The sequence below is a fragment of the Luxibacter massiliensis genome (assembly GCF_900604355.1).
GTDB lineage: Bacteria > Bacillota > Clostridia > Lachnospirales > Lachnospiraceae > Luxibacter > Luxibacter massiliensis.
In genome coordinates this window covers 2,129,902-2,245,244 of the sequence record NZ_UWOE01000001.1, presented here as the reverse complement: position 1 = coordinate 2,245,244, position 115,343 = coordinate 2,129,902, and the positions used below count along the sequence as shown (strand labels likewise).

The 115,343-nt window shown below is 46.5% G+C and carries 100 protein-coding genes, 1 pseudogene and 1 other annotated feature (2 of these 102 only partly in view); of the genes and pseudogenes, 87 read left to right on the top strand and 14 right to left on the bottom strand.

Annotation, left to right across the window (positions count from 1 at the left end; translation table 11 throughout):
• Window positions 1–588: the end of a pyruvate formate lyase family protein gene (locus EFA47_RS10395; RefSeq protein WP_122643209.1), read on the top strand. The gene continues 1,659 nt to the left of window position 1, outside the view; 588 of the gene's 2,247 nt are visible here — the last part of the coding sequence; its start codon lies off the left edge, out of view; its stop codon occupies window positions 586–588.
• Between the two features lie 14 nt (window positions 589–602).
• Window positions 603–1,490, top strand: a complete 888-nt coding sequence (locus EFA47_RS10390) for a glycyl-radical enzyme activating protein (protein WP_164689975.1) — start codon at window positions 603–605, stop codon at window positions 1,488–1,490.
• A gap of 59 nt (window positions 1,491–1,549) precedes the next feature.
• Here the strand turns inward: EFA47_RS10390 and EFA47_RS10385 are convergent, their stop codons facing one another.
• Window positions 1,550–2,536, bottom strand: a complete 987-nt coding sequence (locus EFA47_RS10385; RefSeq protein ID WP_122643207.1) for a LacI family DNA-binding transcriptional regulator — start codon at window positions 2,534–2,536, stop codon at window positions 1,550–1,552.
• A 220-nt stretch (window positions 2,537–2,756) separates the two neighbouring features.
• Here EFA47_RS10385 and EFA47_RS10380 point away from each other — a divergent pair, with 220 nt between their 5' ends.
• The 11 genes from EFA47_RS10380 to EFA47_RS10330 all read left to right on the top strand — a co-directional run bounded on the left by EFA47_RS10380 (window position 2,757) and on the right by EFA47_RS10330 (window position 15,961).
• Entirely contained in the window at window positions 2,757–5,483 is a 2,727-nt protein-coding gene (locus tag EFA47_RS10380) for a glucosidase family protein (RefSeq protein ID WP_122643206.1), read from the top strand.
• A gap of 237 nt (window positions 5,484–5,720) precedes the next feature.
• Window positions 5,721–6,758 carry a carbohydrate kinase family protein gene (locus EFA47_RS10375; RefSeq protein ID WP_164689974.1) on the top strand — a complete coding sequence of 346 codons (1,038 nt, stop codon included), beginning with the start codon at window positions 5,721–5,723 and terminating at the stop codon, window positions 6,756–6,758.
• Between the two features lie 215 nt (window positions 6,759–6,973).
• Window positions 6,974–7,447, top strand: a complete 474-nt coding sequence (locus EFA47_RS10370; protein WP_122643204.1) for a complex I 24 kDa subunit family protein — start codon at window positions 6,974–6,976, stop codon at window positions 7,445–7,447.
• 3 nt (window positions 7,448–7,450) lie between these two features.
• Window positions 7,451–9,337 carry an NADH-quinone oxidoreductase subunit NuoF gene (locus EFA47_RS10365; protein WP_122643203.1) on the top strand — a complete coding sequence of 629 codons (1,887 nt, stop codon included), beginning with the start codon at window positions 7,451–7,453 and terminating at the stop codon, window positions 9,335–9,337.
• 12 nt (window positions 9,338–9,349) lie between these two features.
• Entirely contained in the window at window positions 9,350–11,050 is a 1,701-nt protein-coding gene (locus EFA47_RS10360) for a [FeFe] hydrogenase, group A (protein ID WP_122643202.1), read from the top strand.
• Between the two features lie 175 nt (window positions 11,051–11,225).
• A complete protein-coding gene (locus EFA47_RS10355) occupies window positions 11,226–12,524 on the top strand; it encodes a bifunctional folylpolyglutamate synthase/dihydrofolate synthase (RefSeq protein ID WP_122643201.1) in 1,299 nt (432 codons plus the stop codon).
• Window positions 12,518–13,072: a GTP cyclohydrolase I FolE gene (gene folE, locus EFA47_RS10350; RefSeq protein ID WP_122643200.1), complete on the top strand. Its 555-nt coding sequence runs from the start codon at window positions 12,518–12,520 to the stop codon at window positions 13,070–13,072. The genes EFA47_RS10355 and folE overlap by 7 nt, the downstream gene beginning before the upstream one ends.
• A 113-nt stretch (window positions 13,073–13,185) precedes the next feature.
• Complete coding sequence (locus tag EFA47_RS10345; protein ID WP_330512187.1) at window positions 13,186–13,701, top strand: HD domain-containing protein; 516 nt, start codon at window positions 13,186–13,188, stop codon at window positions 13,699–13,701.
• A 13-nt stretch (window positions 13,702–13,714) separates the two neighbouring features.
• Complete coding sequence (folP, locus tag EFA47_RS10340; protein ID WP_122643199.1) at window positions 13,715–14,530, top strand: dihydropteroate synthase; 816 nt, start codon at window positions 13,715–13,717, stop codon at window positions 14,528–14,530.
• A gap of 5 nt (window positions 14,531–14,535) precedes the next feature.
• A complete protein-coding gene (gene folK, locus EFA47_RS10335; protein ID WP_122643198.1) occupies window positions 14,536–15,348 on the top strand; it encodes a 2-amino-4-hydroxy-6-hydroxymethyldihydropteridine diphosphokinase in 813 nt (270 codons plus the stop codon).
• 79 nt (window positions 15,349–15,427) lie between these two features.
• Window positions 15,428–15,961, top strand: a complete 534-nt coding sequence (locus EFA47_RS10330; protein ID WP_122643197.1) for a dihydrofolate reductase family protein — start codon at window positions 15,428–15,430, stop codon at window positions 15,959–15,961.
• A gap of 385 nt (window positions 15,962–16,346) precedes the next feature.
• Here the strand turns inward: EFA47_RS10330 and aroA are convergent, their stop codons facing one another.
• Both aroA and EFA47_RS10315 read right to left on the bottom strand, forming a co-directional pair.
• Window positions 16,347–17,639 (bottom strand): 3-phosphoshikimate 1-carboxyvinyltransferase, encoded by a 1,293-nt coding sequence (aroA, locus tag EFA47_RS10320; RefSeq protein WP_122643195.1) that lies wholly within the window; start codon window positions 17,637–17,639, stop codon window positions 16,347–16,349.
• Window positions 17,640–17,725: 86 nt separating this feature from the next.
• On the bottom strand, window positions 17,726–18,820 hold the full coding sequence (locus tag EFA47_RS10315) for a prephenate dehydrogenase (protein ID WP_122643194.1): 1,095 nt from the start codon (window positions 18,818–18,820) through the stop codon (window positions 17,726–17,728).
• Window positions 18,821–19,038: 218 nt separating this feature from the next.
• Between EFA47_RS10315 and EFA47_RS10310 the strand changes: the two genes are divergently transcribed.
• From EFA47_RS10310 to EFA47_RS10295, 4 genes are all read left to right on the top strand, one after another.
• On the top strand, window positions 19,039–21,114 hold the full coding sequence (locus tag EFA47_RS10310) for an elongation factor G (protein WP_122643193.1): 2,076 nt from the start codon (window positions 19,039–19,041) through the stop codon (window positions 21,112–21,114).
• Between the two features lie 253 nt (window positions 21,115–21,367).
• Window positions 21,368–22,726, top strand: coding sequence for a Trk system potassium transporter TrkA (gene trkA / locus EFA47_RS10305; protein ID WP_122643192.1), 1,359 nt, complete (start codon window positions 21,368–21,370; stop codon window positions 22,724–22,726).
• A gap of 10 nt (window positions 22,727–22,736) precedes the next feature.
• A complete protein-coding gene (locus tag EFA47_RS10300) occupies window positions 22,737–24,182 on the top strand; it encodes a TrkH family potassium uptake protein (RefSeq protein WP_122643191.1) in 1,446 nt (481 codons plus the stop codon).
• Window positions 24,183–24,303: 121 nt separating this feature from the next.
• Window positions 24,304–25,962 (top strand): CvpA family protein, encoded by a 1,659-nt coding sequence (locus EFA47_RS10295; protein WP_122643190.1) that lies wholly within the window; start codon window positions 24,304–24,306, stop codon window positions 25,960–25,962.
• A 223-nt stretch (window positions 25,963–26,185) separates the two neighbouring features.
• On the opposite strand, the gene EFA47_RS10285 is transcribed toward EFA47_RS10295, so the two are convergent.
• On the bottom strand, window positions 26,186–26,608 hold the full coding sequence (locus tag EFA47_RS10285; protein WP_122643188.1) for a hypothetical protein: 423 nt from the start codon (window positions 26,606–26,608) through the stop codon (window positions 26,186–26,188).
• 216 nt (window positions 26,609–26,824) lie between these two features.
• On the opposite strand from EFA47_RS10285, the gene EFA47_RS10280 reads away from it, so the two are divergent.
• The 6 genes from EFA47_RS10280 to leuS all read left to right on the top strand — a co-directional run bounded on the left by EFA47_RS10280 (window position 26,825) and on the right by leuS (window position 35,535).
• Window positions 26,825–27,442 carry a DUF3793 family protein gene (locus EFA47_RS10280; protein WP_122643187.1) on the top strand — a complete coding sequence of 206 codons (618 nt, stop codon included), beginning with the start codon at window positions 26,825–26,827 and terminating at the stop codon, window positions 27,440–27,442.
• Complete coding sequence (locus tag EFA47_RS10275) at window positions 27,427–27,858, top strand: flavodoxin (protein WP_122643186.1); 432 nt, start codon at window positions 27,427–27,429, stop codon at window positions 27,856–27,858. The genes EFA47_RS10280 and EFA47_RS10275 overlap by 16 nt, the downstream gene beginning before the upstream one ends.
• 172 nt (window positions 27,859–28,030) lie before the next feature.
• A complete protein-coding gene (locus tag EFA47_RS10270) occupies window positions 28,031–28,813 on the top strand; it encodes a ZIP family metal transporter (RefSeq protein WP_122643185.1) in 783 nt (260 codons plus the stop codon).
• Window positions 28,814–29,097: 284 nt separating this feature from the next.
• Window positions 29,098–31,629, top strand: coding sequence for a ribonucleoside-diphosphate reductase subunit alpha (locus tag EFA47_RS10265; protein WP_122644501.1), 2,532 nt, complete (start codon window positions 29,098–29,100; stop codon window positions 31,627–31,629).
• A 122-nt stretch (window positions 31,630–31,751) separates the two neighbouring features.
• Window positions 31,752–32,795 (top strand): ribonucleotide-diphosphate reductase subunit beta, encoded by a 1,044-nt coding sequence (locus EFA47_RS10260; RefSeq protein ID WP_122644500.1) that lies wholly within the window; start codon window positions 31,752–31,754, stop codon window positions 32,793–32,795.
• Between the two features lie 49 nt (window positions 32,796–32,844).
• Window positions 32,845–33,062: a binding site (T-box leader), on the top strand.
• Between the two features lie 43 nt (window positions 33,063–33,105).
• Entirely contained in the window at window positions 33,106–35,535 is a 2,430-nt protein-coding gene (leuS, locus tag EFA47_RS10255) for a leucine--tRNA ligase (protein WP_306438873.1), read from the top strand.
• Window positions 35,536–36,055: 520 nt separating this feature from the next.
• On the opposite strand, the gene EFA47_RS10250 is transcribed toward leuS, so the two are convergent.
• From EFA47_RS10250 to EFA47_RS10240, 3 genes are all read right to left on the bottom strand, one after another.
• A complete protein-coding gene (locus EFA47_RS10250; RefSeq protein WP_122643184.1) occupies window positions 36,056–36,313 on the bottom strand; it encodes a spore coat protein in 258 nt (85 codons plus the stop codon).
• A 12-nt stretch (window positions 36,314–36,325) separates the two neighbouring features.
• The gene (locus EFA47_RS10245; RefSeq protein ID WP_122643183.1) at window positions 36,326–36,508 is read right to left on the bottom strand and encodes a hypothetical protein; all 183 of its coding nucleotides are present in this window, start codon (window positions 36,506–36,508) and stop codon (window positions 36,326–36,328) included.
• A gap of 231 nt (window positions 36,509–36,739) precedes the next feature.
• Entirely contained in the window at window positions 36,740–37,459 is a 720-nt protein-coding gene (locus EFA47_RS10240) for a gamma-glutamyl-gamma-aminobutyrate hydrolase family protein (RefSeq protein ID WP_122644498.1), read from the bottom strand.
• A 387-nt stretch (window positions 37,460–37,846) separates the two neighbouring features.
• Between EFA47_RS10240 and EFA47_RS10235 the strand changes: the two genes are divergently transcribed.
• Both EFA47_RS10235 and uraA read left to right on the top strand, forming a co-directional pair.
• Window positions 37,847–38,842 (top strand): dipeptidase, encoded by a 996-nt coding sequence (locus tag EFA47_RS10235; protein ID WP_122644497.1) that lies wholly within the window; start codon window positions 37,847–37,849, stop codon window positions 38,840–38,842.
• A gap of 102 nt (window positions 38,843–38,944) precedes the next feature.
• On the top strand, window positions 38,945–40,195 hold the full coding sequence (gene uraA, locus EFA47_RS10230) for a uracil permease (RefSeq protein ID WP_122643182.1): 1,251 nt from the start codon (window positions 38,945–38,947) through the stop codon (window positions 40,193–40,195).
• Window positions 40,196–40,693: 498 nt separating this feature from the next.
• On the opposite strand, the gene EFA47_RS10225 is transcribed toward uraA, so the two are convergent.
• Window positions 40,694–41,914 (bottom strand): argininosuccinate synthase, encoded by a 1,221-nt coding sequence (locus tag EFA47_RS10225; protein ID WP_122643181.1) that lies wholly within the window; start codon window positions 41,912–41,914, stop codon window positions 40,694–40,696.
• Window positions 41,915–42,288: 374 nt separating this feature from the next.
• Here EFA47_RS10225 and EFA47_RS10220 point away from each other — a divergent pair, with 374 nt between their 5' ends.
• Both EFA47_RS10220 and lepB read left to right on the top strand, forming a co-directional pair.
• Window positions 42,289–43,320, top strand: a complete 1,032-nt coding sequence (locus EFA47_RS10220) for a threonine aldolase family protein (protein WP_122643180.1) — start codon at window positions 42,289–42,291, stop codon at window positions 43,318–43,320.
• Window positions 43,317–43,859 (top strand): signal peptidase I, encoded by a 543-nt coding sequence (lepB, locus tag EFA47_RS10215; RefSeq protein WP_122643179.1) that lies wholly within the window; start codon window positions 43,317–43,319, stop codon window positions 43,857–43,859. Before EFA47_RS10220 ends, lepB begins: the two co-directional genes overlap by 4 nt.
• Before the next feature lie 155 nt (window positions 43,860–44,014).
• Here the strand turns inward: lepB and EFA47_RS10210 are convergent, their stop codons facing one another.
• Window positions 44,015–44,548 carry a methylated-DNA--[protein]-cysteine S-methyltransferase gene (locus tag EFA47_RS10210; protein WP_122643178.1) on the bottom strand — a complete coding sequence of 178 codons (534 nt, stop codon included), beginning with the start codon at window positions 44,546–44,548 and terminating at the stop codon, window positions 44,015–44,017.
• Window positions 44,549–45,090: 542 nt separating this feature from the next.
• On the opposite strand from EFA47_RS10210, the gene EFA47_RS10205 reads away from it, so the two are divergent.
• From EFA47_RS10205 to EFA47_RS10045, 33 genes and pseudogenes are all read left to right on the top strand, one after another.
• Window positions 45,091–45,615 (top strand): cysteine hydrolase family protein, encoded by a 525-nt coding sequence (locus EFA47_RS10205; RefSeq protein ID WP_122643177.1) that lies wholly within the window; start codon window positions 45,091–45,093, stop codon window positions 45,613–45,615.
• A 13-nt stretch (window positions 45,616–45,628) separates the two neighbouring features.
• Window positions 45,629–46,807, top strand: a complete 1,179-nt coding sequence (locus tag EFA47_RS10200; RefSeq protein ID WP_122643176.1) for an iron-containing alcohol dehydrogenase — start codon at window positions 45,629–45,631, stop codon at window positions 46,805–46,807.
• Window positions 46,808–46,894: 87 nt separating this feature from the next.
• On the top strand, window positions 46,895–47,383 hold the full coding sequence (locus tag EFA47_RS10195; RefSeq protein WP_122643175.1) for a hypothetical protein: 489 nt from the start codon (window positions 46,895–46,897) through the stop codon (window positions 47,381–47,383).
• Window positions 47,384–47,486: 103 nt separating this feature from the next.
• On the top strand, window positions 47,487–48,089 hold the full coding sequence (locus tag EFA47_RS10190) for a pentapeptide repeat-containing protein (protein WP_122643174.1): 603 nt from the start codon (window positions 47,487–47,489) through the stop codon (window positions 48,087–48,089).
• Window positions 48,090–48,164: 75 nt separating this feature from the next.
• A complete protein-coding gene (locus EFA47_RS10185; protein ID WP_122643173.1) occupies window positions 48,165–48,656 on the top strand; it encodes a GNAT family N-acetyltransferase in 492 nt (163 codons plus the stop codon).
• Between the two features lie 57 nt (window positions 48,657–48,713).
• On the top strand, window positions 48,714–49,241 hold the full coding sequence (locus tag EFA47_RS10180) for a GNAT family N-acetyltransferase (protein ID WP_122643172.1): 528 nt from the start codon (window positions 48,714–48,716) through the stop codon (window positions 49,239–49,241).
• Entirely contained in the window at window positions 49,238–50,146 is a 909-nt protein-coding gene (locus tag EFA47_RS10175; RefSeq protein WP_122643171.1) for a helix-turn-helix transcriptional regulator, read from the top strand. Before EFA47_RS10180 ends, EFA47_RS10175 begins: the two co-directional genes overlap by 4 nt.
• Before the next feature lie 83 nt (window positions 50,147–50,229).
• Window positions 50,230–50,655 (top strand): GNAT family N-acetyltransferase, encoded by a 426-nt coding sequence (locus EFA47_RS10170; RefSeq protein WP_122643170.1) that lies wholly within the window; start codon window positions 50,230–50,232, stop codon window positions 50,653–50,655.
• Between the two features lie 154 nt (window positions 50,656–50,809).
• Window positions 50,810–51,265, top strand: coding sequence for a GyrI-like domain-containing protein (locus EFA47_RS10165; RefSeq protein ID WP_122643169.1), 456 nt, complete (start codon window positions 50,810–50,812; stop codon window positions 51,263–51,265).
• 601 nt (window positions 51,266–51,866) lie between these two features.
• Window positions 51,867–52,874 (top strand): glutamate 5-kinase, encoded by a 1,008-nt coding sequence (proB, locus tag EFA47_RS10160; RefSeq protein ID WP_122643168.1) that lies wholly within the window; start codon window positions 51,867–51,869, stop codon window positions 52,872–52,874.
• Between the two features lie 85 nt (window positions 52,875–52,959).
• Complete coding sequence (locus tag EFA47_RS10155; RefSeq protein WP_122643167.1) at window positions 52,960–54,210, top strand: glutamate-5-semialdehyde dehydrogenase; 1,251 nt, start codon at window positions 52,960–52,962, stop codon at window positions 54,208–54,210.
• 434 nt (window positions 54,211–54,644) lie between these two features.
• Window positions 54,645–55,685: an N-acetyl-gamma-glutamyl-phosphate reductase gene (argC, locus tag EFA47_RS10150; protein ID WP_122643166.1), complete on the top strand. Its 1,041-nt coding sequence runs from the start codon at window positions 54,645–54,647 to the stop codon at window positions 55,683–55,685.
• An 85-nt stretch (window positions 55,686–55,770) separates the two neighbouring features.
• On the top strand, window positions 55,771–56,217 hold the full coding sequence (locus tag EFA47_RS10145) for a GNAT family N-acetyltransferase (RefSeq protein ID WP_122643165.1): 447 nt from the start codon (window positions 55,771–55,773) through the stop codon (window positions 56,215–56,217).
• Between the two features lie 54 nt (window positions 56,218–56,271).
• The gene (argJ, locus tag EFA47_RS10140; RefSeq protein ID WP_122644496.1) at window positions 56,272–57,495 is read left to right on the top strand and encodes a bifunctional glutamate N-acetyltransferase/amino-acid acetyltransferase ArgJ; all 1,224 of its coding nucleotides are present in this window, start codon (window positions 56,272–56,274) and stop codon (window positions 57,493–57,495) included.
• Between the two features lie 75 nt (window positions 57,496–57,570).
• Window positions 57,571–58,470 (top strand): acetylglutamate kinase, encoded by a 900-nt coding sequence (gene argB, locus EFA47_RS10135; protein WP_122643164.1) that lies wholly within the window; start codon window positions 57,571–57,573, stop codon window positions 58,468–58,470.
• Entirely contained in the window at window positions 58,460–59,641 is a 1,182-nt protein-coding gene (locus EFA47_RS10130) for an aspartate aminotransferase family protein (RefSeq protein WP_164689973.1), read from the top strand. The genes argB and EFA47_RS10130 overlap by 11 nt, the downstream gene beginning before the upstream one ends.
• 200 nt (window positions 59,642–59,841) lie before the next feature.
• Entirely contained in the window at window positions 59,842–60,273 is a 432-nt protein-coding gene (locus tag EFA47_RS10125; RefSeq protein WP_122643163.1) for a DMT family transporter, read from the top strand.
• Window positions 60,274–60,414: 141 nt separating this feature from the next.
• Window positions 60,415–61,077, top strand: coding sequence for a helix-hairpin-helix domain-containing protein (locus tag EFA47_RS10120; RefSeq protein ID WP_122643162.1), 663 nt, complete (start codon window positions 60,415–60,417; stop codon window positions 61,075–61,077).
• 117 nt (window positions 61,078–61,194) lie between these two features.
• Window positions 61,195–61,881 (top strand): response regulator transcription factor, encoded by a 687-nt coding sequence (locus EFA47_RS10115; RefSeq protein WP_122643161.1) that lies wholly within the window; start codon window positions 61,195–61,197, stop codon window positions 61,879–61,881.
• Window positions 61,838–63,310 carry a sensor histidine kinase gene (locus tag EFA47_RS10110; protein ID WP_122643160.1) on the top strand — a complete coding sequence of 491 codons (1,473 nt, stop codon included), beginning with the start codon at window positions 61,838–61,840 and terminating at the stop codon, window positions 63,308–63,310. Before EFA47_RS10115 ends, EFA47_RS10110 begins: the two co-directional genes overlap by 44 nt.
• Window positions 63,311–63,325: 15 nt before the next feature.
• Window positions 63,326–64,255, top strand: coding sequence for a GerMN domain-containing protein (locus tag EFA47_RS10105; RefSeq protein WP_206215524.1), 930 nt, complete (start codon window positions 63,326–63,328; stop codon window positions 64,253–64,255).
• The gene (locus EFA47_RS10100; protein ID WP_122643158.1) at window positions 64,252–66,558 is read left to right on the top strand and encodes a DNA internalization-related competence protein ComEC/Rec2; all 2,307 of its coding nucleotides are present in this window, start codon (window positions 64,252–64,254) and stop codon (window positions 66,556–66,558) included. The genes EFA47_RS10105 and EFA47_RS10100 overlap by 4 nt, the downstream gene beginning before the upstream one ends.
• A gap of 67 nt (window positions 66,559–66,625) precedes the next feature.
• Window positions 66,626–67,609 (top strand): DNA polymerase III subunit delta, encoded by a 984-nt coding sequence (holA, locus tag EFA47_RS10095; protein WP_122643157.1) that lies wholly within the window; start codon window positions 66,626–66,628, stop codon window positions 67,607–67,609.
• Between the two features lie 104 nt (window positions 67,610–67,713).
• Window positions 67,714–69,528 (top strand): translation elongation factor 4, encoded by a 1,815-nt coding sequence (lepA, locus tag EFA47_RS10090; RefSeq protein WP_122643156.1) that lies wholly within the window; start codon window positions 67,714–67,716, stop codon window positions 69,526–69,528.
• A 181-nt stretch (window positions 69,529–69,709) separates the two neighbouring features.
• Window positions 69,710–70,882, top strand: coding sequence for a radical SAM family heme chaperone HemW (gene hemW, locus EFA47_RS10085; RefSeq protein ID WP_122644494.1), 1,173 nt, complete (start codon window positions 69,710–69,712; stop codon window positions 70,880–70,882).
• Between the two features lie 194 nt (window positions 70,883–71,076).
• Window positions 71,077–72,138 carry a heat-inducible transcriptional repressor HrcA gene (gene hrcA, locus EFA47_RS10080; protein ID WP_122643155.1) on the top strand — a complete coding sequence of 354 codons (1,062 nt, stop codon included), beginning with the start codon at window positions 71,077–71,079 and terminating at the stop codon, window positions 72,136–72,138.
• A 12-nt stretch (window positions 72,139–72,150) separates the two neighbouring features.
• Entirely contained in the window at window positions 72,151–72,831 is a 681-nt protein-coding gene (grpE, locus tag EFA47_RS10075) for a nucleotide exchange factor GrpE (RefSeq protein ID WP_122644493.1), read from the top strand.
• A 32-nt stretch (window positions 72,832–72,863) separates the two neighbouring features.
• A pseudogene (gene dnaK / locus EFA47_RS10070) lies at window positions 72,864–74,722 on the top strand (molecular chaperone DnaK).
• A 215-nt stretch (window positions 74,723–74,937) separates the two neighbouring features.
• A complete protein-coding gene (gene dnaJ / locus EFA47_RS10065; RefSeq protein ID WP_122643153.1) occupies window positions 74,938–76,128 on the top strand; it encodes a molecular chaperone DnaJ in 1,191 nt (396 codons plus the stop codon).
• A gap of 215 nt (window positions 76,129–76,343) precedes the next feature.
• Window positions 76,344–76,568, top strand: a complete 225-nt coding sequence (locus EFA47_RS10060) for a hypothetical protein (protein ID WP_122643152.1) — start codon at window positions 76,344–76,346, stop codon at window positions 76,566–76,568.
• Between the two features lie 26 nt (window positions 76,569–76,594).
• Window positions 76,595–76,819, top strand: coding sequence for a hypothetical protein (locus EFA47_RS10055; protein ID WP_122643151.1), 225 nt, complete (start codon window positions 76,595–76,597; stop codon window positions 76,817–76,819).
• A 144-nt stretch (window positions 76,820–76,963) separates the two neighbouring features.
• Entirely contained in the window at window positions 76,964–77,731 is a 768-nt protein-coding gene (locus EFA47_RS10050) for a Fic family protein (RefSeq protein ID WP_122643150.1), read from the top strand.
• Between the two features lie 97 nt (window positions 77,732–77,828).
• On the top strand, window positions 77,829–78,470 hold the full coding sequence (locus EFA47_RS10045; RefSeq protein ID WP_164689972.1) for an IS3 family transposase: 642 nt from the start codon (window positions 77,829–77,831) through the stop codon (window positions 78,468–78,470).
• 15 nt (window positions 78,471–78,485) lie between these two features.
• Here EFA47_RS10045 and EFA47_RS10040 read toward each other — a convergent pair whose 3' ends face one another.
• Together EFA47_RS10040 and EFA47_RS10035 are read right to left on the bottom strand one after the other, a co-directional pair.
• On the bottom strand, window positions 78,486–79,895 hold the full coding sequence (locus EFA47_RS10040; protein WP_122643148.1) for a sensor histidine kinase: 1,410 nt from the start codon (window positions 79,893–79,895) through the stop codon (window positions 78,486–78,488).
• A 1-nt stretch (window position 79,896) separates the two neighbouring features.
• Window positions 79,897–80,601: a response regulator transcription factor gene (locus EFA47_RS10035; RefSeq protein ID WP_122643147.1), complete on the bottom strand. Its 705-nt coding sequence runs from the start codon at window positions 80,599–80,601 to the stop codon at window positions 79,897–79,899.
• A 168-nt stretch (window positions 80,602–80,769) separates the two neighbouring features.
• On the opposite strand from EFA47_RS10035, the gene EFA47_RS10030 reads away from it, so the two are divergent.
• The 5 genes from EFA47_RS10030 to EFA47_RS10010 all read left to right on the top strand — a co-directional run bounded on the left by EFA47_RS10030 (window position 80,770) and on the right by EFA47_RS10010 (window position 84,979).
• Complete coding sequence (locus EFA47_RS10030; RefSeq protein ID WP_122643146.1) at window positions 80,770–81,525, top strand: ABC transporter ATP-binding protein; 756 nt, start codon at window positions 80,770–80,772, stop codon at window positions 81,523–81,525.
• The gene (locus EFA47_RS10025; protein ID WP_122643145.1) at window positions 81,522–82,244 is read left to right on the top strand and encodes an ABC transporter permease; all 723 of its coding nucleotides are present in this window, start codon (window positions 81,522–81,524) and stop codon (window positions 82,242–82,244) included. Before EFA47_RS10030 ends, EFA47_RS10025 begins: the two co-directional genes overlap by 4 nt.
• On the top strand, window positions 82,241–83,011 hold the full coding sequence (locus tag EFA47_RS10020) for an ABC transporter permease (protein WP_122643144.1): 771 nt from the start codon (window positions 82,241–82,243) through the stop codon (window positions 83,009–83,011). The genes EFA47_RS10025 and EFA47_RS10020 overlap by 4 nt, the downstream gene beginning before the upstream one ends.
• A gap of 4 nt (window positions 83,012–83,015) precedes the next feature.
• Complete coding sequence (locus EFA47_RS10015; protein WP_122643143.1) at window positions 83,016–83,282, top strand: hypothetical protein; 267 nt, start codon at window positions 83,016–83,018, stop codon at window positions 83,280–83,282.
• A 353-nt stretch (window positions 83,283–83,635) separates the two neighbouring features.
• Entirely contained in the window at window positions 83,636–84,979 is a 1,344-nt protein-coding gene (locus EFA47_RS10010) for an MATE family efflux transporter (RefSeq protein WP_122643142.1), read from the top strand.
• Window positions 84,980–84,997: 18 nt separating this feature from the next.
• Here EFA47_RS10010 and EFA47_RS10005 read toward each other — a convergent pair whose 3' ends face one another.
• Both EFA47_RS10005 and EFA47_RS10000 read right to left on the bottom strand, forming a co-directional pair.
• On the bottom strand, window positions 84,998–85,618 hold the full coding sequence (locus tag EFA47_RS10005; protein ID WP_122643141.1) for a response regulator: 621 nt from the start codon (window positions 85,616–85,618) through the stop codon (window positions 84,998–85,000).
• Between the two features lie 2 nt (window positions 85,619–85,620).
• Window positions 85,621–86,688 carry a sensor histidine kinase gene (locus tag EFA47_RS10000; protein WP_122643140.1) on the bottom strand — a complete coding sequence of 356 codons (1,068 nt, stop codon included), beginning with the start codon at window positions 86,686–86,688 and terminating at the stop codon, window positions 85,621–85,623.
• A gap of 296 nt (window positions 86,689–86,984) precedes the next feature.
• Between EFA47_RS10000 and EFA47_RS09995 the strand changes: the two genes are divergently transcribed.
• Entirely contained in the window at window positions 86,985–87,707 is a 723-nt protein-coding gene (locus EFA47_RS09995; RefSeq protein ID WP_122643139.1) for a LytR/AlgR family response regulator transcription factor, read from the top strand.
• Window positions 87,708–87,722: 15 nt separating this feature from the next.
• On the opposite strand, the gene EFA47_RS09990 is transcribed toward EFA47_RS09995, so the two are convergent.
• Window positions 87,723–89,657, bottom strand: a complete 1,935-nt coding sequence (locus tag EFA47_RS09990; protein ID WP_122643138.1) for a sensor histidine kinase — start codon at window positions 89,655–89,657, stop codon at window positions 87,723–87,725.
• A gap of 560 nt (window positions 89,658–90,217) precedes the next feature.
• On the opposite strand from EFA47_RS09990, the gene EFA47_RS09985 reads away from it, so the two are divergent.
• The 21 genes from EFA47_RS09985 to EFA47_RS09880 form a co-directional block, all read left to right on the top strand.
• Window positions 90,218–91,741 carry a PP2C family protein-serine/threonine phosphatase gene (locus EFA47_RS09985; RefSeq protein WP_122643137.1) on the top strand — a complete coding sequence of 508 codons (1,524 nt, stop codon included), beginning with the start codon at window positions 90,218–90,220 and terminating at the stop codon, window positions 91,739–91,741.
• A gap of 2 nt (window positions 91,742–91,743) precedes the next feature.
• The gene (locus EFA47_RS09980) at window positions 91,744–92,262 is read left to right on the top strand and encodes a hypothetical protein (RefSeq protein WP_122643136.1); all 519 of its coding nucleotides are present in this window, start codon (window positions 91,744–91,746) and stop codon (window positions 92,260–92,262) included.
• A 12-nt stretch (window positions 92,263–92,274) separates the two neighbouring features.
• Entirely contained in the window at window positions 92,275–94,434 is a 2,160-nt protein-coding gene (locus EFA47_RS09975) for an ATP-binding cassette domain-containing protein (protein ID WP_122643135.1), read from the top strand.
• Between the two features lie 13 nt (window positions 94,435–94,447).
• Window positions 94,448–97,006: an ATP-binding cassette domain-containing protein gene (locus tag EFA47_RS09970; RefSeq protein WP_164689971.1), complete on the top strand. Its 2,559-nt coding sequence runs from the start codon at window positions 94,448–94,450 to the stop codon at window positions 97,004–97,006.
• A gap of 21 nt (window positions 97,007–97,027) precedes the next feature.
• Window positions 97,028–97,450, top strand: coding sequence for an ATP-binding protein (locus tag EFA47_RS09965; RefSeq protein WP_122643133.1), 423 nt, complete (start codon window positions 97,028–97,030; stop codon window positions 97,448–97,450).
• Between the two features lie 33 nt (window positions 97,451–97,483).
• Window positions 97,484–97,780, top strand: a complete 297-nt coding sequence (locus EFA47_RS09960; protein WP_122643132.1) for an STAS domain-containing protein — start codon at window positions 97,484–97,486, stop codon at window positions 97,778–97,780.
• Between the two features lie 15 nt (window positions 97,781–97,795).
• A complete protein-coding gene (locus EFA47_RS09955) occupies window positions 97,796–98,443 on the top strand; it encodes a CPBP family intramembrane glutamic endopeptidase (RefSeq protein WP_122643131.1) in 648 nt (215 codons plus the stop codon).
• Window positions 98,444–98,472: 29 nt separating this feature from the next.
• Window positions 98,473–100,047: an NHLP bacteriocin system secretion protein gene (locus tag EFA47_RS09950; protein ID WP_122643130.1), complete on the top strand. Its 1,575-nt coding sequence runs from the start codon at window positions 98,473–98,475 to the stop codon at window positions 100,045–100,047.
• Between the two features lie 25 nt (window positions 100,048–100,072).
• Window positions 100,073–102,247 (top strand): NHLP family bacteriocin export ABC transporter peptidase/permease/ATPase subunit, encoded by a 2,175-nt coding sequence (locus tag EFA47_RS09945; protein ID WP_122643129.1) that lies wholly within the window; start codon window positions 100,073–100,075, stop codon window positions 102,245–102,247.
• Between the two features lie 15 nt (window positions 102,248–102,262).
• Window positions 102,263–104,842, top strand: a complete 2,580-nt coding sequence (locus EFA47_RS09940) for an NHLP bacteriocin export ABC transporter permease/ATPase subunit (protein WP_122643128.1) — start codon at window positions 102,263–102,265, stop codon at window positions 104,840–104,842.
• A gap of 29 nt (window positions 104,843–104,871) precedes the next feature.
• Window positions 104,872–105,792 carry a hypothetical protein gene (locus EFA47_RS09935; protein WP_122643127.1) on the top strand — a complete coding sequence of 307 codons (921 nt, stop codon included), beginning with the start codon at window positions 104,872–104,874 and terminating at the stop codon, window positions 105,790–105,792.
• A gap of 14 nt (window positions 105,793–105,806) precedes the next feature.
• Window positions 105,807–106,157, top strand: a complete 351-nt coding sequence (locus EFA47_RS09930; RefSeq protein ID WP_122643126.1) for an NHLP leader peptide family RiPP precursor — start codon at window positions 105,807–105,809, stop codon at window positions 106,155–106,157.
• A 10-nt stretch (window positions 106,158–106,167) separates the two neighbouring features.
• Window positions 106,168–107,481: a radical SAM/SPASM domain-containing protein gene (locus EFA47_RS09925; protein ID WP_164689970.1), complete on the top strand. Its 1,314-nt coding sequence runs from the start codon at window positions 106,168–106,170 to the stop codon at window positions 107,479–107,481.
• Window positions 107,456–108,733 (top strand): radical SAM family RiPP maturation amino acid epimerase, encoded by a 1,278-nt coding sequence (locus EFA47_RS09920; RefSeq protein WP_122643124.1) that lies wholly within the window; start codon window positions 107,456–107,458, stop codon window positions 108,731–108,733. The genes EFA47_RS09925 and EFA47_RS09920 overlap by 26 nt, the downstream gene beginning before the upstream one ends.
• 14 nt (window positions 108,734–108,747) lie before the next feature.
• Window positions 108,748–109,059: an NHLP leader peptide family RiPP precursor gene (locus EFA47_RS09915; RefSeq protein WP_122643123.1), complete on the top strand. Its 312-nt coding sequence runs from the start codon at window positions 108,748–108,750 to the stop codon at window positions 109,057–109,059.
• A 101-nt stretch (window positions 109,060–109,160) separates the two neighbouring features.
• On the top strand, window positions 109,161–109,475 hold the full coding sequence (locus tag EFA47_RS09910; protein WP_122643122.1) for an NHLP leader peptide family RiPP precursor: 315 nt from the start codon (window positions 109,161–109,163) through the stop codon (window positions 109,473–109,475).
• Window positions 109,476–109,551: 76 nt separating this feature from the next.
• Entirely contained in the window at window positions 109,552–110,451 is a 900-nt protein-coding gene (locus EFA47_RS09905; RefSeq protein ID WP_122643121.1) for a DUF7005 family protein, read from the top strand.
• Between the two features lie 399 nt (window positions 110,452–110,850).
• A complete protein-coding gene (locus EFA47_RS09895; protein ID WP_122643119.1) occupies window positions 110,851–111,780 on the top strand; it encodes an ABC transporter ATP-binding protein in 930 nt (309 codons plus the stop codon).
• Window positions 111,781–111,793: 13 nt separating this feature from the next.
• Window positions 111,794–112,921, top strand: coding sequence for an ABC transporter permease (locus EFA47_RS09890; RefSeq protein ID WP_122643118.1), 1,128 nt, complete (start codon window positions 111,794–111,796; stop codon window positions 112,919–112,921).
• Window positions 112,908–114,056 carry an ABC transporter permease gene (locus EFA47_RS09885; protein ID WP_122643117.1) on the top strand — a complete coding sequence of 383 codons (1,149 nt, stop codon included), beginning with the start codon at window positions 112,908–112,910 and terminating at the stop codon, window positions 114,054–114,056. Before EFA47_RS09890 ends, EFA47_RS09885 begins: the two co-directional genes overlap by 14 nt.
• A 205-nt stretch (window positions 114,057–114,261) precedes the next feature.
• On the top strand, window positions 114,262–115,343 hold the 5' portion of the coding sequence (locus EFA47_RS09880) for an MATE family efflux transporter (RefSeq protein ID WP_122644492.1). Its footprint extends 310 nt past the window's final position; the window shows 1,082 of its 1,392 coding nt (coding positions 1–1,082); its start codon is at window positions 114,262–114,264; its stop codon lies beyond the right edge, outside the window.

The following is a 115,343-nucleotide window of genomic DNA, read 5'->3' as shown; positions in this document are numbered from 1 at the left end:
ATTCGCCTGTGGCTCAAAAACAAGGTGGCAAAATACGGCAAAGATGAGGATGAGATAAAAGAACTTACAAAAAGAATTTATGATGACATGTCTGTTATTGTATCTGGAATGCCGAATACCCGGGGAGGGCAGTACGAGGCTGCCCTGTGGTCTTTCTATGGATACGAATGGCTGAAAGCAAAAACAGGAGCCACGCCAAATGGCCGGAAGGGCGGGGAGTCATTATCCAGGGGCATTAACCCGGCAGAGGATGTAAACACAACAATTGCACAAATGGTGCATTCTCTGGCCGATATAGATTTAAGCAAGTATCCGGGGACGGCAGTGATGTATTTTGAGATGCCTCTGACTTTGGCCGGCTGTGATGAAAAGGTTTTTGAATCTTTAATCCGCTATTTCCAGAAATGCGGCGGGAATGTATTTGATTTTGATGTTGTGGATGCGGCGGCTTTGGAGGATGCGCTTAAAAATCCCCACAGGCACCAAAACCTGGTAGTCCGGGTTTGCGGCTACAGTGCCAGGTTTGTGACGCTGGACAGGGAGATGCAGATAGAAATTGTGAACCGGGCAAAGCGGATTGCAGGATAGGAGTGAGGTGCCAGGTGGAAGTAAATCTATTTAATATACAGCGGATGTCCCTCCATGACGGGCCGGGAATCAGGACGACTATATTCTTTCAGGGATGTAATCTTAGATGTGCCTGGTGCCATAATCCAGAGTCATTTGAGAGTGGGAGGCAGATTCAATGGAATCAAAGCAGGTGTATATCCTGCGGGGCCTGTACAAGAGCCTGCCAGGCAGGGGCCCGGTACTTACGGGGGGAAAAGCTTGTCTATGAACGCTCCTTATGCAGAGGATGCGGCGGCTGCGCCCGTGTATGTATGGCAGGGGCAGTGCGCCAGGTAGGGTTTACAATGGACACAGGGCAGGTTTTACAGGAGGTATTAAAGGATAAGGCTCTGTATGAAATTTCTGGAGGCGGAGTGACTTGTTCAGGCGGTGAGCCTCTTCTGCAGGCAGAGGGGGCCGCATGTCTGCTGGAGGGACTTAAGTCTGCGGGAATCCATACAGCAGTAGATACAGCGGGGAATGTCCCGTTTGAAAATTTTGAAAAGGTGATTCCCTTCACAAATGTATTTTTATATGATTTAAAGCTTTGGGACAGCGGGATGCATCAAAGATATACTGGTATATCTAATGAAAGGATACTGGAGAATTTTGAAAAACTGGAAAGAATCTCGCAGATTATCGTCAGAATCCCTTTTATAGGTGAAATTCAGGAGAGTGCGGTAAAACCCCTGGCCTGTTTTCTTAGGGGAAGAAAAAATGTAAAAATGATAGAACTGCTCCCATATCACAGACTGGGGGAGGGGAAATATGCAGAATTGGGCAAAAAGAATGCTGCCTTTACGGCTCCCTCCAGAGAAGTGCTTGAAAAGGCAGCAAATGATTTTAAGGAGCAGGGGGCCTCTGTTAGGATATCTGGCTGAAAGCGCTGCGGGACTGGCTTTAAAGGCAGGTGCATGGAACGGATATATAGTAAGGAGGCCTACACCAATGTTGTTTTACCGTCCACCATGACCAGTCCGGGAAGAATAATTTCCTGCTCTGTTATCTCTTCCCCCTTGATTTTCTTTAAAAGTGTGTCCACCAGTACCTGGGATAATTCCTTTAAGGGCTGGCGGATGTGGGTGAGCGGGGGGGTGAGCAGATGGGTGAGCTCGATGCCGTCATACCCTACTGCCTTGACCTGCTCTGGAACCCGTATACCCCGGTCATATACACAGCGCAGGGCATAGGCGATTATAATATCTGTAGAAAAGAGTCCGTCGATCTCAGGATGATGCTCAAGCAGTGCATCAATAATCTGTGTATAGGACTCTCTTTTAAATTCATCGGCTGCCAGCTCGTAAGTGATACAGTTCACCTGGTGGAGCGCGCAGACCTCCTCAAAAACCCGGTGCCTTTCCAAGGCCGGTGAGGGGATGGCCGAATAACCGCTAAATTGGAGAATGTTTTTACATCCATTGGCGATCAGCTTCTCTGCGGCAAGCCGCCCCCCCAAGCGGTGGTCGTAGTGGACGGACGGTATGTTCCGGCCAAGTACCATATCACAGCCGACGATAGGCAGGTCAATATTCTCATATTCCTTGCTTTTGAGCATATGTGTGGCAATGATAATGCCATCCACTTTATTCTGCTGGAGCATCTTAATATAATCCTGCTCCCGGTTTGCATTTTCCTTTGTGTTACATAATAACACTTTATATCCTGATTCATATAATAAAAGCTCAAGTTCCCGGGTAAGTTCTGAGAAATAAGGATGGGAAATATCGGGAAGAAGCAGGCCTATTGTATATGTACGCTGGCTGAAAAGGTTGCGTGCAATCTGGTTAGGCTGATAATTCAAATCCTCCATAGCCTGGTAAACCTTTTGATAGGTCTCCTGCGATATATATCCTCTTTTATTCAAAACGCGGGAAACTGTCCCCACAGAAACGCCGGACCTGGCAGCGACATCTTTGATAGTAGCCATAGTAGAACCTTTCGTTTGCGATGATTTATATTTGCCTTACTGTGTGTCTGAAAACTTATCCTATCCATGGGTTCCCCATCGGGGCCTGAATATTTGGGAATCCTGCCAATTGGGATAAGCAGACAGGCAGCCAAAGCTATGAAAAATGAACATTTATGTTTTTGATTATATCGGTTTTTATTATAAAAAGCAATACAATATGAAATGTAGAGGACGCGAAATGTTAATAAAAATACCATTGGCAAAAGACAATCCCATAGTGTCCCTTGGAGTATACAAGGACGGGATAAAAGAGAAGGAATTACAAGTCAGGCTGGCAGAAGGATTCCCTGATAAGTGGGGGTATTTTCTGATGGAGGAAACTGACAGGGAGGTAAAACTCCGCACAAAGGAAGGCAGGGTGGGAGGGAGGGCCATACAGCTTCTGGGAGATGAAGTTCTGGAGAGGATGCAGTATGAAAGGATCCGGCCGCTCTTCCACCTGGCCCCGGAGTGCGGGACCTTTGGGTATATTCTGAGATTGTACAGGAGATCGGGCATATGGAATTTTCAGATACAGCACCGAATGCTGGAGGATGACGGGGAAGCTGTCATACGCACGGTGAGAAGCCGGGATCTCTTTCACTGGAAGATGCCGGCAAAAATCAGCGGCCTGTTAGAGAGGGGGGAACATATTCCCGTCTACTGCCAGAAATGCGGGTTTGAAAACTGGGCCGGCAGGATTACGTCTGTATACTGGTTTCAATGGGATGGGCACGTTTATGAGCTGGCCGCATCAGATCATACGGGGGGAGCATATAGCAATTTTTTATCACAGGTCTTTGAAAAAAAAGGAGGATTACTTGTACCTCTGAAAGCTGCCAGACATATCCGTCTCTGGAAAAGAGAATGGAGGGATGTGAGGTTGGAGGAAGATTTCTGTGAGAATCTAAGGTTCCGCATTTCACCAGGGGTCTGGCCGGACATTCAGATTAAGGAAGGTGAGGGAGCCGGGGAGGATATATATGCCGCCGCCTTTGAACTGCTTTTAAAAATTGATATAAGAGACTCTGAAGAAATAGAGATTGCAATATGTGGATGCCATATTTTGTGGAACCGTAATACGAAAAATTTGGTGTGCAGGGGTGCCCAAATGCGGGCAGAACCCCAGGAGAACCTACTTTGCCTGCAGCTTTGGTATGACCAAGGGATTATGGAAATACTGGCACAGGGGCATGTCCTGGTGGAGTTCTTTGAGAGGGAGTGCCCTGCAGAAGCCAGTCCCAAGGAAGGAATTGCAGGGAATATTGACTTTAAGGTTCCAGTGCAGGAATCTGAAATCCTTCTGGTGCGGGACAGAAAACAATCAGCAGTAATCATGTCGGCAGAGCTTTTTGGGTTGAGAAGTACCCGTTATCCAGAGGAATATAAAGGGATGGAGGCGGCTAGTGGAAAGCTTATCTATGATAGTCCCTCATTCCAGATTTATGACACGTATATTAGAGACCAATGTTACGGTGAGCCTCCGGCATATGTAATGGACAGAGACAAAGTACTCTCATGGCCCAGGGTCACGGAGGAATTCTGCTGGAGAAAGACTCCCTGGGGAGATATGTGCAGGCAGATACATAGAGGCCCCTTCCACCAAATACCTGACAGCCTTGGAAAGTTCCCTGAACTGTATACGGGAATCCCTGTTTTGGATGTGGCATATAACATAGCATGCGAGGTGTTTTTCCTCTGCAGTTCAGAGGATTACGCCATGCCCGGCCAGGAAGGGATGTGGGGCAGTGGTTTGTTCCAGGGGAAAGGGGAAGGCTTTGGTGTATGGCTAAGAGATACGACCCATACAGCAATACGGTGCGGTACCCTGTTAGACCGGGAGGGGGCATACCGGACGCTGCGGTATACGGCATCAAAGGGATTTGACAATGGCGCAGACGGACTTGCCATGCCGGCAGTGGGGATATGGGATTATTATTGTGTGACAGGGGATGTTTCCCTGATCTATGATACTTGGGGAGATCTGTGCGGCAGGATGGAGGAGGCCTGCAGGCATTTTGACCCTGCCAGGGGATTGGTCAAAGCCTGCCAGTCTACCTCTAACGACGCATTCGAGGAGGCAGAGGCAGGCGGGTACTGCCTGAGCACAGAGATTTATTATATGGAAGCGTTTCTTTGTATGGAGCGGATGGCCTGTCTGTTGGGAGAAGAAAATAAGATATTCGGGCAGTATGGGGATATAGGGCGCCGGATGCGAGAGAGGATCAGGAAAGAATTCTGGAAGGAGGAGGCAGGGTATTTTACAAGCGGCCCGAAGGGAAGCGATGCTTGGGCGTATAGTATGTGGGAGACATCAGGCGCGGAGGGCGCGGTGTGGGGCAGATTTAAGATTGCAGGCCCGGGACAAAAATACCGGATGCTTGAACAGATGGAGCAGGCCGCCATGACGGAATTTGGCCTGGATTTGTTTCCCTGCCGGAAAGAGAAAAACCATTTCTGCCATAGCAGCTGGGGCGTGTGGAATGCCGGAATTGCAGCTGCGGCCTGTGAGACAGGCAACTTTGCGCTTGTCTGGAAACTTTTAATGCAGCAGGTGAGAAATGCTATAATCAATAGAACCTTTTATGAAGTGGTGGATGTGGACACAGGAAGGGCATGGCGGTGGCCTGGGCAGCTATGGCATGCGGCGGGATTTATATCTACAATTTTTTATGGCCTGCTGGGCATAAGCTATGATGAAAAAGGAATGTACCTGAATCCTGTGTTTTGTCCAGATACGGAAACCACAGGACTTCACCAGATACGCCTTACAGGCCTGCGTTTTGGCAAGGGTGTTTATGATATAGTCAGTACGCCGGGGGGAAGGCAGATACTTTTGGACGGACAGGAGGTATCCTATATACCGGCAGAGTTAAGCGGCAGACATGAAGTAGACATCAAGGTATGCCCCCAGGGCACCCCGTAACACATGTCCTTCGGACAGGTGGACTACGTCCAATAAGGTATACCCCCAGGGCACCCCGTAACACATGTCCTTCGGACAGGTGGACTACGTCCAATAGGGTATGCCCCCAGGGCACCCCGTAACACATGTCCTTCGGACGGGTGGACTACGTCCAATAGGGTATACCCACAGGGCACCCCGTAATACATGTATTTTGAGTATCATGATAAAATGGATGGTTTTAAAGGAGGAGAGGAAATGAGGAAAGGAATTGCAGTTGCAGGCAATCTGATTGTAGACCATGTAAAAATAACAGATATCTGGCCAGCCAGGGGAATGTTATGCAATATAGAAAAAGAATACCGGTGTATTGGAGGATGCGCCGGGAATACAGCGGCAGGCCTGGCAATTATGGATAGCTCCATCCCCCTTTCCTGTTATGGGCGTACAGGGACGGATGAGGATGGTGAATTTATACGCAGCCAGTTAAAAAAACTTGGGGTGCCTGTGGAAGGCATACAGTATTCACCAGAGGAAAGCACTTCTTATACAGATGTTATGTCCGTGAAAGCTACTGGAGAAAGGACTTTTTTTCACAGAAGAGGGGCAAATAAAGAATTTGTACTTTCAGAGGAGGAAATAGCCTGTATGGAGGCATCCATCTTACACATAGGGTACGCGCTTCTGCTGGATGCAATGGATGCCAGGGAGGAGGTTTATGGGAGCGTGATGGCAAAGACACTTGCGATGGCCCAGAAAAGAGGGATTCAGACATCCATGGATGTGGCCAGTGAGGAGGGCGGGCGGTTTGGCCAGGTTGTGGCGCCCTGCCTGAAGTACTGTGACTATTTTATAGCCAATGAAATAGAAGGGGGGAATATCACTGACATTACCCCCCGGGATAGGCAGGGGAATATTGACAAGAAAAAAATAAAAGAAATTTTACTGCGTTTACACCGTATGGGTGTGGGGACGCTGGCTGTAATCCATGCACCCGAGGGGGGATACGCCCTGGACTGCCAGGGGAACTATTGGGAGGCCCCCGGATTTTGCCTCCCAGAGGGTTTTATAAAAGGCAGCGTGGGGGCAGGGGATGCCTTCTGCGCCGGCATGCTGTATGCGTTATACCAGGAGTATCCGGTTAAGGAGGCGCTGCAGTTTGCCAATCTATCTGCAGTGTGCAGCCTGACAGCGGAAGATTCCATCAGCGGCATGAGGCGTCTTGCTGAGATGGAAAGGCTCGGGATAGAATTGGCGAGGGGGATTTCTGAAATAGCCCAACGGCACAGGCCATGAATTCTAAATCCAGGTATACATTGGAGATACAGAATTTTGCCATAAATTGAATCTTAGATACGGCGGGCGCCTGTCATATTTCCCTATTATTTTTTTCGATTTCATATTGATTATTAGTGGAATTTAACATATAATAGTGCTTAATTGATAAAATTTTAACTATATAATACATATGCTCAGTTGATAAAGAGAGTATATTTTAAAGGAGGTATCCCATGTTAGAACAGACCTATTATGATAAGGCTGACGAGATCATAGCATCACACGGTGACGAACAGGCATCCCTTATCCCTATTATCCAGGATATTCAGACTGAATACCGCTACCTTCCGCCAGAGCTTCTAAGCTATGTTGCCAGTAAGCTGGGAATCAATGAAGCCAAGGCCTACAGTGTAGCGACTTTTTATGAGAATTTTTCTTTTGAGCCAAAAGGAAAATATATCATAAAAGTATGTGACGGGACAGCCTGTCATGTGCGCAAATCTATTCCCATCCTGGAAAGGCTTTACAGTGAGCTGGGACTCTCAAAGGACAAAGCTACAACGGATGATATGCTCTTTACGCTGGAAACCGTCTCCTGCCTCGGCGCCTGCGGACTTGCGCCGGTCCTGACAGTAAATGATAAAGTATACCCGGCAATGACCCCAGATGCGGCGGCAGAATTGATTCACGAATTGAGAGGAGCTTAGAAAATGGAAAGAATTAAAAACAGAGAGGATCTGGGGCAGGTCCGCAAGGCTTCAAAGATACAGATGGAGAGCAGTAAATGCAGAGTGCTGATTTGTGCGGGAACCGGATGCCTGGCAGGAGGATCAGGAGCTATATTTGACAGAATGTGTGAGCTGGCAAAAGAGAATCCAGATGTGGAGGTTCATTTTGGGCCTGAGATCGCCCACGGTGACGGCGCAATCGGAGTTAAGAAAAGTGGATGCCATGGTTTCTGTGAGATGGGCCCCCTGATGAGGATCGAACCCCATGGTATTTTGTATACAAAAGTACAGCCAGAGGACTGTGACGAGATTTTCCACAGGACAATAGAAAAGGGGGAGCCTATCCGGCACCTGCTTTTTAAACAGGATGGAGTAGAATACCAGAAGCAGGAGGACATTCCTTTTTATAAGAAGCAGACAAGAAATGTCTTGAAAAACTGCGGCCATATTGATGCTGAGCACATTCAGGAATACATATCCACAGGCGGCTATTGTGCCTTGGAAAAGGTTTTGTTCGAAATGAAACCCCAGGAGGTTATACAGGAGATTACAGAATCTAACCTGCGGGGGCGTGGGGGCGGCGGCTTCCAGACAGGTTATAAATGGTCCCAGGTGGCAAGGCAGCCGGAGAAGGTGCGCTTTGTAGTCTGTAATGGGGATGAAGGTGACCCGGGGGCATTCATGGATAGAAGCATCATGGAGGGCGACCCCCATAAGATGATTGAAGGCATGATGATTGCCGCCTACGCTGTAGGCGCACAGGAGGGGTATGTCTATGTGCGCGCAGAGTATCCTCTGGCAATCAGCAGGCTGAAGCTGGCCATTGAACAGGCCGAGAGCTGCGGACTTTTAGGCGATAATATCTTAGGGACAGGTTTTTCCTTCCGGCTGCACATTAACAGAGGGGCGGGCGCTTTCGTATGTGGGGAAGGAAGCGCCCTGACAGCCTCCATCGAAGGAAACCGGGGGATGCCCAGGGTGAAGCCTCCAAGGACAGTAGAGCAGGGGCTGTTCGCCAAGCCGACAGTCCTCAATAACGTGGAAACCTTTGCCAATGTGCCTATGATTATCCAGGAGGGGGCCCAGTGGTTTAAGAGTATTGGGCCAGAGAACAGTCCCGGGACAAAGGCTTTCGCCCTGACCGGAAGCGTGAAACATACGGGATTGATTGAAGTTCCTATGGGGACTACCTTAAGAGAGGTCATCTACGATATTGGGGGAGGCATTAAAGGAGACGGAGAGTTTAAGGCTGTACAGATAGGAGGGCCTTCAGGAGGATGCCTGATAACCCCTCATCTGGACGTAGAGCTGGATTTTGATTCTTTAAAAAAGATGGGGGCAATGATAGGCTCAGGCGGACTGGTAGTCATGGACAGCCGTACCTGTATGGTCGAGGTGGCCCGCTTCTTCATGAATTTTACACAGAACGAGAGCTGCGGAAAATGTGTTCCCTGCCGGGAAGGTACAAAAAGGATGCTGGAGATTCTGGAAAGGATCGTGGCGGGAAATGGAAAACCAGAGGATTTGGACCTGCTGGAGGAACTTGCCACCACGATCACGGAGACTGCACTCTGCGGCCTGGGGAAAAGCGCGGCGCTGCCGGTCATGAGTACTTTGAAACTGTTCCGTGAGGAATATTTGGAGCATGTTGTTGAGAAGAAATGTACTTCCCACACATGTACTGCACTTCGGAGATTTATTATCAGTGAGGAACGGTGCAAGGGATGTTCTAAATGTGCAAGGAACTGTCCCGTAGGCGCTATCAGCGGAAGGATAAAGGAACCATATGTGATTGACAATGAAAAATGTATTAAGTGCGGCGCCTGTGAGAGTGCATGTGCTTTCGGCGCAATACATATAGAAGGGTAGGAGGAAAAGAGCATGGGTTTTATAACAATTAACAATAGAAGAGTGGCTTTTACAAATGAGAAAAATGTTCTTTCTATCATACGTAAATCTGGAATTGACCTTCCTACATTCTGTTATCATTCTGAGCTTTCTACATATGGGGCCTGCCGTATGTGCGTAGTTGAGGATGACAGAGGAAGAATCTTTGCATCCTGCTCAGAGATCCCAAGGGACGGCATGGTGATCTACACCAATACACCCAGGCTGCAGCACCACAGGAGAATGATTATTGAACTGCTTCTAGCCTCCCATTGCAGGGATTGTACGACCTGTGGGAAAAACGGAGTCTGTACTCTGCAGAAGCTGTCAAGGCAGCTTGGCATTACCAATGTCCGTTTTGAGAATAACAAAAAGCAGCTTCCCCAGGATGCCACATCAGATTGTGTAATCCGGGATCCAAATAAGTGTATTCTCTGCGGTGATTGTGTGCGTACCTGTGATGAGATACAGGGACTGGGGGTATTGGATTTTGCTTTCCGGGGGTCTAAAATGCAGGTGACTACAGCATTTAATAAAGATCTGGCACATACAGACTGTGTAGGGTGCGGGCAGTGCCGCGCAGTATGTCCTACCGGCGCCATCACAATCAAGCAGGATGTTGAGCATGTATGGAAGGTCCTTGCGGACAAAAATATCAGGGTTGTGGCCCAGATCGCCCCTGCAGTGCGTGTGGCAGTGGGAGATAAGTTTGGTATTAAAAAGGGGGAGAATACATTGGGCCGCCTTGTCGCAGCTTTGCGCCGCATCGGGTTTGACGAGGTGTATGACACCAATTTCGGCGCAGACCTTACTGTGATGGAAGAGGCGGAGGAGTTTTTGCACCGGCTTCAGGCAGGGGAACATCTTCCTCTGTTTACTTCCTGCTGTCCGGCATGGGTCAAATTCTGTGAGAATAAATATCCCCAGTATCAGAAGCATCTTTCAACCTGCCGTTCCCCTCAGGCAATGTTCGGGGCGCTTATCAAGGAAGAAGCACGTATGAAAGGGCAGTCAGAGCCAAGAAAGACAGTGGTGATTTCGATCATGCCCTGTACGGCGAAAAAGGCAGAGATTAGAAGGCCCGATCAGTTTAATAAGGGGGAACAGAACGTTGATTACGTGCTGACTACCACAGAGATTACACGAATGATCCAGGAGGCGGGAATTGACCTGGCCCAGGTGAAACCAGAAGCTTTGGATATGCCTTTTGGCATTGCGTCTGGGGCAGGGGCCATTTTCGGAGTAACAGGCGGAGTAACAGAGGCAGTTCTGCGGCGCCTTGTGAACAGCAACCGCGCCGAAGATTTAGAGGCCATCAGTTTTACAGGAGTGCGCGGTGTGGACGGCATTAAAGAGGCGTCTGTCAAACTGGGCGACCGTGAAGTTAAAATAGCGGTAGTAAATGGCCTGCAGTGCGCGGCAGAGGTGCTTGAGAAGATAGAATCTGGGGAAGCATACTATGATTTTGTGGAAGTCATGGCATGCAAGAGGGGCTGCATTGCCGGCGGCGGGCAGCCAGTGCCCATTGGCCCCAGGACGAAAAAGGCCAGGCTGGAAGGCATTTATAAGATTGACAGCCTTGCACAGATTAAGCTTCCGAATGAGAATCCGATTATTACAACAGTTTATGACGGTATCCTGAAAGGGAAAGAACATGAGCTGCTGCATACAAGGGATGAAAGCCTGGCTCAGTAGATCGAGGATTTAAGTAGAAGGGCAGAAGCGCCAACCAGCAGGGATATAAGTATGCCAGGCTGGCTGGCGTTTTTTGTTTCACTCCTATTTTCACTTGTAGGAAAGGGATTTTAGTGCTATTATTGACAACAGTGGCATATCGCCATTTATAAATAAGAGAAAGGAAACGAGAAACGTGACCTATAAAGAAGCAAGGGTATATTTGGACGAAGTGTCGAAATACGGAAGTGTACTTGGCTTGGATACGATTCGAGGTCTGTTGCGTGAACTTGGGGATCCCCAGGATGACTTAAAGTTCATACATATTGCAGGAACGAATGGAAAAGGCTCTGTGCTTGCGTATATTTCGACTATTTTAAGCAAGGCAGGGTACAGGACCGGCAGATATGTTTCACCGACAGTGGTTTCCTATTTGGAGCGGATTCAGATAGACGGAGAGTGGATATCTGAAGAGGAGTTCGCGGAATCAGCAGGGTTGGTTCAAAAAGCTATTGCCCGCATGGAAGCTAAGGGGGAGACAAGTCCCACTGTGTTTGAGGCGGAAACGGCAATAGCTTTTTTGTATTTCAAAAAAAAGAAATGCCACATTGTGGTACTGGAGACAGGCCTTGGAGGAACGTTGGATGCTACCAACATTGTAAAGAACACACAGGCTGCAGTCTTTACTTCTATCAGCCGTGACCATATGGGGTTCCTGGGCGGTACGCTGGAAGAAATAGCAAGAAATAAGGCCGGTATTATTAAATATGGCTGCATCACTGTGACAGCCAGGCAGGAGCCGGAGGTCATGGAGGTATTAAAAGAAAAGGCCGCCCAAGTAAAAAGCCAGTTGATTACTGCGTTTCCCGACAGGGCAGAGGTCACTGACGTTAGCTGGAGTGGGCAGAATATAAGCTATGGAGATTACAGGAATCTCAGGCTGAACCTGGCCGGCATACATCAGGTGGAAAATGCGTGTCTGGCCCTGGAGGTATTGGAGTCATTGAGGGGCCTGGGATATACTGTCTCTGGGGAAGCAGTCCGGGAAGGGTTTGCAGAGACAAGATGGCCTGGCCGGTTCGAATGTGTCAGCCAAAATCCATTGTTTTTTGTGGACGGAGCCCACAACGAAGGGGCTGCAGAAAGGCTTAAGGAGACAGTGGAGGCCTGCCTGCCAGGAAGGAAATTGATTTTGATCATGGGGGTATTCCGGGATAAAGAATATCATAAGATTTTACAGACCATGGGGCCTATGGCAGAGAAGATTTTTACCGTAGACCTGCCGGATAGACAGCGCAGCCTGCCTGGGGAGGAGCTGAAGAAAGCGGCGGATATGTACTGTCCCCGGACAGAGGCGGCAGCGGATATCCCCGGGGCGGTAAAATCGGCATGGAGGGAGGCAGGGGCAGAAGGCACCGTATTAGCTTTCGGCTCTCTGTCTTATCTGGGCCAGGTAAGAAATCTGGTTAAACGTATGGGGGGAAAACAATGGTAGATCAGGAGAAAATAAAACAGGCAGTAGAACTTCTGCTGGAGGGGATTGGGGAGGATCCCAAGAGAGAGGGACTCAGCCAGACGCCCAGCCGTATTGCCAGGATGTATGAGGAAATATACGGCGGCATGTGGGAAGATGCAGCCCAGCATCTGAAAAAAACATTTCATGCGGATAATAATGAGATGGTGGTGGAAAAGGGCATTACTTTTTATTCCACCTGTGAGCATCATCTGCTGCCCTTTTACGGGAAGGCACATATAGCTTATATACCGGACGGGAGGGTTGTGGGGTTAAGTAAACTGGCCCGGACAGTGGAGGTGTTTGCCAAAAGGCTGCAGATCCAGGAACAACTGACCGGGCAGATTGCAGACGCCCTTATGGAGAACCTGGGGCCAAAAGGCGTGCTTGTCATGTTAGAGGCAGAACATATGTGCATGACAATGCGGGGCATTAAGAAGCCGGGCAGCAGGACAGTGACCTTAGTAAAACGGGGGGTGTTTGAGGAGGAGCAGGAGCTGGTAAATCTCTTTTTCCAGATGCTGCGGTAGAGACGCCCATTCGCATAAAAAGGTGCCTGGGGCTGGCCAGCTGTGACTGGCCGGGCACTATCTATATGAGGGCGTCACGGCAGAAAATAAAATTTGAGGAGTGGGGGGATCTGATGGACGTAAGGATGTACAGGCAGGTGGAGGGTATGCCCAGACTGGAGGCAGTCAGGAACCATCCTCTTTACAGAGAAAATTACGGCCTTTTAGAGGAGGCGGAGCAAAAAAGGGAATTTTGCCGGCATCAGATGCCGCATCTTCTGGATGTGGCCAGAATTGCATATATTTTGAACCTAGAGAGAAAGCTGGGCATTGAAAAAGAGGTTATTTATACGGCGGCACTTTTGCACGATATTGGGAAATTCGGGCAGTACAGAGATGGAATACCTCATGAGATTGGGGGAAAAGAAATTGCCAAGCAGATTTTAAAGGATTTAGCCGTGTTTTCTGAGGATGAAACCTGCAGGATCCTGCAGGCGGTAGGTGAGCATAGAAGGCCCGGCGACGGGGTTTCTCTTTTGGGTTCAATCCTTTATGAAAGTGATAAATTATCCAGAGCATGCTATATATGTGAAGGGGAATCTGCGTGCAATTGGAGCAGGGATAAGAAGAACATGGAAATTAAATTGTGAAAGGGTGATGCAGATGAAAATAGGCGGTAAAGAGTTTGACACAGAACATCATATATATATCATGGGAATCCTGAATGTGACACCGGATTCTTTTTCAGATGGGGGACAGTATAATTGTCTCGATAAGGCTTTACAGCATGCCCAAAAGATGTGTGAGGAAGGGGCGGATATTATTGACGTTGGCGGAGAGTCCACCCGCCCGGGACATAGGCAGATCACAGATGAGGAAGAAATAGAAAGAGTCGTCCCGGTTATAAGGAAACTGAAAGAGAATTTTGACATGCCTGTATCCATAGATACATATAAAAGCGGCGTGGCCAGAGAGGCCCTCCAGGCTGGTGCGGATTTGGTGAATGATATTTGGGGGCTCAAATATGATAAGAATATGGCGGGAGTAATTGCGGACCACGGTGCGGCGTGCTGCCTGATGCACAACAGGGAAAGGGCGGACTATACTCATTTTGTGCCAGATGTGCTAATGGATCTGCAGGAGAGTGTCCAAATTGCCGAAAAGGCGGGGATTCATCGGGATAGGATTATGCTGGACCCAGGCGTGGGTTTTGGCAAGACTGTGGAAATGAACCTGGAAATTATTAAGGAACTAAACCGTCTGAAGAGCCTGGACTACCCAATTCTTCTCGGCACATCCAGAAAATCTGTCATAGGGCTGACACTGGATCTGCCCGCCCATGAAAGGGAGGAAGGCACACTTGTGACAACCGTATTTGGAATTCTGGGAGGGTGTTCTTTTGTCCGTGTGCATGATGTCAAGGCAAACTTAAGAGCTATAAAAATGACAGAGGCTATTTTAAGGGAGCATGAGGTGTAGGAAAAGTGGACAGAATAAAAATAGAAAATTTGGAAGTATTTGCAAACCACGGTGTACTTCCAGAAGAAAACAGGCTGGGACAAAAGTTTTTGGTTTCAGCCGTACTTTACACAGAGACACGCAAAGCAGGCAGGGCAGATGATTTGGCGGCCTCCATACATTATGGAGAGGTGAGCCAGTTTATTGATAATTTTATGAAAGAGAATACTTTCAAGCTAATTGAGACTGTGGCAGAGGGACTGGCAGAGGCGCTTCTGCAGCATACTCCAAGGCTTAGCAAAATCGACCTGGAGGTGAAAAAACCTTGGGCCCCTGTTGGCATTCCGTTGGAGTATGTTTCAGTCAGGATAGAAAGGCAGTGGCATACAGCCTATATTGCCCTTGGATCCAATATAGGGGATAAGCGGGGGTATCTGGATGGTGCAGTTTCAGCCCTGGAGAAAATTAAAAACTGCCATGTGGAGAAGAAATCCTCCTGGCTTGTGACTCCGCCCTATGGGATGACGGATCAGGAGGATTTTTTAAATGGCTGTTTGGAGCTCAGGACATTGCTGGAGCCGGAGGAGCTTTTAGAAGAATTGCACAGAATTGAGCTGGAGGCGGGGCGGGAGAGGGTGATCCACTGGGGCCCAAGGACTCTGGATTTAGATATTATTTTTTATGACAATGCAGTAATAGAAAAGGATCAATTATGCATCCCCCATGTAGAAATGCACAAGAGGGATTTCGTGCTTAAACCCCTCCATGAGATTGCCCCATATAAACGCCATCCGGTGTCTGGAAAAACCGTAAGAGAACTTTTGGAGGAACTGCAGTAAAGGACACTGCCAGGTGTGGCTTCTATTATGCATACTGCCTGGAGGCCGTATTTATAACAAGAGGAAACAAGGAGAAGAGATGAGAAAAGTTATTCTGTATGCGGGTATGAGTTTAGATGGCTATATTGCTGATAAAAATGGGAAAGTAGGCTGGCTTTCAGGGGATGGAAGCGACAAAGATAATCCTGGCAGCTATGGCAGCTTTTTTAATTCTGTCCATACAATTGTCATGGGATTTAAGACATATCATCAGATTGTGACCGAGCTTTCTCCAAAGGAATGGGTCTACCCAGGCAAAGAATGTTTTGTGTTTACGCATGACAGGCAGAAAGAGGCGGGGGAGGTACAATTCACAGATAAAGATCCGGCAGAACTGGTCAAACAGCTGAAGGAAGAGCCTGGGGGAGATATTTGGGTTTGCGGAGGATCCGATATTATTAACCAGCTTATAGAAGGCGGCTGTATTGACAGATATTGTATTACAGTCATTCCAACTATTTTAGGAGAAGGCATCCCGCTTTTCACCTCTCATGGGAGGGAGATCCCATTAACATTGATCTCAACATATAGCTATAATGGCATGACGGACTTAGTCTATGAACACCGGAGATAACCACAGCCCTTACCTACCTACATGGACATACAACTAAATTTTAAAAAATAATAAAATACGAGATTGCCAGAAGACTTATGTCCCGAAGGGACAGGTGGACTCCGTCCAACAAGGTATACCCCAAGGGCACCCCCTAACACATGTCCCGAAGGGACGGGTGGACTCCGTCCAACAAGGTATACCCCAAGGGCACCCCCTAACACATGTCCCGAAGGGACAGGTGGACTTCGTCCAACAAGGTATACCCCAAGGGCACCCCTTAATACATGTCCCGAAGGGACAGGTGGACTCCGTCCAACAAGGTATACCCCAAGGGCACCCCTTAATACATGTCCCGAAGGGACAGGTGGACTTCGTCCAACAAGGTATACTGGCAATAGCAAAGTTAAAGTAAACTCTCGAAAGCCTCATAAAACCCTGGATAGGATACATCTACACAATGGCTGTCCAGGATTTTTGTGTTGCCGTCAGCAATCAGTGCGGCAATGCTAAAAGCCATGGCAATCCTATGGTCAAGCAGAGTGTGTATGTAAGCGCCGTGGAGGGGCCTTCCCCCCTCGATAATCATCCCGTCGGGAGTAGGTGTGGCACAGCAGCCCATGGCTTTTAAATTGTCAGTGACGGTTTCTATCCTGTCTGTTTCCTTGACCTTTAGTTCTTTGGCGTCCCTGATAATAGTAGTTCCTTCCGCTGCTGCCGCCATAATGGCGATGATCGGTATTTCATCAATCAGTGTGGGAATAATATCCCCGTCAATGGTGATGCCGTGGAGGCTGCTCGTGCGCACCAGGATATCTGCGATTTTCTCGCCGCCCTGGGTACGTTCATTGAGGAGGGTTATGTCCCCGCCCATATCCTCACAGACCTTTAAAATCCCTGCCCGGGTAGGGTTGATGCCAGTATTTTTAACTAAGATTTCAGAATCGGGGACCAGAAGGCCGGCAGCAATAAAATAGGCTGCTGAGGAGATGTCCCCCGGCACTGTTATTTTCTGGCCGTACAGCTCCTTGCATGGCTGGATAGAAGCAGTGGCCCTGGTCGTGTCCAGCTCATGGGTGGAACAAATATCAGCGCCGAATTCTCTGAGCATTAGTTCAGTATGATTTCTGGAGAGCGACGGTTCTGTGACAGAAGTTCTGCCCTCCGCATAAAGTCCTGCAAGAAGAATACAGGACTTTACCTGGGCTGAGGCTACGGGGGACTCATAGTGAATACCGCTGAGAGTTCCTTTTGTAATATAGAGAGGCGCACAATTGTTGCGCAGGATGCTGGATATATTTGCGCCCATTTTGCTAAGGGGTTCCATAATCCTGCTCATAGGGCGGGAATTGAGGGATTCATCCCCAGACAATTTGGAGTCAAAGGATTGGCCTGCCAAAATCCCGGCCATCAGCCGGGTCGTGGTACCGCTGTTTCCCACATCTAAAATCTCCTCTGGCGCTGTCAGTCCATGCAGTCCTTTTCCATATACTGTGACTGTACCGGCACTGCAGGAAATTTCAATGCCCATCCTGCGAAAACACCCAATTGTAGCCAGACAGTCCGCCCCGTGCAGAAAATGCTGGATCTCGGTGGTTCCTTTGGCGATGGAACCAAACATGACACAGCGATGTGATATGGATTTGTCTCCGGGGACTGAAATTTCACCCCTCAATCCAGTAATATTGGTTAATTCCATATATATAAATCCTTTCTTTAGTTGTGGGATTGGATGTCAAAAGCACATTTGGCATCCTAATCGTTGTGGGGAAACCCATCAGCGAATTATATTTCATATACTGTATATCTATATTTCCTTAATAGTTCTGCGGCTTTCAGAGAGGAATCTTCGTCATAGAATTCAATGCGAAGCACCCCCTCTTCAAATTCCCGGTTGTGTACAATCCCAATATTTTTTATGCTGATCAGGTTGCTGGCAAGTATTGTCGCAATTGTTGCAATTCCCCCGGCCTCGTCGATAATATCGCAGTAAACGGCAAAGCTCTTTTTGATGGGGCCTGCGGAACTTCCGGGTATGGAATTGCGGTAATCCCTGGAAGCCTCGAACATGGAGTACAGCTTTTGCTCTTCCCCATTGTCGACAGCTTGTTTTGCCTGATTTAACACTTGGATATAGGCTCCTAGTATTTGAGATATATTTTTCTTGTTTTTCAGGCATATCTGCTGCCACATGACGGGGGAGGAGGAGGCGATTCTGGTAATATCCTTAAAACCTCCGGCAGCCAGGTTTTTCATAAGCTCGTCCTTGGTATCTGTGTCATGTACAAAATTTACCAGGCTTGATGCGATAATGTGCGGCAGGTGGCTGATAGTTCCGGTGATATAATCATGCTGCTGGTAGTCAAGTATGACGGGGATAGCCTTTAAGGATTCAACAAATTCCTTATATTCCTGTATTTTTTCAGGGGAGACTTTAGAGGCAGGAGTCAAAATGTAGTAAGCATTTTCAATTAGAATTGCTTTTGAATTTACAAAACCACTTTTTTCAGAACCAGCCATGGGATGCCCGCCGATAAAATTGGCTTCCAGGCCCAGGCGTGAAACCTCCTCGTGGATAGATGTCTTTACACTTCCCACATCTGTCAATATACAGTCAGGGCGGATATACTCCTTTATCTGGGAGAGATATGCCGTGTTATAGGAGACAGGGGCGCTGAGAAAAATAAAATTTAAGTCTCCAAAATGGTCGTCAATAGAAGAACAGGCCGTATGTATCGTGCCCTCCTGGACGGCCAGCGCCAGTGTTTCTCTGTTTTTGTCGAATGCAAGTAGTTCATAGTCCGGGTAATACTGCCGGATGGCCTTGGCGATGGAGCCGCCAATCAGTCCCAGGCCGATGAAGCCAATTTTTTTAGCCATAGTCAATCAAGTCCTCCCAAATAAAATGCGTATGTAAAATATAAAAATAGTTTACCACTGACCGGGATAAAAGTAAATTCGGGTCACAACGTATTTGTTAATAATTAATAAAAGAGTTGTAATGTCTCTCGTTTTTTAGTACAATATACACATAGTATGTGCCTGGGGAGAGATGGCTTTTACCATGCATATAACAACGACATACAAGGAGGCAGCACATGAAGGTTTACAGAACAGACGAGATTAGAAACGTAGTATTGCTTGGCCACGGCGGAAGTGGCAAGACGAGCCTTGCAGAGGCGATGCTGTATGTATCAGGGGCAGCAAACCGGATGGGTAAGGTTTCAGATTCCAATACGGTCAGCGATTTTGATAAAGAAGAGCAGAAGCGCGGATTCTCTATCAGCACCTCCCTGATTCCTATTGAGTGGGAGAAGGCCAAGATTAATATTCTGGATACGCCAGGCTATTTTGACTTCGTAGGCGAAGTGGAAGAGGCAGTGAGCGCGGCAGATGCTGCAGTGATTGTTGTCTCAGGAAAAGCAGGCGTACAGGTGGGGACTGAGAAGGCGTGGGAATTGTGTGATAAATACAATCTGCCCCGTATGGTGTATGTGACAGAGATGGACGTTGATGACGCCAGTTTCCGTCAGGTTGTGGAGGATCTGACAGAAAAATACGGCAAGAAGATTGCCCCCCATTTCCAGCCCATACGTGAGAACGAAAAGCTGGTAGGATATATTAATGTAATTAAGAACGCGGGGAGGCGGTACACAGATATAGGGAAGAGGGAAGAGTGCGAGATCCCAGATTACTGTAAGCCGAACCTGGAAATCTTGAGAGACTCACTTATGGAGGCTGTTGCTGAGACAAGCGACGAGTTTATGGAGAGATATTTTGCAGGGGAAGAATTCTCCGTGGAGGAGATCCGTGCAGCTATGCGTACCGAGGTTATGGACGGTGATATTGTCCCTGTGGCCATGGGATCTAATATCCAGGCCCAGGGCGTGGCGAACCTGCTGTCTGATATTGTAAGGTTTTTCCCCAGTCCTGACAGGAGGGGCTGCGCAGGCATTAACCGTACAACAAACGATATTTTTGAGGCCAATTATGATTTCTCCAAAGCAAAGACAGCCTATGTATTTAAGACAATGGTAGATCCCTTTATCGGGAAATACTCCTTTGTCAAGGTGTGCTCAGGGGTTCTTAAAGGGGAGGATATTCTCTATAATGCAGACACAGACTCTGAGGAGAAGCCGGGCAAGATATATACCATGTGCGGCAATAAGCCGACAGAGGTTTCCGAATTGTTTGCCGGTGATATTGGGGCCATAGCGAAGCTGTCGGGGACGCGGACGGGGGATACACTGTCCACCAAGGGAACCCAGGTATCTTTTGCCAGGACAGATTATTCTGTACCATATACATATATGAAGTATCAGGTGAAGAATAAAGGGGATGAGGACAAAGTATCCCAGGCCCTTGCCAAGATGATGGCTGAGGATGTGACCTTAAAGGCTGTAAACGACAGCGAGAACCGCCAGTCACTGCTGTACGGCATGGGGGACCAGCATCTGGAAATTACAGTGAGCAAACTGGCAGCCAGGTATAAGGTAGAAGTGGCCCTTGAGATGCCTAAAGTTGCTTTCAGAGAGACAATACGGAAGAAATCAGATGTGGATACAAAGTATAAGAAGCAGTCAGGCGGCCACGGGCAGTATGGCCATGTAAAAATGAAATTTGAACCATCCGGGGATCTGGAGACACCTTTTGTATTTGAGGAGGTTGTAGTGGGAGGAGCTGTCCCCAAGAATTATTTCCCGGCTGTGGAGAAAGGATTGCAGGATTCTGTGGTCAAGGGCCCTCTCGCAGGATATCCGGTTGTAGGCGTGAAAGCCATTCTTTATGATGGATCCTATCACCCGGTTGATTCTTCGGAGATGGCATTTAAGACAGCTACTGTCCAGGCATTTAAGAAAGGCTTCATGGAAGCCGGGCCTGTGCTTTTAGAGCCAATTGCTTCCTTGAAAGTGACAGTTCCCGATGAATATACTGGGGATGTCATGGGAGATTTGAATAAGAGGAGGGGACGTGTGCTTGGCATGAACCCGATACAAGGAGGCAAGCAGGTGATAGAGGCTGACATTCCCATGACGGGGTTGTTTGGCTACTGTACTGTACTTCGGTCCATGACAGGAGGCAGAGGCACATATGCCTATGAATTTGCAAGATATGAGCAGGCCCCGGCTGATGTACAGGAGAAGGAGATTGCCGCCAGGGCTGCAGAAGAATAAAGTGTGAGTGTGGTTTTTGGGCCGGGAGACAGATTCCCGGCCCTGTTTCATTATGGGCCAAGGAGCCCTTTAGCTAAAGAAATAAGGAAAACGATTGTATATTAGTGTTGAAAGTGCTATAATTGCTCTGCTGCCGGGAGGCAGGATGCTGATGCAGGATGTATCCCGGCAGGCCGTTTAGCAGCCTGGCTATAGCTGGGATTATTGGAGAGTATCTGTTAAATGGACAGAATATTAGGTTGAGGGCAGGCAGATGAAAATAGTTATTATTGGAGATGGGAAGGTTGGCTATAAGCTGGCTAAGCAGCTTTCGGCAGAAAATTACGACATTGTAATGATCGACAGCAATGAGAGTAAGCTGCGGGAGGCCATTGACAGGCTGGATATTTTTTGTGTGACTGGTGACGGAGGGAGTGTGGAAGTCCAGAAGGAAGCGGATGTTCCCCACGCAGACTTAGTGATTGCATGTACTTCTACGGACGAATGCAATATGCTAAGCTGCCTGATTGCAAGAAGGCTGGGGGCCAAGCATACCATTGCCAGGGTAAGGAACCCGATTTATTACCAGCAGATCGATATTTTGAAGGAGGACCTTCACTTAAGCATGGCGGTAAATCCAGAGCTGGCTGTGGCAGGCGAGATTACCCGGCTTTTGTTGTTCCCCGATGCGAGTAAGATAGAAACATTTGTCAAAGGGAGAGTGGAGCTGATTGAATTTCCCCTGACGGAGCAGAGCAGGCTCAGCGGTATGTCCCTGGCCGATATGTATAATAGATTCCAGATTAAGCTCCTTGTATGTGCGGTAGAGCGGGGGGAGGATGTGATTATCCCTGATGGAGAATTTATTATGCAAATAGGAGACCGCCTCCATGTTGCAGCTTCCCACAGGGAGGTGGAGTTGTTTTTTAAGCTCATCGGCAAGAAAAAACAGAAAATCAAAAGAGTCATGATCTGCGGAGGCGGCAGGGTGAGTTTTTATCTTGCCATGCAGTTGTGCAATATAGGGATGCAGGTTAAAATTATAGAAAAGCTGGAGAGTAAATGTGAGAATCTTTGCGAACTTCTTCCAAAGGCTACAATTATTAATGGGGATGCCTCAGACCATGATCTGCTTATAGAGGAGGGGGCGGAAGAAGCGGACGCCTTGATTGCCCTGACAGGGATGGATGAAGAGAATATTATTATGGCTCTCTTTGCCAAAAGCCAGGGGGTTTCTAAAGTAATTGTGAAAGTGAACGAGGACCGGAGGGCCAGGATGATTGAAGATTTTGGCATTGACAGCATAGTTTCGGCAAAGACCGCTACAGCAGATGCTATTTTAAGCTATGTGAGGGCCCGCAAAAACTCCCAGGGAAGCGCCAATGTAGAGACCATGTACCAGCTCATAGATGGCAGGGTCGAGGCGTTGGAGTTTATCGTAAAATCCGAGACTAGTTACACAAATATTCCATTGAAGGACTTATCCCTTAAGGCCAATAATTTGATTGCATGTATTGCAAGAAAGCGCAAAATTATTATACCTAACGGTAATGACTGTATCCGGGTAGGTGATAATGTCATTATCATTACTATGGAGAAACAAATCCAGGATATTCAGGATATACTATTGTAGGTATGTACAAATGAATTATAGAATGACAGTTTTTATTATCGGGAAAATGCTGGGAGTAGAGAGTGCGCTTCTTTTGATTCCAGCGCTGGTTGCATTTATATATAAAGAAAAAAGCGGGGTTACTTTTTTGATAGTCAGCGCCGTCCTTTGTCTTATATTCCTTTTGTTCGGGAGGAAGGCGCCGGAAAACAAAAGGATTTACGGGAAGGAAGGCCTGGTAATCGTCGGTTCGGCCTGGATTTTGTGGTCCCTTTTTGGGGCAATGCCCTTTTTTATTTCAGGGACCATACCAGATTACCTGGATGCCTTTTTTGAGACTGTCTCAGGGTTTACGACAACTGGATCCACCATACTTGTAGATATTGAGGCCCTGCCCCGGGGAATGCAGTTCTGGAGGTGCCTGACGCACTGGATAGGAGGGATGGGGGTTCTCGTCTTTGTCATGATGCTGACATCGCTGGATGATGATAATTCTATGCATCTGATGCGTGCTGAGGTTCCCGGGCCTGAGGCTGACAAACTTGTCCCAAAAGCAAGGCGGACTGCCAGGATACTCTATTCTATGTACTTTGTGCTGACGGCAGTGGAGGTTGTATTTCTGCTTTTTGGCGGGATGGATTTTTATGATGCACTGATCCACTCATTTAGTACGGCGGGAACCGGCGGGTTTTCAAACAGGAATGCCAGCGTCAGCTTCTATGACAGTGCATACATAGATGGGGTAATTACCGTTTTTATGATTTTGTTTGGCATAAATTTTAATCTTTATTTTTTAATCCGAATGAAGAATTGGAAGGCTGCCCTTAAGAATGAGGAGATGCATGTCTATCTGGGGATTATCCTGGTTTCTGTCGCAGTCATAAGTATAAATGTGCTGGGGATGTATGAGAATATTGTCCATGCATTCCGCTATGCCTCCTTCCAGGTAGGGTCTGTTATCACGACCACAGGATTTTATACAGCAGACTATAATTTATGGCCTGAGCTGTCAAAGACAGTCCTGCTGTCTCTGATGGTGGTGGGCGCATGTGCCGGGTCTACCGGGGGCGGCATCAAAGTCTCCCGTCTTTTGATATTGTTAAAGAGTGTAAGGCAGGAGATTAAACATATGCTCCACCCCAAATCTGTGACTGTAGTAAAAATAAACGGGAAAAAAATAAACAGAGATACAGTGCATAATGTATATATTTACTTTATTTGCTACATTCTGATTTTAATGGGTTCTGTTTTGCTAGTCTCTATCGATAACTTTGACTTTGCAACTTCCTTCAGCGCCGTGCTGACAACATTGAATAATGTAGGGCCGGGTATTTCACTGGCAGGGCCGGTAGAAAATTTTTATGAGTTTTCGGCGTTGGCGAAGATTGTTTTTTGCCTGGATATGCTTGTGGGTAGGCTGGAGATTTTCCCGTACCTGCTTCTTCTGTCACCAGATTTATGGCGCAGAAAATTTTAGGCGGGATATATAGGGGCGGCTTTTATGATCTATATAAAAGTTTGGCAGGGGAGTGTAAATGGCAGGGGCAAGGTAGGGTTTAAGCAGCTGTCAACAGAACAAGAAAGGTGATGGAAAGAGAATGAAAAAAGGAAAAATCAGGCTGCTGGCTATTCTGGGGGTTATCCTTGCGGCAGCAGTCTACTATTATGCGGCACTGCCTGCAATCAATATACACTCTTCTGATTTCTGGGTGTTTCTGATTATCGTAATTGTACTTGTAGCCGCGGTATATGTACGGCGGAAGCGTTTAAACCGCTATGAGCTGAAGGAATCTAAAGGACTGAAAGCTATATTGGGCGTTTTGTTTTTGGTGGTTGCGGTGTACCTTGTAGGGACGCTTCTTTCATCCCCCATCGTAAATGCGAAAAAATACCAGCAGCTTTTGGACGTAAAGGATGGAGAATTTGCGAAAGACATTGAGGAGCTGTCTTTTGACCAGATTCCTCTCCTTGACAGGGATTCAGCAGCTATCCTAGGAAACAGGAAGATGGGCAGTATGGTGGATATGGTTTCCCAGTTTGAGGTGGATGAGCTGTACAGCCAAATTAACTACCAGGATCAGCCTGTGCGGGTTTCCCCTCTGAAGTATGCCAGTTTAATAAAGTGGCTGACTAACCAGAAGGAAGGCATCCCTGCCTATATCAAGATAGATATGGCGAATCAGAATACGGAGCTTGTGAAGCTGGATGAAGGCATGAAATATACTACAAGCGACCATTTTAACAGGAATATTTACCGGCATCTGCGGTTTAAATACCCTACGTATATTTTTAACGATTTAAGTTTTGAGATTGATGACAATGGCGTGCCTTATTGGATATGCCCTGTCAAAAAATTTAATATTGGCCTGTTTGGCGGTACAACTGTGGGCCGTGTCGTGTTATGTAATGCGGTTACAGGCGAGACTGTGGATTATAAGATAGAAGACGCCCCAGAATGGATTGACCGGGCATATTCGGCGGATCTTCTGGTTCAGCTATATGATTATTATGGAACTTTAAAGCATGGGTATTTTAATAGTGTCCTGGGGCAAAAAGACTGCCTGCGCACAACAAGCGGATACAATTACCTTGCTATTGATGACGATGTATGGGTATATACTGGCGTGACTTCAGTCAGCGGGGATCAGTCTAATGTAGGCTTTGTCCTTATGAATCAGAGGACCATGGAGACAAAATTTTATGGAGTAGAGGGAGCTACTGAAGAGTCGGCTATGTCCTCCGCCGAGGGGCAGGTACAGAATCTGAAATATAAAGCTACGTTCCCTCTTCTCCTGAATATATCAGGCGAGCCTACGTACTTCATAGCTCTGAAAGATGATGCCGGCCTGGTGAAGAAGTACGCAATGGTGAACGTCCAGAAATATCAGATTGTGGCCATCGGGGACACGGTGAGTGCGTGTGAGGAGGCTTACACCAACCTGATGTATGAAAACGGCATCAAGGAGGTGGAAAAGGATACCCGCGAGGTAGAGACAATTACGGCTAAGATAACTAAAATTGCACAAGGAGTTATTGACGGCAACTCCCATTATTATATTATGCTGGAAGGCTCTGATGATATATTTGATGTATCTGTCGTAGAGTTTATAGACATTATTAAATGTGAAGTGGGAGAAGAGGTGACAGTTGAATTCAAAAGAGGGGATGAGACAAATACTGTCCTGTCTTTAAACGGAAAGGGTTCAGATAAACCTGCTGCTGCCGTAGAAGGGACAGAGGAGCAGGCAGAAGAATAAGAGATGTGGATTTTATCCAGAGTGTATCTGAAAAGAAGGAATGAAAAATTAAAAACTGCTAAAAATAAGAGGGTGCATGGGGCAGCTAATGCCGTCCCATGCACCCTCTTATCTTTAGCAAAACAGCGGGGCAAACAGATAAATCCACACCCGTCCCGCCGGGATATCCAATCCATGACGCTGCCAAGCCGGAGCCTGGCACGCTGTACTGGCTGGCCGAAACCTAATTAAGAACGGTATAGTCCGGAGAATCTATATTCGGTATATCTTTCTTTTCAGCACTGACGCTGATGTAGAATTCAATATTATTTTCTTTGGAAATCTTATTCAGCTTTTCGAGGAAATCAGGGAGACTGTCCAGGGTAATATCAGCCTGCTTAAGTACTCCGTCAATAAAAATTGTTTCAATGTCATGGTTGCCGGCAACCATGCCATATATAAAACCAATAAACTCTTCGAGAGTTGTAATATCTTTGTAATCTGCCATACAGATTGCACGAATATTAAAATCTACGCTGTATGTATCGCGATGACTCTTTTTAACTAACACTACGTTTCCATTGGAAGTTTTCACCTTCTCGTTTGCAAGTTCAATCATTTGCTGTGTTTTTCCGCTGCCTTTTGGGCCTGTTACTAAATTTACCATGGCGAATCTCTCCTTTATGTATATTTTTTGAGGCTGCTCAATGCTCAAATACTTAAGTTCATTATACACTAAAGAGTTATCAGTAACAACTAAAAAAGCATATAAATTGCACAAAATTATAAATGAGAATAATTATCATTTGATAAGATTGAATATTAAATACGTGTATGATAAGATTGAATAAATTGAGAATCATAATCATTTAAGGAGGGTGTTATGCCTGCAGAAGTATTGTCTTACTTTTTCAAACATGAGGATATGGGATTGAAATTAAGATTTCAGATTGTGCTTCAATGTGCACATTTTCTGAAAGGCCTGAAAGTATCATGTGGGATCACTGTCAGCAGCGCTATGTATGACGGGTTAGCATCTGTTCTGAAAGGAACCGGCATCTCTTTCAAAAAACTGTCTGAAACAGACGGCAAATGCCTGGTTTTATTTTACCGCAGGGAGGTGCTTGCCCAGTATCTGAACAGGGTTGGGATCCGAAGCTTTATCAGTACATTCGGCTATTCGCAGATGAAACTGGAAGAAATGCTGGATCTCTTATCTGTACGTATACTTGCGCGTTCCGCGAAGAACCAGGAATTCCCTCATGAAATCGGCATTTTTCTGGGATATCCCATAGAGGATGTAAGAGGGTTTATTGAAAATGCAGGACATGGATATTTATTGCTGGGTTATTGGAAAGTATACAGTAATCCAGCCAGGGCGAGATTGATTTTCAATGAATTTGACCAGGCCAGGGTATGGGCGGTCAATGAGTTTCTAACAGGCAAGAGCATACAGGACATTGCTCGGAATCAGGAGGTATCAGAATGGATATATCAGTAGTATATTGGAGTGGAACAGGAAATACGGAGGCAATGGCGCAGGAGGTTGCTAAAGGGATTGAAGAGGGCGGGGGCAAGGCAAGGCTTTTGGAAGCCAGTGCGGCGGATGCAGCCAGCCTGGCACAGGAAAATGTTTTTGCCCTTGGATGCCCGTCTATGGGGGCTGAACAATTGGAGGAGACAGAGATGGAGCCTCTCGTAGAAGCGCTGCTCCCACTTGCTGCAGGAAAACATGTTTTACTTTTTGGATCCTATGGATGGGGCGATGGAGAGTGGATGCGGGACTGGGCGCAGCGGATGAAGGAGGCTGGTGCAGTATTGACCCGTGAGGAGGGAATTATTGCCAATGAGGCCCCGGACGATGATGCCTGCAAAGAATGCAGGGCAGCAGGAAAGGAGCTGGCAGAGCTTACATAAATTTTGTTGACAAATATGAGCATTCAAGCATAAGATAGATTCATGGACATAACTGCCCGGGCGCAGCAGACTGTAACCGGAGCAGGTTGTTTAGTAAGTATAAATCATACATATACAGGGATGCACCGGACATATAACGGGGCACCCCTGTAAAGTATATGGGGGAAAGAACATGAATCAAAATATGCTGATTGGGATATTCATCCCGTTTGCAGGAACAACCCTTGGATCGGGCATGGTGTTCTTCATGCGGGGGAAAATGAATGAAAAACTGCAGAAAGCTCTTTTGGGGTTTGCATCAGGCGTCATGATGGCTGCTTCTGTATGGTCGCTTTTAATCCCAGCCATTGAGATGGCTGAGGAGAACGGACATGCGGCATGGCTGCCTGCAGCGGCTGGTTTTTTGCTTGGCATGGGGTTTTTACTTCTGTTAGATACAGTGACGCCACATATGCACCTGAATGGGCAGGAACCGGAAGGGGTAAAATCCAATCTAAAAAAGACTACCATGCTTGTGCTGGCGGTTACACTGCATAATATACCGGAGGGTATGGCGGTGGGTGTAACTTTCGCCGGATTGGCAGCAGGGAATACCATGATATCACTGGCAGGCGCTTTTGCATTGTCCATTGGCATTGCCATCCAGAATTTTCCGGAGGGGGCAATTATTTCTATGCCTCTTAGGGGCGAGGGGGTATCTAAAGGGAGATCCTTTTTATATGGGACACTATCTGGCGTGGTGGAGCCTGTGGCGGCGGTCCTGACTATCCTTTTAACCACATTTGTAGTGCCTATCCTTCCCTATTTACTTGCTTTTGCGGCAGGCGCCATGATTTATGTGGTGGTGGAGGAGCTGATACCAGAGGCCCAGGCAGAACCCCACACGAATATAAGCACAGTGGGGGTAGCTATAGGTTTTACGCTGATGATGATATTGGATGTGGCCCTGGGATAGGAGTATACAAACTATACCTGGGAGTGTGGATGAAGGGGTACCCTGGGACAGATAAATTATATACGGTTTTATCTGCAGTGCGGGTATAGACAGGGATTCTCCCCGGGGTTTGGACTGGGGAGAATCCTTTTCCTATGCAGCGGCCTGGCTTGCGGGGGGGGATTAAAAGGTTCTCCCGGCTTGTCCGTGTAATCAAATATTTTACAGAAAAAATAAGATTGAATATAACTATATCTTGTGTTAATATTGATGGCAGCATCAATAAATGGTATTGGAGAGAGGTTATGCAGATTAGTAAAAGAAACGGGACACAGGAGGGTTACTGTCCCGGCAAAATAAAAAGGGCAGTGAGCCTGGCCTTTACAAGCGTGGGAAATGAATTGGACGAGGAAGAGGCAGGGCGGCTTCTGATCCGGGTAGAAAGGAAAATTCAGGAACAGATACCGGACAGGCAGCAGATATCTGTGGAGGAGATTCAGGATCTGGTGGAGCAGACCCTGATGGAGGAGAATTATTATAAAGAGCTGAAGAGCTTTATCTTGTACCGGGAAGACAGGGCAAGGCGCCGCAGGGAACGGCAGAAGCTGGCGGAAAAATTCTCTCATATGCCTTCCCTGGAAAAGGTACTGCATGAGGTGCAGAAGGAGTTTGAGGAGGAAGAGTACAGCCTGGAACATCTATATAAAAAATTCAGGGCATTTGAGAAGACGGACTTAAGTGAGAGTGAAAAGCTGGCCATGCTGATAAAGGCGGCAGTGGAGCTGACAACCCAGGAGGCTCCCAGATGGGAGATGATCGCGGCCAGGCTTTTGATGGTACAATTTGAAAGGCGGCTTAAAAGGAATATGGAACAAAGAAATCTGGCTGGCTTTGGCGATAAGCTGGAATATTTGTCCCAGGAAGGCCTGTATGGGACTTATATTTTGAAGTACTATACAAAGGAAGAGGCGGATTTGTTTGCAGGCTGGCTGCAGCCTGAGAGAGACAAATTATTCACATATTCAGGGCTTTCTCTCCTGATAGAACGTTATATCATCAGGACCCGCCAGGGGGACGTTATGGAGTCTCCCCAGGAAATGTTTCTTGGGATTGCCATGCATCTTGCCATGAAGGAGACGGCCAACCGCAGCCAGTGGGTGAGGCGGTTTTATGATATGCTGAGCCTAAAGAAAGTGACTATGGCCACGCCAACTCTCTCAAATGCAAGGAAACCCTATCACCAGCTTTCCTCCTGCTTTATCGATACCGTGCCTGACAGCCTGGACGGCATTTACAGAAGCATCGATAACTTTGCTAAGGTCAGCAAATTTGGCGGGGGCATGGGGATGTATTTTGGAAAAGTAAGGGCCAGCGGCAGCGCCATCCGAGGCTTTGAAGGGGCGGCAGGAGGCGTGATCCGCTGGATACGGCTGGCCAATGATACGGCTGTGGCAGTAGACCAGCTTGGGATGCGGCAGGGCGCTGTGGCGGTCTATCTGGATGTGTGGCACCGGGATCTGCCGGAATTTCTAAATCTGCGGACCAATAACGGGGACGACAGGATGAAAGCACATGATGTATTCCCGGCAATCTGTTATCCTGATTATTTTTGGAAGCAGGCTAAGGAAAATATCGATGGTGACTGGTATATGATGTGCCCCCATGAGATATTGACAGTCAAAGGATATGCGCTGGAGGACTGTTTTGGGGAGGAATGGGAGCAGAAATATAAGGACTGTGTCCAGGATAACAGGATTTTAAAAAGAGTCATACCGATTAAAGATATTATTCGCTTAATTATTAAAAGCGCAGTTGAGACAGGGACCCCCTTTACCTTTAACAGGGATGCAGTAAACCGTGCTAACCCTAACAGCCACAGAGGCATGATCTACTGCAGTAATTTATGTACAGAAATTGCCCAAAATATGAGTGAAATTGAACAGGTACAGCAGCAGGTACAAGAAATCGACGGAGAGACAGTGGTTGTGACTGTGACAAAGCCTGGAGAATTTGTGGTGTGTAATTTAGCCAGCCTTTCCCTAGGAAACATGAACCTGGAGGATGAAGGGGAGCTGCAGGAAATTACAGAAAGTGCGGTGCGTGCCCTTGACAATGTGATTGACCTTAATTTCTTCCCAGTGCCATACGCGCAAATCAACAACCAAAAATACCGCCCTATCGGACTGGGGGTGAGTGGCTACCACCACATGCTGGCAAAACATAAAATCAAATGGGAGAGTGAAGAACACCTTGCTTTTGCAGAAAAGGTGTTTGGGGATATACACTATGCGGCTATAAAAGCCAGTGTAAGGACGGCAAAAGAGAAAGGAAGCTATTCTTACTTTGAGGGCAGCGAGTGGCAGAGCGGCATTTACTTTGACAAGCGGGGACTGACAGGGGGAAGATGGGACAGCCTTAGGGGCCAGATCGCAAAATACGGACTGAGGAACGGATATTTGCTGGCTGTGGCGCCAACCAGCAGCACCAGCATCATAGCTGGAACTACAGCGGGTTTGGATCCTGTCATGAACCGGTATTTTCTGGAGGAAAAGAAAAATGGCCTGATGCCAAGAGTGGCGCCGGAGCTTTCCCAGGAAACCTTCTGGTACTATAAAAATGCCCATTATATTGACCAGGCCTGGTCTGTGCGGGCATGTGGAGTACGGCAGAGGCATATTGACCAGGCCCAGAGTATGAATTTATATATTACAAATGAATATACCTTCAGGAAAGTGCTGGATTTATATCTTCTCGCCTGGGAGGAGGGGGTCAAAACCATATATTATATCCGCTCAAAGAGCCTGGAAGTAGAAGACTGTGAGGTATGTTCGTCTTAAAAAGGGCAGGGCATTTGGAGAAGTATTTGCCATGGCAGGAGGGAGATTGCCCTGCGCCCAGAGGTATTCTGACACCCATGCCTCTGGGTTTGTTTCGCATAGTATTGGGAGGAGGACAAAGCATGGGAGATTTGGTAAAAAAGCCGCTGTTTAATCCCGACGGGGACACAGAGGTGCTCAAACGCAGGATGATAGGGGGAAATACCACCAATCTGAACGATTTTAACAATATGAAATATGACTGGGTAAGTGATTGGTACCGCCAGGCGATGAATAATTTTTGGATTCCAGAAGAGATAAACCTGGGGACAGATATCAAGGACTATCGGAAACTTCCAAAGGCTGAGAGAAGGGCCTATGATAAGATATTGTCATTTCTGATTTTCCTAGACAGCATACAGACGGCCAACCTGCCGAATATCGGAGAATATATCACGGCAAATGAAGTGAATTTATGCCTTTCTATCCAGGCGTTCCAGGAGGCAGTGCACAGCCAGAGCTACAGTTATATGCTGGATACAATCTGCGAACCCCAGGAGAGGAACGACGTCTTGTATCAGTGGAAGGAGGACAGGCACCTTCTGGCCAGAAATGAGTTTATCGGAAGCCTGTATAATGAATTCCAGCGAAAGAAGGACCCAGAAGTACTCGTACAGACACTGATAGCAAACTATATTTTGGAGGGGATTTACTTTTACAGTGGTTTTATGTTTTTCTACAATTTGGGAAGGAATAACCGTATGCCTGGATCTGTCCAGGAGATCCGCTACATTAACCGGGATGAGAATACCCACCTGTGGCTGTTCCGCAGTATACTGCTGGAGTTAAAGAAAGAGAATCCTGAATTGTTTACAGAGCGGCAGGTGGATATGTACCGTGCTATGCTCAAGGAGGGGTGCGAGCAGGAAATAAGCTGGGGGCATTATGCCATAGGCGATGAAGTACAGGGACTTAACAAAGATATGGTCACAGATTATATACAGTATCTGGGGAACCTGCGGTGTATGAACCTGGGGTTTGAGCCTATTTATGAGGGCCATGATAGAGAGCCGGAGAGTATGTCCTGGGTCAGCCAGTTCTCAAATGCCAACATGATAAAGACGGACTTTTTTGAGGCCAGAAGTACGGCCTATGCAAAAAGCAGCGCTTTGGTGGATGATTTATAGAAACTACTTGACTTATTTTAACATTCTTCTTATAATAATTAGGAATATTGCAGAAACGAAGATGGGGAATAGTAAGAGGCTATCGCTGGCAGAGAGCTGCCGGATGGTGCAAGGCAGCAGCGTAAACTCCCAACTCGCCCCGGAGTTCTTCTGTTGAAAGAGCAGTAGGCAGAAGCGGGACTTCCCGTTACAGAAGCGATGAGTGCATCCGGCCATCCGGATGAATAAGAGTGGTACCACGGAAAATAAAGCCTTTTCGTCTCTTGGTGAGATGAGAAGGCTTTTAATAGTGAAAATAGGAGGACTGATTATGTCTAAGATCGTGTATAACCATAAGGCCATTGAAAAGAAATGGCGGGAAAGATGGGCCAAAGACCCGGTGAACCCTAAGCTTGATGGCCAGGGCAATAAAAAACAGAAGTATTACTGCCTGGACATGTTCCCATATCCTTCGGGAAACGGCCTGCATGTGGGGCATTGGAGAGGGTATGTGATTTCTGATGTGTGGAGCCGGTATAAGCTGTTAAACGGATATTATATTGTGCACCCTATGGGGTGGGATGCTTTTGGGCTTCCGGCTGAAAATTACGCTATCAAGATGGGCGTGCATCCGGCTATCTCCACGGCAGAGAACGTGGCAAATATTAAACGCCAGATTCACGAGATTGCCGCCCTGTATGACTGGGATATGGAAGTTAATACGACTGACCCGGATTTTTATAAATGGACACAGTGGATTTTTGTTAAGATGTTCAAAGAGGGACTGGCCTATGAGAAGGAGTTCCCCATTAACTGGTGCCCTTCCTGCAAGACTGGACTGGCCAATGAGGAAGTGGTAAATGGAAAGTGCGAGCGCTGTGGTACCGAGGTTACAAAGAAGAACTTGCGCCAGTGGATGCTCCGCATTACAAAGTATGCGGACCGCCTGCTGAATGACCTGGATAAGCTGGACTGGCCGGAGAAGGTGAAAAAGATGCAGTCTGACTGGATCGGTAAATCTTACGGCGCAGAAGTAGATTTCCCTGTGGACGGCAGAGAAGAGAAAATCACTGTCTATACGACAAGGCCGGATACTCTGTTCGGGGCAACATTTATGGTATTGGCTCCTGAGCATGGACTGGCGGCTAGCCTGGCCACGGAGGAGACAAAGGAAGCCGTAGAAAAATATATTTATGACGCTTCCATGAAATCTAACGTAGACCGTATGCAGGACAAAGAGAAAACAGGCGTCTTTACAGGCAGCTATGCAATTAACCCGTTAAATGGGGCAAAGACGCCAATCTGGCTTTCAGATTATGTATTGGCGGATTACGGCACAGGGGCCATTATGTGTGTGCCCGCCCATGATGACAGGGATTTTGAGTTTGCAAAGAAATTTGATATCCCTATTATTCAGGTTATCGCCAAGGATGGAAAAGAGATTGAACATATGGAGGAGGCCTATACAGAGGCGGCCGGCACTATGATTAACTCTGGGGAATGGAATGGGATGGAGTCGGCAGTGCTTAAAAAAGAGGCTCCCCATATTATAGAGAAGAAAGGCATCGGACATGCCACAGTCAACTATAAGCTGCGTGATTGGGTATTCTCCCGCCAGCGCTACTGGGGCGAGCCTATTCCGATTGTGCACTGCCCGGACTGCGGCGCTGTTCCGGTGCCGGAGGAAGAACTTCCTTTACGCCTGCCCGAGGTGGATTCTTATGAACCTACAGGAACAGGGGAGTCGCCGCTGGCTGGCATTGAGGAATGGGTGAACTGTAAGTGCCCTGTCTGTGGGAAGCCATCCAAACGTGAGACAAATACAATGCCTCAGTGGGCAGGGTCATCCTGGTATTTTCTGCGCTATGTAGATAACCATAATACTGCAGAGCTTGTGTCCAGAGAAAAAGCAGATGAGATGCTCCCTGTGGATATGTATATCGGCGGGGTGGAACATGCAGTCCTGCATCTTCTGTACTCACGTTTTTATACAAAGTTCCTCTATGATATTGGGGTGGTAGACTTTGATGAGCCTTTCCACAAGCTGTTCAATCAGGGAATGATTACCGGGAAGAATGGCATTAAAATGAGTAAGTCAAAGGGGAATGTGGTCTCTCCTGATGAACTGGTCAGGGATTATGGCTGTGATTCTCTGAGAATGTATGAATTATTTGTAGGTCCCCCGGAGCTGGATGCAGAGTGGGACGACCGGGGAATTGACGGCGTGAACCGTTTCCTGAAACGTCTCTGGAACCTTCTTATGGACAGCAGGGAGAAGGAGATTCAGGCCACAAAAGAGATGATTAAGCTGCGCCACAGGCTGGTGGCAGATATCACCTCCCGCTTGGAGAGCTTTAGCCTGAACACTGTTATTTCTGGTTTTATGGAATACAATAATAAATTTATCGAGACCGCCAAAAAGGAGGGCGGGATAGATAAAGAAACACTGGAGACAATTGCCGTGCTCCTGGCTCCCTTTGCTCCTCATTTTGCAGAAGAAATGTGGGAGCAGCTGGGCCATAATGAAACTGTGTTTAAGGCGCAGTGGCCCACATATGACGAGGCCCAGATGAAGGACGATGAGATTGAGGTAGCTGTACAGATTAATGGTAAGACCAGGGCAGTTGTCACTATTTCTGCAGATGCAAATAAAGAAGAAGCGATTGCTGCGGGGCGTGCAGCAGTACAGAGCAAGCTTACAGGGACAGTTGTCAAAGAGATTTATGTTCCGGGGCGGATCATAAATATTGTGCAAAAATAGGCAGTGCAAATGAGGAAAGCTGTGGAAACTTATGCTTGCAGAAAAGTTTCCACAGCTTGCGTTATTTATAGGGCGTATGCCCGTCAAGCGAAAGAGCTTGCTCTTGAGGTTGGCAGCACTGCCGCAGAGAGTGGGAGAAATTCTCACAACAGAACAAAGTGTTTGGAAATATTGAAAAGTTTGCTGAATATCAGCGATTACAAGGATTTTACTTCGAGAAAAAGGTATCGTAGAATACCGTGAAATATCATAACAGATTTTTAAAATGGAGTAATATTGGAGTAAATATTTCAAATAATAGTATAAAAACAGCGTAGACAGTGGTAACACTGCTTACGCTGTTTTTATAAAGTTGTTGTAATGTAATAATTTATACTTATTGAACTGCTAATGTTCAATAAGGTATACCCAAAGGGACATATGTTAGGGTGTGCCCTTTGGGTATAGAAAATAGGACTGCCGTAAGCAATATAATTATGCGGCAGTCCTATCTTCTATTGTAGGCTTCAGATAACTAAATTTAGAAAGTTTTTGGCTGTGTCAGGATAGATTTTACATGGTCAATTTCCTGCTGTGTTGCTTTGGCAGCAGGTACATAATAGCTTTTTTCTCTTGCGACCTGATAAAGCTTTTCCTGGGACATTTCACATTGATTGCGAATTTGCTTCAGGCATTGCTTTAATTCTTTGTTTTCTGTCTGGGGAATCATATCACCAAACATTTTAAGTTCACCGTTTACACCGACTAATGCATCAGATACCATTGTTTTTTCATTCATATTCGTCACCTCTTATAAGAATTTCATCAAATCCTGTTTGTTTTTCATTGCAGAATCAGCAGCATCCTGGAAGAGCTTCTTAATTTCAGGGTCTTCTGCCTGGGATGCATAATCAGTCATTTTGCAGTGAGTAGTGTCATAGCCGCCGATCAAGTGGCGTAAGTTCTGTAAATCCAGAATAGAAATATCAGACATAATAGAGCCTCCTTTGAGTAATAATATTTTCAAAAGTTATTATGTCCCTATAATGAAAAAATATCTGTTAAAAAAAATAAAATAGGAGACGAATTGAATGCTGGAGAAAATTATCTATATTTCCATAATGTAAAAATTAATCGGTTCTATTTGGCTATATACAGATATAATATTGGCAGTGTCTGGGCAGTACTGATGGACGATTATGGAAATGCATATTGTATACAATTTTTAAGGTGATTTAGGCGGACGCAGCCGAGTATGGAGGACAAACTCGGAAAAAAGCTCACGCATTTCTGCAGATGTACGGTACATACACTCAGGATGCCACTGGACACCGATGGCAAAGGGGTGTGATGAGATTTCGATTGCTTCGATTGTCTTATCCGTGGCATGTGCACATGCAGTCAAATTCTTCCCCAGGGCGCCTATTGTCTGGTGATGAAAGCTGTTTACCTCCAAGTGGGAACCGATATAGCGTCTGAGCTGGGTTCCACGTTCTACGATAATTTTGTGGCTGACTTCAGAGCGGGTGTAGGATTGCTGCATGTGGTTTAAAGGTTTGCCTGGCTGGAGGGAAATATCTTGGTAAATAGACCCTCCGCAGGCCACGTTAAAGACCTGCATACCCCGGCATATTGAAAAAACTGGTTTTTGGGTGGAGAGGACGGCCTTCATCAGGCGGATCTGGAATAAATCGAGAGTTATATCGGTTTTGCCGATCCCATTTCTAGGTTCCTGCCCAAATAGAAGGGGTGTAATATCGTTGCCGCCGCAAAACAGAAAGCCATCGCAGAAAGAAGTGTACTCCTGGATTGCAGAATCAGAACGGATAAGAGGGAGGATCATTGGAAGTCCTCCTGCATACCGTACGGATTGGATATAGGTGTTGGTTACAAATTGTCTGTCGTCAATAAGGCCGCAGACTACGACTCCGATTTTAGGTTTCATAAGCACTCCTTTTTCAGCATAGGATAATGCAGGCAGAAAACCCCGCCTGCCATGGTGTTTATAGGGTATGTCAAAAAATGGAAAAATATACATTGTTTCACAGCGATAGCTGTGAATCTGCCCGCAGGGCAAGGGTTAAGGGGTACCCGGAGGGTATACATTGTTTCACAGCGATAGCTGTGAATCTGCCCACAGGGCAAGGGTTAAGGGGTACCCGGAGGGTATACATTGTTTCACAGCGATAGCTGTGAATCTGCCCACAGGGCAAGGGTTAAGGGGTACCCGGAGGGTATACATTGTTTCACAGCGATAGCTGTGAATCTGCCTGCAGGGCAAGGGTTAAGGGGTACCCGGAGGGTATATATTAGGGAAGGACAGGTGTGGATTATGGGAAATCTGATAGATATGCATTGTGATACCATCAGCAGGCTGATGAATAAGCCGGGAGAGAGTCTTAGAGATAACAGCTTGTGTGTGGATATTAAAGGGATGAAAGAAGCCGGGACATTGGTTCAGTTCTTTGCCTGTTTTGTCAACGTGCAGGCTTTATCAGCAAAACCGGCAGCGGCAGTACGGAAGGGGGAGATTACAAAAGAGGCTTGGGACAGGGGATATGAAGAAGTACTGGCGATGGCAGCGCGGATTGACAAAGAACAGACAGAAGAGTTAAAACCAATCCTTTCATTTGAAGACATTTTAGATAATGAAAGGGAAGGAATTATTTCATCGGTTAAAACTGTGGAGGAGGGAGGAATTTTAAATGGGAATTTAGGCAGATTAGAGCAGCTTTATAATCGGGGTATACGCCTAGTCACACTGACATGGAATTACCCCAACTGCCTGGGATTTCCGAACAGCCGTGAGAGGTCAGACATGCAGAAAGGATTGACGGATTTGGGGATTCAGGCAGTCAAATGTATGAATCAGCTGGGAATCATCGTAGACGTCTCCCATTTATCTGACGGGGGGTTCTGGGATTGTATTCAATACAGTGATATGCCTATATGCGCATCCCATTCAAATGCAAGAGAATTATGCCCTCATCCAAGAAATCTATCAGATGAAATGCTGATATCCCTGGGAAATAAAGGGGGTGTGGCAGGACTTAATTTTTACCCGCCTTTTTTGCGGGCGGAGAAAGGAGCCAAGATTCAGGATATTGCCAGGCACGCCGCCTACATTATCAAAGTGGCAGGGGAGGAAACCCCGGCCATTGGGACAGATTTTGATGGGTTTGACTATAAAGAGGGAGATGGATGGATCCGCCATGTTGGGGATATAGGGATGGTCTGGGAAGAAATGAGGAAGCAGGGCATTACAGAGAGGCAGCTGGACAAAGTTATGGAGGGGAATGCAAGACGTATTCTAAAAGAAGTGCTGTGAAATCTGCCGTGAGGAAATGAGAAAAATAAATATTAACTTGTACTGCTTTGTGGTACAATGATGAAAGTGAATTTTAAGAACAAGAGAGAAGAGGAGGACTTTATGGAAAGTCAGAAAATTATCCAGGTAGAGGAAAAGGTTCCATTTAAATTGCTGGTTCCATTAAGTATTCAGCATATGTTTGCCATGTTTGGCGCATCTGTCCTGGTACCGTCTGTTTTTGGGATTAACCCAGCTGTTGTACTGTTTATGAATGGCATAGGAACCCTGTTGTTTATACTAATTACAAAGGGAAAAGCACCGGCATACCTTGGCTCCAGCTTTGCATTTCTGGCACCTGCTGGGATTGTGATAAGTAAGTGGGGGTATAGTTATGCCCTAGGCGGCTTTATCGTAGTAGGATTATGTGGGTGTATACTGGCATTTATCATTTACAAATTCGGGTCTGGATGGATTGACGTAGTTTTACCGCCTGCGGCCATGGGACCAGTTGTTGCTCTGATAGGCTTGGAACTGGCGGGTACTGCCGCTTCTAATGGAGGCTTAAAGGATGAGGTGATTGATGCAGGAAATGTAATTGTATTTTTGGTGACATTGCTGACTGCAGTTTTAGGCTCAGTTGTTTTCCGGAAATTCCTTTCTGTCATCCCTATATTGGTTGCTATTATTGCGGGATATGTGGCGGCACTTATCTGTGGGATTGTGGATTTTAGCCAGGTAGGTGCGGCTGCATGGTTTTCAATGCCAAATTTTTCACTGCCCCAATTTAAATGGGAAGCAATTGTCATCATTCTGCCTGTCCTCCTAGTTATTACGTCAGAACATATTGGGCACCAGATTGTGACCAGCAAAGTGGTGGGCAGGGATCTGCTAAAAGATCCGGGACTGCACCGTTCTTTGCTGGGAGATAACCTTTCAACCATGATTTCAGGCTGTATCGGTTCGGTTCCCACGACAACATATGGTGAGAATATTGGTGTCATGGCAGTGACAAAGGTATATAGTGTCTATGTCATCGGAGGCGCTGCCATCTTGTCTGTATTGCTGTCATTTATAGGGAAAATAACCACACTGATCAGTACAATCCCAGGACCGGTAATCGGCGGCATCTCTTTTCTGCTTTACGGCATGATTGGTGCATCAGGGATACGGATACTGGTAGAGGCACAGGTAGATTACGGCAGGTCCAGGAATATGGCGATGACCTCTGTTATTTTTGTGACAGGACTTTCAGGGATTTCTGTACAGTTCGGAAGCGTGCAGCTTTCCGGCATGGTATTGGCCTGTGTTGTGGGGATGCTGATGGGCCTGCTGTTCTTCCTACTGGACAGGTTTCATTTGACAAATGATTGAGAGAGGGAAGGCAGTTAGCCTGGGTATACCTTATTGGACGGAGTCCACCCGTCCGAAGGACATGAGTTAAGGTGTGCCCTTTGGGTATACCTAGTTGGACGAAGTCCACCCGTCCCATAGGGACATGTATTAAGGTGTGCCCTTTGGGTATACCTAGTTGGACGAAGTCCACCCGTCCCATAGGGACATGTATTAAGGTGTGCCCTTTGGGTATAACTGAGTGGACATTCATGGTTTAATAAGCATGAAAAGCTGCTGTTCTTTGCAGGGATTAAAAAATGTTGCCCGATTTAAACCGGGCAACACGAAAACTTATTTTTTGATTGTCTATTTAACTGGATGCACACCATCTCGTGGCGGCATAGAGTTTTTCATTTTTCTATTCATCTGGTATAATTCATAGTTTAGTATTGTTTACTTATAAACTGCCTGCTTAAGGAATTGGACCTTCCTATTTTACCAGATCAAAAAAGGCAGATAGCTTTTACTGGATGTCTGCTATTTTTCAAGTTCCTGCATTTTCATGGCACGGACTTTTAGTGGCAGGCCAAAGAGATTAATAAACCCTTCCGCATCATGGTGGTCATATAACTCACCAGTGGTGAAGCTTGCAAGAGACTCACTGTACAGTGAATAGGGGGAAGTTGTTCCCGCCTTTATGATATTACCCTTGTAGAGCTTAAATTTTACTTCACCAGTTACATACTGCTGTGTCACATCTACAAATGCCTGAATTGCTTCGCGCAGCGGCGTAAACCATTTTCCCTCATAGACAATTTGGGCAAATTTATTTCCTAAATCTTTCTTGACTTCATAGGCCGCACGGTCCAGTACAAGCTCTTCAAGCTGGTCATGTGCTTCCATCAAAATAGTGCCCCCGGGAGTTTCATAGACACCGCGGGATTTCATTCCTACAACACGGTTTTCTACAATATCGACGATTCCTACTCCGTGTTTTCCTCCAAGCTCGTTTAACTTGGTGATTATTTCAGACACCTTCATTTCTTCGCCATTGATGCTCTTCGGAACACCGGCCTCAAATGTCATTGTTACGTACTCGCCCTCATTAGGCGCTTTTTCCGGTGAAACTCCCAGAACAAGAAGATCCTCGTAATTTGGCTCATTTGCAGGATCTTCCAGCTCCAATCCTTCATGGCTGATATGCCACAGGTTGCGGTCACGGCTGTAGCTATGTTTTGCATCAAAGGGAAGGTCAATGCCATGCTGCCTGCAGTATTCGATTTCATCCTCCCGGGACTGCATAGTCCATACATCGGTCATTCTCCAGGGAGCTATGATTTTAATATCCGGAGCAAGTGCTTTGATGCCCAGCTCAAAACGAATCTGGTCATTGCCTTTTCCCGTGGCACCATGGCAGATAGCTGTTGCCCCTTCCTTGCGGGCAATTTCAACAAGTTTCTTGGCAATTACCGGGCGTGCCATAGAAGTGCCAAGAAGATATTTATTCTCATAAACTGCGCCAGCCTTTACACAAGGCATAATATAGTCATCACAGAATTCATCTATGATATTCTCTATGTACAGTTTAGAAGCGCCGGACAGCTTTGCCCGTTCTTCCAGTCCATCCAGCTCCTCGCCCTGCCCACAGTCGATACAGCAGCATATAACTTCATAATCAAAATTCTCCTTCAGCCAGGGAATAATCGCAGTTGTGTCGAGTCCGCCGGAATATGCCAATACAACCTTTTCTTTACTCATTTCATTTGCCTCCTGATAAATTCTGTTATTTTAAGAAATCTCATTGAGTGTATACTCTAAATAGGTCAAGACATACTATACACCATATTTAATATTTATGCAATATAAAATGGTAAGAAATTAATTTTATGCATGAAAACTTATAAATATGCATAAAATGTGTAACATATTCAGTGAATATACATGTCGAGAAGAGAGAATATTCTGAAAATGGCGGGCAAAGGGGACAGACCCTCCTGCAAAAGGGACAGACCCTCCTGCAAAAGGGACAGACCCCTTTGCAGGAGGGTCTGTCCCCTTTTACAAAAATATTGGAAAACTTTCTATTTCGGTAGTATAATCAAAATATTAATACAGACAGAAGGAGATCACCGATGCTTTATTTTAATTGTGATTATAATGAAGGTGCCCATGAGGCTGTTTTGGCCAGGTTATGTAGTACCAACATGGAGCAGACGGAGGGGTACGGGGACGATGTGTATTGCCGGGAGGCAAGGGAGATGATATGCAGGCTGTGCGGGGATGAAAGGCTTGGGGTCCATTTTCTGACAGGAGGGACACAGACAAACCTGACGGTGGTTGCGGCTGCCCTGCGTCCTCACCAAGGTGTACTTGCCGCCTGCTCGGGGCATATTAATGTACATGAGACAGGGGCCATCGAAGCATGTGGGCACAAAGTGCTTGTACTTCCCTCTGTGGACGGGAAGATTAAGGCATGCCAGGTAGAGCAATATTGCCAGGGACACAGGGCGGATGACAGCTTTGAGCATACAGTACAGCCTAAAATGGTGTATATTTCCAATCCCACAGAGCTGGGGACGATTTACAATAGGGCAGAACTAGAAGAGTTGTCCCTGGTTTGCAGGAAATATGGAATGTATTTATTTCTGGACGGCGCCAGGCTGGGGTATGGTTTGACAGCAGAGGGGAATGACCTGGATTTAGCGGCTCTTTCCCAACTTTGTGATGTATTCTATATAGGTGGCACAAAGGTGGGGGCACTGTTTGGAGAGGCTGTAGTAATTTCCAATGATGAGCTGAAGACGGATTTTCGGTATATTATGAAACAAAAAGGAGGCATGCTGGCAAAAGGCAGGCTTCTGGGCATACAATTCTTAGCGCTGTTTGAGAATGGGTTATATTTCAAACTGGGAAAACGGGCAAATGTCCTGGCCGGGGAGATACGGCGTGCCTGTCAGGCAGCAGGATACCCGTTTCTGGTGGAGAATACAACAAATCAGGTATTTCCCATCCTGCCAGACAGAAAACTGAAAAGTCTAAGTGAACAGTATCATTTCTCTTACCAGGAAAGGGTTGATGATCTGCACAGTGCCGTCCGTTTTTGTACAAGCTGGGCTACGACGGAAGAAAATGTAAAAAGGCTGTCAGAGGATTTGATGAGATGAGTAAGAAGAAAATGAGATTCCCCCAAAGTAAGTTTGTCCGGGAACTGATGGAATGTCTGAAGGTGATTATGATTGCTGTGGCTGTCACATTTATTTTGAATAAAGCATTGGTTGCCAATGCCCAGGTTGTCTCCGGCTCAATGGAAGAGACTGTCATGACAGGGAGCTGGATTCTTGTGAATCGGCAGGCATATCTTATAAATGGGCCAGAGAGAGGGGATATTGTCTTATTCCAGTCGCCGGAGAAAAATAATAAGGAGTATTTAAAACGGATTATTGCACTGCCAGGTGAAACTGTGGAAGGAAGAGATGGCAGTGTGTATGTTGACGGAGCTAAGATCAAAGAGAGTTATATTAAAGAACCGGCAACGGAAGATTTTGGGCCTTTCCGGGTGCCCACAGACTGTTATTTTATGATGGGTGATAACAGGAATGATTCTTGGGACTCCCGCTATTGGGAAATAAAATATGTAAACTATGATGCAATTATCGGAAAAGCGGAGCTGGAATATTATCCAGAGATTAAAAGCCTGCACTGATTGGGAGGGACATAGAAACAGCCACCATGCATGCTTCAAATGTGAGATGAGGCCCAAAGCTTTATGTACTTCACTGTCCTCATCCGGCATCTGTAGCTGCAGTCGTGGCTGCTTTTATCTCTGTGCCTGATTTGCGTCTTTTGAATCAGCTGCTTTTAGAGGGCTGTCCCTTTTCTTGGAATAAAAAAATTCTTCATATCCACATTTTCTAATTCCAACAATTTTATTTTTTTATCAATTCCACCGGCATATCCTGTCAAACTGCCGTTTGTCCCCACAACCCGGTGGCAGGGGACAATGACAGACATAGGATTATGACCGATGGCACTGCCCACTGCCTGGGCCGACATATGGGGAAGTCCTCTTTTTACAGCTATCTGTTTCGCGGCCTGGCCATAGGTAATGGTATTGCCGTATGGAATGGAACGGAGAATCTCCCACACCTGATTTTGGAAGTCTGTCCCTGTAAAATGAAGGGGGACTGTAAAATCAGGCTCTTTTCCAGAAAAATAAGTTTGGAGCCAGCATTTGGCCTGTTCGAATACAGGGAGTTCTCTCTCCTCATGTTTCTTATCTAAATGCAGGGCAAAATATTTTTGTCCTTCAAACCATAATCCTGTCAGTCCGATCGTATCTGCGGCTAAAAGAATATCTCCCAAAGGGGAGTGGTAATGGCTGATGTATTGCATAAAATTCCTCCTTATATACCTAAAAACTATCTGGGAGCAGCCGTTGTTTAGAGTCTGGCCTGTAAAAAACAAACGGACAGAACAACGGTTCTTTTTTGATTATAACAGCTTATTATAGACATTTCTAGATCTTGGGGGATGGTTAATGATTCCTTTCCCGGGAGTAACTGCCATGGCTGCTGTATTACGGCTTAAATTGTGGGCCAGTGGTCAGGGCATAAGTTGCGGGAGGGAGAGAGGATATGGTATACTTTATAATACTGAGAGGCATTTAAGTTTATAAGTTCATGTACATTTTGGAAGCTGTGGATTATATATACTTCTTGCATATTGGCAGCCTGCTGGGTTGGGTTTACCTTATTGGACGAAGTCCCCCCGTCCGAAGGACATGTGTTATGGGGTGCCCTTTGGGTATAAGTTTTTAAGGAGACTGGCGGATATTTGGCGAAGTGGAGAGGAAGAGGGATTTAGAGATTTAGAGAAAGACAGAGAAGTGAGATTGTATTTGGAAACACAAATATAAAGAAAGGATAGGGCGGATTATGAAAGTATTGGCAGTGATTGACATGCAAAATGATTTTATTGACGGAGCATTGGGGACTAAGGAAGCACAGGAGATTGTGCCCAGGGTAGTGGAGCGGATCAGAGAGTTTGGCGGTCTTGTGCTGGCTACCAGGGATACTCATGCAGACAATTATATGGAAACCCAGGAGGGGGCCCACCTTCCGGTTATGCATTGCATACAGGGTACACGGGGGTGGGAGATCCGCCATGAAATTGCCGGATTATTAACTGAGGAGCCGGTCAATAAACCAGGATTTGGCAGTCTTTATCTTAGTGAAAAGCTGCAGGAATATCACAGACATAAAGAACCTATAGAGAGCATCACACTTATAGGGCTTTGTACAGATATTTGTGTGATTTCTAATGCAATGCTTTTAAAAGCATATTTGCCGGAAGTGCCAGTAATAGTCGATGCTTCCTGCTGTGCCGGGGTTACACCTAAGAGTCATAGCCGTGCGCTGGAAGCTATGAAGATGTGCCATATAGATATTATAAATGAGTAGGGGGAGCCGGAAGATGGAAAATTTTCAGTATTATACGCCGACCAAAGTGATATTTGGAAAAGGGACAGAGGAAAGAACAGGGGCGTTAGTTAAGGAATATGGATGTAAAAAAGTGCTTGTACATTATGGCAGCAGCAGTGCAGAGCGCTCAGGACTTCTGGGCAGGATATGCCATTCTCTGGATGAGGCAGGTGTGAACTGGATTTCCCTGGGAGGGGTTGTACCCAATCCCCATCTGTCACTTGTATATGAAGGCATTGAGTTGTGTAAGCGGGAATCTGTTGATTTTATCCTGGCTGTAGGGGGCGGAAGTGTCGTTGATTCAGCCAAGGCAATCGGGTACGGAGTCTTAAACGAGGGGGATGTATGGGACTTTTATAGCAGAAAAAGGAAAGCTGGCGCCTGCCTGCCAATAGGTGTGGTTTTGACGATTGCGGCGGCTGGATCTGAAATGAGCGCATCTTCAGTAATTACCAATGAGGACGGAGGAATCAAGAGAGGATACAGCAGTGACTTGTCCAGGCCCAGATTTGCAGTCATGAATCCTGAGCTGACTATGACCCTTCCGGAATATCAGACGATGAGCGGGTGTGTGGATATTATCATGCATACGTTGGAGAGATATTTGAACCAATCTGATAATATGGAGATGACAGACAGAATCAGTGAGCAACTGATGCGTACAGTCATGAAGAATGCGTTAATTTTGCTGAAGGATCCAAAAAATTATAAGGCCAGGGCAGAAGTGATGTGGGCCGGAAGCCTTTCCCACAACGGGTTGACAGGCTGTGGGACGGATGGCGGCGACTGGGCAACCCACCAGTTGGAGCACGAGCTGGGGGGCATGTTTGACGTGGCCCATGGAGCAGGCCTGTCGGCAGTATGGGGAAGCTGGGCCAGATATGTTTTAGATGGCCGGCCTGACCGTTTTGCACAGTTTGGATTTCACGTTATGGATGTGGAGAATACTGGAGATATCATAGGAGATGGAATGAGAGGAATTCAGGCATTGGAAGAATATTTCCGCTCCATCCATATGCCAGTATGCATGGAGGAACTCGGTATTCATCCTGACGATGGCCAGATAAAAATGCTCGCTGATAAGTGTAGCTTCCAGGGACAGAGGACTATAGGGTGTGTGAAAGTGCTGGACAAGGAGGATATGTACCGTATCTATCAGGCTGCCAGATAGGAAGGCCGGAAGCAGTAAAGAGCATTAGCGGGGACAGATAGCAAATAGGTGCTTGTATGCTAGGATATGCTATAAGGAGCAGAATGGATGAAAAAGGCAAGGAAAGCCATATTATGGATCTTAAGCGTTTTAAGTGGAGTTGGGATTGTCCTGAGTCTCCTGGCAATACGGATGACCCATAAAGTAGAAAATACTATTTCAATAATTGGTGGCGCAGACGGGCCCACCAGCGTATTTGTGGCAGGAAGGGCAGTGGGGTTTATGCCCTTGTATATAGCTACGGCCGTACTGGTGCTGGCACTTTTGATTATATTCTGCCTGCCGTCAGAACTAACATTCTGGAACCGACAGGAAGTATTTATTACGATGGAAATAGAACAGTATATAAAAGCAAAAGAAATCTTGCTTAATAAAGGAATAGCTTTCGATGTCAGGATAAAACGCCATGCTGGCCGGGACGCTCATATACTGGGCCGTCTGGGGGAGAGCGAGAACAATAACACAACATATTCCCTTTATACAGATAAAAAGACTGCCGAAGAGGCCAGATATCACCTGAATCAGGAACTGCATTAGCATATATTTTCAATTTAGGACGTAGCCTTTTTACATTTTCATACGTCCTAAACCAAGTATTGAGACGCTGCAGGTCAGGGAATAAAGTAAGGGGGGATGCAGTATGCTGGAAGAAAGGATAAAGCAGGCTTGTATGGATGAATTACCTGCAAGAGACTGTGTGTTTACAGGAGAAACCTTGAAAAGTGTAAATGTGCAGAAAGTAGAGTTTATGCAGGTGAGGTTTGAGAAATGCAGATTTCTGGAATGTGATTTTGAAGGTGCAGCTTTTTACCAGTGCCTGCTGGATAGGTGCGATTTTTCTAACTGCTGTTTTTCAGGAAGTTATTGGAAAAAGAGCAGGGTTTCAGGCTGCAAGGGCAGCGGTGCTGTTTTTGGGAAAGCAGTATTTAAGGAGACAGAATTTTCGGGATGCTGCCTTGAGCTGTCCAATTTTGGCGGCAGCACATGGGAGGGCAGTACCCTGGGGGCTTGTTCACTCAAGGATGCGTTTTTTTCAGAAGTTAAATTCAAGAACACAGTGATTTCTAAAACAGATTTTTCTGGGGTTGATTTTTTTAGGACTGAACTTAAGGGGATGGATTTCTCAGACAGCAATATAGAAAATATTTTGTTGTCTGATACTTTCCGGGAAGTGGAGGGCATGAAAATCAATATGTTCCAGGCTGGGGAGATTACAAAATTGCTGGGCGTCCAGATTGTGTAGTTTCAGGGTATATTTTAAACTGTATTGCCCAGGAATGCCTGAGACCCGGGACCAAAATAAGGCAGAATATAATATATGGGAGTGGTAAGAGTACTTATGATATTGGAGAAGGAACCTAAACTTAAAATCCGCCCTATGGAGGAGAAAGATATAGATAGAGTAATGGAAATTTGGATGATTGCCAATAAGGAAACCCATAGTTTTATTGATCCGTCTTATTGGGAAGGGCAAGAAAAGTATGTAAGGGAAATGATTTTTGGCGCTGAAGTATATCTATGTGAACAAAGTGAAAGAATTCTTGGATTCGCTGGTTTGCAGGGACAGTATTTGGCGGGGATTTTTGTGGAAAAGGACAGCCGCGGCCAAGGCTATGGCAGCAGGCTTTTAAAGTTTTGCATGGAGCAAACCCGCTGCCTCAGCCTCCATGTATATAGAAAGAACGATAGGGCAATGGAGTTTTATCTTACCCATGGGTTTAAAATAGACAAGGCGGAAATGGATACAGAGCTGGGGGAAGTGGAATTGTTTATGTCATGGGAGTCCCCCCCGGACAGAGGTGTGAAATAAGGTTGGGTTTCTCTCCGCCTTTGGCAGGCGGAAATAAAATATTGGGCAGGTAAGGAAATGATACGGATTGAGCGGTCGTCGGCTGAAAGCCTGGACGAGGCAGCCAGACTGATGGAAAAGGTGTGGAGGCAGACAGACACAAAAGAATGGTTTGTAATTGAAGAAAAGGAATGGTTAAGAGAGCGTATGCAGTCAGGCCGGGGGATTTTGTACCAGGCTTTCGATGAGGGGAAAGGACAGATGGCAGGGGTGCTTTTTGTAGTGCTGCCGGGAAATGTTGAGGATAATTTAGGGGTGGATGCAGGGATTGCGCAAGATCAACTGCAGAAAGTGGCTCATATGGATACTGCTGCCGTGCTCCCCGAATATCGGGGGAAAAAGCTTCAGTACAAAATGATGCAGATGGCAGAAAAGGATTTAAGGGACATGGGTTACCGTTACCTGATGTGTACAGTGCACCCGGATAATAGATTTAGCAGAAATAATATCACAGGGCAGGGGTATACCCTTGTGGCCACTAAGAGAAAGTATGGCGGGTATTTAAGAGATATTATGTGGAAGGAATTGACGGGAGGGGGCAAATGAAAATAGACCGGTTGATAGGTATTTTATCCATATTGCTCCAGAAGAAAAGGGTTACGGCCCCATACCTGGCAGAAAAGTTCGAGGTGTCCCGCAGGACTATCAACCGGGATATTGAGTCGCTCTGTAAAGCGGGCATACCTCTGGTTACTATCCAGGGGGCTGGGGGCGGGATTGAGATAATGGGAGGATACAAGATAGAGCATACCCTTTTGACCTCCCAGGATATGCAGGCCATACTGGCCGGTTTAAGAAGCCTGGACAGTGTGGCAGGAAGCAAGCGGTACCAACAGTTGATGGAAAAACTCACCATGGGAGGTTCTTGTGTTCTTCCGTCTAACCAGCACATTGCCATTGATTTGTCCTCCTGGCACAGAAACTCTCTTGCCCCTAAGATTGAGCTGATCCAATCTGCCATAGAAAATAAGGAAATGATCTCTTTTGAGTATTATGCCCCTGCAGGTGAAAGTTTTCGGACAATAGAACCGTACCTGCTTGTTTTTCGATGGAGCTCCTGGTATGTATGGGGATATTGCCTGAAGCGCCGTGGGTTCAGGATGTTTAAGCTGAACAGGCAGCAGGGGCTCAAAAACCAGGGAGAGATTTTTAAGCCAAGGCAGGTTCCAGAATTTAAGATGGCAGAGGAGGTTATTTTTCCTGCTGCTATTTTCGTGAAAGTATTATTTGACCCATGTATGCAGTGGCGGCTTATAGAGGAGTATGGAATAGAAAGTTTTTGCAGGCAGGAGGATGGGAAGCTTTTGTTCAAGGGTGGCTTTACTGACAAAGGGAGTCTGTTTGGGTGGCTCCTAAGCTTTGGGGATCAGGCGGAGCTTGTGGAACCGGAATGCTTAAGGGAGGATCTCAGAGAAATGATATGGACTATGGGCCGGAAGTACAAAAGTTAATGTGGCAGAAATATAGGAAGAGGGGGCAAAAGGAGCTTAAGCCTTCTTCGTTTGGTTTCGGATTTTGACTGTGGAGGATTACCATGAATTTTCAAATAACGGATTGTGTGGCCGATGACGTTAATTTTATATTGCATAAGCTGATGGAGTACAATTTTCAGCAGGTGCCAAAAACTCAAGAGGCAGATTTTATAGATATAAGCAGGAAAATAATAAATGAAAATGGCCAAATTATTGCAGGCTGCGTGGCTAGGATGTATTGTTGGAAGATTGTTTATCTGGATATATTGTGGGTGGATGGAAGCTGCAGACAGCTGGGGATGGGCACCCAATTATTAAAGGAAATCGAGGCAATTTCAATCAAAGAAGGCTGCTCTCTGATACATTTAGATACATTTGATTTTCAGGCAAAGGATTTTTATTTGCGGCAAGGCTATGAGATATTTGGCATGTTAGAAGACTGTCCCCCAGGCCATACCAGGTATTATTTAAAAAAGAAACTTGTTTGATTTCAGTTTGCAGGGGGGGATGCGGCTGAAAATATTTGCAATAATCTTATAATGAGGACATACTAATGTCATGTTATATGTGATAGACTTCCTTTGAAGATAAACCTGAACTATAGGGCGCCCTTTAGGACAGAGGATTGAAGGAGGAGAAGAAATGGAATACGAATTAGTTTATCTGGAGGAAAAAACAGTGGCGGGTATCCGTGCCAGGACAAATAATTTTTCCCCTGACATGGCCCAGGTGATTGGCGGGCTTTGGGGGAAATTCTATGGGGAACAGATTTATGAAAGTCTGCCGCGGAAAAAAGGATGCAAGGCCCTTGGTATTTATTCCGGGTATGAGAATAAGGAGAAAGGGGATTATGACATTACTGTAGCCTGCGAGGTGGAGGGAAGCGGGACGCTTCCTGATGGTGTGCAGTTGTATAAGATTCCGGCTGGAAAATATGCAAAGTTCATTGTAAAAGGGGAACTGCATGAAGCTGTAGGTGAATTCTGGGAGCAGCTCTGGAAGATGGAACTTCCCCGTACTTTTGTTTGTGATTTTGAGGAGTACCAGACAAAGGAAGCTGACAAGGCGGAGATCCATATGTATATCGGAGTGAAGTAAAGAACACAGCCAAGTCCTGTATGGACTGGAGTGGCAAATCCTATGAGAAAAGTGAAAATTAATAAAACAGGAACCTTTTGTTCTGATTACGCCCAGACAGTGGGTTTGCTCAAGTAGACCTCAGTTCATTTAGACTGAATTCTAGTTTTAAGGTGTAGAAAAAATACGGCAAATTCCTTGACAAACCAGGAAATGTGAGTAAAATAAGACAAAACAGTGAAATAGTAAATACCACATGAATGGAGTCCAGAACGATGAAAACAAAACATAACAGTCTTGATATCATGAACAGATTTAATCAGACTCTGCCCCTTGCTGACAGTCTTGTTTTTGTACCCTGCGTCCCGTGTCCCTTTGGGGTAAGCGCATAGTATAAAAATCAATATTGACAGTGGAGAGGATATCGTTGTGCTGGATATTTTGTATGGATATAATACAAAGGATAGAAGTATAGCAGTATGCTTCTGTCCTTTTTGATTTATGATAATGGAAATAGGGGTTAAATTGCCCTTGTGTTCTATCATAAAAGTTGGGGAAATGGGTATCTGTAGAGAATGTCCCAGGAAGCACATATAAAAGAAAAAGAGGAAGGTTAAAGAATATGGACAGGAAGGAAATTCTAGGTTCGAAAAAGAGAATTGTTATAAAAGTAGGGACAACAACGATTACTTACGACGAAACCGGAAATATTAATTTAGATAAGCTGGAAAAATTTGTACGGATTCTGATTAATCTCAGGAATAAAGGCAAAGAGGTCATTGTTGTCTCTTCAGGCGCCGTGGGGATTGGAAGGAATGTCCTGGGACTGAAAGGGAAGCCTGATACTGAGGCAGCCAGGCAGGCATGTGCCGCTGTAGGCCAGGGCAGGCTCATGATGATTTATGAGAAATTGTTTAATGAATACAGCCAGCTGACTGCCCAGGTGCTGCTGACAAAAGAGTCCATTACAAGCCAGGAGTGCAGGAAGAATGCGAGGCAGACTTTTGATGAATTGTTCCGGATGAATGTGGTACCCATTGTTAATGAAAATGATGCCATTTCGGTAGATGAACTGGCATATGGAAATTTCGGAGATAACGACACTCTCGCGGCTTATGTGGCAAGGCTGGTGGATGCCGATTTACTAATCCTTATGTCGGATATTGAAGGGTTGTATACAGATGACCCGAAATGTAACCCGGATGCCCGGTTTATCCATACGGTTGCTCAAATCGATAAAGGATTGGAGAAAATGGCAAAGGGAGCGTCGGGAGATTTAGGGACAGGAGGCATGGCAACTAAGATTGAGGCGGCCAAGATTGCCACAGAAGCAGGGGCGGATATGGTGATTGCAAATGGCACGAATATTTATACCATCAATGATATTATGGCCGGAAAGAAAATAGGTACCTTATTTTTATCAGGCAGCAGGCAGGAGACAGGGAATGAATTTGCTCCTAAAAGGGAACAATACCGCAGGCAGGCCAAAAAGCAAAGAAAAGAAGGGCAGAGGGCGGAGCAGGCAGAGGCAGTGTGCTCCAGGGAGTCCGTGGGCCATCCAGATGTGTTTTCTCACCCTTTCAGTAACTGCCAGAAAAGCCAGATGCCTCCCAGGTCTGCTGCTCTATAAATCTGAAGGCTGGCGCAGCGGCAGGATATACAGTACTTAAGCCGTGGGAAGTACGGAATAATCATGCATAGGATAGGAGGAGTTTATGGGCAATTACATGGAAACATTGGGTATCAGGGCCAAAGCCGCGTCCCGGGAGGCCGTCAGGCTTGGGGCCGGTGAGAAAAATAGGGTTTTGCTTACTGTGGCAGATGAGTTGTGCCTGGAGACGGAGGAGATTCTTAAAGAGAACCAAAAAGATGTAGATGAAGCCGTACAGGCAGGGATGAAGGATTCCCTCGTGGACCGGCTCAGGCTTACAGACAGCAGGGTGCAGGATATGGCAGAGGGCCTAAGGCAGATTGCGGGATTAGAGGATCCTGTAGGGGAGATTTTATCTATGAAAACAAGGCCTAATGGACTTCGGATCGGCAAAAGAAGAGTGCCCCTCGGTGTGGTTGGAATCATCTATGAGTCCAGGCCTAATGTGACATCTGATGCATTCGGACTCTGTTTTAAAACAGGCAATGCAGTGATCCTTAGGGGCGGCAGTGATGCTATCTGTTCAGATAAGGCAATTGTCCATGCTGTGAAAGAGGGACTCCGCAAGGAAAAGGTTAATCAGGATATGATTCTTCTCGTGGAAGATACGAGCCGAGAGGCTGCCGGTGAGATGATGAGGCTCCATGATTATATTGATGTGCTCATTCCTAGGGGCGGGGCCGGTCTGATTGCGAATGTGGTTGAGAATAGTACGGTACCTGTGATAGAGACAGGTACCGGGAACTGCCATATTTATGTGGATGAATTTGCAGATTTGGGGATGGCTGCCGATATTATTGAAAATGCCAAGACACAGAGGATGGGCGTATGTAATGCCTGCGAATCTCTTGTCGTGCATGAGAGAGTTGCCCGTCTGTTTATTCCAACAATCGTGAACCGGCTTAAAATGCACCAGGTAGAGATACGGGGGGATGAAACTGCCTGTGCATATAGTGAGGATATAATACCTGCACAGGAAGATGACTGGTCTAAAGAGTATCTGGACGCAGTGATTTCAGTGAAAGTAGTCGGCTCTCTTGAGGATGCTGTTGGGCATATTAATATGTATAACACAGGACATTCAGAAGCTATCATTACAGAAAACTACGAAAATGCTATGGGTTTCCTGGACGAGATAGATGCGGCGGCAGTATATGTAAATGCTTCAACCAGGTTTACAGATGGATTTGAGTTTGGGTTTGGGGCAGAAATCGGAATCAGCACGCAGAAGCTCCATGCCAGGGGCCCTATGGGTCTGGAAGCATTGACGACTACGAAGTATGTGATTTTTGGAAATGGGCAGATACGTAAATAGATAGACGCTGTTGTATGAAAAGCAGGTATATCAGAAAAATCCAATGAGGGTCATCTGATATACCTGCTTTTAGCATGGGAATTGGTATATGGCCTGTTTGTTCCCTTTATGCTTACAGTGCCAATGGACAGCGTCCAGCAAGGTATGCCCAAAGGGCACCCCATAACACAAGTCCTTCGGACGGGTGGACTGCGTCCAGTAAGGATATACTTTTTGAACTGCTAATATTTAATAAGGTATGTATTATGGTGTGCCTTTAGATATAAAATGGGAAATAAGTATTGCATAATATGCATTTGAGGTGTATTATTATGCAATAGCTTTCATTTTTTTTAAAACACAAACGCCATATTGGAATAAAAACAGCCGCTTTACTTAACAGTAAAAGTGTGGTATATCATTAATAGTTATAAGCTAAGAAAGGAAGTTGTAATATGGTTAGAGTTGGAATAATAGGGGCAACCGGATATGCAGGGGGGGAATTGGTGCGGATTCTGACAGCACATAAAGAGGCTGAGATAATCTGGTATGGTTCCCGGAGTTATATAGACCAAAAGTATGCAGACGTATATCAGAATATGTTTCAAATAGTCGACGCAGTGTGCATGGATGATAATATGGCAGAACTGGCGGGGCAGGTAGACGTGATATTTACAGCCACTCCGCAGGGATTGTGCGCGTCATTGATCAATGAAGAAATCCTCTCAAAAGCAAAAGTTGTGGATTTGAGTGCAGATTTCCGTCTGAAGGATGTGGCTACATATGAAAAATGGTATGGACTTCAGCATAAAAGTCCCCATTTCATAGAGGAGGCCGTATACGGATTGTGCGAGATAAACCGTGAGGACATTAAAAAGGCACGGCTCATAGCAAATCCAGGCTGCTATACAACATGTTCAATACTGACTGCATATCCTCTGGCAAAAGAAGGAGTGATCCACATGAATTCCCTAATTGTAGATGCAAAATCGGGTACATCGGGAGCCGGCAGGGGCGCCAAAGTTTCCAATTTATTCTGCGAAGTGAACGAGAATATTAAAGCATACAGTGTTGCCACACATAGACATACGCCAGAGATAGAGGAACAATTGGGATATGCTGCAGGGGAAACAGTGATGCTGAATTTTACTCCCCACCTGGTGCCCATGAACCGCGGAATACTCGTAACCGAGTACGCCCAGCTGAAGAAAGACGTATCTTATACAGATGTGAAGGCAATATATGAAAAGTATTATTCCAAAGAAAAATTCGTAAGAGTATTAGAAGAAAACACCTGTCCTGAAACTAAATGGGTGGAGGGAAGCAACTATGTAGACATCAACTTTAAAATAGACAGCCGTACAGGGCGTATTATCATGATGGGAGCAATGGATAACCTGGTGAAAGGCGCGGCTGGGCAGGCAGTACAAAATATGAACTTACTGTTTGGGATTCCGGAAGCGGAAGGCTTAGAGCTGGTACCAATGTTTCCATGATAGAATAGGACGTAGTAAAATTAAAAAGTATACGTCCTAAATTGCATTTAGTGGTGTACCTTTTTTAACTGTGAAAGGATTTATAATGATTCGTATAATGACGATTGAGGATTATGATGGGGTTTATAGTCTGTGGATGAAGATCAAAGGGTTTGGCATCCGCAGTGTGGATGATTCTAGGGAGGGAATTGCCCGGTTTTTAAAGCGGAACCCGACTACCAGTGTGGTGGCGGTAGAGGACGGCCAGATTGTGGGAAGTATTCTCTGTGGGCATGATGGACGCAGAGGGTGCTTGTATCATGTGTGTGTCGATGAGGGGTTCCGCAGGAAAGGCATTGGAAAGGCAATGGTTGTGAAGGCTATGGAGGCTTTGCGCCAGGAGGGCATCAGCAAGGTTTCTCTGATTGCATTTACAAAAAATGATATTGGCAATGCATTTTGGAATACCATTGGCTGGACCGAAAGACTGGATTTGAATTATTATGATTTTGTCCTGAATGCGGAAAATATCACTGCATTTAACGGACAGTAGGAGTACGTGGACAGTGTCAAAGATAGGGATTATGTACAAGAAAGGGAGATTGTTATGCAGATGATTAAAGGTGGAGTTACCTCGGCGAAGGGATTTGAGGCGGCAGCGGCGGCAGCGGGAATTAAATATCAGGACAGGACGGATATGGCTCTTATATATAGTAAAAAGCCTTGTAAGACAGCCGGCACATTTACCACAAATGTGGTGAAGGCTGCACCGGTGAAATGGGATGGGAAGATTGTGCACAGTGGCGTGAAATCCCAGGCAATTATTGTGAATTCGGGGATTGCTAATGCGTGTACGGGGCGTAAGGGGTTGGATTATTGCCGGGATACGGCGGAAGCTGCTGCTAAAGCGCTTGGAATAGATGCTGAGGGAGTTTTGGTTGGGTCTACAGGCGTCATAGGAATGCAGCTGCCAGTAGATAAGCTGAAAAATGGGATTTCAAAATTGGCGGAAAGTAAAGGGAAAAGTAGTGAAAAGGGAACATTGGCAGCTAAAGCAATCATGACTACAGATACATTTGAGAAAGAAATTGCGGTTACGATCCAGGTAGGCGGGAAAAAGGTCACTATTGGGGGGATGGCGAAGGGATCAGGCATGATCCACCCAAATATGTGTACAATGCTGTCTTTCATTACCACAGATGCTGCTATTTCCAGAAAAGCACTGCAGAAAGCGCTCAGCGAGGATGTTAAAGAGACCTACAATATGATTTCAGTGGATGGGGATACCTCCACAAATGATACAGTGCTTCTTTTGGCAAACGGTATGGCAAAAAACGAGAAAATAAAATATGGAACCGAAGATTATAAGAAATTTGCAGAAGCTCTCCATGCCGTAAATGAGTATCTTGCTAAAAAAATAGCAGGAGATGGGGAAGGGGCCACTGCATTGTTTGAAGTGAAAGTTGACGGAGCGGCAACGAAAGAAAAAGCTAAAATCCTGGCAAAATCTATTGTGTGTTCCAATCTGACAAAAACTGCGATTGCAGGACACGATGCAAATTGGGGACGCATTTTGTGCGCCATGGGGTATTCAGGCGTGGAGTTTGACCCAGAAAAAGTAGACCTGTATTTTCAGAGCAAGGCTGGCAAAATCCAGATTATTCAAAATGGGACAGCGATAGATTACAGTGAAGAAAAAGCAACAGAAATACTTTCACAGCCTGAAGTGACGGCTATTGCAGAAATAAAAGAAGGCAGTGAAAGCGCGATTGCATGGGGGTGCGATTTGACCCATGGGTATATTGATATTAATGCGGATTACAGAAGTTAAGCAATTTGGGTACACCACTAAAGTCAATTTAGGACGTAGCCTTTTTGTAAAAGGTTACGTCCCCAGGAGGTTATTATGAACAAGAATATGCAGCAATATCTGGACAAGGCCCAGGTATTAATCGAAGCGCTTCCCTATATCCAGCGTTTTAACCGCAAAGTGATTGTGGTTAAATATGGGGGCAGTGCTATGGTAGATGAGGAACTTAAGAAGCAGGTTATTGAGGACGTCACACTGCTCAAGCTGGTTGGCTTTAAACCGATTATTGTGCACGGCGGAGGAAAGGAAATCAGCAGATGGGTGAATAAAGTTGGCATGGAACCCCAGTTTATAAATGGGTTGCGGGTGACTGACAAAGAGACAATGGAAGTGGCTGAGATGGTTCTTGGCAAAGTGAACAAGAGTCTGGTGCAGCTGGTGGAAGAGCTGGGAGTGCGGGCCATTGGAATCAGCGGCAAGGACGGAGGCCTGCTGAAAGTGGATAAAAAGCTGTCAGATGGGGAGGACATTGGTTTTGTTGGGGAGGTCAGGGAAGTCAATGAGGATATTCTGTATGACCTGCTGGAAAAGGATTTTCTTCCAATAGTATGCCCTGTAGGTTTGGATGACAGTTTTAATACATATAATATCAACGCAGATGATGCAGCCTGTGCGATTGCCCGGGCGGTAAAGGCAGAGAAACTTGCATTTTTGACTGATATTGAAGGCGTATATAAAGATCCCGGCGACCCGGCCACGCTGATTTCTGAGCTGCGGGTCGAGGAGGCGCAGAGGCTGATGGACGAAGGCTATATTGGGGGCGGCATGCTGCCTAAGCTGCAGAATTGTATCGACGCAATTGAGCATGGCGTATCGAGGGTGCATATTTTAGACGGTAGGATCCCCCACTGCCTGCTCCTGGAGATATTCACGAATAAAGGAATTGGGACAGCTATTTTAAATGGCGGAGAAAGTAGGTATTATTATGGTGAATAGTAAAATCAAGGCCGGTGAAGAGAATCTCTTACATGTATATAATCGTTTCCCGGTTGCCTTGGATTACGGGGACGGCATGTATGTGTATGACACAGAGGGCCGCAGATACTTGGACTTTGCAGCAGGCTTTGCAGTGACTGGCTTAGGGTATGGGAACAAGGAGTTAAATGATGCACTGAAAGGGCAGATAGATAAAATATACCATATATCTAATTTGTATTATCACGAGAATTGTGGGGAGGCTGCCAAGGAATTAAACCGGATTTCGGGCATGGACAGAGTTTTTTTTACGAACAGCGGCAGCGAGGCCAATGAGGGGGCGCTCAAGGCCGCAAGACGCTATGCATATACAAAAAATACAGGCCGGTATGAGTTTATCGCCATGGAAAATTCATTTCATGGACGTAGCTTTGGCTCCGTGTCTGTTACTGGCCATAATTCTTACAGGGAACCTTTTGAGCCTGTTTTGCCGGGCGTGAAGTTCGCAGAATTTAATAATCTGGACAGTGTGAAAGCGCTTGTCAATGATAAGACCTGTGCCATCATCTTGGAACCCCTGCAGGGTGAAGGGGGAATTAACCTGGCTACACAGGAGTTCATGGAGGGAATCAGGGAAATCTGTGACGAAAATGAAATTTTGATGATCTGTGATGAAGTCCAGTGCGGCATGGGCAGAACAGGCACTATGTTCACTTGGCAGGGGTTTGGCGTGAAACCGGATATACTGACTATGGCAAAAGCCATTGGAAATGGCATTCCGGTGGGCGCTTTTGCCATGACTGAGGCCGTAGCTGCGTATTCTCTGCGCCCTGGCGACCACGGCGCTACGTATGGCGGGAACCCCCTGGCTTGTACGGCAGTAAAAAAAGTGATTGAAATTTTTGAGAGGGATCAGATTCTGGAACACGTGAACCAGGTCTCCCCGTATCTTGAAAGGCGTTTGGATGAACTCACTGAGAAGATTGGCTGTATTGTCCGCAGGAAAGGCAAAGGACTCATGCAGGGGTTAGAATTTAATATTCCTGTATCAGAAGTGAACAAGAGAACCATTCAGGAGGGACTTTTAGTAATACAGGCAGAAGGGAATGTGATCCGTTTCCTGCCGCCCTTGATTTTAGAGGAAAAGCATATAGACGAAATGGTGGAAAAGCTCACAAAGGCTTTGTCCTGAAAATAAAGAATACAATCTACGAAATAAAAACCAATCATTGGGATATACTATACCTTAATCCGCAGCCTGAAGACTGCGGATCCGCCCGCAGGGTTCAAATTGCAGGATACCCTTGGGTATACCTTAATCCGCAGTTCCAAGGCTGCGGGCCTGCCCTGGGGAAGAATAAGCAGAGGAAAAACTGCAGGAGGTATAGGAATATGATTGGTTTTTTTATTGCCCTGCTCTCGGGCGCCCTGATGAGTATACAGGGAGTGTTTAACACACAAGTGACAAAAACAGCCGGAATGTGGGTCAGCAATGCATGGGTACAGCTTACCGCTTTTCTCGTCTGTGCGGTGATCTGGGTCTGTACAGGCAGGGACAGTATCACGGCTATTGCAAAGGTTGAACCTAAGTACATGCTCCTGGGAGGGGTGATAGGTGCAGGGATTACCTGGACTGTTATTAAGAGTATGTCGGCCCTGGGCCCTGCGAAAGCAGCCTTGCTCATCGTAATCGCGCAGTTAGTGGTCGCATATGTCATTGAACTTATGGGGCTTTTTGGAGTGGAGAAGGAGCCTCTGGACTGGAGGAAGATTGGAGGGCTGGCCTTAGCTCTAATCGGGATTGCCATTTTCCAGTGGGAATGATGGAGTGATGCCGCATAGCCGGTGTAATATAAATGTAACAAAAACGTAAAAAAATATATTGTAATTTAATCTATTATTCGTTACAATATTAATGTCCGGCATAGAGGGGATTCCAAGTGTCGTAGAGAATGCGAGGAATTTATGGAGGACAGAAAGATAAGGAAAATCTGTTGTATCCTTTGTACTGCAGCAGCCATGCTGGCAGCGGGATGTACAAGGGAGCAGGCAGATGATTTGCCAGAGCTGGAACTGGAACAGGCACAGGCTGATAAGGCAGAGGACTCGGATGGAGTAACCGGCAGGGTTGAACAAGATAATCCTGCAGATCCTTCCCAGGAGGAACCTTCTGGGGGGATGAAAGAGACGGTCTTTGTATATGTGTGCGGTGCAGTGAACGCTCCGGGAGTATATGAATTAGCCAGTGATGCCCGGGTATATGAAGCGGTTGAATCAGCTGGCGGCGTAAAAGAAGGCGCTGCCGGGGAAGCCTTGAATCAGGCGCAGTTGATTACGGATGGGGAGCGCATCTATATCCCTACAAGGGAAGAGCTGGAGCAAGGGTTTGTAGACGGCCTGGTGCCGGAGGTAACAGGGACGGACAATACGGGAAAGATAAATATTAATACGGCTGCCAAAGAAGAACTCAAGACCTTGCCCGGTATCGGTGATGCAAAGGCCGACAGCATCATCGCCTACCGGGAAGCAGCAGGGGCGTTTCAGACAGTTGAAGAGCTGATGCAGGTTGAGGGAATCAAAGAGGGAGTATTTAATAAAATTAAAGATAAAATTACTGCAGGGAAATAGGGCGGATTCCAGATCGTTTTGGGTCTGTGCAAATTGTAAAAACTTTGCCGTCGGCAGGTATGTCCGGCATGATACATTGGCTGGTTTTGGCAAAGCAGAATTAAGGGAAAGTGGAGTATGGGTAAGAAGATCTTAGTAGTAGATGATGAAAAATTAATAGTAAAGGGGATCCGCTTCAGCCTTGAACAGGATGGGATGTCAGTGGATTGTGCTTATGACGGCGAGGAGGCACTGGAATATGCCAGGAACTGTGAGTATGACCTGGTTCTTTTGGATGTCATGCTCCCCAAGCTTGACGGGTTTCAGGTTTGTCAGCAGATCCGGGAGTTTTCAGACATGCCCGTTGTCATGCTGACGGCCAAAAGTGAAGACATGGATAAGATTCTGGGATTAGAATATGGTGCCGATGATTACATAACAAAGCCTTTCAATATTCTGGAGGTTAAGGCCCGCATTAAGGCCATCATGAGGAGAACCTCTAAGAGAAAAGAGCCTTCCGGCAGTACTGTGATCGTCAAGGGCGCCATGAAAATAGACTGTGAGAGCAGAAGGGTGTTTATCGGGGAGCGGGAAATTAACCTTACAGCCAAAGAGTTCGATGTGCTGGAGCTCCTTGCCATGAATCCAAATAAGGTGTACAGCAGGGAGAATTTGCTGAATCTTGTCTGGGGGTATGATTACCCGGGGGATGCCAGGACAGTAGATGTACATATCAGACGCCTGCGTGAGAAGATAGAGACAAATCCGAGTGAACCCAAATATGTACATACAAAGTGGGGAGTTGGTTATTATTTCCAGGGGTGATTTTCATTTTAAGGGAAACTTAAGATTTTTTAAAAGTCTGCGGTTCTGCATGATACTGCTTATTCTTGCAGTATCTGTCATACCATGTATTGCTGCCTACAGCGGCATCATCAAGGCCTACGAATCAAGGGCCGTGTCTTTGAGGACCGCAGATATACAGAATCAGTGTACAATTCTAAGCAATCAGTTAAGCAGTTATAATTATCTGACGGATACATCATCCGAGGTTATCAATGCAAATTTAACACAGCTGACAAATATATATAATGGACGGGTCATGATAGTGAATAGAGATCTTCAGGTTATCAAAGATACCTATAATCTGGATGAGGGCAAGACGATTGTCTCTGCGGATGTCATCCGCTGCCTTCAGGGGAAGTCAACAAACTATTACGACAAAAAGAACAGGTACATAGAAGTGACCTCCCCTATCGCAGCGGGAGATTCGAAAGAAATTGCGGGGATTATGCTGGCAAGCGTATCCACGGACACAATTGAGGACAGCCTGGAGATTCTGCACACGAAAGGCAGTACGATTTTATGTATTGTGGTCGTCCTCATGCTGGGATTAAGCCTGGTTATTTCCTCGCGCATTGTAAAACCCCTGCGCAGGATCACAGAGTCTATTGCAGATGTGTCGGAGGGGTATGATGACGAGGTTCTCCATGTCAATACATTCACAGAGACAAAACAGCTTTCAGATGCCTTCAATAAAATGCTGGGGAGGCTGAAACTTCTGGATGATTCCAGGGAGGAGTTTGTTTCCAATGTGTCCCATGAACTGAAGACCCCGCTTACTTCTATGAAAGTCCTGGCAGATTCCCTGCTTGCACAGGAGAATCTGCCGGTAGAATTGTATCAGGAATTTATGGAGGACATTACAAAGGAAATTGACCGGGAGAATGATATCATCACCGACCTTCTATCTCTGGTTAAAATGGACAAGACAGCCAAGACCCTCAATATAAAGTCCGTAAATATTAATGAGCTGCTGGAGCTGATATTGAAGCGCCTGAAACCCATAGCTGAAGAAAAGAATGTGGAGGTGGTCCTGGAAACGTTCCGCCCGGTTACTGCGGAGATTGACGAGGTGAAACTGACATTGGCCTTTTCCAACTTAGTTGAAAACGCTATAAAGTATAATGTTGAGGAGGGGTGGGTCCATACATCCTTGAACGCGGACCATAAGTATTTTTATGTGAAGGTGGCTGATTCGGGAATTGGGATTCCAAAGGAAGACCAGGATCATGTGTTTGAGCGGTTTTACCGGGTGGATAAGTCACATTCACGTGAGATTGGCGGAACAGGGTTAGGCCTTGCAATTGCCAGAAATGCGGTTATCATGCACAGAGGATCTATCAAAGTCTACAGCAATGAGGGAGAAGGCACCACCTTCACAGTGCGCATCCCACTGACCTATATTGTGTGAGGAGGGACATTGGATATGAATAGAAAAGCGGCAGTGATGCCCATAGTGTGTCTCTGCATTTTCCTGTTGGCCGCCTGCCAGAAAAGGACAGAAGTAAGGGACGGAGATTCCTTTATATATTGTCTTAATTCTGACAGGACAGGGTTGGTTAAGGTTGCCTTTGAAAGTAAGGAGGAGGATACACTCAAACAGGTGGATCAGATACTAGAGGAACTGAAAAGGCCGGCGGAAGAAATTGAATATACAACACCCCTCCCAAAAGAGGTAGAGATGAATGGGCGCAAGATGGAGGGGGAGGTATTATATCTTGATTTTAATGGGAAATATATGGATATGCCCCCTGTGGAGGAAAAGCTGGTCAGGGCCGCAGTTGTCCAGTCACTTGTCGGGATAGAAGGAGTCAGTGCTGTATGGGTCACTGTGGACGGCGAGGACCTAAAGGATAGTTCAGGCAAAACGCTGGGGTTCCAAAATGAGGATGATTTTGTACAGAATACGGGATCATCCCTGAGTTCGTATCAGACAGACACACTGACGTTGTATTTTGCCAACCAGGCGGGGGATGCCCTTGTGGAACAGACGATGGATGTCAAATACAGCAGCAATATGTCCAAAGAAAAATTAATCGTGGAAAAATTGATGAAGGGGCCCAAGAAAAGCGGCGCATACCCCACAATCAACTCTAGCGTGAGCCTCCTTAGCGTGACCATTAAAGATGGTATCTGCTATGTGAATTTTGATGCCGGATTTCTGGAAGGCGGTGTGGATGTAAAGCCCGAGATTACAATTTATTCCATTGTGAATTCTATTGTGGAAGGGACACGGGCAAACAAGGTGCAGATCACAATCAATGGAGAGACAAATTTTTATTACATGGAAACAGTAGATCTATCTCAGCCCCTGCAGTGGGATATGGGACTTTTAGAGAAGACGGAGGATCAATGATCAAACGGCCCCTTTGTATGGCGGCTGTCCTCCTGGTCTGTGTGCAGGCGGCTGGAGTCTGCTTTATCAAGCCGCCGAAATCACAGAAACCATCTGCCCTGGAGCAAACCGTACAGGCAGGGGCAGAGGTGACTGTCACAGGGACAGTCTCACGCAAGGAGGAGAAGCCGGAGTATTGTACATTATATCTACAGGACAATCATGTCCGCTCTTTAAATAAATCATTTCATGAATCTTCAATTCTGGTTTACATCGAGACTAAAAACCAGCCTTTAATTGGAAATAAAATACAGGTAACAGGCCAGGCCGACGTTTTTGAGGAGGCCAGGAACCCAGGGAATTTTGACCAGAAATCCTACTATCAAAAACAGGGAATGTATGTTTTTGTCTGGGCAGATGCGATGGAAGTAGTGGATACTCGGGTTTGGCATATCCGGGAATGGCTGGCTGCCCTGCGAAAAAGCTGGAAGAGTATGCTGGTTCGGGAATTGGGGGAGTATTACGGCAACACTATGAGCGCTATCCTTCTGGGAGACAAAGGTGGGCTGGACAAAGGACTAAAAAATCTTTTTCAGAAAAGCGGGATTGGACACATTTTGGCCATCTCAGGATTACATATGTCTTTTCTGGGGACTGGATTTTATAAAGTTTTGCGGAGGGCGGGACTGTCCTTTTGGACGGCGGGGACAGCGGGGATACTCTTTCTTCTGGCTTATACGGCCATGATAGGCAGCGGAGTATCCAGCCTGCGTGCACTTGTCATGTTTATTGTACGGATGGGGGCGGATATCAGCGGGCGGGATTATGACCTGCCTACCAGCCTGGCCCTGGCGGCCGCGGCCATCACTCTTTGGAGGCCCTTGTATCTGCTGGATGCCGGTTTCCTTTTGTCCTTTGGCGCACTGCTGGGGATAGGGGCAGTCTCCCCTTATGTGGAATTTTGTATCGGTGCGGATGTGCAAGTTAAGGAAAACAAACCCCCGATTGGATGCGGAGGCAGATATACAGGGAAGATTGCTGCAAGTCTGGTGAAAGCTATGTGCCCGAGCCTGGCTGTCAATTTAACGTTGTTGCCTGTATTACTGTATTTTTATTACGAGTTTCCACCCTACTCTATTTTACTGAACCTGCTTGTCATCCCCCTCATGTCTGTTTTACTGGGCGCGGGGGTTGTTGGGTCTGTGTTGGGAATCTTTTGGGGAGAGGCAGGGAGAGGAGTTTTTTGGATATGTGCCTTTGTCCTGAAAATATATGAGAAAACATGCCAGGCATGCATGCATATGCCAGGGAGCAGGATTGTGGCAGGGCGGCCCCAAGCAGGCGGGATAATTGTGTATTATAGTATTTTATTTGTATTGTGTACTGTGGTGTACCTTATTAAAGGCTATAAAAGAAAAGGAACCCGTACTTTAAAATTGTTTCAAAGAAAAAAAGAACGGTTTCTGCTGGGAGGCATCAGTATTACAGTGCTTATGCTGGCGCTGTTTACTGCCTGCGGCCAGAAAACCAGGGCAGGAGAGCTTACAGTCACAATGCTGGATGTGGGGCAGGGGGATGGACTGTATCTTAAGGGGCCAAAGGGCAGAAATTATCTGATAGACGGGGGCAGCAGCGATGTGTCTGGAGTAGGGCAGTACAGGCTGATTCCTTATCTAAAATCCATAGGGGTCAGTTCCCTGGATTATATATTTGTGTCTCACGGAGATATGGACCATATAAGCGGCATAGTAGAGTTGTTGGAGTCCCAGGACGAGGAGATTTGTGTAAGGAACCTGGTTCTGCCTCCTGGCAGGGTACACGATGAAAGTCTGCAGAAATTAGCCAGGACAGCGTCGGATAACCATACGAGAATTGCCACAATGGAGCCAGGGGATATCATACAGGAGGGAGGTTTGGAGCTGAAATGCCTGGCCCCTGTTACTGCCTATAAAGAAGAGCCGGGAAATGGGGCGTCTATGGTTCTGGAAGCCAGGATGGGTGAGTTTGAGATGCTGTTTACTGGTGATATTGAGGGGGAGGGCGAGAGGCTTCTGGAACAAAGCGGCGCCCTTAAGGAGTATGATATTTTAAAAGCAGCGCACCATGGATCGAAAAATTCTGGGGCGGGAGAATTTTTGGCCCTGACAAGGCCAAAAGCCGTGTGGATTTCTTCCGGGACTGGCAACCGTTATGGGCATCCCCACAAGGAGGCTTTGGAACGCTTCGGCATATATACAGATTTTGTTTACAATACGCAGGACACAGGGGCGCTTACACTTGTGACAGATGGGAAGAAGCTTCGCCAGGAGGCATTTCTGAAATAACATACAGGCATAGGCAGTAAGGAAACATTTTGCAAAACAAGCCGTTTTCTTATATAATAGAATCATTATGAAAAATTTGAATGAAGATTTAAAGACGGGACAGTTTAAACAGATATATCTCCTTTATGGGGAGGAAAATTATTTAAAAAAACAGTATAAGGAGCGGTTTGTAAAAGCCATGCTTCCAGAAGGAGATACAATGAACTATGCCTTTTATGAAGGGAAGGGCATAAATATCCGGGAAGTGACAGATCTGGCGGAGACGCTGCCCTTCTTTGCTGACAGAAGGCTGATCGTGCTGGAAAATACGGGACTTTTTAAAAGTGCAGGGGCAGAGCTGGCAGAATATTTGAAAGGACTGCCAAAGACGGCAAGTTTGATATTTGTTGAAGATGAAGTGGACAAGCGCAGCAAGCTGTATAAGGCAGTCAAGGCCAAGGGATATGTGGCTGAACTGTCGGCCCAGGATGGGGCCACCCTGAAAAAATGGATCCTTGGCATGGTGCGCAGGGAAAAGAAGCAGATTACAGATGCTGCAGTCCTGCATTTCCTTCATAAAGTGGGCACTGATATGGAGAATATACAGAAGGAAGCAGAAAAGCTTTTCTGTTATACGTGGGGGCAGGACAGTATTTCAGCAGAGGATATTGATGCAGTCTGTGTCACACAGATCTCCAACCATATATTTGATATGGTTAGTGCTGTGGCGGATAAGAACCAGAAACGGGCCCTGGATCTATATTATGAGCTTCTGGCGTCCAAGGAGCCGCCTATGCGTATTTTGTTTTTACTGACAAGACAATACCGAATCCTGTACCAGGTCAGGGATCTGCAGAAGAAAGGGTATGGAAGAAAAGAAATTGCCTCTAGGGCAGGACTACATCCTTTCGTGGCTGGAAAATATATGGAGCAGGCAAAACATTTTCGGATGGGGGAGCTCAGGGCCGTGATGGAAGACAGCGCCCAGGCGGAGGAGAGCGTGAAGACAGGCAGGCTTACGGATACGCTGGCAGTGGAAGTCTTTATTGTGAAGCATTCATCCGCCTCATAGGGGAGAAAAAGCAGTTGCCAATATAAATGGCATTGTGATAGGATAACAATTGGCATAAATTTGGAAAAAAGAGATAAGCTGTATATAAATGGGAGGATAAAAAATTGTCAGAATTTGATCAGGGTAAAATCCGGAATTTTTGTATTATTGCTCATATAGACCATGGGAAATCTACGTTGGCTGACAGGATTATCGAAATGACAGGACTTTTGACGAGCCGTGAGATGCAGTCCCAGGTGCTGGACAATATGGAGTTGGAGCGGGAGCGGGGGATTACCATTAAGGCTCAGGCCGTCCGTACAGTATATAAGGCAAAGGACGGAGAAGAATATATATTTAATTTGATTGACACTCCCGGGCATGTGGATTTTAATTATGAGGTTTCACGCAGCCTGGCAGCCTGTGACGGCGCAATTTTGGTGGTGGACGCCGCCCAGGGCGTGGAGGCCCAGACACTGGCAAATGTATACCTGGCCCTGGATCATGATCTGGATGTGATGCCTGTTATCAATAAGATAGATCTGCCAAGTGCAGATGCAGAGCGGGTAATAGAGGAGATTGAGGACGTCATCGGCATTGAGGCCCAGGACGCGCCTTTGATTTCTGCAAAGACAGGGCTGAATGTGGAGCAGGTGCTGGAGCAGATTGTGCAGAAGATACCTGCCCCTATGGGGGATGCCCAGGCTCCTCTGCAGGCATTGATTTTTGACTCTGTGTACGATTCATATAAAGGTGTAATTGTTTTCTGCAGAATTAAGCAGGGGACTGTGAGGAAAGGGACTACGATTAGAATGATGGCCACTGGCACTACGGCAGATGTGGTGGAAGTAGGATACTTTGGGGCGGGGCAGTTTATCCCCTGTGAGGAATTGAGCGCAGGCATGGTGGGGTATATGACGGCCAGCCTAAAAAATGTAAAGGATACCCAGGTCGGGGACACAGTGACCAATGCCCAGCGCCCCTGCGAGTCGCCCTTGCCTGGGTATAAAAAAGTAAATCCTATGGTGTACTGCGGCTTATATCCGGCGGACGGCGCTAAGTATCCAGATTTAAGAGATGCCCTGGAGAAACTTAAGCTCAATGATGCGGCCCTGCAGTTCGAGGCGGAGACCTCTGTGGCCCTGGGATTTGGATTCCGATGTGGCTTCCTGGGCCTTTTGCACCTGGAGATTATTCAGGAGCGATTAGAGAGGGAATATAATTTGGATTTGGTGACAACAGCGCCCAGTGTTATCTATAAGGTGCATAAGACAAACGGCGAAGTGATTGAACTTACCAATCCTACAAATCTGCCTGACCCGGCTGAGATCGAGTATATGGAAGAACCTATTGTGAAAGCAGAGATTATGGTGACTTCGGAATTCATCGGGGCGATTATGGATTTGTGCCAGGAGCGCAGAGGTGTGTATCAGGGTATGGAATATATTGAAGAGAAGCGTGCAGTGCTGAATTATCATCTGCCCCTCAATGAGATTATCTATGACTTTTTTGATGCCCTGAAATCCCGCTCCAGAGGTTATGCGTCCTTTGACTATGAAATGCTCGGCTATGAGCAGGCAGAGCTTGTAAAGCTGGATATTCTTATAAATAAGGAAGAAGTGGATGCGCTCTCCTTTATTGTACACAGCGGCACGGCATATGAGCGGGGGAGGAAGATGTGCGAGAAGCTGAAAGAGGAGATCCCCAGACAGTTGTTTGAGATCCCCATCCAGGCAGCCATTGGCAGCAAAATTATTGCCCGCGAGACAGTGAAAGCTATGCGTAAGGATGTACTGGCAAAGTGCTATGGAGGTGATATTTCCCGTAAGAAGAAGCTGCTGGAAAAGCAGAAGGAGGGAAAGAAACGTATGCGCCAGGTGGGAAATGTGGAAATCCCCCAGAAAGCTTTCATGAGTGTCCTGAAGTTGGATGATAATTAAATTTATAGGCAGGTATCAGCTGGATAATATTTATTTCCGCGGGCAATGAGCCAGGCGGACATGTTTACACGTCTATTTGGCGGCTGCCGCCAGGGTCTAATACCCTGATGCCTGCATGGCTGCTGGTTTGATGCCCCGTATGCTTGCATCGGGGACTTTGATTATAAAGGAAGATAAAGAAATGAGGGGACAAAAGGAGCTGGGGTTATATATCCATATTCCCTTTTGCATAAAAAAGTGCCTGTACTGTGACTTTCTATCCTTTTCTTCAGATGAAAGGATACGGCAGTTATATATAGATACACTGCTAGAAGAGCTAAGAGGGCTTTCCTCCCAGCTTGACAGTGCTTATCAAGTGTCAACTGTGTTTATAGGCGGCGGGACGCCTTCTATATTGAAGGCTGAACAGGCGGAGTCTCTTCTGCAGGCTGTTAAAACCTCCTTCCATTTGGCTAAGGAGGCAGAGATTACCATGGAGGCCAATCCCGGGACTGTGGACAAGGCCAAGCTGGAGGCCTGGAGGTGTGGGGGAGTCAGCCGCATCAGCCTTGGGCTGCAGTCGGCCAATGACCAGGAATTGAGACTTTTGGGAAGGATCCATACCTTCCAGGAATTCCTTCAGACTTATGAAATGGCCCGCAGGGAAGGATTCTGGAATATCAATGTGGACCTAATATCCGCTATACCCGGACAGACATTAGAGAGCTGGAAAAAGACATTAGCTGCAGTGGCCGGACTTGGGCCGGAGCATATCTCTGCATACAGCCTTATTGTGGAGGAGAAAACCCCTTTTCATGAGATGTATGGGGAGGGGAGGGGCAAGGGATTTCCCCGGCTTCCCGACGAGGACACAGAGCGGGCCATTTATGAGGTGACGGAAGAGACTCTTTTAAAATATGGCTATATGAAATATGAGATTTCCAACTACGCAAGGCAAGGATTTGAATGCAAACATAACCTGGGGTACTGGGAACGCCGGGAATATCTGGGAGCAGGCCTTGGGGCGGCTTCACTGATAGGCCATATGAGATACCATAACACGGAGGATATGGGTGAATATCTGGAATGGGCAGGCAAAAAGACAGATATCTGCCGGGAGCTGGAACACCTTACTATAGAAGAAGAGATGGAGGAATTTATGTTCCTGGGCCTGCGGAAAACAGAAGGCGTGTCAGCCGCGTGTTTCCGGGAGACATTTGGGATAGACATCGGCAGGGTCTACGGGCCGCAGTTGGACAGGCTGGGGAGCATGGGCCTTACGGCTGTATCTGGTGACAGGATCTACTTGACAAAAAGGGGGACAGATTTAAGTAACCGGGTATTTGTAGAGTTTATGGAACCCAAAATACAGTAAAGCTGAGAAATTTACTGCCCATGGGGACGGATGGCCTGGCATATAAATGAACAGATATAATCTAGCTATAAAAAATCTATAAACAGTGTTGACAAAAAGAAATCAGGGTGCTATCTTAATATACGTAAGGTGTTAGCACTCAAAAGTAGGGAGTGCTAACAGGAACTCAGATACAGAAAGGAGGAGGGTTGGCGTTGGATATAGGCACAGAGCTGAGCAGCAGGAAGCTGGTGATCTTAAAGGCTATTATCCAGAATTACCTGGAGACAGGGGAGCCTGTAGGTTCACGGACCCTCTCAAAATATACAGAGCTGAATCTGAGTTCAGCTACTATCAGGAATGAGATGGCTGACCTGGAGGATTTGGGATATATATTCCAGCCTCATACATCGGCGGGGCGTATCCCTTCAGACAGAGGATACCGGCTGTATGTTGATATGCTGATGGAGGAAAAGGAACAAGAGATCACAGAGCTGAAGAACAAGATGCTGGAAAAGACCGATAAGGTAGATAAAGTGCTGAAGCAGGCGGCCAAAGTCCTGGCAGCCAATACGAACTACGCGACTATGGTTTCAGCCCCGGTCAACAGCAGGAATACACTTAAATTTATCCAGCTTTCCCAGGTAGACGAAGAGCAGATTGTGGCTGTGATTGTGATGGGCGGCAACGTGATTAAGAATAAGATTATTGAGGTTGGTGAAACACTAAGTAATGAGAATCTTCTTAAGCTGAATATGCTGCTCAATACGACGCTCAACGGAATGTCAATTGAGGAAATCAATCTGGGGCTGATAGCAAGGCTGAAAGAGCAGGCGGGAATCCACAGCCAGGTTATCAGCGATGTCCTGGATGCCGTGGCCGAGATCATCCATGTGGATGAGGACATGGAAATTTATACAAGCGGCGCCACAAATATTTTTAAATACCCAGAACTCAGCGATAAGCAGAGTGCCCAGGAGATTATCAGTGCATTCGAGGAAAAGCAGCAGTTGGCAGACCTTGTGACTGAGACGCTGGCCAGTGAGGAGAATCATGGGATCCAAGTATACATTGGGGATGAGGCTCCAGTGAAGACTATGAGGGACTGTAGTGTTGTGACAGCGACTTACGAGTTGGGCGAAGGCATGAAAGGCACGATTGGCATTATCGGCCCAAAACGGATGGATTATGAACATGTCATGAAGACGCTGAAAACTCTGCAAAGTGAGTTGGATGCGATTTATTATAAAGATCCAAAAGAACAGGAAGGTGAATAGCTGGTGGAAGAGATGAGCAAAGAAAAGATTGTAAAAGAGGCTGTAGAGGAAGCTAAGGCAAAGGCTGCCGAGGAAGCAGCTAAGGAGGATGCGCAGCCTGATGCGGCTGCAGCTGAGGAGCCGCTAGATGAGCAGGATGCCCAGACAGGCGGCAAAGCCGGCTTGGAAGAGGAGGCTGATATAGAGGGGAAAGACGAGGGCAGCAGCGATACACCCTCTAAAGAGAAAAAAAAGTTTGGCCGAAAGCCAAAGAAAGACAAAAAAGACGAGAAAATTGAAGATCTGACAGACAGACTTACCCGTCAGATGGCAGAGTTTGATAACTTCCGCAAACGTACAGATAAGGAAAAGTCCCAAATGTATGAAATAGGAGCGAAAGATATCATAGAAAAAATTCTTCCGGTCGTGGATAATTTTGAACGCGGCCTGGCAGCTGTGCCAGAGGAAGAACAATCCAACCCCTTTGCACAGGGAATGGAAAAGATTTATAAACAGCTGATGACTACATTGGAGGAAGTTGGGGTAAAACCCATCGAGGCGGTAGGAAACGAATTTGACCCGGACTTCCATAATGCAGTGATGCATGTGGAAGATGAAGAATTAGGGGAGAACACAGTGGCCGAGGAGTTCCAAAAAGGCTACACATACCGCGATAGTGTAGTGAGGCATAGTATGGTGAAAGTAGCAAACTAAATTTAGAGTAAATATTCTAGGAGGAAATGATTATGGGCAAAATAATAGGTATTGATTTAGGTACAACAAACAGCTGTGTGGCTGTCATGGAAGGGGGTCAGCCGACTGTCATTGCAAATACGGAGGGCGCAAGAACCACTCCTTCTGTAGTGGCATTTACAAAGACAGGGGAACGCCTTGTAGGTGAGCCTGCAAAACGCCAGGCAGTAACAAATGCAGATAAGACGATCTCTTCTATAAAGAGAGAGATGGGTACAGATTATAAAGTAACAATTGATGATAAAAAGTACTCTCCACAGGAGATTTCAGCTATGATTCTGCAGAAGCTGAAAGCGGACGCAGAAGGCTATCTGGGAGAGAAAGTGACCGATGCTGTCATCACTGTTCCGGCATATTTCAATGATGCCCAGCGCCAAGCTACAAAGGATGCAGGTAAAATTGCAGGCTTGGATGTAAAGCGTATTATTAATGAGCCTACGGCGGCAGCCCTGGCTTATGGACTGGACAATGAAAAAGAACAGAAAATCATGGTATATGACCTGGGCGGCGGTACATTTGACGTATCCATTATAGAGATTGGCGATGGAGTTATCGAGGTACTTTCAACAGCCGGCAATAACAGGCTGGGCGGAGACGATTTTGACCAGAAGATTACAGATTATATGCTGGCAGATTTTAAGTCTAAAGAAGGCGTGGATCTTTCTACAGACAAGATGGCGCTCCAGAGGCTGAAGGAAGCTGCGGAGAAGGCAAAAAAAGAACTTTCTTCTGCGACAACTACAAATATCAATCTTCCGTTTATCACAGCTACATCTGAAGGGCCGAAGCATTTTGACATGAATCTTACAAGGGCTAAGTTTGACGAGCTGACCCATGACCTTGTTGAAAAGACAGCTGAACCAGTGAAACGCGCGCTTTCAGACGCAGGGATCACATCCTCAGAGCTGGGGCAGGTATTGCTGGTAGGTGGTTCTACACGTATCCCGGCAGTACAGGAAGAAGTAAAACGCCTCACTGGCAAGGAACCCAGCAAGTCTCTGAACCCAGACGAGTGCGTGGCTCTGGGAGCTTCTGTACAGGGCGGTAAGCTGGCAGGCGATGCAGGTGCAGGGGATATCCTTCTTCTGGATGTTACACCACTGTCTCTTTCTATTGAGACAATGGGTGGGGTTGCCACAAGGCTGATCGAGAGAAATACTACAATTCCTACAAAGAAGAGCCAGATTTTCTCAACAGCAGCAGATAACCAGACAGCAGTTGACATCAATGTAGTACAGGGAGAGAGACAATTTGCAAGAGATAACAAGTCACTGGGCCAGTTCAGGCTGGACGGTATTCCTCCGGCTCCCCGCGGAATCCCTCAGATCGAGGTGACTTTTGATATTGATGCCAATGGCATTGTAAATGTTTCTGCCAAAGACCTGGGGACAGGAAAAGAGCAGCACATCACAATTACTGCAGGATCCAATATGTCAGACGATGATATCGATAAAGCCGTGAAAGAGGCTGCCGAATTTGAGGCACAGGACAAGAAGCGCAAAGAGGCCATCGATACCAGGAATGAAGCAGACGGCATGGTATTCCAGACAGAGAAAGCTATCAAGGAAGTAGGCGATAAGCTGGATGCATCTGACAAAGCGGCTGTGGAGGCTGACTGCCAGGCTCTGAAAGACCTTCTCGCTAAATCCGCCCCTGAAGAGACTACAGAGGCCCAGGTTGCAGAGATTAAGGCGGCCAAGGAAAAACTCATGGAAAGTGCGCAGAAACTGTTCACAAAGATGTATGAGCAGGCAGGAGCAGGCGCTGCAGGCGGCCCGGCCCGGAGGCAGGCCCGGCTCCAGACGGTTTCCAGGGTGACGATGTGGTAGATGGAGATTATAAAGAGGTCTAAATAAGTTAGGCATGGAATTACGCTTCAGAGATTCCGCCGCCTAAGCGGGTATCTGGATGATGGCAGATTTCTACGCTGAATTGTGGATCCCCGGAAGGGTTTTATGATACAGGCAGTTGCATAGGAATGTATCATAAAAGGGATTCTACGGAGCTTCTATGGCTTCGTAGAATTTCTTTATGGAAATAAGCAGACAGATGAAAGGGTAAAGTGTTATGGCAGAGTCAAAAAGAGATTATTATGAGGTGCTTGGCCTGGGAAAGGATGCAGATGATGCGGCAATTAAAAAGGCATACCGTGTGCTGGCCAAAAAGTACCATCCAGATATGAACCCAGGGGATGCCGAGGCAGAGAAGAAGTTCAAAGAGGCATCAGAAGCGTATGCAGTGCTCAGTGACCCTGAAAAACGCCGTCAGTATGACCAGTTTGGACACGCAGCATTTGAAGGAGGAGCCGGCGGAGCAGGAGGGTTCGGCGGATTTGACTTCAATGGTGCGGATTTCAGTGATATATTTGGGGATATATTTGGAGATTTGTTTGGCGGCAGCAGAAGAGGCGGCCGCGGAGGCAATGGCCCCATGAAGGGGGCAAGTATCCGCAAGAGTATCCGGATCACATTTGAAGAGGCGATTTTTGGGTGTGAGAAAGAGCTGGAAGTCGTCTTAAAGGATCCCTGTTCGGTTTGCGGCGGTACTGGTGCAAAGCCGGGTACTTCCCCGGAGACTTGCTCTAAATGTGGTGGGAAGGGGCAGGTGGTTTATACATCGCAGTCCTTTTTTGGTACGGTTCAGAATGTCCAGACCTGTCCTAGCTGCGGCGGGTCAGGCAAAGTAATCAAAGATAAATGTCCATCCTGTTCAGGATCAGGCTATACATCCAGCAAAAAGAGAATCAAGGTTTCTATTCCGGCAGGCATTGACAACGGCCAGAGCGTAAGGATCCGCGAAAAGGGTGAACCCGGGGCAAACGGAGGCCCAAGAGGAGATTTGCTGGTGGAGGTCAATGTATCCAGACATCCCATATTCCAGAGGCAGGATATGCATATTTTCTCCACGGTGCCTATTTCCTTTGCACAGGCTACTCTTGGCGGGGATGTCAAGATTCCTACTGTGGATGGAGATGTGGTCTATACAGTCAAAGCAGGGACTAAGACGGACACCAAAGTACGCTTAAAGGGAAAAGGCGTCCCATCTCTGAGGAATGCCCAGGTCAGAGGGGACCACTATGTCACCTTAGTCATCCAGACCCCTGATAAATTAAGCGCAGAGGCAAAAGAGGCACTGCGTGAGTTTGACCGCCTGTCGGGAAATTCTTTGAACCAGAAAGCGGGTGAGGAGAATGGAAAGCCAGGAAAGGGAAAGAAAAGGGGATTCATGGAAAAGGTTAAGGAAGCCTTTGACGAGTAATAAGTATTATTACAAAGAGCAATATATAGCTAATCAAAAAAGACCTATAAAAATAAACCGGTAAACTGAACTGCTTCCCGTCAAGTAGACAATTAAAAAAATATAAATGTTTCTGCCAGTGGGTATTACCTGCTGGCAGTTTTTATGCTGCCTGCAGATATCTTTCGTGTTTCTCCATCGGTGTTAATACACCAGGCTTCCTCTGTAAGCGTCTGTTGTTAACAACAGCTGATGGGGAAATCAACCGAGACAGGGAAGCACATGGGAAAAAGCCATTTAACGGAGGTTCGGGCAGCGGAACTGGGAAACTAAAAGAGGTGACAGTGTCCACGACAGACCCGGAAATCGGGGACTTCCCAAAAGGGGAACATAAACGCTGTTTTGCATATGGGGCCCATGCGGTCTGCGATAAACATAATCTGTTTTATGTGACCCCATAGAACATGACAGGCGTATCACTGCCATATTGGAATTTGATTTTGACAGCGGCATTGTCGGCGTTCGGGAGCAGGATGATCTGCAGTGGCGCGCCTATCAGCTGAAGGATGTCTCCATCGCTGTCAGCAAGGCGGAAAGACTTCCCCATCTTCCCTTGACGGCAAAGGGAATGATATTTGAGGACGCCCTGCAGGATCGGGAAATTTCTTTGCGGACTTTTGAAGAATCCTCCTCTCCTCTGCAGTGCATGTGATAAGGGTGAAAATAAAAGTTTTTTCTCTGGCTGCGATAAAAACGGAACGGCATAGAAATGAAAATCGAGTCAATAATCTTGTTATCCCAAGAAGTGCCTGCTATAATAAATAGTTAAGACGTATCTGAAATGAGGTGAACAGGCATGAATTATGACATGCTTCTTGATAAAAAAGAACAGCTTAATCGGATCAGGAATACAATCCCGTCAGAAGCGATGGAGAGTTTTGAGAAGAGTTTTGACATCGAGTACGCGCACAACTCTACAGCCATTGAAGGCAATACCCTGACGCTAATCCAGACGAAGGCAATCCTGGAGGATGGTCTTTCTGTCGGGGGGAAAACCCTCCGGGAGATTTATGAGGTGGCAAACCATGCGAAAGCCTTTGCCTATGTGAAGAAATGTGTAGCGGAAGGCAAACCGTTAAACGAAGCCATTGCCAAGGATATCCACGCCCTGTTGATGGAAAATATTCTGACGGGAGGGATCTACCGCAACGTGGAAGTTCGTATCTCCGGCGCGGGTTTCAAGCCTCCGACACCCAATGAAATGTACCGGCAGGTTAAAAATTTCTTTGCAGACCTGCCCTACAGAACAGCTCTCAACCCGATAGAACTTGCTGCATGGACGCATGCTGAGTCTGTAAAGATCCATCCCTTTATCGATGGGAATGGAAGAACCTCCCGGATGCTGATGAACTATCAGCTCATGTCAGGAGGATTTCTCCCGGTCTCTATCGCAAAAGAAAACCGACTGGAATACTTCGATGCGCTGGAAGCGTATGCTATAGGTGTGGATCTGAGGCCATTTGCAGATATGGTCGCAGGGTTAGAGGAAAACCGATTGGATGAATACCTTGCTATCATCAGCGAACAGGTTATGGAGGATGATTCTCCAACACAGACAATGTAAATTATCGTAATGTGTCAGACCGTGGGCAAATGATATGCTCCCTTCTAGGCAGACAGTTGAAATAATAAAACTGTTTATCAAGGAGGGAGCATATTTTATGCCTAGAAACATATCACCATTAGAAAAACTAAGGGCAATAAAAGAAGAACACGGGGAACATTTTTATCCGATACAGGCACTTTGCAAACTTGGTAGTATTTCCAGAGCAGCCTACTATAAATGGCTGAATCATGAAGTGTCAGAAAACGAACAGGAGAACCGATGGATTGCGGAGTTGATAGAAAAAATTCACAGCGAATCACCGGATAAAGGATATCGCAGAATTCGTGATGAACTGGGACGCTGCCATGGGATCGATGTAAATGATAAGCGGATTCTCCGCATTTTCCGGAAACTTGGTATCAAGTCCACTATTAAATATGCCAATGATGGCTGTACAAGACAAGCGGCAAATCCACAGTATATAGCAGAAAATATACTGAACCGTGAATTTACGGCAAAAACTCCGAATGAGAAGTGGCTAACGGATGTCACAGGGTTCTATTACTATATTGGAATTGAAAAACATAAGGTGTATTTAAGTGCGATTCTTGATCTGTACGACAGAAAAATTGCAGCTTATCGTATCGGTGACAGTAATAACAATCCACTGGTGTTTGATACCTTTGATGATGCAGTTAAATATTTTTTAATTGTCTACTTGACGGGAAACAGCTCAAACTTTGGGGAAACCTCATAGTTTATCGGTTTTTTGTTACTTGGGGCCTGGTCGTTCTATAACTAGCGGCAAGGTGATATTTACTGCAAAACCTCCATAAGAGCTGCGGCCGATTGTGACAGTCCCATGATGGGATGCAACCACCTGTCTGACGATAAGCAGCCCCAAACCATGGCGCTGCTCTGCCACATTGGTGTCACAAATCATATAATGAGGGGTATCGTTCAGATGTTTGATTTGTTCATCAGAAACCCCGGCGCCGTCATCCTCAACACGGATCATGCAGTTACCTTCTGATGTACTGACAGAAACATAAATGGCGCAGCCGTTTTCATTATGGTTCATGCAGTTTTGCAGGAGGTTGGAAACAGCTCTTTTTAACAAATCTTTATCTGCATTTATGAAGCAGGGCAGGGCAGCGCCGTCTGTATTCCATTCAATAGGATAAGCATTATAGATATCGGTGTTGATAAAATCCACAACAACCTGCCTTACAATGGTAACGGCGTTTTCTTTTTTCTCCACAAATGGCTGCATATTGTATTCTAGCTTGGAGGCCAGATTAAGGTCATTGATGAGGTTTCTCATTCTTTCGCTTTGCCTGCGTATGGCAGAAGCCTTCCTGCGTTCATTTTCTGGCAGGCTGCAGTCGCTTTCTAATTGTCCGGCATAACCCATTACCATGGACAAAGGCGTCCGTATGTCGTGGGATACGCCTGCGATCCAGTTTGCCCGGGCACTTTCTTTTTTCCTCAGTTGATGGTCCTGGGACTTAAGTACCTCAGAAGTTTTGTTGATGTTCGCGGCAATTTCAGAGAGCAGGCCCTTTTCTTTGATGCAGACAGCCTCCCCATTACCTAATGACTGTATACCGTTTGTGATTGGTTTTACTGATTTTAACAGTTTTGCATTTACAGACACAGATATCAAGAGCAGCAGTCCTGCATTCAGCAGAATTACAGAGAGGATAATTTTAGGGGAATTGGCGATCAGCTGATAATCCCAGCTGGGCCACATATGTTTCCAAAAACTATCTTTGGGATATCCCAATACAATAAGTCCATTCTCAGATTCTCCAGTAAATGTAGGGTAACTTTCCATGTAGCCGCGGGTAAGATTTGAAATTTCCGAAATTGTATATTTCATAGGAACGGTGTCAGGAAGGTTATCTGTGTGCCAGACTACCTGCATGGTATCATTGTCGATATAAATACCCCAGATATTATGGGCCTTCAATTCTGCCGTTATATTTTCAGGCAATATATAGCCGTTTTTTGTCAGCTGCAATGCATCAGCCGCCTCCTGGGCAGTTTTCCATGGAGAGCTATTTGGAGATTGCTTTGAGGCCACAATGGCCAGCAAAAAGAAATTAAAAAAAAGCAGAAGCAGTAAACTTAATAATAATATACCCACAAAACGGCGGATGAGTTTAGGAATGCTCTTCACCTTATTTTCCCTCCACATTCAGCTTGTAACCCAGGCCCTTGACTGTAACCAAGGACACAGGATGGGAGGGGGCGCTTTCAATCTTTTCCCTGATGCGGCGGATGTGGGCCATCAGAGAGTTTTCATACCCATAAGGATTATCCCCCCAGGCGGCTTCACATAAGGCATCTATTGTCACAATACGCCCTGCATTACGGTATAGGGCGGATAAAAGCTCATATTCTTTGGCGGTCAAAGGGATGTGTTCCCCATCTTTGATTACTTCTGCACGGGTAAAATCAATTTTACTGCTGTGAAGTTTAACAAGGGGGTTTTCTTCTTTGTAGCATCTTTTCAGGATTGCTACAATACGGTAAAGCAGCTCTCTGGGTAAAAATGGTTTTACAATATAATCGTCGGCCCCCAGGCCAAACCCCTTAAATTTATCATCGTCCTCACCGCAGGCGCTTAGAAATAAAACAGGATAATCTCCCTTCTTTTTTAACTGCTCCATAAAAGAAAAACCGTCTCCGTCAGGCAGCATGACATCAAGAATAGCAAGCTGCGGAGAATAGCTTTCAGCGATTTGGGCAGCTTCTCTTATAGTGCCGGCCGTCTTGACATTGACAAACCCGGCATCAGACAAAATAGACTTAACCATATTTAAAAGTTCCTGTTCATCATCAACAAGCAGGATACGTGTATCTTTAAGATATCCAACTTCCATAAAAGCACCCTCCTTTTTTGCTATTATACCATCCCTTACGGCCATAGTCTACCTGCCCATTAGAGTATGGGTTAAGGACGAAATGTAAGGCAGATGTAAGGTAAAGAGAATGTTGCCGTAAGGTAGGAAATGTAGAATAAAGCTGTAAAGAGAAAGGAGTACTGATTTATGAACATTATTGAGACAAAACACTTAACAAAATCCTATAAGGACTTTACAGCTGTATCAGATATTAACCTGCATATCCCAAAGGGGACAGTATATGGTTTTCTCGGGCCTAACGGAGCAGGAAAATCTACAGCCATGAAGATGTTCCTGGGACTGACAAAGCAGACAAGGGGTTCCTTTGTAATTCATGGAAAGTCATTTCCTGAAAATCGTGTTGAAATTCTGAGAGAAGTAGGTTCTTTGATTGAGGCGCCTGCATTTTATGGAAATCTTAGCGGAGAGGAAAATTTGGAGATTATCCGTAAAATTTTAGGACTTCCTAAACCTTCCGTGGAGGAGGCGCTTGAACTGGTTGGCCTTACCCAATATAAAAAGCGCCTTGCAAAGAAGTATTCACTCGGCATGAAACAAAGATTAGGACTGGCAGGGGCCCTAATTGGCAAACCACCTATCCTCATCCTTGATGAGCCGACGAACGGCCTGGATCCTGTGGGTATCCATGAAATCAGGATGCTGATCCGTTCTTTGCCCCAGAAGTTTGACTGTACGGTGCTTGTGTCCTCCCACCTGCTCTCAGAAATCGAACTTATGGCAGATAATATTGGCATACTGAACCACGGGCGCCTTTTATTTGAAGGCACCATTGAAGGACTGAGACAAAAGGCTGCATCCCAGGGGTACCCCACCGATAATCTGGAAGATACCTTCCTGGCTTTGATTGAGGAAGATAATAGGGTGAGAGGTGGCATAAGATGATTTTGGCTTTAGAATATAAGAAGGTAAAACGTACGGGGTTTGTGCCGGCCATTATAGCTGGAGGCGTTTTATCCGCCATGGTGCCTATAGTCAATATGGCTGTCCGGGCAGAACTTTATACTGGGCAGAGTAAACCACCGATCCAAATCCTCCTTGAGGCAAATTGGCAGATGATGGCCATGCTGAATATCCTGCTTGTCACCATAGGGGCATGTGTGATGTATAATACAGAATATTTGGGCAATGCCATACAAAAAATGCGTACTCTGCCTGTGGATGAGGGCAAATTGTTTTTGGGAAAGTCCTTCCTGCTGATGGCCATGTGCGCAGCAGTTTTGCTGATAGAAGGGGGGACTGTGGCTTTTTGTACCGCATATTGGTTTCAGGCTTCGGGAGGCGTCATTATAGAAATCTCAAAGAATTTTCTATATTCATTTTTATTAATGCTGCCGGTGATCCTGCTGTCTCTCCTGATTGCCTCCATGTGCAGCAATATGTGGATTTCTCTTGGCATTGGCGTGATCTGCATCTCTATAGCTACTATGCTGCCTGTAAATAAATTTATATTGTCACTATTTCCATTTGCCCTGCCGTATCAGATTTTTGCAGGGACTGCTAAGAGCAGCATCTGTAGCTTTGCCGTTGGGGCAATTTTGGAATGCGCCTGTATTGTAGCTTTAGAAATAGTATTCTTAAAGGTGAGGAGGTTATTTGTATGAACTTTTTATCTCTTGTGGGCGTTGAGATTCATAAAATTAGACGTTCTAAAATCATTTTAATTTTGTTTGCTGCAACAGTGATTCTCTGGCTGCCTTCTGTCTTGAATGCACATATGAATTTTCAAATGCAGGCGGAGGGTATTTCTCCAGAAAACAATTTTCTGATACAGGGTTTCCTGGGTATGGCATGGTTTATGTTTCCTGCCAGCATGGTTGTGGGCACGGTATTGTTAAACCAGACAGAGCGTTCGAACCATGGTATCTTAAAAATGCTTGCCCTGCCTGTGGGTACTGTAAGTATATGCTTTTCTAAATTTATTTTGCTGCTTATATTAGCGGCCTTGCAAATATTGATGACTGTTGGCATGTATTATGTCAGCGCCTCTATTGCAACTGTTGCCCAGGACTACAATTTTTTGCTTTCACCGGTATTTGTGTTTAAAGAGGCAGCCTTTATTTATCTGTCCTCCATTCCTATGCTTTCTTTTTTTTGGATGCTGTCTGTATGCATCCAAACGCCTGTTTTTTCCATTGGCATTGGCCTGGCCTCTATCGTGCCCTCGGTGCTGATAATAAACACGAAATTGTGGTTTGCCTACCCTATATCATACCCTTTTTATGTGGTCACAGCTGAATATGGGAAGCTGGCAGCAAACCTGACTACGGCACAGGCTGACTTTATCCCTTGGATTCCTGCCGCGCTGGCGGCCATGAGTATTTGCCTGTTAATTGCCTGCCTCTGTTTTGGGCGGCCTGAAAGGAGATAAAAATATGAAAAATAAAATTTTAACTGCCATCAGTACTATGATGCTTTTCATCCCGTGGACGATTCTTCCCCTCAGGACCTTTGACTGGGCATTGCAGCTGCACGCTGCAAGGATAATGATTTCCTGTTATGCTGCATTTATGATTTTCAGTGGAATCTTTACGGTCATTTCTTATACAAAACTAAAAGTCAAAAACCATCTGATGAAAGTCTGTTTCATTGTAAACAGCCTGTATATGGCTGGCGGCATTGCTGCCTTGGGACTTATGTAAAAAAGGGGTTGACTTTTCATTTATTATTTGCTATGATAACCGGCGTAGTCGGAGGGCGGATTGTTCATAGAAACAATGAGCTGGATAAGGCACGGACTGGAATGTCTGTACTTTATCCGGCTTTTTTTGTTATATAGGAAATTCCATTGTATTTCCTATGTAGCAAGAAATCATCCCCTGCCGGATTGCACTGCGGCGGAGTGGAAGTATATTCCTCATAGAACCTGCCGCAGGCTAAGAATCCTGCCGTGTCAGACTTTTTTCTTCTCTGCTCTGGCATAGCAGGGGACTTTGCCCGATAAGGCTAAATGAGAGGGGTTGTCCTCTTAATTATTAAGAAGGAGGGAAAAAGAATGGATTTTCTCAATGATAACGTCAAACCAATATATTTTAAGTATTTATGGGCAGCTTTTGGCAGTGCAATGATTACCTCTGTCTACTCTATTGTAGACATGGCCATGGTAGGGCAGTACCAGGGCCCGGATGGCACTGCTGCGTTAGCCGTTGTTGCCCCTGTCTGGAATATTATTTATAGCCTGGGTCTTTTGATGGGCATTGGAGGCTCTGTTATTTTCAGCACAAAAAGAGGGTATAATCCGGGAAAGAAAGGGGATGAGAACCAGTATTTTACTGCGGCTGTAATTGGATCGGTTATTTTATCCGTGGCGGCCTGGGCCTTCATCTTATTCCTGGATGAGCCAATCCTGCTGTTTTTTGGGGCGGACAGTACATTGCTGCCAATGGCCCAGGAATATATGAAACCAATCCAGTTTGTATTCCCGCTGTTTTTATTTAATCAAATGCTGGCGGCGTTTTTGAGAAATGATAAGAATCCAGGATTGGCAACTTTTGGTGTGCTGGGGGGCGGGATTTTTAATATATTTGGGGACTATATTTTTGTGTTTACTTTTGACATGGGGATTTTTGGCGCAGGACTGGCAACGGCCATAGGCTCTGCCATTTCTTTTATTATTATGATGTCCCATTTTTTCAGCAGTAAAAATTCCCTGGCGCTAATAAGGCCCCAAAAACTGTTAAAAAAGCTCCGGGACATTTCAATGACTGGATTTTCTACATTCTTTATCGATGTAGCCATGGGGATTCTGACTGTACTTTTTAACCGGCAGATTATGAGGTATCTGGGGACAGACGCGCTGGCAGTGTACGGGCCCATCATCAACGTAAGTACATTTGTACAGTGCTGTGCTTACAGTGTGGGGCAGGCGGCACAGCCGATCATCTCCACCAACTATGGGGCGGGCCTGGGCCTGCGGATCAGGGAAACACTTCGGTACGCCCTGTATACAACAGCATTTTTCGGCGTATTCTGGACGGCTTTAAGCTTGGCATGCCCTAATTTATATATCAGGATTTTTATGGATCCCACAGCAGAAATTTTGGCAATCGCCCCCACGATTATCCGGCGGTATGCCCTGTCCTTCCTGCTTCTGCCCTTAAATATATTTTCTACATATTATTTCCAGGCCATCTTAAAGCCAAAGGCAGCATTTATTGTATCCGTGTCCAGGGGACTGTTAATCAGCGGCATTATGATTCTGCTGCTGCCTGTAATAGGGGGAGCCGACGCGCTTTGGTTCGCCATGCCTTTAACGGAGCTGGTGGTTATGTTCTATGTGGCCGGCAGGATTAAAAAATATACTCCCCGGGCCGGGCGATTTGCGGCCGGCCAGATATAACACGGATTGTGGGGCAGGTCATTTATGCTGGTAGTAAAAAACAGCAAGCTGGGTCCTGTCCCTGAGTTTTAATTTATCCAATACCGAGCTGAGGTAGTTGCGTACAGTCCCCTCGCTTAAATATAGCTGGGATGCAATTTCACGGTTACTCTGCCCCTCGGCAATAAGGCGGATAATCTCGAGTTCCCGCCCGCTGATGTCGTGGGCGGCGTAATCAAAGGAGGCAGACTTTTGGAGAAGGGAGGGGATCCGGGAGACAATCTCATCCCCAAATACAGTCTGTCCTGCATAAACGGCACGGATAGAAGGGACAATGTTTTGGTAATCCTGTTTTAAGAGATAACCTTTTGCCCCCAGCTTTAGTGCCTGGACAATGTATTCATCGTCGGAAAAAGTTGTCAGCAGGAGGATCCGGGCATTTGGAAACTCCCTGAGAATTTGGGCGGAAGCCTCCAGGCCATCCATGTCTTTCATGCGGATATCCATCAGAAGGACGTCAGGCTGGTGCTTACGGTAGAGAGAGACGGCCTCATTCCCGTCAGTGGCGCAGGCTAAGACGTGGAAATCGGAATTGGCCTCCAGTATGGTTTTCAGTGCCCCTGCCACAAGGCAATCATCATCTGCAATTACAAGATTCATAATCAAAGCTCCTTTGGTAGCGTAATAAATATTCTATAGCCATTTTCTTTGTGTATCTGTATATTTCCCTTAAGTGAAAGGATACGTTCCTGCATATTCATCAGGCCCATGCCTGCCTTTTCATCCTGTATCAGGGTGCCATTATCCTCAATACATAGCTGGTACAGCGCAGGGTGCTCCCGGACAAGCAAAGCTACATGGGTTGCATTGCTGTGCTTTATGATGTTTGAGAAAGCCTCTTTGGTAATACTGATAAAGCAGTATTTTACTTCCCGGGGGATATCCCGGCCCATGTCATATTTGAAAGTAACCGGGCAAAAAGTAAAGTCCTGTACTAAATTCTGCAGAGTTTCTTCCAGGTTCACAGCCTCATCATGCAGGTCATGTACGCTGCTGCGTATACTGTCCATTGCCTGCCCCAGAGTATCGCCAAGGGTTTCAAGGGAATCTCTTACAGGGTCCTTTTGGCTTATAGTCTTTGCAGCACCCACTAAAAGAATGGCACGGGAAAGTAGATGGCCTACATTGTCATGGATTTCCCGGGCGATCCTGTTGCGTTCCCGTAAGGTTGCGGAGTAAATTTCGTAATCCTGCTTTTCAAGGAGGGCCTGATTCTTCTCTTTCAGAAGAAGAGTATGCTCTGTGCTGTCATCCCTGGTGTGCCTGTACAGCCAGCCTAGTTTTTCACAGTCGTCTGCATTTTTCAGCAGGAAGTACGACAGAACCAGTCCAAATGCACCTGTAAAAAGGGCATAGGCCTTAAAGGTGCCGGCCGGGACGTGCCAGCAGTACAGGCAGACCAGGGGGGCAAGAGGGACATAGTTTTTATGATGCAGAAAGACAAAGGCAGCAGCGGGAAGAAAAATAAGGAACGAGGGCATAAAAAAAGCGGCCCCCAGGTAAAAGTAAGATATAGCGCGGATCGGGAATTCTGTACTGCAGAAATAATCCATACAGCAGATAATAAAAACACAGAGAAATGCCAGTACATAAAAGATATCCAGCCTAGAATAAAAAAGGCTGAAAAAACAATATATCATTAACAGTCCAGTACTGGCCAAATATCTCATAATGATATTCCCTTCTTTCTCTGTACGCCTGAGCAGGGATGATAGGCTGCAAAATAATTTTAATATGCTCTGGCTTATACCGCCCATTATAGTATAAAAAGAGTAACTTGGCAAAATTTAAATTTCAGTATTGACTTAGTGTGGAAAAATACCGTACTATTTACCAGTGAATGGAAAAAGATGGAAATACCCTGTGGAGGATGTATCTTATGTGCCTGCATGAGGACTAAATTATATGGGGAAATCTTAATCCGGACATAGCGTTGAAATCAGCTGAAAGAAATGGAGAAATATACATGAAATACCCGGTATACCGCATAGCTGTCCTGGATGATGTGGAGGCTGACAGGGCAGAAATTGCAGAGATGACGGCAGAAGTGTGCTGCGAGGAAAAGATTTGTCCAGAGCTTTTCTGTTATGGGAGTGCAGAAGAATTTTTAAATGTGATGAAGCAGGGGCAGAAGTTTGACCTGCTTTTGCTTGATGTGATGATGCCAAAACAGGACGGAATGGAACTGGCCCGCTATCTGCGGGATGAAAAGCAGGATGAGGCCATTGTATTTATTTCCAATAACCGGGAAATGGCACTCTATGGATACGAGGTCATGGCCTCCCGGTATCTGGCAAAACCCCTTCGGAAAGTCCAGCTGAAAGAGGCGGTGGAATTCTGCTATGGGAAGAAGCGGGAGGCTGAGAAGGACACTCTTCTTTTGCCGGCGGAATCCGGGGTGAAAAAAATATCCGCCAAAGAAATATATTATGTGGAAATCAATGGAAGGAAATGCCGGATTGTGCAGGCGGAAGAGGAGTTCAATGTCAGGTGCTCCATAAGAGAGATGGAAGAAAGGCTGTCAGGCCAAGGGTTTATACGGTGCCATCAGAGCTTTCTTGTGAACTGCCGATACATCCGTACAGTGAAAAGTACGGTTATAGAGCTTACTGGAGGAAAACGGATTCCTGTCAGTAAGCACCGCATAAAAGAGGTGAGGAGCGATTTTTTTGCTTATATGAATTGCTGAGAGGAATGCGGGACTTTATTTCAGAGGAATGACAACTGTCATTTGGTATTTTGTCTCTGACTGTTCTATGTAGACCATGTCACCCCATCTTTTCATAACTTTGCGGATAATCTTTAAACCATACCCATGCTTCGGCGTGGGTCTTTCTTTTTTCTTGTCTGTTTCTTTCCCTATAGAGTTTTCCAGAAAAAATACAAAATGCTGATACCGGCAGTGAAGGTCCAGCCTTAAAAACGGTGTCGGAGAAGAAGAGGCGGCGGTGATTGCATTGTCCAGTATGTTTGTGAACAGACAGCATGCCTCTGTATCTGTGAGAGGCAGGGTCACTGGGGCGTGGGAGCGCACGACTTCGATTTCAATCCCATGCCTGGCGGCCGTGTTCAGCTCGCCGTTGAGAATGATATCTAAAAGCCGGTTGCCCGTTGCTACTACAGGGCGCACATTGCTTACCTGCCCGATCAGATCATCCAGGTAAATAACCAGGTTTTCGGGCGCTTCTTCCGCCAAACGGCGGAGCATCGTGTAATGGCGCATTGTGTCATGCCGGATCATCTGCATTTCTTCCGATTGGTGCCTAAGATTATCATAGCTTTTGAGGGCAAGTTCGTTTTTCTCTGTCAGGACTTCGGCCTCCGCCCGGCGTTCGGCTTCATGTTCCACGACTTCCAGGACTGCCGCGTAAAGCGTAGGGAGAAGCAAAAGGCCCCAGACCAGCTTCAGGGTAAAGGTGGGGAGCAGGATGGCTGCCTCAGAGGCAATCCGTGAAAATACACTGAGGGTATAGCCAGGAGACTGTATAGCACATACGGCAAGGAAAAGTACATATCCAATGGCAAGAGCCAGCGCCCCCTGGGACAGGCAGCGGAAAAAACGGCTGTGCCGGCGCCAGAGGATGAAGCTCAGGGCCAGGGCCGTTAACAGGCACAGAAAACCGGTGACCTGGGGCAGGTTTAGGAGGAATAGATAGAGATCCCCATAAGAAGTCAAATATCCGGCCTGTGCCAATGCAAAGACTGCAGTACTTCCCGCCTGAAAAAGGGAACATATGAAAAACAGAGGGCGGAACCCGTTTGCCTGTACAGCGAGAAACATTAGGAGCATCCCTATGGACAGGTGGAAAAATAATAGGCCCAGATCTACGGGAAACTCATGCAGATATTCATGGGCAAAGCTTGCACCTACCAGCACGCTGCATATTTGGATGAGTATGGTGAAGGCAAGGATGGGGAGTCCCGGCAGAATCTGGCCAAGAGAAGCGTTCCAGAGAAATACGCCCAATAGAAACAGCAGCAGTGCAAAGAGTAAGACCGCAGGAATCATTGTCCGGGCAGTTTCGGAGATCAGTTCACTTTCATAGGCATACCCGCAGTATAGCTTGACCTCAAGGGGGTAGACCGTTGCCTTGTAATCAGGTGTGTCTGACTCCTGGTCCGTCGGGCTGGACTGTGCGATTGTCAGAGTTTTTCCTTCATAATCCAGTGGGAGGGACACGGTAACGCTTTTTGTTCGGTCATAGTCCAGCATTGGCAGCTCCAGATATCCTATGCGGTTGTCCAATTCCGGAGAATCTGTATAGATCGGGGAATCATCTAAAAAGACGGCGATTGTCCGGTTGGCTACGCCAAGCTCCAGAGTAGGACTGTCCAGCTTTTCTGTCAGTTTGCGCGAATAATAGAATGTCTGCCCGGCATAGTCCAGTCCGGTGTAGCCTCCAAACCCATCGGCCGTTAGTTCCTTCTGCTTTCCGTTGGTCACAGTATAGACCGTCCATCCCTTACTGTCAGATGATTCTATCGTGGCCTCCCCGCGGGATTCAAACAGGGAGAGGTCATAGGAGATATCCTCCATTGTATAGGTGTAGTAAAAGATGACTAATGAAGCCGGGACACATAGAGTGAGGGAAATTATGAGGGCGGCTGCGAATTTGGGGAGCCTGCATAAATGTTGCATGATGCGGTACCTCCGTAATAAATAGTAATATGATTTTTTATGACGTCGAAATGGATTATTTCCAAACAGTAATTGTCATATTTATAGCATAGCAGTGGCTGTTTTTCTGTGTCAATGGGGAAAAAAGAAACCAGCGCCCAATTTTGTTGGTTTTTTGCCCAGTTTTGTAAAAGCAGTATACAAGTCCCGAAAATCTATTTATTGTAATAAAAAATCCTTATATTTTTCAGGGCGCAGGCATGGCACTGTAGAAAAAATCCGGCTGCCGGATAGTAGGAAATGGAAAAAAGAGTATAGTATCAGGGACTGCAAAACCTGATTTGCTATACAAATAAAGCAGGAAGGAGGGTACGGATATGGAAAAAAAGAAAAAAGAAAAAGATATTCAGAAAAAAGAACCTCAGAAAAAACCATTGAAGGCTGAAGAGCTTGAAAAGGTTTCGGGTGGGAAAGTAGAGATCACACGTACTTGGTGAATATAGGTGCGGGAGGCATACCCTTCCGCCCTCTCTCTGTTCAAATGCGGATTTTAAGACATACTGAGAATTGGAGAAAACGTAATGTCAGTTGAGTATTGGAGTGAAGGGGTCAGATCAGGGGTATTTTTTGTTTTTTGTATTTTTATAATATCTATGGTGTTAGAAAATAAAAATGCAAAGGGGAACCTTAAAAAGTATATTATTTTCGGGATTATCACTTTTGTGGCGTCAGTATTTTCCAAGTTTGCTTTTGAAGAAATTAAAAATCTGATTATCACTTATGAGGCTGCCCGGGGAGGTTCGGAGACATGGCTCGGCAATATCTTAATGTCTCTGGCAAATTTTATACAGCTTATGGTCCCCGGTGTGGCCGTGCTTACCGCAGCATTTTTCTTATATAAAGAACGGTGGGAAGAAAAGGTTTTTGTCACCCTTCTGGTTGTTCTCATTGAAATGATCGTACTGCATGTATTTTGCGAGATCACAGGGCGTCTGTTCTCTCCGGGAATTACAGAAAAGGTCTATGACTATCCGCCGGAATCGGCCAGAGTACTGATAGAAATATTCTGGATGGGGATCAGTACAGTTATATTGCGGGTATTTATTAAAAATATTCTTCTGGAAACATTAGATAAAATCAAGGAGGAATTGGGGAAATTCCTGAAGCTTCCGGTTGCATCCTATATTGTATTTTTGCTGGTAATCTCTGTGATTAAGCTGCTGGGACTGAATTTCAGAAGTGTTAACAGTTCAAATGTATTTGTGACTGGGGTTGTAATCGTAGGGTTGGTGGCACTGTATATTTTTATGTATATCGCGCTGTTTGATGCAGTCCGTATTTCCGCAGAGTCGGCTAAGGTACAGGCAGATCTGGTGATTGCCAGCGATATACAGCACTCAGCTTTGCCCTCTGTATTTCCCGCCTTCCCAGACAGACATGAATTTGACGTCTATGCAGACATGCGCCCGGCCAGGGAAGTGGGAGGAGACTTTTACGATTTCTTCTTAATCGACAAAGACCATCTTGCGCTTGTAATTGCAGATGTCTCAGGCAAGGGCGTACCGGCGGCACTTTTTATGATGGCGGGGAAAACCACAATAAGAAATCAGGCCATTATGGGGGAAAAACCAGGACAGGTCCTGGCCAACTCTAATGAACAGCTTCTGGAGGGGAATGAGAAAGGGTTGTTTATCACTGCCTTTTTCGGGATTCTGGATTTAAATACTGGCGAGATGGAATTCAGCAATGCAGGGCACAATGCCCCCTATATCTGCCGGGATGACAAAACTGTAGAAATGCTTAAAATGAGGCATGGATTTGTCCTGGGGGCAATGGAGGGGATACAGTACCGTACAGAAAGCACAGTGCTGCGGCCCGGGGAGAAGATTCTCCTCTACACAGATGGTGTTACGGAGGCAGTCAATACAGGGCTGGAGCTGTACGGGGAGGGCAGGCTTGAGACTGAGCTCCGGCAGATCCAAGGCAGGGGAATCCAGGATATTGTTGCCTCTGTCAGCAGCTCGATTGATGCCTTTGCCCTGGGGGCAATGCAGGCGGATGATATTACGATGCTGGTTGTAGAATACAAAGGAGCGGCTACATAATTATGTCGGTGGAATTCAGGGAGAATGCAAAAGAAAAATTAAGGGCGGGGGAGCGTTTTGATGCACCTGTCCGCCATATGCCTGCATATTGGTGGATTGCGGCGGCAGGCAGCTTATTTGTACTCGCTGCGTTTTTGGCCTGGGCCTTCTTAGGGAAAGTCCCTTTGACGGCAGAAGGCACAGGAATTTATATTCAGGAGAAAAACGAGGTTCTCTGTTTTGTGCCTGCAGGCCATACGGCAGACATTAAAGAAGGGATGCAGGTGGTTTTCAGGGAGAAAAACGGCGGGGAAGTGTCGGGATCCGCCTACATTGTTATAGAAGAAAATCTATGGGATACATGGGATGGGCTGCCTGCATATATAAAAGAAAATGAACTGCTGGTGAAATATCTGACAGGCGGCCAGGCAGCAGTTATTTACCACTGCGTGCTGGAGGAACAGCCGGGATTTAGGGATGGGGAAGTGCTGCAGGCGAAGATCCAGAAAGAAAGCGTACATCCGGCTGAATTATGGCTGTAGGGAAGAAGACATATGAGAAAGAAAAAATACGTGAGGACACAGCCTGTCTTTCAGATGGAGGCGGCGGAGTGCGGGGCTGCTGCGCTGGCGAGCATACTTGCATGGCATGGAAAAAACGTGCCCCTTGAAAGAGTCAGGATTGAGACGGGGATTTCCCGGGATGGATGCAGCGCGGGAAATATCCTTGAGGCTGCAAAGAGCTTTGGGCTTTTGGGGCATGCATATGAGATGGAGCTGGCGGGACTTGAAGATGTTTCACTGCCTTGTATTATTCACTGGAACTTTAATCACTTTGTCGTATATGAGGGCAGAAGAGGGAAGTACTTTTATATCAATGACCCTGATGCGGGAAGAAGGCGGCTGGGTGAGGAAGAGATAGACGGATGCTTTACTGGGATCGTGCTTGAATTTCAGAAAGGGGATTCTTATCAGGCCGGGGAAAAAGACAGAAAAGTGCGGGAACTTGTCTGGCGCAGAGTGAAGGAAGAACGCAAGGATATACTGGCTCTGGCTGTGGCGGGGGGGGTTCTTGCCTTTTCCGGCATGTTGGTCCCAGTTATGGGACAGGGGTTTATAGACCGTATACTGCTGGAAGGGCAGACAGGATGGCTCATGCCTTTTACTGTAGTTTTTTCAGGCTTCTTGTTGTTCCAGATGTTTTGGATGCTCTACAGAGGATGGATACTGAGGATTTTCAGGAACCGGATGGCGCTGCATACGTCATTTGAGTTTTTGCACCATATGTTCCGGCTTCCCATGAATTTTTACGAGCAGCGGTATGCAGGGGACTTAAGTGAGAGGGTATTGGACAATCACAGAGTCTGTGAATTTCTGTCCGGAAGATTGACGCAGATGGTACTGGATGTCTTTACCGCATGTTTTTATTTTTCCTATATGATCTTCTGCAGTGGAAAGCTTGCCCTGGCCGGCGGCCTGGGTGTCTTTTTATTCGTGTTGTTTGTCATGGCTGGATTTCGCCTTATTCAGGATGACATGCAACGGTTAAGGCAGGATGAGGGCAGGCTGGCAGGGGCGGTTTATGCGGGTATCAGTATAAGCAGGACCATTAAGGCGTCCGGCGCTGAGGAGGTTTATACAAGAAAGGTGCTTGGGCATTACGCTAAAGCAATGGGCCAGGAGCAGAAGATAGGAAAAACGCAGGAGATGATTCTTACGGCCACAGGGACAATACCAGAAATTCTGCTGATGCTCCTTCTTTTTTTAGGAAGCAGCCTTGTAATTGAGGGGAGCCTGACAGTGGGAGGCCTTACTGCATTTTTAAGTGTATTTGGGGCCTTTTTAGTACCGGTGATGCAGGCGGCGGAATTTGTCAGGCAGATCCAGGAGTTTCAGGTAGATATACTCCGCATGGACGATATTACATCCTATGAGGAAGAAGAACGGTTTAGCGGGGAAGAAGATGCGGCGTTAAAGACAGATATTGGCGGAGGGATTCAGGGAGGGATTGAAGTAAAGGGCATTTCCTTTGGATATCACAGGCTCAGGGCCCCGTTTATAAAGGAACTGTCTTTCGCTGTAGAGAGCGGGGGTTCCATTGCCTTTGTAGGTGGATCAGGAAGTGGGAAATCCACAGTGGCAAAGATGCTGAGTGGTTTATATCAGCCTTGGTCGGGGGAAATTTTTATAGACGGCAGACGGATCCAGGAAGTTTCCCGGGATGCACTCAGAGCGGGAATCGGCATTGTCAGCCAGGAGATTACATTATTTTCCGGGACGGTCCGGGATAATCTGACCATGTGGAATCCGGCTGTTATGGAGAGCGACATGATCCAGGCTGCAGAAGATGCATGTATCCACGATGAGATTATAAATAAGCCGGGCGCCTATGAATATCTCATAAAAGAAAACGGAAACAACCTATCCGGCGGGCAGAAGCAGCGCATAGAAATTGCCAGGGCTCTGGCAAAAAATCCTACGGTCCTCATTTTGGATGAGGCCACGAGCGCACTGGATGCAGTCACAGAAAAGAAAATACTCGACAATATTAAACGGCGGGGATGCACTTGTATTGTAATTGCCCACAGGCTGTCCGCCATCAGAGACTGCGGCCAAATCATTGTAATGGATAAAGGTGTGGCGTCGGCGTCGGGGACACAAGAAGAATTAGTGGAAACATCAGAGATATACAGGAATTTGATGAAGAATGAATGAGGAGCCTATCACTATGGAACTGAAGGCAGGAAAGACATATCGGACAAGGGATGCATCTATATATGGCAGAGTAGTAAAGGGCAGCCTGCTGGTCCATATTCTTCCCTATGAGGACAATGTTCCCTGCAGAAAACTGTATTTGTGTACTGTTAAGGCAGGGGAGGATATCCCCTTTCTGGATAAGAAAGCTGAGGGGAAAGACTGGAGTTTTCAGCTTACTGCGCTAGAACCGGCGGAAATAGAACTAAACCGTACAGGGATATCTCTGGAAAAGGTGCGGAGGGTATTTGCAGAACAGGCAGGAGTATTTCTCTTGGATGGGGATATGTTCCAGGAAGAAATAATTGAAAAATATAATATGGGCATGATTAAAGCAGAGGCTTATGTATATGCATCTGCCAGTGAGCGGATCAGCAGTATTGAAAGCTGTAGAAATCTCATCGCAGAAAATACAGGATGGGAACATGGCAAAACCCCTGTAAAAGATACTAAGCTCCCTGTAAAAAAGGACGTTCTGTATCAGACTGCCGCATTTCTGTGCAGAAGGGAGGGATATAAGCTTCTGCCCCTCGGGAAATTGAAAGAAAAGTATACAAGAAGCATGGATGTCTTTCAAATGGCTTCGGCATCCGGAATACCTGCCAGGGAGATATGGCTGGGGCCGGGGTGGCACAGGAAGGATTTTGGAAGCTTTATGGGCAGAAAAAAGAAGGATGGTCTGCCGGTAGCCTTGTTCCGAAAGCGGTCAAACTATTATATGTATGAGGCAAAGGCAGGGAGAATCACCCGGGTGGGGGATGCACAGGAAAGAGAGATAGAGCAGACGGGAATTATATTTTACCGTCCCTTTGAAAAGAAAACTATAGGGTTAAAGGCACTGGTCTGGTTTGGTATTCAGGAGACAGATTTGGCAGACTGGATCGCGGTTTTTGGCCTGACAGTTCTGGGTGCGTTTGCAGCGCTTATACTTCCTGCCTCTTATGAATATCTGGCAGATGTACTGCTGGCCGCCTCAGATATGAAAATTATTGCAGAGTTTGCAGCCATGGCCATGGTCTGCATGGCCGGGCATTTCTGCATAACACTCGTGAAAAATATGACTATGTACAGAAATCTGAATAAAATGCAGAATGCAGTTATGCCGGCGCTGTATGACAGGCTGATGCATCTCCCTGAGGAAATACTGCGCAGATATGACGCGGCGGACTTAGGGCAGCGGGCGGTCAGGTCAGCAAGGATATTCCGGGATGGGTTCAGAGGACTTCTGGGGGCAGCACTTAGCATTGTATATGGGGTTATATTTGGGATACGTATGTTAGCCTATCATTGGTGGATAGGAATGTACGTGATCCTTTGCGCGGCGGTGTTCGGCCTGCTGGCGTTTGTGCTCTGTAGGAACCACATTAAGGTGGAGAGGGAAAAGCAGAGAGAAGAGGGAAAGATGAATGCGCTCATGTTCCAATATCTGTGCGGCATTCAGAAGGTTCGTACAGATGGCATGGAAGACAGGGCACTGTACGAATATCTGAAGAAATATACAAAGATGTGCCAAAAGGAGATGACACAGGGGCGGGGGGAGGCATGGCTGGATTCGTTTGCAAAACTGTACGCAGGATTCACAATGCTTTTGTTGTTTCTGCTGTACCTGCCCTGGATGGCAGAGGGGAGCATTGGAAGTTTTGTAGGCCTGTTTACTGTTTCAGAGTTGTTTGTGCAGAATGTATGTGACGCGGTCATATCTTTTTGGCAGGCAGATTTTATATTTCCCACATACGACAGGTGCAGGCCTATATTGGAAAATTATGCGGAATCTCAGGGACTCTATGGCAGTGTAGGAAAGCTGGACGGGAGAGTTGAAGTCAGCAATGTCTCTTTTTCCTATGGGGAGGGGGAAACGCAGGTCTTAAATAATATCTCAGTTAAAGCCGAGACGGGAGATTATATTGGCATTGTGGGGGGATCAGGCTGCGGAAAATCCACACTTTTTCAGATTATGCTTGGCTTTGAAAAGCCAGACAAGGGGGTAGTATTCTATGACCATAGGGATCTGGAGCATATCAATAAGCCGGAACTCAGGAAGAAGCTGGGCGTGGTACTGCAGGAAGAATCGCTTTTTACAGGAAGTATCTATGAGAATATTGCTGTCTCGGCGGAAAAGCTGACCCTTGAGGATGCATGGGAACTTTTAGAGGAGGTCCAGTTAAAGGAAGAGGTGGAAGAGATGCCGATGGGACTGCATACTCTTGTGACAGAATCAGGAAGTACGATTTCAGGAGGGCAGAAGCAGCGTATTCTTCTGGCCAGGGCACTGGCACATAAGCCGGCCGTGCTGTTTTTGGATGAGGCCACAAGCGCGCTGGATAATGACACCCAGGGCCGGATCATGAAAATGCTTGAGAAGAAACGTATGACTAGGATTGTGATTGCACACCGTGTTAATACCGTGAAAAAATGCAGCCGGATCTTTGTCATGGATCAGGGAAGGATCGCTGAGAGTGGGACCTATAGTGAATTACTCAGGCAAAAGGGGATTTTTTATGAACTTGCAAAAAGACAGTTGATCTCAGTATAGGCAGAGGATGGGAGAGATAGGATGCAGAATGAATTGGCCTTACCGGCAAAACAGGAGAATTGGGAACAGGTACATTGCTTTCTCAACCAATATCTGGATTCCAAGGGATGCACAGAGAAAGTACGGACGCAGCTGCTGATTGCGGCGGAGGAAATATATGTGAATATTGCCCAGTATGCCTATCAGGATAGGGGGGATATGGAACTTGCAGGCATAGTTTCAATAGAAGTTAACATGCAGGAGGATTCAGGGCAGGCCGTGATTACCTTTAAGGATAATGGGATACGCTATGACCCTCTGAAAAAAGATGCCCCGGATATCACGCTCTCGGCAAACCAGCGGCAGATAGGCGGCCTGGGAATATATATAGTCCGTAAAATGATGGATGAGGTAGAGTACAAATATGAGGATGGATATAACATACTGACCATTAAAAAGGGATAAAGAGGAAAATATTTGTAAGTATGGAGGAAGATTATGAAAATCAAAATGATGAAAGAGGGAAATGCACTGACGATTAACCTGGAAGGAAGGCTTGATACGGGAACGGCCCCGGAGCTGGAGCAGAAATTAGGAGAGTCGCTGGATGGCATAGAGAAGCTGTATATGGATTTTGCATGTCTGGATTATGTATCCTCTGCAGGATTAAGAGTGCTTCTTGCCACCCAGAAGACTATGAACAATCAGGGGGAGATGGTTCTGCAGAATGTAAATGACAACATTATGGAAGTCTTTGAAATGACGGGTTTCATAGACATACTAACAATTGAATAGAATAGGAGACCTGTGATGGGAGAAAAGAGGGAAATAACCCGCGCGGCGGCAGTCTGGTGCGGCCTGATGCTGTCTTATCTGGCAAGCGGCCTCCTGCAGCTTTTATGGCCGGGAATACCATTTGTGATTGTGGTAAATATCCTTTTTACTATCCTCTGTTTTGCCCTTGTAAAGGGAAAGGGGGAGGGCCGGGAAACCCTTGGGTTTGACCGGGGCAGGCTTGTGCCGTCCTGCCTGGCGGGACTGGCCTGGTCGGCGGTGATTGTAGCTGTCAATGGTATTATACCGGGAATACTCAGAGGAGGGGAACTATCCCCCCTGGGGAGTATAGTGCCTAATCTTGTATATTTTATGGCTCTGATATCCTTTCCCGAGGAAGTGATTTTCAGGGGATACCTGCTGGGCCGCCTGGAAAGTGTGATGGAAGGTAAGTATGGGGCGGTTATATTGAGCGGAGTGCTGTTCATGCTGCTGCATATTCCCTACCAGGCCGTGGTGAGCGGCAATTTTCTGGAGCTTTTACTGAATGGGTACGGCATGACGCTGGTTATGACCTTTGTATGGCATATTGTCTTTTGTATTCTTTTAAAGAAGACAGGGGCAATTTATGGAGCAGTATTGTTCCATGGTTTTATGGACTGGAGCAACGGACTGTTTTTATAAAATGAGATGGAGTTAAGGAGAGATAGGCAATGGCAAATGCATTATTTAGAAAAAAGTCTCTGGACAGGTTGTCATCCCCAGAGCAGCTGGACAAAATGATTGTGGTTAATTCCCCCATGACCTGGCTTGCCCTCATAGCAGGGGTTCTTGTTATAGCAGTTGTGGCCCTGTGGGGAGTGATAGGACGTGTGCCGATCACTGAGGAGGGGAAAGGGATTCTGCTGACAGAGAGTACTCTGACGTCTGTTTATGCCAAGACACAGGGCGTTGTGACTAATACGTATGTCAGCAGCGGTGATTACGTAGAAGAAGGGGATGTTCTCTATGAGGTGGGCAGTACGGAAGTCGTACAGGCAATCAAGCAGATACAGAAACGGATAGAGGATGTGGAGGCAGTTACATATGATTCCGAGAATGACGTTGTGACTTCTGACAATCAGGCTTTGATTGAAATTAAAGGAAATAAACTAGCATTATCTCTGGATACAGAGGCAAGCGAGACGGCCCTGGCCGCCCTTAGGGCAGAATATGAGCAGGCTCAGGCAGAGACAGCCAGGCTGAAAGCGGAGATGGAGGCAGCGGCAGATGCATATTATAATGCTTTGGCCTCTGACAATAGTTCTTCAGTGGAGTATGACTATTCTGCAGCAGCAGAAGAATACCAGGCGGCAGAGTCCGCCTATCAGGCAGCAGAGGCAGCCTACGGGGCGCAGCCGGACAATGAGGAGCTGAAAGCGCAGACGGAGGAGGCCGGGCGTATCAGGGATGAAAAAAAAGCGGCTTATGAGGAGAAAAAAGCTGCATATGAAAATTATGTAGGCAGCGCAGGAAGCACTGCTGCAGACAGAACAGCGAAATCAAACGCATATAACACTGCGCTCAGCCAATACACGACGGCAAAAAGTAAAGAAGAATCCATCAGCTCAGAGATAAAGACTATGGAGGTACAGCTATCAGGGGAAGCTTCGGCAGAGAGTGTACAGAAGGAAACACTCAAGAGCCAGTTTGACTCTACGAAAGAAGCCACTCTTGACCAGCTCAACACGGAACTTAAGAATTATGAGCAGCTCAAAGATGGGCAGGAGATTAAAGCCAGCGTATCAGGGACCGTTTATTCTACCTTTGCAACCAATGGCTCTACAGTTGCCATAGATATGGAGATGGCAAGAATCAGCCAGCAGGATATGGACAGCAATGGAAAACTCCAGGCCATTTATTTCATGTCTCTTGCCGAGGGGAAGAATGTAAGGGAGGGAATGAAAGTAAATGTATATGCCACAAACCTCCCAAAAGAGGAATATGGGCATATGACGGCGACAGTTACATCGGTAGCGAATTATGTCACTTCCTACGCAGATCTTTATACCCGCCTTGGGGATGAGACCCTGGCCACCACATTCAGTTCCGATGGGGCCGTCCTGCAAGTGGTGTGTGAACTGGATACAGATTCCCACACTGCCAGTGGATTTGCATGGTCTACTGCAAAAGGGGAGAAAGTGGATCTGGAAGTAGGTACTCTGCTGGAGGGAAGTGTGATTACAGAGGAGGTTCCGCCGATCACTATGTTGATTCCCAAGCTGAAAGAAAAATTCAACATGGAATAGTCAAAGACTGACGGAGTGAGAAAAAATGGCAGATAAAATTATTTTTGTGAAGAACAAAGCATATGTGAAAACTCCCACTGTTTTCCAAATGGAGGCGACAGAATGCGGTGCCGCATCCCTGGCTATGATATTTGGATGCTATGGGAGGGAAATTCCCCTTGAACAAATGCGTATTGAGACTGGAGTGTCGAGGGATGGAAGCAAGGCCAGCAATGTGGTCAAGGCGGCCAAGAAGCTGGGACTTGAAGCAAAAGGTTACAGATACAGTTTCAGGAAGCTTGTGGAGGAGGCGAGGGTTCCCTGCATTATACACTGGAACTTTAACCATTTTGTTGTATTTGAGGGAAAAAAGGGAAAGTACTATTATCTGAATGATCCAGCAGGGGGAAGGCGAAAACTCACAGAACAAGAGCTGGATGAAGGGTACACAGGAATTACGATTCAGTTCAAGAAGAAACCAGGATTTAAAAAAGAACGGCAGAAGAAGACGCTGATGCATTTCATACGCGGGCGTCTTCAGGGGCAGGGGGCCTCTATCCTGTCACTTCTTGTAATTGGCCTCTTTCTCGTTGTGCCGGGAATCATGATGCCGGTGTTTTCCGAGGTATTTATTGATGAAATCCTCATTGGAAGGACCACCGCCTGGTTTATGAAGTTTTTGATCCTTATGGGTATGACCATTACTTTTCAGGGGTTTTTTACGTATCTGAAAAGTGCGCTGCTTTTGAAACTTCAAAATAAACTGGCCCTCCTATCCGCCCATGGGTTTATCTCACATATGCTGAGGCTGCCAATGGCTTTTTATGAGCAGAGAAGCGTGGGAGATCTCTCAGGGAGGGTGGAGAACAATAATAATGTAAGTGTATTTCTGGCTGGCGATCTTGGAGAAACCATTCTAAATATTTTTGTATCCTGTTTTTACCTTGTTCTTTTGCTGCTGTACAGTCCCATGCTGACAATGATCGGTGTGGCAGGGGCGGCAGTCAACATCCTTCTAATGAAATTCTCGGCCTCAAGGCTGGAGGATATGTCTAAGAAGATGCAGCAGGACAAAGGAAAAATGTACGGAGTATTTTATACAGGCGTATCCATAACCAGTACATTGAAAGCCTCTGGAGTGGAAAATGAATATGTGGGGCGCATTATGGGACATTACGGGAAAGTTGCAACAAAAGGCCAGGAAATGTCTAAAACGCAGGAGATATTAAATTCTATACCAGAGATCTCAAAAAACACCACAAATGTCCTTGTCCTTATGACAGGCGGGCTTCTGGTTATCAGAGGAACGCTGTCTGTGGGCCAGCTTGTGGCATATACAAGCCTGCTCGCCTCATTTATTATCCCCATTAACAGCCTGGTAGGGTTTATTCAGAAGATACAGACAATGAAGACAGACATGGGACGGGTGGAAGATATACAGAGGTATAAAGCAGACATTGCCAAAGATCCCAATGCTGTCAGGGCCAAGCTGGACAGAAAACTATGTGGGAACGTGGATATAACGGATATATCTTTTGGCTATAGTATTCTGGAAGCGCCCCTTGTAGAAGATTTTTCTTTCCGGCTGTCCGCAGGGAAATCGATTGCCTTTGTAGGTGCATCAGGCAGCGGAAAGTCCACGGTTTCTAAAATATTGAGCGGTTTGTACCGCCCCTGGTCAGGGGAAGTGCTTTTTGACGGCGTGCCGATGGATCAGATACCGCCGGAGGTCATGGGCATCAGCGTGTCCACGGTCAGCCAGCAGGTGATGCTGTTCTCAGGAAGCATACGGGATAACCTTACTATGTGGAACAGGCATATTCTGGAAAGTGATATTATACAGGCGGCCAAGGATGCATGTATTCATGATGTGATTGTCAGGAAACCAGGCGCATATGACTACGTTCTCTCAGAAGGGGGGACAAACCTGTCAGGCGGGCAGAGGCAGAGGCTGGAAATCGCCAGGGCCTTGGTGACAAGCCCCTCTATATTGATTATGGATGAGGCCACCAGCGCATTGGATCCCCTTGTAGAGAAGGAAATTGTAGATAATATCAAACGGCGGGGCTGCACATGTATCATCGTGGCGCACAGGCTTTCCGCAATCCGGGATTGTGATGAGATCCTGGTAATGGACAACGGGAAGATTGTACAGCGGGGGACACATGAAGAGCTTGCAGCACAGGAAGGCCATTACCAGCGCCTGATTAAGAACATATAGACAAGGAGAAAGGCTATGGATAAAGCTACTTTGAAAAAAATGATACATCTGAAGGGCGGAGATACATACCTTACACAAAATAATACGGATACATACGTGGTGACGAAAGGTACTGTACTGGTCTTTGTCATGCCGGTCTTTGAGGACGGGGAAAACGGAAGACGGCTTTTACTCCATGAGGCCCAGGAGGGAGAAAGAATCCCGTCCTTCTACTATGAGAGATATGGAGAAACCCACTGCTTTTGCCTGAGCGCCCTGGATACGGCACAAATCCGCCGGGAAAGCGGTACGATGACAGAGGATCTGGGCGAGGAATTTGTGGACCGTGCCAGGCTGTATAATCTGGGAGAAGAAAATTATGTGGACCTGATCCTGGAGGTCTATGACCGTAATAGTATAAAAGAAGAAGGGTATATTTTCTCTGCGAAAAAAGAGCAGTCGGAGACACGCAGGCAGGGACTGCGGCTGATCTACAATCTGTTTGACAAAGGTTCCCACAGACAAGTGACTCCGGAGAGCGGCAACCGGCTGTACGATGCGGCGGCATATGTGTGTGACAGGAAGAATATCAGCCTGTCGCCCTATGACAAGATCGTTGCGTCTGCGGGGAGAAGGTTCCGGCTGGATGATATTTCCAGGGTATCGAATTTTATTATCCGGGAGGTGCAGCTTGAGCATGGCTGGTGGAAACATGATTCTGACGCCATGATCGGTTTCCTGGGAAAAGGGCATGGGGCCGTGGCCTTGGTGCCCAACGGGACAAGGGGGTATACGATTTACAACCCTGAGAGGCATGACAGGCGGCGGGTGGACGAGAAAATAGCAAGTCTGCTTGAACCAAAAGCATATGCTGTATATGCGCCCTTTCCAAACAAGAAGCTGACAATCAAGGAGATGTTTGCATTTTCCCTGAAAGCATCGGAGGCATATGACTGGATACGGTTCTGCCTGCTGACCTTGCTGGGCACATTCATCGGTATTTTGCTCCCAATGCTGACAGAGCAGATTTATGACAACTATATTCCTGTGGGGTCAGGGAATGGATTGATTCAGATATGTGCCGTCCTGCTGGCCTGCAACCTTGGAAATCTTGCTTTTACAATCGTGAAGAATCTTTCCTCCCTGCGGGGCGTCAGCAAGATGAAAAATGCGGTGCTTGCCGCGGCCTGTGAGAGGCTGTTCAATCTTCCGGAAAGTTTTTTCAGAAAATATAAGTCGGCGGAATTGTCGGACCGTGTCCTGCAAATTGACAGTATGTACAACCTGATTTCTTCTGTGGCCATCAAAACTTTTATATCAGCGGCATTTTCGCTTTTATACCTGTCGCAGATGCACGGCTATTCCCCAGAGCTGATGAAGTTTTCGCTGCTTATGGTCCTGGCTGTCATGATCGTTGTACTGATACTTTCATTCCTGCAGATGAAATATGAAAAACAGTTTTTGGAGGACAGTGCAGAGGCAAACAGCAGGATGTACCAGTATCTTTCCGGGATCCAGAAGATACGGAATGCAGGGGTAGAGGACAGGGCGCTCCTGGAATATCTGAAACCTTACAGCAGTGCGAAAAAGATTACACTGAGAAAGGAGAGGATTACCAATGTAGTTGATATGCTTACAGTCGTTGCGGCCAATGCATTTTCTCTCTTTCTCTATTTCCAGATGGTGAAAAATCAACAGGAGCTGGGACTGATCCTGTCCACTGGGCAGTTTACGGCATTTATGGCTGCATTTGGCTCATTTTCTGCGGCAATGATGGAGGTGGGCACGTCCCTGCCACAGTTAAATGGAATCTTTCCTATGTTAGAGAGGATCAAGCCGATTCTCCAGACTCTTCCGGAATATACGGAAGATGCAGAACTTCCGGGAGAGCTGACAGGGAATATTGAGATCGCGAATGTAAGTTTTGCTTATGACGAATCCAGCGGCATGGTGTTAAATGATCTGTCCGTACATATACGTCCGGGGGAATATGTGGGAATAGTGGGAGCTTCAGGCTGTGGGAAGTCCACGCTTATGAAACTGCTTCTAGGGTTTGAAAAGCCAGTTTCTGGAAAAATCTTTTATGATTCCCAGGATATTGAGCGGCTGGATAAGCGTGAACTGAGGAAAAAGTTTGGCGTGGTGCTGCAGGACGGCAGGCTGATAGGAGGCAGTATTTTCGACAATATTGTGATTGCTGCGCCAAAGGCAACACTCAAAGATGCAGAACGGGTGGCGGCCCAGGTTGGCTTGGCTGATGATATTGCCAGAATGCCAATGGGTATGCATACAGTTGTATCAGAGATGGGGGGCACGATCTCAGGCGGACAGCAGCAGAGGATTTTGATTGCCCGGGCCATTGCAGGTAAGCCGAAGGTTTTATTTTTTGACGAGGCCACATCGGCGCTGGACAATGTAACACAGTCTATGGTGTGCGACAGCCTGAACAGGCTTCATGTTACCAGGCTTGTAATCGCCCACAGGCTCAGTACTGTGATCGACTGCGACAGAATTCTTGTGATGGACAGGGGAAGGATTGTAGAAGAAGGAGATTTTGACACACTGATGGAGCAAAAAGGGGTCTTTTATGAACTGGCGAGCCGCCAGATGGCGTAAAAGGAACTATGCCAGTTAAGGAGTATGGTATGAGCAAGGTTAAAAAAATCAACACCCCCAGAGAAACGGAGGAAATTTATAAAGGACTGCAGGGGGAGGGACAGCCTCTGCCGCCTTTTCTGTACGGAGATCCCCAGTATACACCTGTCGTTGTGTCCTACATAAAAGGGGGGAATCCGGCCGGACTCACATTTGGGGTTATACAGGAAAAGGATGAAACTTTTTATATGCATTATCTGAGAATGGCCGCCTCAGCATCAGGCTGGCAGGATGTTATCTGCTTTACAGAACAATTTCTGGGATTAATCAAGCGGGACTACAAAGTGAGCCAAGTAATCATGCTTTTGGAGCAGAAGGATGATGCTGTCCCGGCTTATGCACGGCTGCTGGAGAATGTAGAAGGATGTACCCTCAAAAAAATAACATTTTTGAGGCAGGTCGGGGTAAATACGGCAGATTTCGGACATTTCAGGAAATACCACTGGTATTGTCCAGAACTTCTGCATAAGAAGGGGTATGATACGGTGCGTATAGACGATTTCCCAAGGCAGTGGCAGGAGGAACTAAGGAAAAAGGAGCTGGAAGGCAGCCTGCCAGAGGACTACCTCTCGCCAGGACTGTGGGAGGAGAACTGGGGGTATGATCCAGATACCAGCTTTGTCCTTGTGAGAAAGGGAGAGAAGGCACCGTCTGGATGGATTGTAACAGAACCCATGGCACAAGATATTGTAAAGATTAGGCGTTTTTATACATACAGGGCAGAAAGATGTTTTTGGCTGGGGCCGTCTTTTTCTACTTGGGTGCTGGACAGGATTTCTGAGAAGTACAGGCAGCTCTGGTTTGAGGTGGAAAAAGGGAACCGGCAGATGGAGATGTTTACTTTCTGCTATTGTAAACCAATTTTGGCATTTAATTATATTAAATGTAATTTAACAATACAACTCAATTAAAGGAGGAAAACACAATGAAATGGACACAGGAAAAAATGAATGAGATCTACCTTACAATTCAAAAAAGGGCGGTAACTGATGAGGAGTACAGAAAAGAACTGCTGGAAAATCCTAACGCTGTTATCGAAAAAGAGGTAGGCGCGCCTCTGCCGGAAGGCATGAAGTTCCAGGTGATTGAAAATGACCCGGCTTACAATGCAACTTTTGTCCTTCCAGAGTTACTGAGTGAAGAACTGGAGGAGGACGATCTGGATGATGTGGCAGGAGGCGTCTCAGTGGTACTGATCGTATCTGCCTGCGCATTGGCTGTAGGAGTCGGCGGATGCCCGGCAAATGCATGCGCCGCAAAGGCAGATGCAAAGTAAGGGACTTTTTATGAAATGGTCAAGATATAATCTTTTATTTGAATCTGACAATAACGGGTGGCTTTTGTATAATTCTGCATCAAATTCGTTTTTACAGCTAAGTGCTAAGGCTGCCGGACAAGTCAGAAAGATTGCCCGGGATCCAGCAAAGGTGGATTATAGTATCATGCCAGAACTGTACTTTCATTTGCGCAACGGCGGTTTTCTTGTGGAGGACGGCCAAGACGACGATTTTTTCCGTATTCTGAAAATGCGCAGGCTGACAGCCAACTATGCAGGGCATACTCTGATGCTGACCATTGCGCCTACGAGAGCGTGTAATTTTGCATGTCCTTACTGTTATGAAGGGAACAGGACGGCATCAATGATGACGGAAGAGACAGAAGATGCGCTTGCTGCGTTTATAGAAAAGCATAAAAAGATTTCCAGGCTTGCCCTTGTATGGTATGGAGGAGAGCCTCTGCTGGCGCTGGACCGGATCAGGAGCCTGAACCGGAAAATCAGCAGCCTGGGGAAAGAGTACACATCTTTTATTGTAACCAATGGATACCTGTTGGATAAGGAGGCCATTTCTTCTCTGGATGAGCTCAAAGCAACGATGATACAGATCACGCTGGATGGGAAAAAGGAAACCCATGACAGCAGGAGACATTTGATTGGCGGAGGGGCAACCTATGACAAAATCGTGTCCAACATAGAGGCGCTGATGCAGTCCTCCTGGGAGGGCAGGGTGAATATCCGCGTCAATGTAGATGGGACAAACAGGGAAGAGTTTGCAGATGTGTACCGATTTATAGAAAACCGTTTCCCAGATCAGTTTGGGAAACGGATCAGCGTATATCCTGGCTTTGTACATGGCGAGGAGGCGAATCCAGATACAAGCTGCTTTTTTGATTCCGGAGAGAAAGGGCGGTTTTTGGCGGACGTACATAAAGAGTATGGGATTAATGCCCTCTCCATGTTCCCTTCCGGGCTTATGGGGGGCTGCACGATGACAAAGCGAAATGCCTATGTTGTGGGTCCTGAAGGAGAGCTATATAAATGCTGGAATGATGTGGGGGTGCCTGAGCTGGAAATTGGCAATATATCGTCCCTGTTAAACTGGAATATGCCCCTTGTAGCGGAGGGGATGGTGGGGGCGTCGTTTTTAGAAGACCCCAAATGTGAAAAGTGCTTCTTCTTCCCTATCTGCGACGGCGGATGCCCCAGGATGAGACTGCTCAATAACCGGGACGGGGGAAAAAGAGATACATGCTCCTACTTTAAGAATCACCTGAAGACTCTGCTGGAGATGCATTATGAAGAAAAGTATGGAACAAAGTGATCTTAGGTGGGCCCTCCATAAGCGCCTGCTGGAACTGCATACTGCCGATCCTGGTCATTATAGCCTGCCAAAGGTTTCTGCAGAAGAACAGGAAGAATTTGAGGCAGTGTACCAAAGATTTCTTGCGCATGTGTATGCCTATATGGATGAAAAATGCTCCCAGGAAAAAATTGCAGATCCAAGGTTTAGGGCATGGTTTTTGAGGCAGAATGCAAGAAACAGATTCCAAAGCAGTATTATCCGGCATATGAAAGGACTGTACTATATTCCAGTCTCCTTTGAACTTTCGGAAGGATGCAGCATGGGGTGTAATTTCTGCTGTCTTGCGGCCGGGAAACTGAAAGCTGTGTACCGGTATACAGAGGAACACGCAGGAGTATGGAGGCAGGTGCTTGAGATAACGGGAGATGTACTGGGGGATATAGCAGGGGCAGGGCTGTGCTATTTTGCCACAGAACCCTTTGACAACCCGGACTATGAGAAATTTCTCGCAGATTATAGAGAGAGGTTTGGCTGTGTCCCACAGACCACAACTGCCGCTGCACAAAAGGATGTAGGGAGGACAAAGAGATTTTTGAAAAGCTTGGGAGATGAGGAACTGTCCCATGCTGCAGTCCGTTTTTCTGTCACTACCCTGGAACAGCTTCAAGAGATTTACAGATCCTTTACAGCAGAAGAATTGTATTATGTGGAGCTTTTGCTGAACAACCCAGAATCCGGCAACTGCTATTCCCGGTCGGGAAGGGCCATAGAACTATCCGGGAGTATGGAAGGAAAAAATTTCCTGGATTCTGCCTCCAGCGCATGTACCAATGGGTTTGTCGTCAATATGGCAAAGGGGACTGTCATGCTGGTATCAGTACAACGGCCCGGCGACAGATATCCAAAGGGGATGCGCGTATTAGAAGAAAAAAAGTTTCAGGAGCCGCAGGAGTATAAAAAAGCGCTTCTTGAGATGATTGGGAGATGGATGCCGGAGAAAATGCCCCTGGATTGTCCCCTGCCCCTTGCAGATCATATTTCCTATGAATGGACAGGGTACAGGCTGAGGATTCAGGGCGATGGAATCCGCCGCAGTATTATTGCCGGGGAAAAGGAGCGGGACGGCTTGAAGATGTTTCTGGGGGAACAGGCTGCAGTGAAAGATATTTTGCAGTCAGTTAGGATGTCAGAGTTTGAAAAAATAAAATTTTTGGACAAGGTAGAGTTGTTTTACAGGTCAGGATACTTAGAGGAAAATCAGATCAGATAAAAGGAGAGGATAAAATGGCATGGACACAGGAAAAAATTAATGAAATTTATACAGAGGTACAGAGGACCGCAATGACAGATGAGGAGTTCCGCAAGGAACTTCTTCAGGAGCCATCGGCTGCCATCGAAAAAATTGCGGGGGAGAAACTGCCAAAGGATTTTAAGGTGAATGTGGTGGAGAGTGATCCCGCATATTCGGCCACATTTGTCCTCCCTCCATTGGTCTCGGAAGAACTCGACGAGGATGACCTGGATATGGTGGCAGGAGGGGTCTGCTTAGCCGATGGGTGTGCGGCGGATGCGTGTGGCGGGGACATCAGTAAATAGGCTTTCTCAAGGGCGCCTTATTGATACACGTCTTTTCAGGTATTAAATACCGTATATTATGGTATTTATACATAAATATAATTTAAAAGGAGGAACTAACAATGGGATGGACACAAGAAAAAATCAATGAAATCTACGCTGAGGTACAGAGGACTGCATCTACAGATGAGGAATTCCGCAAGGAACTTCTGGAGGATGCATCTAAAGCAATCGAGAAGATTGCAGGAGAACCCCTTCCCGAAGGGTATAAGGTAAAAGTTGTGGAGAATGACCCCGCATATGCAGCGACATTCGTTCTGCCTCCGATGGTTTCTGACGAGCTCAGCGGAGACGACCTGGACGCTGTGGCAGGCGGCCTCTGTGCAGTTGACGGAAGCTGTGCTGCAAATGCATGTGCAGGAAAAGTGGAGAAATAAAGTGGGGGCAAACACTCCTGCATATATCCAGAGCGGGAGACAGGGGACTGTCTCCCGCTGCATTTAGGAGAAGAATATGGAGAATAGCAAGCAGAATATTATGGAAGAATATATCCACCGTTACCCTCAGCTATGCCTATTGGTGAAAGAAGGGATGAGCAGTACGGAGGAATATAAAGATATAGTACTCAGAGGGAAAATACCTGCCCAATTTCCCAACTATTTTATTGGGGATGAGGAGGATTCAGTGTGGGAAGTCAGCACGCCGGCAGGTACGGCAGAGATCCTGTACCTTGCACAGCGGCAGGACTTTGAACGGGCGGCCAGATGCCTGGCGTACAAGTGTGAGGACCGGGCAGTCCCTCCTTCTATGGGCGCTGTGACAATAGCCGGGATAATAAACTGGCAGAAGATCAGACAGCATAAAGAGAAGTACTTAACGTCAGGCAGAATAGACTGGCAGGCGGAGTTTAAAAGGTTCACTGCAAAGCCGGAGAATTACAAAGACAGGCTTATACTTTTGTCAAAAGGCGGGTATAGTGCGTTGACCGCAGAAGAAGCCGGGTATACGGATCAAGAGTGGGAGGCAGTTTCCCTTAAAATCCGAATGTACCATGAATTATGCCATGTTGTATGCCGTTCGCTGTTCCCAAAACAGAAGCATGGGGTGGTGGATGAAATTGTGGCCGACTGCTTTGGGATTTTAAAGGCAGCCGGTTTTTACGATGTGGTGCTGGCGGAAAAATGCCTTGGAATATGGGGGAGTAAATACAGGAAGGGAGGCCGCCTTGAAAACTATTTAGATATACAGGATACTCCGGAGCAGTATGTAGAATATGCAATAAAAGCAATCAGAATGCTCCGGGATTTTCTGGAAGAAATAGAAGAAAAGGAGTACTGGGATAAAATTCTGGCTGTGGAGGCCGGGTTATTTGGGACTCTTGCGGGGATACTCAAGGGAGATATTCCAGACTGACAGGAGCAGTTTATTTACAGAAAGATAGAATGGGAGTTTGGACAGTGTATATTGTTCAGATTCCTTTTTTATTCCCGCCAGCAACGAGCCAAGCGGACATGTTTATATGTCCATTTGGCGGCTGCCGTGAGGGTCAAATACCCCGATGCCTGCATCGCTGTTAGTTTGATGCCCCGTATGCCTGCATCGGGGTATTTGACTTTATAGGCAGATAACATAGAGGGCCATGAGTGTGTATAGTTATGACATTTGTCATATAGGGTTTATGACGTATGGCACTACAAAAGAAGGATGGGGAGAGGTATACTTCAGACAGGAAGCAGACATGGAGAATAGAAACCCATGGGGACGAAATCCTGTGATAAAGCTTCCGGCCAAAAGGAAGAAGGAGGATGCATTATGGTTAAAATAGAAAACCTGGTAAAACGGTATAAAGGCCTGGTGGCCCTTGACCACCTGAACCTTGAAATTGAGGAGGGGGAGATTTTTGGGCTTCTGGGGCCTAATGGGTCGGGCAAAACAACAGCGATCAATTGTATGCTGGCATTGCTGAAATACGATAAAGGGAATATTACAATTTTTGGGGAAGAGATGAGGCCGGATAATTATAAGGTAAAACAACAGACAGGGATTGTCCTGCAGAATGTTGCTGTTTTTGATGAGATGACAGTTCTGGAAAATATCGATTACTTCTGTGGCCTGTATGTAAAGGATAAGAGGGAGCAAAAGAAGCTGGTTGAGGAGGCTATATCATTTGTAGGGTTGGAAGAGTATAAGAAAGTGAGGCCCAAGAAACTTTCAGGGGGCCTTCTGCGCAGGCTGAATATTGCCTGCGGCATTGCCCATAAACCCCGTCTGATTATCTTGGACGAACCTACAGTGGCTGTGGATCCTCAGAGCAGGAATAAGATTCTGGAGGGGATTCAGGAGTTGAACCGGCAGGGATCCACGATTATATACACCTCCCATTATATGGAGGAGGTGGAGCAGATTTGTTCCAGAATAGCCATTATGGACCATGGGAGAAGCATTGCTGTGGGGACAAAGGAAGAATTAAAAAGCATGATTAAGACAGGTGAAACCATTACCATCGAGGCAGCAGCACTCAGGGAAGAACAGGTAAAGGGGATCAGACTTTTGCCCAATGTATTTGATGTACAGTATATAGAACAGATTTTGACTGTCAGGTGTACGAAGGCAAAACATAATCTGATCCGTATTTTGAATTATTTGCAGGAGGAGGAAATATCCTTTGGGAGGGTATTTTCTGAGCTGCCTACACTAAATGATGTTTTTCTGGAAATTACCGGGAAAGAGCTGAGGGATTAGGGGAGGGGATTACATGCTGCAGCTAATTAAATATAATATTATTGTGAAATTTCGGAATTTTAATGTCATTTTCTGGCCTCTCTTCTTTCCTATTATATTGGGGACATTGTTTTATTTTGCCTTTGGAAATATGGATGGGGAAGATTTTGTGACAATCCCTGTTGCTGTTGTCATGGAAGAGGATGAAAATAACGAGGGGTTCGCTGCATTTTTAGAGGAGATGCAGGCAGGGGAAGAACCCCTGATAGAAGTGGAGGAGATGAAGGAAGAAGATGCGGCACAGGCCCTGGAAAGCCAAAAAGTGGACGGTATATTTTATGCGGGGGAGTCCCCTTCCCTGACAGTGGCAGCGGTGGGGATGAAGGAGAGTGTGCTGCAGTCTCTGCTCGAGAGTTATACAGAGGGGAAAAGGACAGTTGAAAAAATAGCCAGTGAACATCCAGAAGGCCTGGGTGCCGCAGTGCGGGAGTTGTCTGACTATAAGGACATGGTGCGTCAGGTATCACTGGGCGGAAAAACAATCAACGGCAATTCCCAGTTTTTCTATGCCCTGATTGCCATGGCCTGTATGTATGGCTGTTTCATTGGGTTTGGATCGGCAATTACTTTACAGGCAAATCTAAGTCCTCTGGCAGCCAGGCGGTGTATTACACCTACACATAAGCTGAAATTGGTTTTCTCAGAAATGCTGGCCTCATTTGGAATCCACTTCCTGAATGTGGTGATCCTTCTTTTATATCTGAAATATATTTTGGGAATGGAATTTGATGGAGAAATACCAAAAATGCTGCTGGTGATATTGGTGGGCAGCATGCTGGGCGTTTCCATGGGGATCTTTGTCAGCTCTGCCGGCAGGCTGGGGGAGGGGATAAAGATTGGGATCCTGCTTGGAATCTCCATGGTCTGCAGCTTCCTGTCGGGTTTGATGGAAGGTACTATGAAGGATATTATAGAAAGGCACTGTCCTATTATCAACCGGATCAACCCGGCAGCTTTGATTTCAGATGCATTTTATTGCATCAACGTATACGATGACCCGGCCAGGTACAGCCGGAACCTGATCACACTGGTATGTATGGCCCTGGCGCTGACAGTGGGGGCATTTCTAATTATCAGGAGGGAACGCTATGACAGTATTTAAGGGGTATATAAGGATCATGAAGCGAAATGCAGGACTTATTATTATGTATGTTTCGATTTTCATGGTGATTACGGTGATGGTACAGAGGACTTTGGGGGAAAGCAGTGGAAGCTCCTATAGTGCAGAACAACTGAATATTGGGTTTGTTGATGAAGATAAAAGCGCTTTGTCAGAAGGATTGAAGAAGTATATGGGGCAGTTCCACGAAATAATCCCACTTGAACAGGACAAGGAAAAGCTGCAGGAGATGCTGTTTTATAGAAATGTAGAATATATTATACAAATTCCTGCTGGTTTTGAAAAACAATTCTTATCTGGCACAGAGACAGTGGAGGCCACCAAAGTACCTGGCTCTTATTCTGGATATTATGTGGACCAGCAGTTAAATAATTTCCTGAACAGTGTCAAAACATTCTGTGCTGCAGGCTATTCTGCCGGCGAAGCGGCCGAGGCTGCAAACGGCGGGGCCCAGGTACAGGTATTGATGCTGGATAGGAACGGCAACAGTGGGAAAATCCCCGGTTTTTCCTATTATTACAGATATCTTCCGTACCTGATGCTCAGCGTATTGTCCTATGTGCTCGGCAATATTTTATCAGCCTTTTACAAAGGGGATATTCCCAGACGTATGCAGGCCAGTGCAGTATCTGCCCGCAGGCAGAACCTGGAGGCTCTGCTGGCGGTCTCCATATTAGGGGTGGGGTTGTGGCTAATCAGCATTGGAGACAGTCTTGCCCTTTACGGGAAAGAACTGCTGCTGGCTTCAAATTTCCCATATTATATTATAAATTCACTGGCAATGCTGTTGGTGGCACTGGCAACTGCATTTATGGTGGGAATGCTCACTACCAATACAGATACGCTAAACGGCGTGGTCAATACGCTGACCCTGGGCATGTGCTTTTTGTGCGGCGTATTTGTACCTATGGACATACTAAGCAAAGGCGTCAGGGCCGCGGCCCAGTTCCTCCCGGTATATTGGTACGAATGGGCGAACGAACTCTTGGCCAAGTACGGAACCATCACAGGAGAAGTAAAAATACAGATCCTCCAGTCCGTGGGGATACAAATCGTGTTTGCGGCGGCTATAATCTGCATTGCACTGGCGGCGAAACGGTGGAGGTTGAGGACGTAACAAAATGAAAAAAGGCTACGTCCTAAATTGGCTTTAGACCTGTACCTTTTTGAATTTATATGATAAAATTATTTATAAGATGTTCTCTATTTTGTGTGGGGAGCATCTTTTTGGAGTACAGGTGATTTTTCTGCTTGCCTGGGCGCATTAGAACCTGCTCTAATGTTAAGAGACTATAATGGATGAGAGGATTTGTGTGGGAGATATGTTTGGGAGAAGTGTGGTACATAAGGATGACCAGCTGGGGATCGACTGGGGGAAGTTTTACCGGAATGTGTTTGCCCTTGTAGTCCCTATGGCTCTGCAGAATTTGATTAATGTGGGAGTCACGGCGGCAGATGTGATTATGCTGGGGCGTGTGGGGGAGAAGGCGTTATCGGGCGCCTCCCTTGCAGGGCAGGTACAGTATATTATGGTCCTGTTTTTGTTCGGGCTGACTTCAGGGGCCACGGTCCTGACCGCCCAGTACTGGGGCAAGGGTGACAAAAGGACGATTGAGAAAATTCTGGGAATCGGCATGAAAGCGGCGCTGTTGGTGACAGTGGTGTTTATGGCGGCTGCCCTTTGTATCCCGGGACTGCTAATGAAGATTTTTACAAATGACCCGGAGGTTATTTCAGAGGGCATTAAATATCTGCGGATTGTTGCGTTTTCTTATGTCTTTATGGGAATTACCCAGGTATATTTATATATTATGCGCAGTGTGGAGAGGGTGGTCGTTGCCACGGTTGTATATCTGGTATCTTTGCTGTGCAATGTAGTGTTAAATTCTATTTTTATCTTTGGCCTGCTCGGTTTTCCGGCCATGGGGGTGCAGGGCGCCGCCTTGGGAACACTGATTTCCCGGTTGGTGGAGCTGCTTCTGGTGTTTGGTTATGCCAGGCTGTATAATAAAGATATTAAGTTCAGGTACGCCTATTTCATGAAGTCGGACAGGATGCTTCTGATGGACTTCCTGCGCTATGCCCTGCCAGTTGTGATGAATGAAGTCATGTGGGGACTGGGGACAGCGGCCAATACTGCGATTCTGGGCCATATGGGCAGCGCAGCGGTTGCGGCCAATTCTGTGGCCCAGGTGGCACGCCAGCTTGCCACAGTTGTGGCCTTTGGTTTGGCCAGTGCCACGGCTATTTATCTGGGAAAAACAATCGGGGAACAGAAATTCGAGCAGGCAAAAGCCTACGCCCACCGCTTCCTGGTTCTCAGCGTAATCATGGGACTGGCAGGAGGCGCCCTTGTTTTAGGTGCGGCCCCCATCGCAACATCCATGCTGGCCTTGACAGATAC

Excerpts from the sequence above, each read along its gene's own strand:
- EFA47_RS09930 (WP_122643126.1), top strand. The coding sequence starts at position 105,807 with ATGAAATGGACACAGGAAAAAATGAATGAGATCTACCTTACAATTCAA.
- EFA47_RS10360 (WP_122643202.1), top strand. The coding sequence starts at position 9,350 with ATGGGTTTTATAACAATTAACAATAGAAGAGTGGCTTTTACAAATGAG.
- EFA47_RS10205 (WP_122643177.1), top strand. The coding sequence starts at position 45,091 with ATGAAAGTATTGGCAGTGATTGACATGCAAAATGATTTTATTGACGGA.
- EFA47_RS09995 (WP_122643139.1), top strand. The coding sequence starts at position 86,985 with ATGAAATACCCGGTATACCGCATAGCTGTCCTGGATGATGTGGAGGCT.
- EFA47_RS10145 (WP_122643165.1), top strand. The coding sequence starts at position 55,771 with ATGATTCGTATAATGACGATTGAGGATTATGATGGGGTTTATAGTCTG.
- EFA47_RS10130 (WP_164689973.1), top strand. The coding sequence starts at position 58,460 with ATGGTGAATAGTAAAATCAAGGCCGGTGAAGAGAATCTCTTACATGTA.
- holA (WP_122643157.1), top strand. The coding sequence starts at position 66,626 with ATGAAAAATTTGAATGAAGATTTAAAGACGGGACAGTTTAAACAGATA.
- EFA47_RS10015 (WP_122643143.1), top strand. The coding sequence starts at position 83,016 with ATGAAAAATAAAATTTTAACTGCCATCAGTACTATGATGCTTTTCATC.
- EFA47_RS09925 (WP_164689970.1), top strand. The coding sequence starts at position 106,168 with ATGAAATGGTCAAGATATAATCTTTTATTTGAATCTGACAATAACGGG.
- EFA47_RS10000 (WP_122643140.1), bottom strand. The coding sequence starts at position 86,688 with ATGAGATATTTGGCCAGTACTGGACTGTTAATGATATATTGTTTTTTC.
- EFA47_RS09915 (WP_122643123.1), top strand. The coding sequence starts at position 108,748 with ATGGCATGGACACAGGAAAAAATTAATGAAATTTATACAGAGGTACAG.
- folE (WP_122643200.1), top strand. The coding sequence starts at position 12,518 with ATGGTAGATCAGGAGAAAATAAAACAGGCAGTAGAACTTCTGCTGGAG.
- EFA47_RS10165 (WP_122643169.1), top strand. The coding sequence starts at position 50,810 with ATGGAATACGAATTAGTTTATCTGGAGGAAAAAACAGTGGCGGGTATC.
- EFA47_RS09965 (WP_122643133.1), top strand. The coding sequence starts at position 97,028 with ATGCAGAATGAATTGGCCTTACCGGCAAAACAGGAGAATTGGGAACAG.
- EFA47_RS10200 (WP_122643176.1), top strand. The coding sequence starts at position 45,629 with ATGGAAAATTTTCAGTATTATACGCCGACCAAAGTGATATTTGGAAAA.
- EFA47_RS10260 (WP_122644500.1), top strand. The coding sequence starts at position 31,752 with ATGGGAGATTTGGTAAAAAAGCCGCTGTTTAATCCCGACGGGGACACA.
- EFA47_RS09945 (WP_122643129.1), top strand. The coding sequence starts at position 100,073 with ATGGCAGATAAAATTATTTTTGTGAAGAACAAAGCATATGTGAAAACT.
- EFA47_RS09985 (WP_122643137.1), top strand. The coding sequence starts at position 90,218 with ATGTCAGTTGAGTATTGGAGTGAAGGGGTCAGATCAGGGGTATTTTTT.
- EFA47_RS10375 (WP_164689974.1), top strand. The coding sequence starts at position 5,721 with ATGAGGAAAGGAATTGCAGTTGCAGGCAATCTGATTGTAGACCATGTA.
- EFA47_RS10175 (WP_122643171.1), top strand. The coding sequence starts at position 49,238 with ATGAAAATAGACCGGTTGATAGGTATTTTATCCATATTGCTCCAGAAG.
- EFA47_RS10035 (WP_122643147.1), bottom strand. The coding sequence starts at position 80,601 with ATGGAAGTTGGATATCTTAAAGATACACGTATCCTGCTTGTTGATGAT.
- proB (WP_122643168.1), top strand. The coding sequence starts at position 51,867 with ATGGACAGGAAGGAAATTCTAGGTTCGAAAAAGAGAATTGTTATAAAA.
- uraA (WP_122643182.1), top strand. The coding sequence starts at position 38,945 with ATGGAAAGTCAGAAAATTATCCAGGTAGAGGAAAAGGTTCCATTTAAA.
- aroA (WP_122643195.1), bottom strand. The coding sequence starts at position 17,639 with ATGGAATTAACCAATATTACTGGATTGAGGGGTGAAATTTCAGTCCCC.
- EFA47_RS10005 (WP_122643141.1), bottom strand. The coding sequence starts at position 85,618 with ATGAATCTTGTAATTGCAGATGATGATTGCCTTGTGGCAGGGGCACTG.
- EFA47_RS09940 (WP_122643128.1), top strand. The coding sequence starts at position 102,263 with ATGGATAAAGCTACTTTGAAAAAAATGATACATCTGAAGGGCGGAGAT.
- EFA47_RS10185 (WP_122643173.1), top strand. The coding sequence starts at position 48,165 with ATGGGAGTGGTAAGAGTACTTATGATATTGGAGAAGGAACCTAAACTT.
- EFA47_RS10295 (WP_122643190.1), top strand. The coding sequence starts at position 24,304 with ATGAAAAAAGGAAAAATCAGGCTGCTGGCTATTCTGGGGGTTATCCTT.
- argJ (WP_122644496.1), top strand. The coding sequence starts at position 56,272 with ATGCAGATGATTAAAGGTGGAGTTACCTCGGCGAAGGGATTTGAGGCG.
- EFA47_RS10315 (WP_122643194.1), bottom strand. The coding sequence starts at position 18,820 with ATGGCTAAAAAAATTGGCTTCATCGGCCTGGGACTGATTGGCGGCTCC.
- grpE (WP_122644493.1), top strand. The coding sequence starts at position 72,151 with ATGAGCAAAGAAAAGATTGTAAAAGAGGCTGTAGAGGAAGCTAAGGCA.
- EFA47_RS09955 (WP_122643131.1), top strand. The coding sequence starts at position 97,796 with ATGGGAGAAAAGAGGGAAATAACCCGCGCGGCGGCAGTCTGGTGCGGC.
- EFA47_RS10270 (WP_122643185.1), top strand. The coding sequence starts at position 28,031 with ATGAATCAAAATATGCTGATTGGGATATTCATCCCGTTTGCAGGAACA.
- EFA47_RS10155 (WP_122643167.1), top strand. The coding sequence starts at position 52,960 with ATGGGCAATTACATGGAAACATTGGGTATCAGGGCCAAAGCCGCGTCC.
- EFA47_RS10110 (WP_122643160.1), top strand. The coding sequence starts at position 61,838 with ATGTACATACAAAGTGGGGAGTTGGTTATTATTTCCAGGGGTGATTTT.
- EFA47_RS10100 (WP_122643158.1), top strand. The coding sequence starts at position 64,252 with ATGATCAAACGGCCCCTTTGTATGGCGGCTGTCCTCCTGGTCTGTGTG.
- EFA47_RS09920 (WP_122643124.1), top strand. The coding sequence starts at position 107,456 with ATGAAGAAAAGTATGGAACAAAGTGATCTTAGGTGGGCCCTCCATAAG.
- EFA47_RS10025 (WP_122643145.1), top strand. The coding sequence starts at position 81,522 with ATGATTTTGGCTTTAGAATATAAGAAGGTAAAACGTACGGGGTTTGTG.
- EFA47_RS10370 (WP_122643204.1), top strand. The coding sequence starts at position 6,974 with ATGTTAGAACAGACCTATTATGATAAGGCTGACGAGATCATAGCATCA.
- EFA47_RS10050 (WP_122643150.1), top strand. The coding sequence starts at position 76,964 with ATGAATTATGACATGCTTCTTGATAAAAAAGAACAGCTTAATCGGATC.
- EFA47_RS09890 (WP_122643118.1), top strand. The coding sequence starts at position 111,794 with ATGCTGCAGCTAATTAAATATAATATTATTGTGAAATTTCGGAATTTT.
- EFA47_RS10280 (WP_122643187.1), top strand. The coding sequence starts at position 26,825 with ATGCCTGCAGAAGTATTGTCTTACTTTTTCAAACATGAGGATATGGGA.
- EFA47_RS09935 (WP_122643127.1), top strand. The coding sequence starts at position 104,872 with ATGAGCAAGGTTAAAAAAATCAACACCCCCAGAGAAACGGAGGAAATT.
- EFA47_RS10330 (WP_122643197.1), top strand. The coding sequence starts at position 15,428 with ATGAGAAAAGTTATTCTGTATGCGGGTATGAGTTTAGATGGCTATATT.
- EFA47_RS09905 (WP_122643121.1), top strand. The coding sequence starts at position 109,552 with ATGGAGAATAGCAAGCAGAATATTATGGAAGAATATATCCACCGTTAC.
- EFA47_RS10235 (WP_122644497.1), top strand. The coding sequence starts at position 37,847 with ATGGGAAATCTGATAGATATGCATTGTGATACCATCAGCAGGCTGATG.
- EFA47_RS10115 (WP_122643161.1), top strand. The coding sequence starts at position 61,195 with ATGGGTAAGAAGATCTTAGTAGTAGATGATGAAAAATTAATAGTAAAG.
- EFA47_RS09960 (WP_122643132.1), top strand. The coding sequence starts at position 97,484 with ATGAAAATCAAAATGATGAAAGAGGGAAATGCACTGACGATTAACCTG.
- EFA47_RS09990 (WP_122643138.1), bottom strand. The coding sequence starts at position 89,657 with ATGCAACATTTATGCAGGCTCCCCAAATTCGCAGCCGCCCTCATAATT.
- EFA47_RS10195 (WP_122643175.1), top strand. The coding sequence starts at position 46,895 with ATGAAAAAGGCAAGGAAAGCCATATTATGGATCTTAAGCGTTTTAAGT.
- EFA47_RS09895 (WP_122643119.1), top strand. The coding sequence starts at position 110,851 with ATGGTTAAAATAGAAAACCTGGTAAAACGGTATAAAGGCCTGGTGGCC.
- EFA47_RS10170 (WP_122643170.1), top strand. The coding sequence starts at position 50,230 with ATGAATTTTCAAATAACGGATTGTGTGGCCGATGACGTTAATTTTATA.
- EFA47_RS09885 (WP_122643117.1), top strand. The coding sequence starts at position 112,908 with ATGACAGTATTTAAGGGGTATATAAGGATCATGAAGCGAAATGCAGGA.
- EFA47_RS10385 (WP_122643207.1), bottom strand. The coding sequence starts at position 2,536 with ATGGCTACTATCAAAGATGTCGCTGCCAGGTCCGGCGTTTCTGTGGGG.
- EFA47_RS09910 (WP_122643122.1), top strand. The coding sequence starts at position 109,161 with ATGGGATGGACACAAGAAAAAATCAATGAAATCTACGCTGAGGTACAG.
- dnaJ (WP_122643153.1), top strand. The coding sequence starts at position 74,938 with ATGGCAGAGTCAAAAAGAGATTATTATGAGGTGCTTGGCCTGGGAAAG.
- EFA47_RS10210 (WP_122643178.1), bottom strand. The coding sequence starts at position 44,548 with ATGCAATACATCAGCCATTACCACTCCCCTTTGGGAGATATTCTTTTA.
- EFA47_RS10180 (WP_122643172.1), top strand. The coding sequence starts at position 48,714 with ATGATACGGATTGAGCGGTCGTCGGCTGAAAGCCTGGACGAGGCAGCC.
- EFA47_RS10030 (WP_122643146.1), top strand. The coding sequence starts at position 80,770 with ATGAACATTATTGAGACAAAACACTTAACAAAATCCTATAAGGACTTT.
- EFA47_RS10285 (WP_122643188.1), bottom strand. The coding sequence starts at position 26,608 with ATGGTAAATTTAGTAACAGGCCCAAAAGGCAGCGGAAAAACACAGCAA.
- EFA47_RS10250 (WP_122643184.1), bottom strand. The coding sequence starts at position 36,313 with ATGAATGAAAAAACAATGGTATCTGATGCATTAGTCGGTGTAAACGGT.
- EFA47_RS10300 (WP_122643191.1), top strand. The coding sequence starts at position 22,737 with ATGAATTATAGAATGACAGTTTTTATTATCGGGAAAATGCTGGGAGTA.
- EFA47_RS10245 (WP_122643183.1), bottom strand. The coding sequence starts at position 36,508 with ATGTCTGATATTTCTATTCTGGATTTACAGAACTTACGCCACTTGATC.
- EFA47_RS10365 (WP_122643203.1), top strand. The coding sequence starts at position 7,451 with ATGGAAAGAATTAAAAACAGAGAGGATCTGGGGCAGGTCCGCAAGGCT.
- EFA47_RS10345 (WP_330512187.1), top strand. The coding sequence starts at position 13,186 with ATGGACGTAAGGATGTACAGGCAGGTGGAGGGTATGCCCAGACTGGAG.
- EFA47_RS10275 (WP_122643186.1), top strand. The coding sequence starts at position 27,427 with ATGGATATATCAGTAGTATATTGGAGTGGAACAGGAAATACGGAGGCA.
- EFA47_RS10010 (WP_122643142.1), top strand. The coding sequence starts at position 83,636 with ATGGATTTTCTCAATGATAACGTCAAACCAATATATTTTAAGTATTTA.
- EFA47_RS10265 (WP_122644501.1), top strand. The coding sequence starts at position 29,098 with ATGCAGATTAGTAAAAGAAACGGGACACAGGAGGGTTACTGTCCCGGC.
- EFA47_RS10220 (WP_122643180.1), top strand. The coding sequence starts at position 42,289 with ATGCTTTATTTTAATTGTGATTATAATGAAGGTGCCCATGAGGCTGTT.
- argC (WP_122643166.1), top strand. The coding sequence starts at position 54,645 with ATGGTTAGAGTTGGAATAATAGGGGCAACCGGATATGCAGGGGGGGAA.
- lepB (WP_122643179.1), top strand. The coding sequence starts at position 43,317 with ATGAGTAAGAAGAAAATGAGATTCCCCCAAAGTAAGTTTGTCCGGGAA.
- EFA47_RS10045 (WP_164689972.1), top strand. The coding sequence starts at position 77,829 with ATGCCTAGAAACATATCACCATTAGAAAAACTAAGGGCAATAAAAGAA.
- EFA47_RS10190 (WP_122643174.1), top strand. The coding sequence starts at position 47,487 with ATGCTGGAAGAAAGGATAAAGCAGGCTTGTATGGATGAATTACCTGCA.
- EFA47_RS10125 (WP_122643163.1), top strand. The coding sequence starts at position 59,842 with ATGATTGGTTTTTTTATTGCCCTGCTCTCGGGCGCCCTGATGAGTATA.
- EFA47_RS10310 (WP_122643193.1), top strand. The coding sequence starts at position 19,039 with ATGAAGGTTTACAGAACAGACGAGATTAGAAACGTAGTATTGCTTGGC.
- EFA47_RS10225 (WP_122643181.1), bottom strand. The coding sequence starts at position 41,914 with ATGAGTAAAGAAAAGGTTGTATTGGCATATTCCGGCGGACTCGACACA.
- EFA47_RS10020 (WP_122643144.1), top strand. The coding sequence starts at position 82,241 with ATGAACTTTTTATCTCTTGTGGGCGTTGAGATTCATAAAATTAGACGT.
- leuS (WP_306438873.1), top strand. The coding sequence starts at position 33,106 with ATGTCTAAGATCGTGTATAACCATAAGGCCATTGAAAAGAAATGGCGG.
- EFA47_RS09980 (WP_122643136.1), top strand. The coding sequence starts at position 91,744 with ATGTCGGTGGAATTCAGGGAGAATGCAAAAGAAAAATTAAGGGCGGGG.
- EFA47_RS10240 (WP_122644498.1), bottom strand. The coding sequence starts at position 37,459 with ATGAAACCTAAAATCGGAGTCGTAGTCTGCGGCCTTATTGACGACAGA.
- EFA47_RS09950 (WP_122643130.1), top strand. The coding sequence starts at position 98,473 with ATGGCAAATGCATTATTTAGAAAAAAGTCTCTGGACAGGTTGTCATCC.
- EFA47_RS09970 (WP_164689971.1), top strand. The coding sequence starts at position 94,448 with ATGGAACTGAAGGCAGGAAAGACATATCGGACAAGGGATGCATCTATA.
- trkA (WP_122643192.1), top strand. The coding sequence starts at position 21,368 with ATGAAAATAGTTATTATTGGAGATGGGAAGGTTGGCTATAAGCTGGCT.
- EFA47_RS10105 (WP_206215524.1), top strand. The coding sequence starts at position 63,326 with ATGAATAGAAAAGCGGCAGTGATGCCCATAGTGTGTCTCTGCATTTTC.
- hemW (WP_122644494.1), top strand. The coding sequence starts at position 69,710 with ATGAGGGGACAAAAGGAGCTGGGGTTATATATCCATATTCCCTTTTGC.
- EFA47_RS10380 (WP_122643206.1), top strand. The coding sequence starts at position 2,757 with ATGTTAATAAAAATACCATTGGCAAAAGACAATCCCATAGTGTCCCTT.
- EFA47_RS09975 (WP_122643135.1), top strand. The coding sequence starts at position 92,275 with ATGAGAAAGAAAAAATACGTGAGGACACAGCCTGTCTTTCAGATGGAG.
- EFA47_RS10120 (WP_122643162.1), top strand. The coding sequence starts at position 60,415 with ATGGAGGACAGAAAGATAAGGAAAATCTGTTGTATCCTTTGTACTGCA.
- folP (WP_122643199.1), top strand. The coding sequence starts at position 13,715 with ATGAAAATAGGCGGTAAAGAGTTTGACACAGAACATCATATATATATC.
- argB (WP_122643164.1), top strand. The coding sequence starts at position 57,571 with ATGAACAAGAATATGCAGCAATATCTGGACAAGGCCCAGGTATTAATC.